The 115,343-nt window shown below is 58.4% G+C and carries 72 protein-coding genes and 1 pseudogene (1 of these 73 running past the window's edge); 34 read left to right on the forward strand and 39 right to left on the reverse strand.

What is annotated here, in order from left to right; genetic code table 11:
* Positions 1–25: 25 nt before the first annotated feature.
* On the reverse strand, positions 26–343 hold the full coding sequence (locus tag TBK1r_RS37285) for a carboxymuconolactone decarboxylase family protein (RefSeq protein ID WP_372897024.1): 318 nt from the start codon (positions 341–343) through the stop codon (positions 26–28).
* Complete coding sequence (gene cobA / locus TBK1r_RS37290) at positions 340–1,833, reverse strand: uroporphyrinogen-III C-methyltransferase (protein WP_145221464.1); 1,494 nt, start codon at positions 1,831–1,833, stop codon at positions 340–342. Before cobA ends, TBK1r_RS37285 begins: the two co-directional genes overlap by 4 nt.
* A 247-nt stretch (positions 1,834–2,080) precedes the next feature.
* Between cobA and rpsT the strand changes: the two genes are divergently transcribed.
* A complete protein-coding gene (gene rpsT, locus TBK1r_RS37295; protein WP_145221467.1) occupies positions 2,081–2,344 on the forward strand; it encodes a 30S ribosomal protein S20 in 264 nt (87 codons plus the stop codon).
* Between the two features lie 140 nt (positions 2,345–2,484).
* Here rpsT and TBK1r_RS37300 read toward each other — a convergent pair whose 3' ends face one another.
* Positions 2,485–4,533, reverse strand: a complete 2,049-nt coding sequence (locus tag TBK1r_RS37300) for an ATP-dependent DNA helicase (RefSeq protein ID WP_473772478.1) — start codon at positions 4,531–4,533, stop codon at positions 2,485–2,487.
* A gap of 422 nt (positions 4,534–4,955) precedes the next feature.
* Here TBK1r_RS37300 and recA point away from each other — a divergent pair, with 422 nt between their 5' ends.
* Positions 4,956–6,077, forward strand: a complete 1,122-nt coding sequence (gene recA / locus TBK1r_RS37305; RefSeq protein WP_145221470.1) for a recombinase RecA — start codon at positions 4,956–4,958, stop codon at positions 6,075–6,077.
* Positions 6,078–6,222: 145 nt separating this feature from the next.
* Here the strand turns inward: recA and TBK1r_RS37310 are convergent, their stop codons facing one another.
* The 10 genes from TBK1r_RS37310 to TBK1r_RS37355 form a co-directional block, all read right to left on the reverse strand.
* Positions 6,223–7,551: an IS4 family transposase gene (locus TBK1r_RS37310; protein ID WP_419580149.1), complete on the reverse strand. Its 1,329-nt coding sequence runs from the start codon at positions 7,549–7,551 to the stop codon at positions 6,223–6,225.
* A 481-nt stretch (positions 7,552–8,032) separates the two neighbouring features.
* A complete protein-coding gene (locus TBK1r_RS37315; RefSeq protein WP_145221473.1) occupies positions 8,033–10,723 on the reverse strand; it encodes a right-handed parallel beta-helix repeat-containing protein in 2,691 nt (896 codons plus the stop codon).
* Positions 10,723–12,474, reverse strand: a complete 1,752-nt coding sequence (locus TBK1r_RS37320) for a glycoside hydrolase family 88 protein (RefSeq protein WP_419580769.1) — start codon at positions 12,472–12,474, stop codon at positions 10,723–10,725. Before TBK1r_RS37320 ends, TBK1r_RS37315 begins: the two co-directional genes overlap by 1 nt.
* A gap of 927 nt (positions 12,475–13,401) precedes the next feature.
* A complete protein-coding gene (locus tag TBK1r_RS37325) occupies positions 13,402–14,031 on the reverse strand; it encodes a hypothetical protein (protein WP_145221480.1) in 630 nt (209 codons plus the stop codon).
* Positions 14,032–14,180: 149 nt separating this feature from the next.
* On the reverse strand, positions 14,181–15,491 hold the full coding sequence (locus TBK1r_RS37330; protein ID WP_419580770.1) for a DUF1501 domain-containing protein: 1,311 nt from the start codon (positions 15,489–15,491) through the stop codon (positions 14,181–14,183).
* A 7-nt stretch (positions 15,492–15,498) separates the two neighbouring features.
* The gene (locus tag TBK1r_RS37335) at positions 15,499–19,107 is read right to left on the reverse strand and encodes a DUF1553 domain-containing protein (RefSeq protein WP_419580771.1); all 3,609 of its coding nucleotides are present in this window, start codon (positions 19,105–19,107) and stop codon (positions 15,499–15,501) included.
* Positions 19,108–19,214: 107 nt separating this feature from the next.
* The gene (locus TBK1r_RS37340; RefSeq protein ID WP_419580772.1) at positions 19,215–20,651 is read right to left on the reverse strand and encodes a DUF1501 domain-containing protein; all 1,437 of its coding nucleotides are present in this window, start codon (positions 20,649–20,651) and stop codon (positions 19,215–19,217) included.
* Complete coding sequence (locus TBK1r_RS37345) at positions 20,641–23,844, reverse strand: DUF1553 domain-containing protein (protein WP_145221486.1); 3,204 nt, start codon at positions 23,842–23,844, stop codon at positions 20,641–20,643. Before TBK1r_RS37345 ends, TBK1r_RS37340 begins: the two co-directional genes overlap by 11 nt.
* A gap of 2 nt (positions 23,845–23,846) precedes the next feature.
* The gene (locus TBK1r_RS37350; RefSeq protein ID WP_145221489.1) at positions 23,847–25,586 is read right to left on the reverse strand and encodes a FecR domain-containing protein; all 1,740 of its coding nucleotides are present in this window, start codon (positions 25,584–25,586) and stop codon (positions 23,847–23,849) included.
* Positions 25,583–26,182 carry a sigma-70 family RNA polymerase sigma factor gene (locus TBK1r_RS37355; protein ID WP_145221492.1) on the reverse strand — a complete coding sequence of 200 codons (600 nt, stop codon included), beginning with the start codon at positions 26,180–26,182 and terminating at the stop codon, positions 25,583–25,585. The genes TBK1r_RS37350 and TBK1r_RS37355 overlap by 4 nt, the downstream gene beginning before the upstream one ends.
* 828 nt (positions 26,183–27,010) lie before the next feature.
* Here TBK1r_RS37355 and TBK1r_RS37360 point away from each other — a divergent pair.
* Positions 27,011–27,457 (forward strand): hypothetical protein, encoded by a 447-nt coding sequence (locus TBK1r_RS37360; RefSeq protein ID WP_145221495.1) that lies wholly within the window; start codon positions 27,011–27,013, stop codon positions 27,455–27,457.
* A 365-nt stretch (positions 27,458–27,822) separates the two neighbouring features.
* Here TBK1r_RS37360 and TBK1r_RS37365 read toward each other — a convergent pair whose 3' ends face one another.
* The 3 genes from TBK1r_RS37365 to TBK1r_RS37375 form a co-directional block, all read right to left on the reverse strand.
* Positions 27,823–28,980, reverse strand: a complete 1,158-nt coding sequence (locus TBK1r_RS37365) for an IS91 family transposase (RefSeq protein WP_145207619.1) — start codon at positions 28,978–28,980, stop codon at positions 27,823–27,825.
* A 15-nt stretch (positions 28,981–28,995) separates the two neighbouring features.
* Positions 28,996–29,988 (reverse strand): site-specific integrase, encoded by a 993-nt coding sequence (locus TBK1r_RS37370; RefSeq protein WP_145221498.1) that lies wholly within the window; start codon positions 29,986–29,988, stop codon positions 28,996–28,998.
* Positions 29,989–31,368: 1,380 nt separating this feature from the next.
* Positions 31,369–32,718 carry an IS110 family RNA-guided transposase gene (locus TBK1r_RS37375; protein ID WP_419580540.1) on the reverse strand — a complete coding sequence of 450 codons (1,350 nt, stop codon included), beginning with the start codon at positions 32,716–32,718 and terminating at the stop codon, positions 31,369–31,371.
* A 151-nt stretch (positions 32,719–32,869) separates the two neighbouring features.
* Between TBK1r_RS37375 and TBK1r_RS37380 the strand changes: the two genes are divergently transcribed.
* The 3 genes from TBK1r_RS37380 (at position 32,870) to TBK1r_RS37390 (ending at position 35,982) form a co-directional block, all read left to right on the forward strand.
* Positions 32,870–33,469 carry a hypothetical protein gene (locus TBK1r_RS37380; RefSeq protein ID WP_145221501.1) on the forward strand — a complete coding sequence of 200 codons (600 nt, stop codon included), beginning with the start codon at positions 32,870–32,872 and terminating at the stop codon, positions 33,467–33,469.
* 59 nt (positions 33,470–33,528) lie between these two features.
* The gene (locus TBK1r_RS37385) at positions 33,529–34,023 is read left to right on the forward strand and encodes a hypothetical protein (protein WP_145221504.1); all 495 of its coding nucleotides are present in this window, start codon (positions 33,529–33,531) and stop codon (positions 34,021–34,023) included.
* 1,524 nt (positions 34,024–35,547) lie between these two features.
* Positions 35,548–35,982, forward strand: coding sequence for a hypothetical protein (locus TBK1r_RS37390; protein ID WP_145221507.1), 435 nt, complete (start codon positions 35,548–35,550; stop codon positions 35,980–35,982).
* A 376-nt stretch (positions 35,983–36,358) separates the two neighbouring features.
* On the opposite strand, the gene TBK1r_RS37395 is transcribed toward TBK1r_RS37390, so the two are convergent.
* Together TBK1r_RS37395 and TBK1r_RS37400 are read right to left on the reverse strand one after the other, a co-directional pair.
* On the reverse strand, positions 36,359–37,516 hold the full coding sequence (locus tag TBK1r_RS37395) for an IS91 family transposase (RefSeq protein ID WP_145221510.1): 1,158 nt from the start codon (positions 37,514–37,516) through the stop codon (positions 36,359–36,361).
* A 15-nt stretch (positions 37,517–37,531) separates the two neighbouring features.
* Positions 37,532–38,470, reverse strand: a complete 939-nt coding sequence (locus TBK1r_RS37400) for a site-specific integrase (RefSeq protein ID WP_145221513.1) — start codon at positions 38,468–38,470, stop codon at positions 37,532–37,534.
* 207 nt (positions 38,471–38,677) lie between these two features.
* Between TBK1r_RS37400 and TBK1r_RS37405 the strand changes: the two genes are divergently transcribed.
* Complete coding sequence (locus TBK1r_RS37405) at positions 38,678–39,160, forward strand: hypothetical protein (protein ID WP_145221516.1); 483 nt, start codon at positions 38,678–38,680, stop codon at positions 39,158–39,160.
* Positions 39,161–39,213: 53 nt separating this feature from the next.
* On the opposite strand, the gene TBK1r_RS37410 is transcribed toward TBK1r_RS37405, so the two are convergent.
* Complete coding sequence (locus TBK1r_RS37410; protein WP_419580773.1) at positions 39,214–39,927, reverse strand: group II intron maturase-specific domain-containing protein; 714 nt, start codon at positions 39,925–39,927, stop codon at positions 39,214–39,216.
* 1,852 nt (positions 39,928–41,779) lie between these two features.
* On the opposite strand from TBK1r_RS37410, the gene TBK1r_RS37415 reads away from it, so the two are divergent.
* A complete protein-coding gene (locus TBK1r_RS37415; RefSeq protein WP_145207413.1) occupies positions 41,780–43,030 on the forward strand; it encodes an IS256 family transposase in 1,251 nt (416 codons plus the stop codon).
* A gap of 482 nt (positions 43,031–43,512) precedes the next feature.
* Here the strand turns inward: TBK1r_RS37415 and TBK1r_RS37420 are convergent.
* Positions 43,513–43,833, reverse strand: a pseudogene (locus TBK1r_RS37420) (phage integrase N-terminal SAM-like domain-containing protein); the annotation flags it as partial.
* A gap of 285 nt (positions 43,834–44,118) precedes the next feature.
* Between TBK1r_RS37420 and TBK1r_RS37425 the strand changes: the two are divergent.
* Entirely contained in the window at positions 44,119–44,334 is a 216-nt protein-coding gene (locus TBK1r_RS37425; protein WP_419581620.1) for an addiction module protein, read from the forward strand.
* 1,742 nt (positions 44,335–46,076) lie between these two features.
* A complete protein-coding gene (locus TBK1r_RS37435) occupies positions 46,077–46,778 on the forward strand; it encodes a hypothetical protein (protein WP_145221524.1) in 702 nt (233 codons plus the stop codon).
* A gap of 998 nt (positions 46,779–47,776) precedes the next feature.
* On the opposite strand, the gene TBK1r_RS37440 is transcribed toward TBK1r_RS37435, so the two are convergent.
* Both TBK1r_RS37440 and TBK1r_RS37445 read right to left on the reverse strand, forming a co-directional pair.
* The gene (locus TBK1r_RS37440) at positions 47,777–48,934 is read right to left on the reverse strand and encodes an IS91 family transposase (protein ID WP_145207619.1); all 1,158 of its coding nucleotides are present in this window, start codon (positions 48,932–48,934) and stop codon (positions 47,777–47,779) included.
* Between the two features lie 15 nt (positions 48,935–48,949).
* Positions 48,950–49,942: a site-specific integrase gene (locus TBK1r_RS37445; RefSeq protein WP_145221498.1), complete on the reverse strand. Its 993-nt coding sequence runs from the start codon at positions 49,940–49,942 to the stop codon at positions 48,950–48,952.
* A 759-nt stretch (positions 49,943–50,701) separates the two neighbouring features.
* Between TBK1r_RS37445 and TBK1r_RS39405 the strand changes: the two genes are divergently transcribed.
* A complete protein-coding gene (locus tag TBK1r_RS39405) occupies positions 50,702–50,860 on the forward strand; it encodes a hypothetical protein (RefSeq protein ID WP_419580774.1) in 159 nt (52 codons plus the stop codon).
* 1,735 nt (positions 50,861–52,595) lie between these two features.
* On the opposite strand, the gene TBK1r_RS37450 is transcribed toward TBK1r_RS39405, so the two are convergent.
* The 8 genes from TBK1r_RS37450 to TBK1r_RS37485 all read right to left on the reverse strand — a co-directional run bounded on the left by TBK1r_RS37450 (position 52,596) and on the right by TBK1r_RS37485 (position 68,668).
* Positions 52,596–53,468 (reverse strand): hypothetical protein, encoded by an 873-nt coding sequence (locus tag TBK1r_RS37450; protein ID WP_145221527.1) that lies wholly within the window; start codon positions 53,466–53,468, stop codon positions 52,596–52,598.
* A 1,044-nt stretch (positions 53,469–54,512) separates the two neighbouring features.
* Positions 54,513–55,487, reverse strand: a complete 975-nt coding sequence (locus tag TBK1r_RS37455) for an exopolyphosphatase (protein WP_145221530.1) — start codon at positions 55,485–55,487, stop codon at positions 54,513–54,515.
* A 174-nt stretch (positions 55,488–55,661) separates the two neighbouring features.
* Positions 55,662–60,923, reverse strand: a complete 5,262-nt coding sequence (locus TBK1r_RS37460; RefSeq protein WP_145221534.1) for a PAS domain S-box protein — start codon at positions 60,921–60,923, stop codon at positions 55,662–55,664.
* 256 nt (positions 60,924–61,179) lie between these two features.
* A complete protein-coding gene (locus TBK1r_RS37465) occupies positions 61,180–62,997 on the reverse strand; it encodes a heavy metal translocating P-type ATPase (protein WP_145223389.1) in 1,818 nt (605 codons plus the stop codon).
* Positions 62,998–63,282: 285 nt separating this feature from the next.
* Positions 63,283–64,296, reverse strand: a complete 1,014-nt coding sequence (gene corA / locus TBK1r_RS37470; RefSeq protein WP_419580775.1) for a magnesium/cobalt transporter CorA — start codon at positions 64,294–64,296, stop codon at positions 63,283–63,285.
* Between the two features lie 114 nt (positions 64,297–64,410).
* Complete coding sequence (locus TBK1r_RS37475; protein WP_145221540.1) at positions 64,411–66,624, reverse strand: ABC transporter permease; 2,214 nt, start codon at positions 66,622–66,624, stop codon at positions 64,411–64,413.
* The gene (locus TBK1r_RS37480) at positions 66,621–67,754 is read right to left on the reverse strand and encodes an HlyD family secretion protein (RefSeq protein WP_145221543.1); all 1,134 of its coding nucleotides are present in this window, start codon (positions 67,752–67,754) and stop codon (positions 66,621–66,623) included. The genes TBK1r_RS37475 and TBK1r_RS37480 overlap by 4 nt, the downstream gene beginning before the upstream one ends.
* Positions 67,755–67,855: 101 nt before the next feature.
* Positions 67,856–68,668: a hypothetical protein gene (locus tag TBK1r_RS37485; RefSeq protein WP_419580776.1), complete on the reverse strand. Its 813-nt coding sequence runs from the start codon at positions 68,666–68,668 to the stop codon at positions 67,856–67,858.
* 524 nt (positions 68,669–69,192) lie between these two features.
* On the opposite strand from TBK1r_RS37485, the gene TBK1r_RS37490 reads away from it, so the two are divergent.
* Positions 69,193–70,326 (forward strand): hypothetical protein, encoded by a 1,134-nt coding sequence (locus tag TBK1r_RS37490; RefSeq protein ID WP_145221545.1) that lies wholly within the window; start codon positions 69,193–69,195, stop codon positions 70,324–70,326.
* Positions 70,327–70,521: 195 nt separating this feature from the next.
* Here the strand turns inward: TBK1r_RS37490 and TBK1r_RS37495 are convergent, their stop codons facing one another.
* Entirely contained in the window at positions 70,522–75,372 is a 4,851-nt protein-coding gene (locus TBK1r_RS37495) for a serine/threonine-protein kinase (protein ID WP_419580777.1), read from the reverse strand.
* 94 nt (positions 75,373–75,466) lie between these two features.
* Here TBK1r_RS37495 and TBK1r_RS37500 point away from each other — a divergent pair, with 94 nt between their 5' ends.
* Complete coding sequence (locus TBK1r_RS37500) at positions 75,467–76,873, forward strand: sulfatase (RefSeq protein ID WP_145221551.1); 1,407 nt, start codon at positions 75,467–75,469, stop codon at positions 76,871–76,873.
* Between the two features lie 245 nt (positions 76,874–77,118).
* Complete coding sequence (locus tag TBK1r_RS37505; protein ID WP_419580778.1) at positions 77,119–78,450, forward strand: anaerobic C4-dicarboxylate transporter family protein; 1,332 nt, start codon at positions 77,119–77,121, stop codon at positions 78,448–78,450.
* A 108-nt stretch (positions 78,451–78,558) separates the two neighbouring features.
* Here TBK1r_RS37505 and TBK1r_RS37510 read toward each other — a convergent pair whose 3' ends face one another.
* On the reverse strand, positions 78,559–79,800 hold the full coding sequence (locus TBK1r_RS37510) for a glycoside hydrolase family 99 protein (RefSeq protein ID WP_145221556.1): 1,242 nt from the start codon (positions 79,798–79,800) through the stop codon (positions 78,559–78,561).
* A gap of 600 nt (positions 79,801–80,400) precedes the next feature.
* Here TBK1r_RS37510 and TBK1r_RS37515 point away from each other — a divergent pair.
* From TBK1r_RS37515 to TBK1r_RS37550, 8 genes are all read left to right on the forward strand, one after another.
* Positions 80,401–81,024 carry a 3-keto-disaccharide hydrolase gene (locus TBK1r_RS37515; RefSeq protein ID WP_145221559.1) on the forward strand — a complete coding sequence of 208 codons (624 nt, stop codon included), beginning with the start codon at positions 80,401–80,403 and terminating at the stop codon, positions 81,022–81,024.
* Between the two features lie 123 nt (positions 81,025–81,147).
* A complete protein-coding gene (locus TBK1r_RS37520; RefSeq protein ID WP_145221562.1) occupies positions 81,148–81,840 on the forward strand; it encodes an orotidine 5'-phosphate decarboxylase / HUMPS family protein in 693 nt (230 codons plus the stop codon).
* Between the two features lie 66 nt (positions 81,841–81,906).
* Positions 81,907–82,935, forward strand: a complete 1,029-nt coding sequence (locus TBK1r_RS37525; protein WP_145221564.1) for a zinc-binding dehydrogenase — start codon at positions 81,907–81,909, stop codon at positions 82,933–82,935.
* A gap of 8 nt (positions 82,936–82,943) precedes the next feature.
* Positions 82,944–83,834 carry a sugar phosphate isomerase/epimerase family protein gene (locus TBK1r_RS37530; RefSeq protein ID WP_145221567.1) on the forward strand — a complete coding sequence of 297 codons (891 nt, stop codon included), beginning with the start codon at positions 82,944–82,946 and terminating at the stop codon, positions 83,832–83,834.
* 293 nt (positions 83,835–84,127) lie between these two features.
* Positions 84,128–85,432 carry a DUF1501 domain-containing protein gene (locus TBK1r_RS37535; protein ID WP_145221570.1) on the forward strand — a complete coding sequence of 435 codons (1,305 nt, stop codon included), beginning with the start codon at positions 84,128–84,130 and terminating at the stop codon, positions 85,430–85,432.
* 307 nt (positions 85,433–85,739) lie between these two features.
* A complete protein-coding gene (locus TBK1r_RS37540) occupies positions 85,740–88,196 on the forward strand; it encodes a pre-peptidase C-terminal domain-containing protein (protein ID WP_145221572.1) in 2,457 nt (818 codons plus the stop codon).
* Between the two features lie 69 nt (positions 88,197–88,265).
* Complete coding sequence (locus TBK1r_RS37545) at positions 88,266–90,713, forward strand: DUF1549 domain-containing protein (protein WP_145221575.1); 2,448 nt, start codon at positions 88,266–88,268, stop codon at positions 90,711–90,713.
* Positions 90,714–90,723: 10 nt separating this feature from the next.
* On the forward strand, positions 90,724–93,453 hold the full coding sequence (locus TBK1r_RS37550) for a c-type cytochrome domain-containing protein (protein WP_419580779.1): 2,730 nt from the start codon (positions 90,724–90,726) through the stop codon (positions 93,451–93,453).
* A 710-nt stretch (positions 93,454–94,163) separates the two neighbouring features.
* Here TBK1r_RS37550 and TBK1r_RS37555 read toward each other — a convergent pair.
* On the reverse strand, positions 94,164–96,611 hold the full coding sequence (locus TBK1r_RS37555) for a sodium-translocating pyrophosphatase (protein ID WP_473772479.1): 2,448 nt from the start codon (positions 96,609–96,611) through the stop codon (positions 94,164–94,166).
* Between the two features lie 309 nt (positions 96,612–96,920).
* Positions 96,921–98,057, reverse strand: a complete 1,137-nt coding sequence (locus TBK1r_RS37560) for an App1 family protein (protein ID WP_145221581.1) — start codon at positions 98,055–98,057, stop codon at positions 96,921–96,923.
* 245 nt (positions 98,058–98,302) lie between these two features.
* On the opposite strand from TBK1r_RS37560, the gene TBK1r_RS37565 reads away from it, so the two are divergent.
* Together TBK1r_RS37565 and TBK1r_RS37570 are read left to right on the forward strand one after the other, a co-directional pair.
* Positions 98,303–99,661, forward strand: a complete 1,359-nt coding sequence (locus TBK1r_RS37565) for an outer membrane protein assembly factor BamB family protein (protein WP_419580780.1) — start codon at positions 98,303–98,305, stop codon at positions 99,659–99,661.
* 15 nt (positions 99,662–99,676) lie between these two features.
* The gene (locus tag TBK1r_RS37570; RefSeq protein ID WP_145221587.1) at positions 99,677–100,759 is read left to right on the forward strand and encodes a UPF0158 family protein; all 1,083 of its coding nucleotides are present in this window, start codon (positions 99,677–99,679) and stop codon (positions 100,757–100,759) included.
* Here the strand turns inward: TBK1r_RS37570 and TBK1r_RS37575 are convergent.
* The 3 genes from TBK1r_RS37575 to TBK1r_RS37585 all read right to left on the reverse strand — a co-directional run bounded on the left by TBK1r_RS37575 (position 100,740) and on the right by TBK1r_RS37585 (position 103,374).
* On the reverse strand, positions 100,740–101,225 hold the full coding sequence (locus tag TBK1r_RS37575) for a CBS domain-containing protein (protein ID WP_145221590.1): 486 nt from the start codon (positions 101,223–101,225) through the stop codon (positions 100,740–100,742). The two genes, TBK1r_RS37570 and TBK1r_RS37575, sit on opposite strands and share 20 nt — an antisense overlap.
* A 4-nt stretch (positions 101,226–101,229) precedes the next feature.
* A complete protein-coding gene (locus TBK1r_RS37580; RefSeq protein ID WP_145221592.1) occupies positions 101,230–101,700 on the reverse strand; it encodes a CBS domain-containing protein in 471 nt (156 codons plus the stop codon).
* A 360-nt stretch (positions 101,701–102,060) separates the two neighbouring features.
* Positions 102,061–103,374: an NAD(P)/FAD-dependent oxidoreductase gene (locus TBK1r_RS37585; protein WP_145221595.1), complete on the reverse strand. Its 1,314-nt coding sequence runs from the start codon at positions 103,372–103,374 to the stop codon at positions 102,061–102,063.
* 253 nt (positions 103,375–103,627) lie between these two features.
* On the opposite strand from TBK1r_RS37585, the gene TBK1r_RS37590 reads away from it, so the two are divergent.
* From TBK1r_RS37590 to TBK1r_RS37605, 4 genes are all read left to right on the forward strand, one after another.
* A complete protein-coding gene (locus TBK1r_RS37590; RefSeq protein WP_145221598.1) occupies positions 103,628–103,840 on the forward strand; it encodes a hypothetical protein in 213 nt (70 codons plus the stop codon).
* A 139-nt stretch (positions 103,841–103,979) separates the two neighbouring features.
* Entirely contained in the window at positions 103,980–107,192 is a 3,213-nt protein-coding gene (locus TBK1r_RS37595) for an alpha/beta hydrolase family protein (RefSeq protein ID WP_145221600.1), read from the forward strand.
* A gap of 14 nt (positions 107,193–107,206) precedes the next feature.
* Positions 107,207–107,563 carry a cupin domain-containing protein gene (locus tag TBK1r_RS37600; protein WP_145221603.1) on the forward strand — a complete coding sequence of 119 codons (357 nt, stop codon included), beginning with the start codon at positions 107,207–107,209 and terminating at the stop codon, positions 107,561–107,563.
* Between the two features lie 128 nt (positions 107,564–107,691).
* A complete protein-coding gene (locus tag TBK1r_RS37605; RefSeq protein WP_145221606.1) occupies positions 107,692–108,837 on the forward strand; it encodes a dipeptidase in 1,146 nt (381 codons plus the stop codon).
* Between the two features lie 74 nt (positions 108,838–108,911).
* Here the strand turns inward: TBK1r_RS37605 and TBK1r_RS37610 are convergent, their stop codons facing one another.
* Entirely contained in the window at positions 108,912–109,934 is a 1,023-nt protein-coding gene (locus TBK1r_RS37610) for an agmatine deiminase family protein (protein WP_145221609.1), read from the reverse strand.
* A gap of 29 nt (positions 109,935–109,963) precedes the next feature.
* Positions 109,964–110,245, reverse strand: a complete 282-nt coding sequence (locus TBK1r_RS37615; protein ID WP_095742342.1) for a hypothetical protein — start codon at positions 110,243–110,245, stop codon at positions 109,964–109,966.
* 777 nt (positions 110,246–111,022) lie between these two features.
* On the opposite strand from TBK1r_RS37615, the gene hpf reads away from it, so the two are divergent.
* The 6 genes from hpf to TBK1r_RS37645 form a co-directional block, all read left to right on the forward strand.
* The gene (gene hpf, locus TBK1r_RS37620) at positions 111,023–111,361 is read left to right on the forward strand and encodes a ribosome hibernation-promoting factor, HPF/YfiA family (protein ID WP_095742343.1); all 339 of its coding nucleotides are present in this window, start codon (positions 111,023–111,025) and stop codon (positions 111,359–111,361) included.
* 60 nt (positions 111,362–111,421) lie between these two features.
* Positions 111,422–111,901 (forward strand): PTS sugar transporter subunit IIA, encoded by a 480-nt coding sequence (locus TBK1r_RS37625; protein ID WP_095742344.1) that lies wholly within the window; start codon positions 111,422–111,424, stop codon positions 111,899–111,901.
* Positions 111,902–111,982: 81 nt separating this feature from the next.
* On the forward strand, positions 111,983–112,330 hold the full coding sequence (locus TBK1r_RS37630; RefSeq protein ID WP_145221612.1) for an HPr family phosphocarrier protein: 348 nt from the start codon (positions 111,983–111,985) through the stop codon (positions 112,328–112,330).
* A gap of 339 nt (positions 112,331–112,669) precedes the next feature.
* Positions 112,670–114,415: a phosphoenolpyruvate--protein phosphotransferase gene (ptsP, locus tag TBK1r_RS37635; protein ID WP_145221615.1), complete on the forward strand. Its 1,746-nt coding sequence runs from the start codon at positions 112,670–112,672 to the stop codon at positions 114,413–114,415.
* A gap of 23 nt (positions 114,416–114,438) precedes the next feature.
* The gene (locus TBK1r_RS37640; RefSeq protein WP_145221618.1) at positions 114,439–115,236 is read left to right on the forward strand and encodes a TIGR03936 family radical SAM-associated protein; all 798 of its coding nucleotides are present in this window, start codon (positions 114,439–114,441) and stop codon (positions 115,234–115,236) included.
* Positions 115,233–115,343, forward strand: the beginning of a protein-coding gene (locus TBK1r_RS37645; RefSeq protein ID WP_145221621.1) for an Rne/Rng family ribonuclease. The gene runs 1,494 nt beyond the window's last position; 111 of the gene's 1,605 nt are visible here — the first part of the coding sequence; the start codon lies at positions 115,233–115,235; its stop codon lies off the right edge, out of view. The genes TBK1r_RS37640 and TBK1r_RS37645 overlap by 4 nt, the downstream gene beginning before the upstream one ends.

Raw genomic sequence — 115,343 nt, forward strand, 5'->3', positions numbered from 1 at the left:
ACTGTTTGACATCAGACGCACAATGCTACGACGCGTCTTGCTTGTCGATCACGTCTTCGACCCAGGACTTGGCTCGCATCATGGTGGGGAATCCGATCGTCGGGGCGGAGACGACGGCGACGTGCCGCAGGTCATCGGGCGTGCAACCGGCTTCGAGTGCTTTGCGGCAGTGCGAATGGGCGGCACCTTCCAGTCCGGCGCCCAACGAGATCGCCAGCTTGACCAGTGCGACTTCGCGGGCCGACAGCGGTCCGGCTTCTTTGGCGGCCTTCCCGAATGCCTCGTAGGATTGCATCAGGTCGGGATAGTCCGAGTGCATTTTCTTGTAGGGTTTCGGAATCATGATTGTTGAACGATCTCGTGGAGGAGGGCTTCGATGGTAAAGGGATTCGCGACGGCGTGAACGGTCAGCCCCCGTTCTTCCAAGGCGGCGGCTGTGACGGGCGAGATCGCGGCGAGTCGGACGTGTTTCAACCGGTCGCCGTATAAACGAGACAGGTTGATTGCCGTCGCGCTGCTGGTGACGGTGACCCAATCGATCTTTCCATCGTCCATCGCCTCGATGATCGACGGATCGGCGGAGTCGACGTCGACATTTTGATAGGCGACGACTTCGTGCACCTCGGCCCCGGCGTCTTTCAGTTTGCTCGGCAATTCGTCGCTTCCACGGCTGGCGCGGATGATCGTGATCGATTGACCCGCCGCCGAGGATTGCAACTGGTCCACCAGGGACGTGGCGCGGTAGTCTTCCGGTAGGATATCGGTGCGGATGCCCTGTTCCAACAATTTCAGCTGAGTCTTTTTGCCGATCGCGGCGACGGAGATGCCGGCCAGCCGGCGGGAGTCGTATCGCAATTCGTGCAGACGGCGAAAGTAATGTTCCACGCCATTGGCACTGCAAAAGATCAGTTGGTCTGTGTCGTCGAGGTTTTCGATCGATCGGTCCAGCGCGGTGAAGTCATCGATCGGTTTGACGGCGATCGCGGGGGCGATCAGGGGATAGCCGCCCAAGTCACGGATCGCGTCGGCCAGCACGTCGGCTTGATCGGCCGGCCGGGTGACCAGAATGGTTTGACCGTGCAGCGGCCGATGCTGGACCCATCGCATCGAATCGGCCAGCGTCGTGACGGCACCGACGATCGCAATCACCGGCGGGCGAAAGTTGCTGGCGGGGGTGAGCCGCTGGGCGACTTCATCGAGCCGGCAGTGGAGCGTGGTTTGATCGGGCAAACTGCAGCGTCGGACGAGGGCGGTCGGGGTCGCGGGGTCTTTGCCGGCGCTGATCAACGCGTCGGTCCAAACCTTCGCCGTCGTCACGCCCATGTAGATCACCAAGGTGCCGGGAAATCGAGCCAAGGCGTCCCAATCCAACGCCGATTCGCTCTTTCCCGGTTGTTCGTGACCGGTGACCAAGGCGACGGCGGAGGCCAATTTTCGGTCGGTGATCGGGATGCCGGCGTAGGATCCGGCGGCCAGCGCGGCGGTGATGCCGGGGACGATTTCGAAGGGGATCCCGGCCTGATTCAAGGCGTCGACCTCTTCGGAGGTGCGGGCAAACACGGCCGGATCGCCGCCTTTGAGTCGAGCGACGGACTTTCCCAAGGCCGCGTGGCGGAGCATTTCCTGGATGATCTCGTCTTGCCGCCAAATCCGCGTTTGCCCGTGTTTTCCCACGCAAATGTGCTCGGCGGCAGGCGCCAGGGCCAAAATTTCGGCGTTGCTCAAGCCATCGTAGAGCACGACGTCGGCCCCCCGCAGACAGCGAGCCCCCCGGAGGGTCAGCAGTTCGGGGTCCCCCGGACCGGCACCGATCAGATAAACAATTGGTTTCATGGGGATAATTGAGCGTAATGGGCAGGTTTTTCGTAGTCCTGGACCGCCATGATCGGGCGACAAAACAGAGTTCCAAGTTGACTCTGGACAGCAAGACCAAGCATCGCCATACTACGCGGCCCTCAAATAGGGCGAAATCAAGCCCATGGGCGGCGAGTGCGCCAACTGTCAGCCAAGAAGTACGAACTGGACTCTCGGCCGATCGTCCCCTGCTACGAACATTTTCCGGCAACCATTACGTAACGAAATGCCAAACACAGCGAGTGCCAAGAAACGGCTCCGTCAAAACGACAAGCGACGCCAACACAATCGTACCCTCCGCAGCCGCATGCGCACGCAACTTCGCCGCGTCCGCGAAGCCGTCGCCGCGGGCGACAGCGAAACGGCTCAATCGGAGCTTCGCATCGCCACCAAGCGACTCGATCAAGCCGCTGCGAAGAACTTGATTCACAAGAACGCAGCCGCTCGCAGCAAGAGCCGGCTGAGCAAGCTGGTCAAGTCGGTCGCGTAGCGATCGGTCAGGCACAGTTTGGGCTGCGACTGGCGTCGCAGGGGTCGCAAGCTGGAAGCGTACGCCACCACTGCAGTGGTCAGGCACAGCCAAGGCTGCGACTGGCGTCGCGGGGGGTCGCAAGCTGGAAGCTTACGCCACTAGCGCTTTCGGGGCACTTTGGAGACGAAGTGCACCGGTTGTTCGGGCAACGATTCGAGGAACAGCTTGCCGTAGCGCTTGGTGCAAACGCGGGGGTCGAGCACGACCACCATGCCGCGATCGGATCGGGTGCGGATCAAGCGACCGACACCCTGGCGGAATTTGATCGCGGCTTCGGGCAACTGATAGTCCGTGAAGGGATTGCCGCCGCTTTTTCGAATCGCATCGAGCCGGGCTTCGAGCAACGGATGGTCGGGAACAGCAAACGGCAATTTGGTGATGATCACGTTGGTCAACGCATCACCAGGAACATCCACGCCCTGCCAGAAACTATCGGTGCCGAACAGCACGCCGGGGCTCTTCTTGAACGCGTCGACCATCTGCGATCGACTTTGATCGCCGCCTTGCGTGTACAGCGACAGATTCTTCGACGCCAACCAACTGCTCAACCGGCTGGCGCATTGCTTGAGCAACCCGTAGCTGGTGAACAACACGAACGCTCGGCCGCCGGAATGTTCCACGAACCGTTTGATCTGGTCCGGCAACGCACGCTCAAACGCGTCTCGCTCTTTGGACGGATCGGGTAGATCACGGACGACGACGATCTGTGATTGTTTGGAATAATCAAAGGGGCTGCCGACGCGGACCGACATTCCACCGGTGAGCCCCACGCGGGAGCGAAAGAATTTGAACTTGTCGTCGTTGCCCGATGCGATCGTCGCACTGGTCATCACGACGCTGCGGATCATCTTGCTTTGGAACAGACACTCGCGCAATGCCGAGCCCACGTCGATCGGTGACGAAGAGAGCTGCACCCGGTCCATGCCGCTCCGGGTCGGGGTGGCTTCGACCCAGAAAACGGTGTCCTCGTCTTCCTGCTTCAGCCAACGGTCCAGCGAAGAACTGAGCAACATCAGACGGTCGTGCGAGGATTCAAAATCCATTCGATCCGACTCTTCTTTCTGTCCCTGAGCCTGGGTCAAAAGTTTCAACGCCAGCTCCTTCATCGGCTTGGAAAGTGAGTTGCTGACCACGTCGGGTGCGGCGACGCGACCGTTGCCGGGCGCGTGATCGCGTTTCCAATCCAGGATGTCGGCAAAGAACGTGCTGTGGGCAAAACGCAACCGGTCGACTTCTTGTTGCAGCCCGCGCAGGTCTTTCTCGACCAACAATCCTTTCTGTTTGCGGTCGTTGTACAGCCGATCAAACAGGAACGTGAATTGCCCGCTGGTCAACCGCAGCCCCAGGTGTTCGCCCGCGACGGCTTCGGCGGTGTGGCATTCGTCCAAAATCACCGCGTCGTAGTCGGGCAGCAACGCCACGCCTTCGTTGCGGAGGGCCAGGTCACTGAAGAACAACGCGTGATTGACGATCAACAACTGCGCGTTGGTGGCTCGGCGACGGGCCCGAAAGTAGAAACAGTCTTTGAAGTGGTCGCACTTCTTTCGCAGACAATTGCCGGTGTCACTGACGATCTCATCCCAGACTTCGCGATCGGGTTTAAAGGGCATCGACGCCAAACTGCCGTCATTCGAATCGGCCGCCCATTTCTGGGTGTGACGAAGCTGTTGATACTGGATGTCCGACCCCAGCAGCGAAGTCATCTTGCCCAGCGTGCGCTCCAGCCGTCGCTTGGACAGATAGTTGCTCCGACCCTTGACCAGCACGCTGGAAAACTCTCGCGGGATGACGCTATTGAGCAACGGGACGTCTTTGGCAATCAGTTGCTCTTGCAGACTGATCGTGTGAGTCGAAATCAAGACGCGGGGGCGGCGCGTTTTTTCGTCGGAGGTCTTGATGATCGGCTCGCCGGTCGCGTGCAACACGGCCGGCACCAGGTAGGCAAAGCTCTTTCCGGTGCCCGTTCCCGCCTCGGCCACCAAGTGCTGACCCGTTTGAAGTGCCTTGGCGACGGCGTTGGCCATCTGCAACTGCTGCTCACGGGGCTCGTAGTTCGGCATCCGGGCCGCGATACGCCCCTGGGCGCCGAGAATCGCATCGACAGTCAGTTCGTCTTCGGTCAATCGAGGGGCACGTGAGTGGGGCAAGGGGTCGGGTGACTTTACCCAACTAACATACGGGCGAAGATCAGAGAGCGGAACTCGTCCGCATCGAGATCCGATCACCGAGTCGATCCCACCGCGCTGTCACCCGGCCCACCGCCCTGCCACCCGGACCCCCGTTTGCTAGCAAACTGAGCGGACAGGGGGTTCTGTGCGGGGGCGTACACTGAATCGATCCGCGGAAGATTTCGGCGGACCGATGCGAATGACCAGAGGTGTCTTTGCGGCGACGATAAATCAGATGTCACCGACGGGTTTTCCACGTCGGTTTGGTTGTGACAGGCGGCGCCCGCGGTTAAGTTTCTGGTGGCGTCGCGAACCGCTCCGGGGGGTCCGGTCGAGCGGAGTGGCGTGTGGGCTTTTCCACTCGTCGGACTTTTCCACTCTGGAATCAGAAGGAATTAAACATGGCAAAGAAGAAAGCAGCTGCAAAGGGTCCCAAGGTGGATCCGAATTTGAAAGCCGTTTTGGAGCGCGAGCCGGGCTTGGCGACGACCCTGCAGCAGATCGAAAAATCGTTCGGCGAAGGATCGATCATGCCGCTCGGTGCGTCGACGCATTTGGACATCGAAGGCATTCCGACGGGCAGTTTGTCGCTGGACATGGCACTCGGCGGACAGGGGATTCCACGGGGCCGGATCATCGAGATTTTCGGTCCGGAATCCAGTGGTAAGACGACGTTGGCGCTGCATGTGTGTGCCGAGGCGCAAAAGCAAGGCGGGATCGCGGCGATCATCGACGCCGAGCACGCGTTTGACCCGAGTTGGGCGAAGAAGCTGGGTGTCGAATTGGACACGCTGTTGGTCAGCCAGCCGGGCAGTGGCGAAGAAGCGATGCAGATTTGCGAAATGCTGGTCAAGAGCAACGCGGTCGACACCATCGTGATCGACTCGGTCGCGGCCCTGGTTCCCAAGAAAGAACTGGAGGGGGAGATCGGTGACAGCCACGTCGGTTTGCAGGCTCGATTGATGAGTCAAGCGATGCGAAAGCTGACCGGTGCGATTGCCAAGAGCAAGTGCGCGGTGATCTTCATCAACCAGATTCGGGAAAAGGTCGGCGTGATGTTCGGCAGCCCCGAGACGACGCCGGGCGGACGGGCGCTGAAGTTCTACAGTTCTTGCCGGATCGACGTCCGTCGCATCGGTGCACTGAAAGACGGCGAGGAGCAAGTCGGCCAGCGGGTCAAAGCCAAGATCGTCAAGAACAAGGTCGCACCTCCGTTCCGTATCGCTGAATTCGACATGATGCACAACAACGGCATCAGCTACGAAGGCGACTTGTTGGATCTGGGAACGACCCACAAGGTCGTCAACCGCAGCGGTGCTTGGTTCAAGTACGGTGAAACGTACCTGGGTCAGGGCAAGGAGAAGGCACGCAACTTCTTGATCGAGAACACCGACGTGGCGGAGGAGATCAAGCAGAAGGTGATGCAAGCTGGCGGATTCGGTCCGCCGGTGGACGAAGCGCCGATGATCGACGACGCCTCTGAACTGGACGTCGAAGCCGGCGAAGAAGTCGCCAATTCGTAGCGCTCGAATCTTGTGATTCGGTTGCAATCCCCGTGGGAGAGGCTTCCAGAGCGTCAAATCGGTCAGCGACGAGCCTGAGACGCGTCAAGTTAAGAGGTAACCCTCCCGTGTGCGGGAGGGTCGAGCGCAGCGAGGGGCATAGGCATCAAGTTAAGGAATATTCGAGCAAGTTGGGATCGCGGAGCAATTCCGCAGTTCCCGGCTTTTTCCGCCTTTTTGTTCGCTTGCAGATCGGTAGGACTCGGTTTCGGATTTTTGCGAGATATTCGCAAAGTCTTGAATGCGATACGAGGCAACTGGCCAATTCATCCATCCAATTTGCAAGCCGCTTAGCTATCTTTGCGAAGCTTAGCGATGAATTCTCGAACCAGCCCGCCAGTATGACCAACCACTGCTGGAGAAGTGCACCACAGAGGCGGACCCAAAACCGGGCCATCGAAATGGTGTCCGTGCGCCCATCCATCAGATCGATCTGGCAGTACGTTTTCCATCGCTTGAAGAGCAATTCAATTTGCCAGCGGCTGCGGTACAAAACGATCGCCTCTTGGACGCTCAATTGCTCTACTGCAAGATTGGTGGCTAAAAAGTTCCAGTCGCAAGCCGCCAAGCGGTCCTGACTCGGTGTACGGCCCTTCTTTTTCGCCCGTTTGCGAACTTCCCTGCGACGTTTCGCGGCGATTGCCTTGGGGATTCGCCATGCGATCAATCGGCAGTCCAGCGGAGTGCCTTGGCCGACTGTGACGTCGCAGTCGATCAGTGAGTCATTTTGTCGGCTCAGCCAAGCAACTAGCCCTTCGGAGTGATCGTCCACCTTGATTTTCACGTTGTAAAGCAATCGCGTCAGGAAAAAGGCTCCCCACGCTGCATAACACGAAAGGACGGCGGATGAGAAATAGCCGAGGTCAGCGATTCGAAGTGAGCCTTTCTGGAGTGGCACGACTTGACGGTTTGTTGCCTGATCGGGCGACTTCCCTGGTTCGAGTTGAATGCACTGCAACTCCCCATTGGCCAGGTCAAGTTCGGTTTGAAGCTTCACTGCAGCGGTATTGTGCTCCCCTACACCGCCACAACCTGCAAATTCTGCTGCCAAACTCGGCGGCAAGCTGATCACCGAACTGTCGATCAGCTTGACCGACGTAAATCGTTCCAAAAGCGGGGCGAGCTTCGACTCGGAGTGCATGACCTGCATACTCATCTTGGCAAACAGCGAACGAAAGAAGGCGACCAATTGATCGCTATATCGTTGCTCAACGGCCTGGGGAGAAATCGTCAGCCCCACAGAAGCAGCCATGCTGGCAATGTCCTCCTCGTTGGCGGTCGGTTTGGCTAGCATGGCCAAAATGAACGACTTCGCGAGCGTTGAGGCATCAAACTTTCGTCGTCGTTTGATGACCTTGGATTCGGCGGCAGATTGCTCGGCAAGTTCTCCGAAACTGGTCTGTAACAAAGTGGCCAATCGATCTATGGTCTTCACGGCGGAAACTCCTTCTTCCGAGGTTGTGGTGATAACTACCTCATGAAGGTTTTTCCGCTTTTTTTCTACCTCAATTCCTTAACTTGGTGCGTATGCCCCTCGCTTCGCTCGACCCTCCTGCCAGGCATTGGTATCTACACAAGTCACCTTTTGCCCAAAGGGCATGCATATCCATAGCCTGGGGCAAGCAAACCGAGCATTTGCGAGGGTTGCGCCGCCCCAGGAACCGCATCAGTATGCAAAGCCCAGCGGGCTGACAGAGTGTTTGCCGGGCCCGTCAGGGCCCAGATTCCAATGCAATTTCGCCGCAGGCCTGGAAGGCCGACACAGTAATCGCGGGGTCGAGACCGCCGCATGGACTGTGTCGCCCTTCCAGGGCTGGAGTGGTGGAGGCGACATTCAACCGGCGGTTCACACCGCCGGCAAACACTGTGCCTGCCCTCCGGGCATCACCTACGACTTGATGCAGACACGCACAAACTCACTCGTTCTGCATCTCGACGTCGTCCAGATAGAACGCGCCGTCGCTGCGCGCCGACGCGATGAAGCCGACCCAACGGGTCTCGGTCCAGTCCGGATCACATCCCAGATCCGTCACCCGGTGCCGGCGGCCGTCCGGCAACACAAACGTCGCCTGCCAGCGAGCGTTGCGAATGCCGTGTGTTGCTTCCATCGTGACGTGCAACCAAGTCCCCGCTTCCATGTCGAACAGTTTTTGCCCCCGGCTGTGCACCGCGGTTTCGCTCAGCTGCAGACTCGGTCCCGTTTGATAGGTTTGGGTCTTGCTGCGCCATTCACAGGACACCGTGACGCTCGGTTCCAAACGGATACGAAAACTCAATCTTGATTTGCCCTGCGTGTAATGGGGATCCCAATAAAAATGGGGATTGAACGCAGCCCGCATGTCCACCGCGTCTTGCACCTTCAAGCAATGGCCCTTGCCACCGGGCGTCGGTACGACGGAAAACAGTGACTTGCGGCCTTCGTCGGACAATGTCGCCAGACTCATCAGCGACAGGGGGTGGTCGGTTTCAAAATCATCGCGAACGTCGACCGGTTGCGGCGGCGGAACCTGATAGGGCTCGGGAAACGTCGTCGCCGCGGCGAGATCTTTCCAAGCCTGGTCGCCCTGAACTCCAGCCAACGTGATGTCGAACGGGACGAAACCGATCTTGGACGCGGGCGATCCGGGCCGCAATCTGAAATCGCGTTGACCGGCGTCGACGAACATCGGATCGGCGATAATCGAATCTTGATCGTGGCCAGCGTCGCGCCATTGCTGCCAGGTCTTGCCGGCGAAGTCAAAGGGCTGGCCGTCGGCACGCCAATACAGGTTGTGATTCATCGCGACTTTGGAACCGTTATTCCAGCCGGAATAACCGAGCAATCGACCCTCGTCAAAGTAAACCAAATTTCGCTCGAACGTAAACGAGAGATGCGGCTCTGCCCGCGTCACCGCGACCTGGCCTTCTTCGCTGAACGCCAGGATGTTGTTGCGGACGATGTTCTCGCGACCATAGTGCTGGTGAAAACCGCCATCGCGGACGTCGTACACCAAGTTGTTCTCAAACACGATGTGCGAACTGCCCTCGTCGGGATACAGCCCCCATCCGCCGTACCGGGTCGCGTAAACGTCGTGGATCACGTTACCGCTGACGCTGGTGCCCTCCGAGGGCCCCAACGTGTAGACGCCTCCCATGTCGCTGAGAATGCGGTACCCGATGTGATGCAGATGGTTGAAGTCGATGCGGTTGCGTTTCGCGCCGCTGTCGGCATAACCCCAACGCCAGCCGACCGACACTGCGGTGTAGTAAAAATCGGCGATGTCACAGTGCGTGATCGCGTTGTCGCTACTGTGCCCGATCCAGACTCCCACGGCGCACGGCAGGATTCGCCCGCCGCTGTGAAGGATGCAGTTGTCGACCGTGATTCCAGACGTCCGCACCGGCTCGGGGACCAACCCTGTCTCGCCGATCCGCACCGCACTGACACCGACGTCAAAGACTCGCGTTCGTTCGACGCGACATTCACGACACGCCTGACGAAACCAAAACCCGCTGCCGCCGATGTGTTCGACCGCGCAATCGATGAAGTGAATCTGTCGAGCGCCATCGAGCTGGATCGCGGTCGCATCGACGTTCATCGCTGCCTGATTCGGGCGAATGCCTTCCTCGGGAATACGGTACTCGGCGTGCCGCAGCGTCAGCCCTTCGAAGTGGATGTGTTTGACGTGCCGTTCGGGATCGTCGACGTCACCTTGGAATTCGAACAAACGCTGCAATTCGGCGGCGACCGCGTTGATCGTCTCGATCGTCTCGCCGTCACGCGGTCGGTAAAACAACCACCCCTGCCGATCCAAAAACCATTCGCCGGCGGAATCCAGTGCACCGAAATAGTTTTCGAGGAAGTACAAACAATCACGGTTCAGCGGATTGTGTGACTTCATCGGTGTGCCGTGCGTCGTGAACGAGCCGTCGCCCGGCGAACACGATTGCAACCATTCACGCGTCGTATCCCATTTGTGATAGACGACGACTTGGACATCACGCAGCGCGTCCGGATCGGTGTCTCGTAGTGAAACCAGATCGCTTGCTCGGGTGGCGAACGTGTGTTGCATTCTGGGCGGCGATGCGTCGACGGGCGCTTCGCCGACACCCAGCAAGGTGAAGAAATCGCCGTCACTGGGAGTCCTCGCTCGCGTCGCCCGACGTCCATTGACCCACAATTGTTCAAATCGCCAATCTTCGCCCTCCCCGGATCGCGGCACCGCGACGCGTGTCTTCCACAGCCCGGGGTGCTCGGGGTCCAGCTGCCATCCATCGATCGTACGTCCGCCGGATAAGATCACTTCGCCAGCGGGCTCGCCGCGATAACGCACCGGACGCTGCGGTGAAGCGCCCGAATCGGCTGAAGTAAATTGAATGGTCTGGTTCAACCGATAGTGGCCGCCGCGCAGATGAACCGTCACGGCTTGATCACCACCGGCGGCACGAACCTCTCGCACCGCTTGCTGCGCCCGTGCGATCGAGGCAAACGGCTGCTGCGAAGTACCCGGTTGCGTATCCGACCCGCCGGGTGAAACGTAGAAGTGGATGTCCGTCTCGTCAGCCATCACGGCCGCTGCGAGCGGCGCCATCAACAACAATAACACGGCACGACAAATCAAACCCATCAGTTCTTCTCCCAAAACGCGATCTCGGTTGCAACGAGCAATGCCATGGCACCCCCACGGTCATCGCGGCCGAGAATCGCCGTGCGGTCATAATAGTCTCGAACCGTTTTCTGTTTTCCGGTTCCGGTGCAAACATCGACGAGTTGTCCGCCCGATCCGATCCGTGACTTGATCGCCGACCAAGACTTCTCGACCACGGGCGCCCATTCCTGCGGGTCAAGCCAACCCCGTCGCAAGCCGCGTACGATCGCGAACGTGATCATGCAGGTGCTGGTGAACTCTCGGTAACTCTCTTCGCGATCGATCACCTGGTGCCAGGCGCCCGTCGGGTCCTGGTGTTGTTTCAAAGCCTGCAAATGGTCTCGATACGAATCCAAGAACACGCGATGGGCTTGCGTGTCTTCGGGAATGGCACTCAGTGACAACGCCATCCCGAGCGCCGGAAAACCGTTGCCGCGTCCCCAGGCGGCTTCATTGAGCGGCGAGTGACGGTACAGGCCGTCATCGCGGAGACACAGCGTCTGCATGAACTGCAAGTGCCGCAAACACTGATCAAAATACTTTGCGTCTGCGGTCAGCGCACCGACCTCGGCCAGAATCGCACAGCCCATAAAAACCGCATCGCTCATTTCATTGTGAAACGGCATCGACACCTTCGGCTGACCGTCGGCGTCGAATCCGTCATCGGCTGCCTTCTTCGCCAGACGCGTCCAACGCTTGTCGCCTGTGCGTCGGGCGAGCTGCGAAAAAACGAGATGCCCCGACAACGTGCTGCCGCTTGATCTGGCAGGTAGGGATTCCTTTCTTTCGCTTCGATACGGCTCGCCCAACTTGATGGCGTCACGCAGCGGCTGCGGGTCGTCTGTCAATTCGCCCACTCGCATTCGACCGATGACGGCCAGGGCGGGGATGTATTGGACGCTATCGAGTTGATGCCCATAGACCATCGACAGTTCCTGAGCAATCTCAAGCGGCGATCGCGCCAGTCGACGCTTGATCTCGTTTTGGGCATGCGAATGCGGCAGCGACACCGACGGGCGATCGAGTGAAGCGGTAATCAGGTCAATCGCTTGGCGGCTGCCGGTTTGCAAGGCCGGAATCGATCCGGTCCCCGCTGGCTTGTGCCGGCTTAACGCGGAGACCAGAGAGTCCGGTTTGGCCATCCGGTCGCTGATTTTCAATCCATGCGGCCGTATTGTTTCCAGTAGCTTTGCCGGCTGATTCGGGTAAACCCATTCGTCGCCTTCATCGCCGCGGAGATCGATCACCAGATCCGGGGCATGCATGCCGATCCATCGCCAAAGATAGTGGGCGACGTCGTTGTCCGGTTGGTTGTACGCGTTTCCACTCGGCGGAAACGACAACGCATCGATCCCTTCACGTCCCAGATCGTCAGGACGCGCGCAAGGGACGCAGGAAACCGTAAACCGCCGCGAGAGCGTTGGGTCCTTTTGAAACGAAGCCATCGACTGCAGCGCGAGTCGAACCGAGGCGAGGTCTCCGTCGAGTCCACCGATCAGCAGGATGTGAAACTTCTTCGAGTTCGCGTCCAAGCTTTCGGCAGAAAGCAAACAAGGGATCGGCGTGTCCCCGCGGGTGACTCCGATCGCTGATCGAACGACGCCCGAGAGAGGATATTGCGAAATCGTCTCGTCGAGTGTGTTCGCTGCGGGGGATTCACCGCGAACGGTCGAGCCGAGCAAGACGCAGAACGCGATGGCGGTCGCCGTGCGGAGGAGATGAAGATTCATAGTGGAACGCGGAAGGTAGGCCAATAAAAATTGAACGGTTTGCATTTCAAAGTCACCCTCCTGGCAGGCATTGGTATCTACACATCTTTTGCATGTCAGATCTGTTCTGAGTAGATGGTTTCGGCCAACGGCCGTTCACATCCGTACCCTTGGGCATCGCCCAAGGTCCGCAAACGAGAACGAGAGGAATTGGCCAACGGCCATACACATATGCCTCGTCAAACGCCAATGTTGTGCATGGCCGTTGGCCAATTCTACCTCATTGCGATGAGGTTCCTGGGGCGGCGCAACCCTCGCAAATGCTCGGTTTGCTTGCCCCAGGCTATGGATATGCATGCCCTTTGGGCAAAAAGCAACTTGTGTAGATACCAATGCTGGAAGGGAAGGTGACTTCACCTCAATGACGAACCGACGGCTTAACTTGATGCCTATGAGGTCGAGCGGTGTACCGCGGCGCTCCTTTTTTGATGGGCTTCCGAAAGTGTGTAACCAGTCCTGAGTGACGTCAGCGTAACGGCGTCACGTCCATCCACCGTGGCAGTCCATCACCGTGGCGATCGCGTTACTGAATAGCAGGTACCAAGCAAAAAAGGTGGGCGAAAAAAACGATCGTCTCCAGAGACAGCACGAAGAGGCGTTTTTCGGAGCTGAGGGACGACTGAAGTGTGCAAATCAGAATCGCGACGGGGCAAATCAACAAGGCGGCGATGATCGGAAGGACAAACCATTGAAGAAGATCGATGACAGCCCACGGAACGTGAATGACTCGGGTGTCCACGAGAGAGAAGACACAGGAAACAGCAACCGCGGCTACGTGGAAGTACAACCAGAACCGAATCGCTGAATGCCGCGGCCGAGATACGTATGCCTCGGCAGCCGATTGATTAGTGGGCGATTGGGCGGAAGGCGCTTGGTAGGGGTTGGGATTCAATCGATGCGGACCGCCCACACCCGAAAGCTTGGATCGTGAGCCTTCGTTCCTTCCAGAACTCGGCCGTTTGGCGAAAGCGTTACCCGATCCGGAGGAATTCGTTTCCACCGAAATTCATAAGTCTGCTTCTCAGGATCGATCAATCGCCACGTTCCGGCCCCATTGGTTTGTCCATCGGCCAAATTCTCGATATCCACACCGTTGTTCCAACGCCACGTTCCCTTGATGGCAGGGGCTCCGGCCGGTCGCGAACCCATCTCTTTGGTTGACTGCTGATTCGGCGGAACAATCTCGGTCGCTTCGATTCGTTTCATCTGATCGCGGATGGCAACGGCGATGTCCAGTTCTCCCTTCTCCGTATGAGCCTTCTTCTGCTTGTTCAACCGCCGCATCAACGTTTCGCGGAGTGATTTGCGTTCTTGAATGTACGATTGCTCCAGGCGACCACGGGCGTCCACAAAGCGTCGGTCGATTGATCGGATATCGGTCGCATGTTGGTCAAGCTCGCTGGCAATCAGATGCTCCGAGGACTGAACCTCAGGCAGTTTGTCATCGGCGCACGATGCGACATTCGGCTGAAGACAAAAGACAATACTGGCGAGGATGAATAACGTCCGCAGGCTCACTGTTCTTCTCCGATTGGCACCGATGCTTTGATTCTGACCCGACTATTCTGGCAAGTTCGCGACCGCCAATCTAGTAAAATCTGCTCCAAAACACCTGCGAACGCGTCAATGGTCCGTTCTCGTCCTGCCTCGCTCCACTCAATCAAGGACTACGCTGGCAGCAACGCCGCGATCGGTTCGCCGCGGTCGGTGATCGGGACCGGGCGGTCGCCGGCGTAGAGGTTCTTGCGATAGTCGACCTGGGCCGCAGCACAGATCGTGGCGAAGAAATCAGGCACACTGACGGGATCGGACACGATCTTTTTGGACAACTCATCGGTTTCGCCCCAAGCGCCGCGGTGCGCCAGACCGCCACCGGCCAGGATACAACTGAATGCGGTGCCTTGATGGCCGCGACCACCGCCGCTATCGAATTCCGGCGGACGACCAAACTCACTGGTGATCACAATCAGCGTCTTATCCAGCAGCTTCTTTTCTTCCAGGTCCAGGATCAGCGTCGAGACCGCGGTGTCCATCTCCTGAATCAACTTGTGCTGTTGCAAGATCCCGGCGTTGTGCACGTCCCAGCCGGCACCGTTGAGAAAGTTCAAGTTGTGTGACACTTCGATGAAACGCACCCCACGCTCGACCAGCCGCCGGCTGAGCAAACAGCGCTGACCAAACTCGCCGCCGTAGCGTGATCGCAAATCGGCCGGTTCGCGATCGAGTTGGAACACGCGGTTGAAACTCGGACCGCTCAATTCCAGACTCTGGCGAATCGCCGCGTCATAATCGAGCAACCGTTGCTCGGCGGTCGGGTCGCCGTTTCGTTGCAGTGTCGCCAGAAACCGTTCGCGTCGCGATTGCCGCTGCGGCGTGATCCCATCGGGCCGACTCAAACCGGCCGGGCCTCGGCTGGTATCGGTCAGATACAGATAACTGTCACGCGCCCCGAGAAAGCCCGGGCCACGCGTCACGTTGGGGTAGCCGATCAAGACGTACGGCGGAGCACCATCCCCGGCGGCCCCGCGTTCGTGCGCGATGATCGACCCCAGCGACGGATAGGTCACCGTTCCGCTGATCGGTCGACCGGTGTGCATGCGGTTGGTGGCCGCGGCGTGCTCGTCGATCATCTCATGATGCACACTGCGGACGGCCGTGACGCGGTCCATCAACGGAGCCAGCTGCGACAGGTGTTCGCACACGCGCACACCATCGACGGCGGTATCGATCGATTCGTAATACGAACCGGCTTGTTTCTTCGACGGGTCGCCCTTGCGTTTGGGATCAAACGTATCGATCTGGCCCATACCGCCGCCGAGCCAGATCGAGATCACGTGCTCGGTCTTGCCGCGGAGCAGCTGGGCGGCTGCGTCTTGGCTGGACGGATTGGCGAGCCCCAGCGACGACAGGCCTAATCCGCCTGCCGTTGCGGCACCGGCGGCCAGAACGTCGCGTCGTGTGAAAGGTTTCATGTTCATGTCTCGGTTACGGTATCCAAACAAATTCGCGATGGTTGACCAAACTCCAAACCACGTCCTCATAGACTTCACGCCAAGACGTTTCCAGCCTCGGGTCCGGCGGTGGTCCGGCCGCAACGCGGCGTTCCAGTTCCACTTGAATCTCGTTCGCCCGTGGACGCAAATGATTGAACCATGTCACCAGCGGCAACGGCTCGGGCGATTCGGGCGCTGTGATCTGCGAATCGGGGACCAAACGTTTATCAAAGCCCTCGGCCAGTGCAGCGGTGAACGTTTCGCGTTCCTCCGCATTCGGCAAACGACACAGCAGACGCAAGAACAACGTTTCGACCAACGATTCGGCGTTGGTGGCATCGATCGCAAGCTCAGCCAATTCGCTCTGTTGCGAGGCCCGCGTGAGCGTCATGGACAACGTGCCGTTGGCCAGGATGCCCGGCTGCAGCACATTCGGGTCGGTCTCACGATCGACGATCGGCATCTGCCGCGCGCCCGTCCAGCCAAACGCTTCGAGCACATCGACGACCGCCCGCGCTTTGGGCAGTGACAAACTCGGTCGATCGCGTTCGTTTTTCAAGTCGCCGAACATCCACGCGCGGCTGGGGCGTCCCAGCGTTTGACGATTGCTCAGCGGACGTCGCCCGTCATGCACAAACGTCAGCTCTTCGACGTCGATCGCATTGCCAGTGGCATAGTGCAGCGAATCGACGACTTGCTCGGCCGTCAACCGACGCCGCTGCGGTGCGTTGAAGAACCGCAACTCCGACGAAGCCTGAAGATTCGTCCCGATCGCTGCACGCTGATACAGTTTCGATGTCACGATCTGACCAACGATGTGGCGCAGGTCGTAGTGGTTGGCGACCAATTCGTGGGCGAGCCAATCCAGCAGTTGCGGATGACTGGCACCGCGGCCTTCCCAATCGTGAACCGGCTCCACGATCCCGGCTCCGATCAACTGCTTCCAGACGCGGTTGACGATGACGCGGGAGAAACGTGTGTTTTGAGGCGCGGTGACCAGCGTAGCGAGTCGCTCGCGGGTGTCAGTCGGCTGCATCATCAACGCGTCGATCTCGGCACCGTCGACCGCGCCGGTTTGCTCGGCGAACGGCCATTCGGGCGTGACCGATTCGTCCGCCGGAAGCGTCACCTGAATCAGCGATTCGCGATTCTGTTGGTTTTCAAAGAACCCGGATGGCACACGACTGGTCGCGGGAACCTTCACCGACTTGCGAGCCATCATCGCGGCCAGCGAATACAGGTCGTGCTGCGTCGTGCTGTGATAGGGCGAGTCGTGACAGCGGGCGCACTGCAGTTCGATGCCCAAGAAGGCCGACGCGATGATGTGCCCCTTGGCCGCCATCGGCGCATCGTTCTCCGCCGCCACGCCGAATCCGGCGCTCCCGCCTTCGGATGACCCACCACGCAGCAACATCAATTCCGTCAGCATGCGATCGAGCGGCTTGTTGTCCCGCAACGAATCATACAGGTACCAGCGAAACGGGCCCGTGCTATTGAGCGACGCATTGAGCAGCGATGGATTCTCCGCCAACAAATCTTGCCAGAAACTCATCCAGTGATCGGCGAAACGATCGTCCGCCAGCAGTTCGTCGACCAGACGTTGCCGTTTGTCGTCGCGTTGATCGTCAAGAAACGCCCTGGCTTCGTCGGCACTCGGCGGCACGCCGACCGTGTCCAGATAGATCCGTCGCAAAAACGCTTCGTCGCCGACAACCGGAGCCAAGGCAACCTGGTCGGCTGCCAAGGGTGGCGCCGGCCAGACCGCTCCGTCGCGGACCCATTGCTCCAACAATTCAATCTGATCGGTCGACAATCCTTCATCGGTCGGCGGCATCGCTCCGCTGCGGATCTGCGCAATCAACTCGCTGGCATCTAAATCGCCGGGAACGACCGCGGGAGTTTCTGATTCACCGCCTTGCAGCGCCGCGGCGCGCGAGTCCAATTTCAAACCGCCTTTCGTTTTTTCACCGTGACAGCGGAAACATTGTTCGCGCAACAACGGCAGAACCTTGCCGTGAAAATGTTCGGCTTGACGATCATCGTCGTCGGCCGACTGGGCGAGTGCATCGTCAATCTTCTGCTGGACAAACGCGTCGACCGGATGACCACCGGACGCGGGGACCGGCGGCGCTGGATGTTCGGCCGCCCATTGCCGGGCGAGTTGATGACGACGGTGCCAAAATGAATCCTGTGACTCCGCTGCGGCGCGACGCCGCTGGTCGTCCAGTTGTGCCAGCGAATCTTCAATGCGATCGAGTGCCGGTTCGACGGCGCCATCGTTCAACGGCAGACGTCGCGTTCCCGCTCCCAACACGTCGTAGGACTCGCCGTCGTCGGTCAACACCGCCACACAAACTTCGCCGGTCTCGGTACGACGACTGCTGCCGCCGACCAACAATTCCAACACCACACGGACACGACGCGTCGCACGGTCATCCTCGGGCTTGATCGTCGCTTCGGCGATCACTTCCTGTTGCCGATACCCATGCACCCGCACGCCGGGAAGCGGTGGTTCGGCGAGCGGCGTCATCGGTTCTTCGCCGTTGGGCGGCGCCTTGGAGTGGGCCTTGGTTCGCGACACCAACTGGCCGTCGACCCACAAGCGTCCCAGCCCGCGGCCGCGCAACAGAAACTGATTTGTGCCAACCGGCAACTCGACATCGGCGGCCATCCGCAACAACACCGGCGCGTTCCAGCCCGTGCGAATGCCCCAATCATCGAACTGCAGCGGGATTCGTGGAAGCAAAAATTCGTCGCCCAGCCAACGCGCCGATTCGGCCGGCGCCGTTTCGCCGTCATACAGCCAGCGATCATGGGTCGGGTAGCCGCTGCAAAGCTGCATCAACACGCGGCCCTCGGGAACCCCGTTCAACTCGGGCATGACTTCGGGCTGCAACTTGACGACGCGTGGTCCTCCCTCACGGCGAAATTTTGCGGCGATCGTTTTGTCGTCCAGCTCTTTGCGGTGGATGGCCACGCCATCGATCATGCCCTTGAAACGGCTACCGATGCGTACCTCGTCGTCATCGACGACTGGCGGTTCGCTCGTCGCCCCGCCCATGTCCCAGCTGCCGTCGGTCGGCTGGCCGTTGATGAACCCGCGAATCGACTCAGGGTCACCGAAACGGTAGCGGATCGCGATGTGATGCCATCCCGTGTTCAGCGGGAACCCCAGCTTCGATGTCCAGCGATGCCAATGCTTGTCGCCGCCGCTCGGCTTGGTCGCAAACAGAAAATTGACTTTCGCCTCCCCCTTGTCACCGGTCAAACGCAGAGACCAGTTCTGGTTGTCTCGCGCAAAGCCCGCCGATCCGGTTCGCCCCTTGCCGATCACATACCACAAGTCTCCGGGGCGAATTCCGATCGGGTTCACCCAACCCTCCAGCGTGACGGCATCGCCGTTGGTGAAGTCGAACCGGCTGTCCGGCCCGGTGTCGGTGATGACCAAGTGCCCGCCGCCGAATCGCACGGCGGTGTTGTTGCCGGCAAAGTCGGGGAATTCCGGCGGACGCGGCCCAGGCAATTCCAATTGCACATTGCCTTGGACTGTCGGCGAAATGACATCGTCGTCGCTAAAGTCCCAACGTAAGGAATCCTGCAACGCAGATTCCTCTCCTACAGCCGCATCGGACGTTGCATTGTCCTGGGCAATCGACGCGCCGCTGCCGAGGAGCAACGACAGACAGAAAAAGCAAAGGTGACCGAATCTCATGACGCCGCGATCTCCGTAAACGCACGCCCTTCGTTTTGGTCGATCCGTTCGGGGCGTCCCTTATGAACGTAAACCAGTTTGCGATGATCGACGCCCATCAGGTGCAGGATCGTCGAATGCACGTCGTGGACGTGCAATCGATCTTCGACGGCGTGTAAGCCGACTTCGTCGGTCGTCCCGTAGGCCTGTCCCGAACGCACGCCTCCACCCGCCATCCACATCGTGAATCCGGTCGGATTGTGATCGCGACCGTCGCCTTTCTCACTCATCGGCGTTCTGCCGAATTCGCCGCCCCAGACCACCAGCGTCTGCTCCAACAATCCCCGTCGTTTCAGATCCTTCAACAAACCGGCGACCGGCAGGTCCATGCCGCGACACATTTTACTGTGGTTGGCTTCGATGTTGTCGTGTGCGTCCCACTTGCTGCCCGCGCCGTGGTAACACTGCACGAACCGCACGCCACGTTCGACCAGCCGACGGGCCATCAACAGATTGCGACCGTACGGCGCGGTCGCTTCGTCGTCGAGGCCATACAAGCGATGCGTGTCGGCGGATTCCTGTGACAGATCGACGGCTTCGGGTGCGTGCGATTGCATTTGGAACGCAAGCTCGAAGCTGCGAATCCGTGCTTCCAAATCCGTGTTGTCCTGTCGCGTTTCGGCGTGGCGTTGGTTCAGCTGCGACAGAAAATCGAGTTCCTGGCGTTGCTGACCGGACGCCACGTGTTTAGGCGGATGGATGTTTGCAAATGGCGGCCCTTCCTTCTGCATCGTCGTGCCTTGATAGACCGCCGGCATGAATCCCGCGCCCCAGTTGCGCGCCCCGTTGATCACACGGCCCTTGCCTTCCTGCATCACGACGAAGGCGGGAAGGTTTTCGTTTTCCGATCCCAGCCCGTACGTCACCCAGCTGCCCAAGGACGGCCGGCCGGCGAACTGGCTGCCCGTGTTCATTTGACAAATGCCGCCGGAGTGATTGATCCCGTTGGTCCAGCAAGAACGGATCACGGCCAACTCGTCGGCCATTTCAGCGGTGTGTGGCAGCCAGTCGGAAATCCACAATCCGCCTTCGCCGTGCTGTTTCCATTTCCGCGCCGACGGCAGGATCGGCGAGTCGTATTCGCCCATCGCGGTGATCACCCGGCCAAAGCTTTCGGGAATCGGCTTGCCGGCCAGCTTTTCCAATGCCGGCTTGGGATCAAACGTGTCCAGATGACTCGGACCACCGTCCATGAACAGAAAGATCACACTTTTGGCTTTCGCCGAATGGTGTGTCATCTTCGCGGCCAAAGGCGACGGAGCCGACGCGGTGGCGGCCATCGCGCTGTCTTGGTTCAGCATCCCCGCCAATGCCATCGCCCCAAATCCGCTGCCGCTTTGCAGCAACATCTGACGGCGCGACAGGCTTTGGCGATTCATTTTGTCAATCGACATAGATCATCTCGTTGGAACATAAGAGCGCGTGCAGCAGCGCCACCCGGGCGCGCTGGCGGGGTGATGCCGTCGTGGCTTCACCCGATTTGATCACCGCATGCAGATCGTTGCCAGACAGATCATGGCCCAACCGATCCGCCTTGGCGAACTGAATGTCAAAAACCAAATGGTCGTTGGAACGATCCTTGGTCAATTGCTGCACGGCGTCGTCACCGCTGAACGCGGTTTGATGCAGGCGGACAGTCTGGATCAATCCATCCCAGCGATGGCGATTCGAACGGCCGCCGATTTCGATCGGCCGATCGGCTTGCACGTTCCAGCGGGCACGATGGGCCACGCTGGCAACCTGCGGCTTCGCATCGGGCGTTGACAAATCTTGCAAGTAGAACGTGATGCCGTTCTTCGATGCATCGTCCAAATCGATCGACACCGCGATGTAATACGGACGGTTCAGTTCCAGCCGCAGATCGGAAGCGACGACTTCGTATTCCGGTTTGCCTTGCGGATCCTCGCGTGAACCCACCAGTTGCAGAATCAGATTGCGAGGTTTGAAGGCACTCTTGGTCGACGTCACACCGAGCGACCATCCCCGCTTGGATTGGTCGCCCGACCAGTTGGCGACGATCGTTCGAACCGACGCATCGGGATACAGCGAATGCAACATCACCGTCGCTTCGATCGTAAAGTCACCGTTGTCCGGCGATGTTTGCAGCGACTTGACCGCCGGGATTTGGATCTCCGTCGGCGGCTCCGATTTCAATGCGATCGCCTGCCGCCCGTCGGGGAACGCCGTCAATTGCTTCGGCGCGGCGGGCTCTGGCGAGATCGATTCATAGGAGTCGACAAACCGCTCGGCTTGTTGAAGTTCGCCTTCGCCGGGTTCGCGGAAATAGATCCGTTGGTAGACGCTTTGGACCAGTGAATCAAGACTCGCCGATGCCAGCTCACTGGCCATGTCTTTCGCCTGGTCGTGCAGCCACGGATCATTCATCATCAACAAGGCTTGGGGCGACGTGGTCGTGCGATGCCGTTTGCATTGGCTCTCCACACGATCGGGAAAATCGAACACCGCCAACAACGGATCCAACTTGTTGCGTTTGACCGGTTTGTAGATCGCACGTTTTTCTTTCGCCAATTTCCCGCTGGCCACCAGCACGGCATCATGAAGCTCTTCACCGGACAACCGTCGAGGATTCATCCGCCACAGAAGCACGTTCTGCGGATCGAGCTTCGCCAGTTGCTCGTCCATCGGCCGTTCGGACGATTGACGATAGGTGGCCGACGTCAAAATCAAACGATGCAGTTTCTTCAGGCTCCAGCCGTCTTGCATGAAGCGTCGGGCCAACCAATCGAGCAGCTCCGGGTGGGACGGCGGCGTTCCCAGACGTCCGAAGTCGCTGGTCGTTTCCACCAGGCCGCGTCCGAAATGCTGTTGCCAAACGCGGTTGACGATCACCCGCGCGGTCAGCGGATTGTTTGGGTCGGTGATCCAGCGGGCCAGCGCCGTCCGCCGCCCGGTCGATTGCAATGCCGGCGGCGGCGGCTGAATCTCGGCCGGCTTGTCATCCAGGATCACCGGATAGCCCGGCGGAATCGGCGATGAATCGGCAGCGTCGGGGATCGTGGTCGGCGGCGCGACCGGCCCCACATCGCTGGCGACAAATTTCAGCGTGGGCAACGGTTCCGGTTTCAAATGATCGAACTCCGCCAGCTGCTTACGCAACCGCTGGCGTTCGGCTTCGGTTTCTTCGTCCAACCATTCCGTCAACTTGTCCGGATGCACGTCAAATTGATTCGACGCCAGCGACGCGATCTGATGCTCGTACGGGCTGCGGTCACGACGACGATTGGAAATCATCGCCCGGATCTCTTTGGTGAACTTGTCAAATCCTTCCCGGGTGGCATGGGCCAGCAACACCGGCGTTTCGATTTCGTGCAACCGCTTGCGGATCTCCTCCGTCGCCGCTTCCCAAGTTTGCTGTTGTTGTAAATGCCGGGTGCGAGTTTCCACGTCCGCGATCGGCTGATCTTCACGCGGCTGCAACGGCGTGAAGAACGCCTTCATCGCGAAGTAATCTTTCTGCAACAGCGGATCGAACTTGTGGTCGTGACAACGGGCACACTTCAATCCCTGGGCCAGGAAAACATCGGCCGTCGTCTCGGTGACGTCGCTGAGAATCTGTTGCCATTGGCCTTCCACGTCGCGCTGGTTCCATTCGTAGATCCAATTACGCAGATACATCGTGCCGATCAACGCATCTCGGTTGCCGGGATCGACTTCATCGCCGGCGAGTTGTTCGAGCACAAAGCGATCATACGGCTTGTCTTCGTTGAACGAGCGAATCACGTAGTCGCGGTAGCGGTACGCTTCGGGCCGCCCGTGATCGGCGTTGTAGCCGTCCGAGTCGGCGTAGCGAACCAGGTCCAACCAATACCGCGCCTGGTTCTCGCCGTAGGTGGGCTCGTCAAGCAGTTGATCGACGAGTGCTTCGTACCAACCCTCGCCGGTTGCGAGCGTGCCGGCAGATTGACCATCGGGCGGCAATCCCGTCACGGCAAAGTGAACGCGTCGGGCGAGTTTTCCGGATTCGGATTCCGCCGCCGGTTCGATGCCTTCGCGTCGGTGCCGCTGGAACACAAAGCGGTCGATCTCATTGCGACACCAACCGTTGTCCTCCACTTCCGGCACGTCGGGATTGGCGATCGGTTGATAGCACCACCAGTCGCGATCCTGGTCGGTGATCTTCGGCGTCGGCTTCAACACCAATCCTTGCGGCCAAGGCGAATCGGCTCGGACCCATTGTTCGATTCCGGCGGTGACCGATTCTTCCAACCGGCCACTGGGCGGCATCTCGAACGATTCATAACGAATTGCTTCGATCAGCAAGCTCTCCTCCGGCTTGCCCGCGACGATCGCGGGGCCGGAATCGCCGCCCTGCAACAGGCTCTCGAACGTGTCGAGCCGCAAGCCGCCTTCCTGTTTGGTCTCGCCGTGACACTTGATGCAGTGCTGCACCAGCATCGGACGAACATGAATCTCGAACAGATCACGTCCCGGTGGCGTGCTTTCGGCGGCCGGAAGTGACGCGGCTAGCAGCGGTAGCAGAAGCAGTGCGGCAAGCGAGCAGATGCGGCGTGAACGCCGGCGGGAATCGCAAGCTGGAAGCGTACGCCACTTGGAATCATTTCCCATGTTCAATTCAGCTCCGGTAAGCCGGCGATGAAGACCGGGTCAACCATGTGTTTGTCATCAAGCGCATCTTGAAAAAAAAGTCCCTCGACGCGTTCGTTCGGTGCGTATCCCAGATCGGACAAATCGATTCCCACGGCCAGGCCGCGAAACCGCATCGCCTGCCGCTGCTGGACCGCTCGAAGCGTTTGCAACTCGGCGACCGAGTCTGCCGGTTGGGCGAACAGGTGGACGTAAAAGTTCGCCAGTACTTGGGCCTCGGGCGATTCCATCGTCAAATCGTATCGGCGGATCGTGTGGGACTTTAGCCCGTCGCGAAACACCAGCGGACTGACATGAAACGCGTCTCCGTCGATCGGGTTGCCAAACGATTGCAAATCAAAGAATACCACGTCGGCTCCCGGCCCGTTGAAAACCGGTGAATCGAAACGGACGGCAAAGCCCGGCGTCCCGGCATCGCCCGTCAGGATCGGCGAGATCGTCAACGGTTGCTCGCTGCCGTCGGGATTGATCACACCGGTGACCAGACTGTGATCAAAGACGACATCGGTCGCCGGAACGGGCAGTTGCTGACCGCCGCACAAGAACGCCCGTGGCTCGGTCGATTTGAACCACGTCAAACGCGTCGCGATCAAATCACCCGCGTCAATTTTCATCACCCGCCCGCCACGCTGCACCGTCACGCTGGTCAGCTTCTCCGCACCACCGCCGACCGCCTGGGTCGCCTCGTAAGACACCACGCGGTCGGGCAAACTGTGGCGATAGACGTTGGAATCGAAGGGCACCGGTTGGGCTCCAAGCCGGCCCGCCGCCGCAAACGCTTTCGCTTGCCCGCGAACCAATCGCGTTTGCACGGATTGCTCGGCGACCAATTCCCCGACTCGTTCAGCTGCTCGTTCGGCCGCGACCGGGCCGGAGCGTTCATACACATCCGCCGCCCCTTCGGTAACATGCACTTCCGTCTCGCTGGTCTCCGACACCGTGACGGCGAACCGTGTTCCGCGATCCACCACCCGAGTCGCCGGCGTGTCGATCCGAAAACCTTCGGCGCCGTCGGGCGCATGAACGCTACAACGCCCGACGTCCAAGGCCAAGCTCTCGTGGCTGGTGACACGAAACACTGCGGGGCCTTCCAGAATCGCGGACGCCCCGGCAGGAAACGCGACCTCCACCATGCCACTCATCAACACATACTCACGCTGCGGCGCGAGCACCGTCCCGACGGGCGGTGACAGTTCGCCGAAGAACGTCGCGTGCGCGCTGCTGGCCAGCCGCACGTCGATCCGTGCCGCCGCCGTTTCGCCTTCACGCTGTCGCTTCGGCAACATCAGCGACGACAACGCCGCGAGCAATAAGACCGCCGCGGCGACCCACATCCCGGTCGAGATCCGCCGCCGGCCGCGAAGGGTGCGTCCGGTCCGCGCCGTTTCTTGATAGGTTGTTTCCTGCTGAGCTGCGTCCTGCCGAGCCGTTTTGGTCTGCGCGACATTGGACATCACGCGGCCGACAAACTCGTCGTGACTCTTCGGCAACTTGGCCATCGTTTCGCGGACGAATTCGTCCTGCCGCGTCGGCTCTTCCTCCACAATCAATCCCAACAGCCGATGGGTTTGAAACAGATCAGCGGCCTGCGTCACACGGCGTTCATCGGCCTCCAGCAACTCTCGAAGCTCAGCCAGTCCGTGTTCGTCCAGCTCCCCTTCCAGGTAGTCGGTCCACAGTTCGGTGAATCGTTCGTCGGTCATGGTGCGGCACCTCCGCTGGCAGTCGCCATGCGCGTTTCAATGCATTGCTGCAGCTTCTGCCGGACCTTCCAGAGTTGTTTCTTGACGGCGGGGACCGAACGATCACAGCGGGCGGCCATCTCTTCCAACGGAATCTCTTCTTCGTAGCGCCACGAGACAAACCGGCGCAGCGACTCGCCGAGCGAATCCAAACACATTTGCAAACTCTCCAGTCGCGTCGTCCACATCTCCGGCGTCTCGTCGCAGCGCCGATCCAGCTCGCGTTGCAACAGATCGGGACCGTAACGGGCGTGATAGTCGGCGATCCGCCGCAGCCGAGTCGTCTCGGTGCGGAGCTGGAACCGCGCGATCGTGAACAGCCAGGCGGCGAAATCCGTCCCCGGTTGATACTCCTTCAACCGCGTGAACGCCGCCACAAAACTGCGCTGCGCCAAATCATCGACATCCACCCCCGGCGGTGCGTGGGCGGCCAGCCAAGCCCGCAGCGGCCGTTCGAACCGGCGCACCACGGCCTCAAATGCCGCCGTTTCACCGCGACAAACAAGCCGTAATGCAGATTCGGTCTGCAAATCGTCGAAGGGGGGATCAATTGCCATTTCATGGGTCTATGGCAGCAGAACGGGGCAGGTTACCCCGATTCGGAAACTTTTCGGCCACGCACCCAACAAAGATGCCCGCCAGAAGACACAGTTTAACTACGGGCCAGCACGGACTGTCTCCTGCCGCGCCAAACGCCGCCCCGGCCGAGTCAGGGAAGGCAGAATCATGAAATGGCAGAATGATGGGCTAGTCGAATCATTCTGACACGACGTTCTGACCAGTCTGTTCATCATTCTGCCCCGTCTCATTCTGCCATTCTTCTCACCATCGTCTTGCCCCCATCGTTTTGCCCACCGGCCAGAATCCCCCGGCCAATATCCCCCGTCCAACAAGCCCCGGCGGCTCACTGCCGTTGCCTCCAGCGTCATCGTCCACACTACGGATGATTAAACGTCTGAAGAACCCATGACCGCGAGGCCGGGGCGGCATGGCAATCACGGACGCCCTGATCCTGTTAAGCACTCCGTCTGCACCACTAGGAAGGATGGTTGCGCACTCGCCGGAGAGCGATTCGTCAGGGGAAAGGGAGGGGACGTCGGGCTTGCCAGCCTGCTGCATCCCACCGCCGTTCTGCGTCGCCATCGGCCCACCCACCACCCCTCTTCCGGACCGCTTGGCAAGCCCGCTGCAGACAGCCTTCCGCCAAGGAGGGGGCTGGCCAACCCTAACGGGTTGCAATTCTGACGAAAAACTGGATAATTGGGTGACAACTTATCGCCGACCCGCGGATAAGGCCGCCAAAAACTTATCCACCCGAGGATAAGGCGGCAGATAAGCCCCCCACCGCGGGCGACCAGGTAATAAACAAGTTCTGCTCATCAACGATGACTGTCATCGAGCATCTTCGCCGCATCCTCGCTGAGTCGATTGAACCTCAATTGGCCAGTGCCGACATCTATCTAACCGGCGATCGATCGGGGAATACGATTGCTCGATATTCCGGACGAAGAAACAACTTTGATTGCGAGGTTACCGTTGTCCGCGACAAATGGTGGAGTAAGAATCGGGGGCGGTTTACGATCTTTTTTGTCGTTAGCCGAACAGTCAACTACTCGACGCAAGGGGAAATGAATGACGACGATTCGGTCGAGGCAAACCTGGGATGCCTGATAGGGGACGGTACTCAAGATTGGAAAATTTGGGCCACAGATGATGCCGAACCTTTCGTTGAAACGCTTTCTGCTGGAATGAGAGACTATGGGATTCCCTGGTTAGAACGCGTGAGCACAGACAGAGGTTTTGACAAATACCAGGCTGATGAACGATACTGACCTAACACCTCCGCTCGGTGAAGGCGGAGCAGAACCAGTAAGGATTTGACTTCGCGAGCTTGCGAGCCGAAGTTCAAGTCCTCTGTTCAAGAAGCCCGATAACGCTCGCTCGGCCGCCTAAATCTCTCTTGGATTTTGCTTCGATGGCCCGGGCTCGTTCAAGACGTATCTGCCAGGTGCGATGCTCTTCGGCGGTTGCCATGCTGGTCTCGATACGGTGAGCCGGCGGCAGCGGATGTGCGTTTTGCCTGCCAAGGTGCGCTTCGGCACCACGTCTGCGCGAATTTGAACGCGATCAGCGCAGAGCGTCTCTGTTCGCCTCCCCGATGACGTTTGATTTTGTGTCTCCGATTTCCGTTGAACGTTCAATTGGCTCTCCTTTGAAACGCCGCCGGTGGAGGTCCACGAGGAAGTGGCATCGGGTCGAAGCTGACCGTCACCACACGCAGGTCACCACCACAGTGGGCACAGCGAGGCTCGCTGACGAGACGTTCCGGTTGTGGAGCATGCCCGCTGGCCAACCAGTACACCCAGCCCAGATGCATCCACACAAGGAGTTGCAGTTCATCCAGGCGGATCGCCGAATTGCTGCTCATCCAGCCATAGTGCCGCACTTTCTGGAATCCGCTGGGGAGAATGTGCTGCGCGAATCCCTCGACGAACTTGACACCTTTAACGTTCCGCTCGATCGTCCGCTTGGCCTTTGTGGGCGTGACGGTGTACGAGACCGAACTGTCGGTGACCGAGACGATCCGTTTGTCGCTGATCGCGACTCGATGGATGTAGGGCGCGAGGTAACGCAATGAGCCCCACGCATTTCCGACCGCTTCGATGTCCACCACGAAGTTCTTCTTCCACGCTTCGCGCGGCACCGAATCGTAAAGTCCACAGCGGCGAAGCTCGTCAGCCAACTTCGCTTTGTAGACCCGAACCAGGGTGCCGTGGCGAAACAGGAAGCCTTGCGGTGTGCTCTGCCAGCCGATCGCCGCGCCCTCCTCATCGACCTTCACTCCACCGCCGGGGATGATGTAGTGAATGTGCGGATGATAGACGAGCGGATCTCGCCCCCAAGTGTGCAGAACGCCGAAGTAACCGAGCTTGCATCCTTTCAGTGCTTTGGTTGCGGCACCGACGTCCCGAATGCTCTGTGCCGAAGCATCAAAGAGCGAACGATAGCCTTCACGTTGGTTCGCGCGCAGCACCAAGCCGACTTCACGGGGAACCGTGAAGGTGACGAAGAAGTGATGAACCGGTAGCAACCGCTTCTGATGCTTCTCGATCCAACGTTGCGACTTCTCGTGACCACAGGTGGCGCAGTGACGATTTCCGCAGCTCCGTCCCGTCCAATGCGTTTGGCCGCAGCCGTCGCATCGATACAGGACTCCGCCAAGGGCACCGGTTCGGCAAAACGGCAACAACGAGATCACGCGTGCAACCTGATACAGTGACTCGGGGAGCGGGTCGGGAAGCTTGGCGAGGTATGCCGGTCCATGCTTGGCGATGGCTTCGGCCAGCGTGGACACGTTTCGGCGACCGGTTTACTTCAGTCGTGCGGGACAGCCGAGCGCATCGGGATCATCGTCGTCCCCCGGCAACTTTCCGAACAGTCCGTCGATCGCTCCCCGCGCATTGGCCTCCGCATCTTCGGTCAGATGTAGATAAACGAGGGTCGTCTGCAGCGAGGAGTGCCCCATGTATTTCTGGATGACCTTCAGCCCAACTCCGGCTTCGAGCAGATGCGTTGCGTAAGAATGTCGCAACGTGTGGATCGTGATTTTCTTGCCGAAGTTGAGCTTCTTGGCGATCTGCTTCATCGCACCTTGGACGGTGGTTTCCGACATCGGACGCTCGGCCTTGCTCTTGCCATGGATGTCGAAGCAGTACCCGGGCGAAACGGCGGGGAAGATCCACGTGTCGTGATGATGGGTCAGCCAATAGGCACGCAGCAACTTCAGAGTTGATTCTGGCAGCGGGACGTAACGATCCTTTGCCCCTTTGCCGCGGTGGATGTGGGCAAAGCCGCGTTGGCTTTGCAGATCCGTCGTCTGCAGATGAAGCGCTTCGTTCAGCCTTAAGCCCATCGAATAAGCGGTCCAGAAATACGCGTAAATCCGCAAGGTGTTCGCCTGACCGATCAACTCGTGGGTTTGGCTGATGGTCAGGACTTCCGGCAGTGCGGTGATGTTTTGCAGTTTGAGCATGGAAAAGATGTCCCAGTCTCGCTTGCAGGTGCGGGTAAAAAAGAACTTCACTCCCGAGAGGGCGACACGCAGTGAACCGTAGGCGAAACCTCGGTCGTTCTTGAGGTGCAAGAAGAATTGGCGAACATGGTTCTCAGTGACTTGGTCGGGGGAGCACTTGGCGAAATCGGAGAGTTGCCGGATGGCACGGATGTATCCGTCGTGTGTCCGCTTGGCCATCCCGGAGAGTTGCAGGTCTTCGCTGAGTTTTTGACGAAGATCCTCGGGAAAGTAGGCCCCCAGAGCAGCAGACTTTTGCGAATTGCGGCGACGATTGTTAGACTTGGACATCGAAAGTTCCTTGTGGAAGGAGTGTGTGAAGCGGTTCACCGTGAACCGCTCCTTCCATCAAGGTCTCATACCCACCAAAATCCCGCCGCGAAGCGGCTTACTTGAACAATCGGATGCACGACGAGTCGCCGAGTAGTGGTTTTTGAAGTGGAGGATCGCTCGCGGCGACCGCGTGATCCGTAGCGTTCCTCGTCAGTAGCGAGACCCCGTCCGTCGAATTGTGTTGACGGATTTACTGGCCAGATTGTTTGAGCGTTTCACTCTTTCGGTGAGCGCATGCAGCGTTGAGCTGCCGACGTCGGACTTGTCCGTTCGCTTGATGGATGCCGCCTGACAATCGGGCACTCTTTTTGTCGCGACGCCCCACGAAGAGAATTGGCACGTTGGTACCCGCCGCAACGGACCAGGCGTGTGATCCACCGCAAGGTCGTTTCGACGTCTCGGTGCCGGACGCATTGCGATGTTCGGTCCCGTGCCCATCGAGCCTCCGCGTTCGATTACTTCAACGACGCCCAAAAAGTTGCCTCAACTGATCGATCACGCTATTCTGTGACCGCCGGGCAACGTTTAACGCGAGTGCCCGAGCAAAGACGAAGACAGTCAGATCCGAGGAACAAAGCCGTGCACCTGAGCACTCGATCGAATCTGTTTTGAGTTCAAGTTGTTCCGCTCGTGCCAGGTGACGGCGGACGACTATGAAGTCCGACATATGCAAGTGGCGGGTGCCACAATTTTTGGATTTTTAATTCGACATGGTCAGTGGTTCCTTGGGAGTGTCTTCGTTGGTGAGCGTTGAGGGAGTGGCCGCCTCGCGGTGATTCGTCGTGACGTTTCGACAAGGATGTTGATTAAACGACTATTCGAGGTGTGAACGCAATTGAACTTCTCGTAGATCCGCACTCGGCGGACTGCGTTCCCTCAGTGGTCCTTACACGGTTCAACCATCATTGATCGGTGGTGTGATTCCGCGCTGGATGCAGCTTGCCTGGAGGCTTCTTTGACTGGAGGCGTCATTGAGCAGCAAGCTACCTTCCGTCGGTGTGGCACATTCTTTAGGGCGACGTGTCTGAACCCTCTGCCGATTCGCTGCAGCGAATGGCTCCTATTGCGAAGGTCCAGTGTCAACTTGTCTCGGTACTCACACACTCGGGTAGGTCTTCTCCTTGATCGATCGTCTCGGCGAGTCTCGCGGGGGCTCCCCGTCGGCTCGTGATTGGTCTTTGTGGTTGTTGGTGGAACGGGACATGGTGGGTTTGAAAGCGAGGAGGTCCGATTCGTTACGCCGGCATCAAGTTGCCAGTCAGCCGGTACTGGTTGTCCTCGTCGCTCGGTGATTGATAAAGCGAGCAGGGCTGATTCGTTACGCCGATGTCAAACGCATCAGTCACGCGATACTAGCTTTCCTGCTCGCCGTGGCTTGGAACGCGACTTCGTCGCTGACTTGACGGGAGTGGACTTTTTCTTCGGTTTGGTCGCTTGTGGCGTCGCCTTTTCAGTTCGGCTTGAAGGGTTCGATGACGGACGCGTCTTCTTGTTCGTTGGCTTGGCCTTAGAGGTTTGTTTCGCATCTTTGGCTTGACGGGCCTCACGGCGCAGTCGGGCTTTACGTTGGTCGCTGTTCTCCTTGGGTTTCATGTTGAGCAGGGACTCCTTCAGCTTGTCTGGCATTTCGCCATACGACTCGGTGACCTCGACCATCCGTTTCGGTTCCCAGTCCTTTTCGTCACGCAGCATCGCCCAAGCGATCACGGCGATCTTGCGTGCCAGTGCGATTCCGGCCTTCTTTTTGCGGGTCTTTTGTTTGCCGCAGATTCGTTCGTAGATGCCTTTGGCCCATGGATTGTATCGCAGCGATGCCCACGCACACTCGACAAGGATGGTTCTTGCCAGCGGGTTGCCGCGTTTGGTGATCCGGCCGTTGCGATCGGTCTCGCCGGATTGATACTGACGTGGCACGAGCCCGAAGTAGGCGGACACTTGGCGTCCATTTTTGAATCGATGGGGGGCGTCGATACAGGCGACGAGGATCTCTGCGGTCCGCGGTCCGACACCTGGAATCGTGCGCAGGCGCTTGATGCGTTCATCGTTCTTGCCGAGTTCTTCGAGCCTCTTGACGATCGTGTCGAGTTGCTCGGTCAGTGAGTCGAGGATGGTCAACTCGATGTCGAGCTGGCCTTTCCAGAGTTCATCGGGAGTGCAGTCTTGGATCCCTTTGCGGAACGAATCGATGCGTTTTCGTCCGGTGTGCCAGGCCTTGTCTCCTTTGTCGATTTCGATCCCATGGTTGACGAACCACGCGCGAATGGTGTTCTTGGTTTTGTTGATTCGGCCGTCGAGCGTCTTTCGATACTTGACCAGTGATCGGAATTCTCGGTGCTCGGGCGAAGGCATGTGGACGGACTTGAGTTCCCCCATGGCAGCCATACGGGCCAGCTTCAAGGCGTCGTCCTTGTCGGTCTTTCGTTTGACGTTTGCCCAACGCCAGGCTTCTTCATTGGTCGAACAGACGAGTGTGTTTCGCTCGAAGGACTGCGCCAGATCGTTGATCCATCCGGAAGGCCCGCAAGATTCCATGACGACCAGATCGGCCAGCCGGCCTTCGTTTTGGAAGACACTCTGCAGGTGTTCGCGTTTGGTAGGCGTCGTGAGGAACGTTTTCTTTCGAGTTTTTGAATCGTAAACGCAACAAACAGAGTTGAATTTGCCGAGATCAAGGGCGAGAATTTTCATGGTTACTGTGTCCTTGGTTTTGGTGGGTGGAGCGAATGTGACTGGCAGTCGCAAGCTGCCAGAATCACGGGTCCGAGTCGCCAGTTTACAAACAAATGACTCCCGCCCACCAAGCCTCGGACTTACATGGATTCTTTCGGCGAAGTAAGACATGAAGCTTTCGGGACTGAGCAACCAACACAAGAATCTTGATGGACTTCTTGAGCGCTTTCCCGAGTCGCACGAGCGGGACTGCGAACTCTATCTTGTGCCAACCGTAGGACGCCTACTTCGTCATCTTTTGACGATTGACGGACCTGATTTGTGGGTTGGATCAAGCATGTCGCTACTGAATTTCGTTGCACGTGACACAACGTACGACACTGACGATGTTCCTCCACTCGCCTACGCGTACACATCTGGCGCTATCTACCGCATCGAGTACCCGGCCCCGCGCGAGTTGAACGTCCCCGGAGATGCCAAGATCGGCTTTATGGACGAAGATATTGAGCGTGCGGGAGAGCATCTCTTGCAGGCAATCGAACACTCTGACGCTAACCCGAACCGCATTACTGCATCATGGAATTGGTATGTCTGTCCGGACTGTGACTACCATCACGCCCATTACCTGTCGAATTGTATTCGTTGTCACTATCGCTTTCCAAGTGAAGTCAAGTGCCAGGTATTGGGCATTTTTCGACAACCAGAGTTTCCGGAGGGTGCGGTAGCGCCGAACCATGCCGTGCACCGAAGGACGGGAGCCGGCCTTTAGAGAATGGATAATCAATCGTCCGTCCTCGGTGACGGCTACCGTTCGCCGACTGAACACTAATGACACCGACGCTCCAGCATTTCATCGACGAACTGGCTGCTCAAGGTGTTGATGATCCGGGGTGGCGCCTGGAACTGGACGAAAGACCACATCTCGTGCTTGATCCGTTAGACAATGTCGTTGGTCCGCTCGAGGTCTGGGACGACACTTGTGAGCTGACGCTGGTATTTGGCAAATGCTACCACTGTCATTTCGATGGATGCGAATCTGACCTATTGGCAAGCGCGACTGATGAACAGCGTCTTGCAGCAGCTGCATCCCTAACTGCCGAATACGTTGCACGAATTCTTGATTCCCGAATCGGTGTTGCGGTACACTATCGTGGCGATACTTGCATCGGCGCAGCCCTTATTTATCTCGATGACGATGGTGTGGATGCATCGCAATTAGCCGAATCGACCATTGGGCTGTACGGTGGTAATATCCGTACAGAACGGTTTCTTTGGTCGGGACCGGTACCCGCCCCGCAAAATCAAAACGGCGGCGAACCATGAAATGCACGGGAGAACGGGTGGTCCGTTTTCTCGTCTGCTTGCAGGTCGTTCGCCCGCTCCCCGTGATTTCTAACGTTCTTCTGCTATAGATCGCATGCAGCGTTTTACGAAACCACGACTCTTGATTACCGCGTTCGGTTTGCTTTGCCTTATCGGCTACATGTTCGTATGGCCAGAATGCTACTTGCGCCTTGCTCCGATTGAAACGAACATCAGAAAGCCAACGCCAGACTATGTTGGGTCTCACCGTTTCACCTATTGTAAAGGGATTTACGGCATCACCGAATTCGGAGACATACGTCTTGCTGTTCGTGGTTGCTGGTTTACCGGGAGTTCATCAAGCAGTGAGATCGTCCTAACGAATGTCAAGAACGGCGCATGGACTGGTGGAAGCACAGGAGTAGGGAAACGAAGATTCACAACGTCTCAGGTAGATGGAGGTACGGCTTGCACTTTCGCTGGACTATCGTTTGAGATCGTTGATGGCATGTTGAGAATAAACGATTCGACAATTCCTGCGTATGATGGTGATCGGTTGGTCATCATCAACATGTCAGGCGAAGTTGAATCGATCAGCAAAATTTGACGTATGCACGGTCGCACAGAAGAACCAAGAATATCGGGATAGGGGTCCGGATCGCTCCGGAACCCCTCCCACACCACCGGACATGCGGGTCCGCATCCGGCGGTTGAGTACGAGTTTTAAATCTCCACGTTGCCGTGAAGACTTGGGGCCATTGAATCACGACCAGCGCCGCAACTGGCTGACCGCCATACGGCGATTTGTCTCCGAAGAGACAACAGCACGAGCTACCCACGATACGTACTTGCTCGTTCCCTTCGGGCCTTCGCGGGCCACAAGGGTCCGCTACGATGCCCTCTGCTGACTTCCAGTCGGCACCGAGTAACTTTCGAATGCACGGCCCTGGCTTTCGGGCAAGCCCTACTCCCAGGTACGCCAACTGGATCTCCCCAGATAAGAACGCGATCTGTCCCTGCCCAAGCTCCCCATTTACCTACGCCCAGAGTTTTTCAAGGCATCCGCCGGGCTTCCGGTTCGGCTTCGCGGTCAGCAGCCCGCTGGAACGCCTTGGGTCGCTCTGCGACGGGCCTGGAGTCGTCGGCCTCGTATGAGGTTTCTGTTCGTAACAAACGCAGGTCTTGGCGAGAATGTGGCTGAAACGTTGTGTCGAGGACCTTTGCGCGATTCAGTTTTCGTCGAAACGCGCGATCCAAGACCAATAGCCAGCTTTACGAGCACATTCGCAGGCTTCCTCTCCACGGTCTGTTGCCTCGCCGCAGTTGCCCTCGCCTCGTACTGTCTTTCGTTAGAATTTCATTTGGTATACTGACTCCAAGAAAGAAACCGGAACTAAGTACAGGGGACTTTCACCCCACAAGATCACGCCCATGTTGGGCGTACTGCACGCGGAGCACGGCTTGCGAGGTTTCACAAATAGAAAGTCGTCTCTCCGTGCCCGGTGACGGCTGCCGTTCTGTCATTGATTTTGTTGGGCATCGCCAATGGTCTTTGTAGATCCAAACGATCCGGAGTCAGTCGAACAAGCGAGCGAGATACTCCAATCACAAATCCATGTGTTGGTGGACTCTCTGAAACGCGCGATTTACGCGTCTTGGCTTCGGCTGAAAGATGTCAATGCTGTTGAAACCATGTATCAACGCATCTTTACTCGCGCAATTGACGATTTTCGAGGTGATCCAGACGAATACATGCAAAGCCTGGAGATGGAAACTAAAAACGCTACTGACCAATCGATGGCAGATCCTGCGGTAGGCAAACGGGCAAGAGAGCAACAGATACGGATTATCTTGTACCTCATTTGGATGGGACTACCGCCCGAACGACGGAACCTCGACGAACTCAACATTGATATTCAGAAGATCTTGGATAGCGCCATGTATGACGTACGCGGAGACGCATTCGGGCTCAACAACTAACTCCACCAACAGTCTGGCCAGAATCTGGGAAGACAGAAGACAGAACCAGTAAGGATTTGACTTCGCGAGCTTGCGAGCCGAAGTTCAAGTCCTCTGTTCAAGAAGCCCGATAACGCTCGCTCGGCCGCCTAAATCTCTCTTGGATTTTGCTTCGATGGCCCGGGCTCGTTCAAGACGTATCTGCCAGGTGCGATGCTCTTCGGCGGTTGCCATGCTGGTCTCGATACGGTGAGCCGGCGGCAGCGGATGTGCGTTTTGCCTGCCAAGGTGCGCTTCGGCACCACGTCTGCGCGAATTTGAACGCGATCAGCGCAGAGCGTCTCTGTTCGCCTCCCCGATGACGTTTGATTTTGTGTCTCCGATTTCCGTTGAACGTTCAATTGGCTCTCCTTTGAAACGCCGCCGGTGGAGGTCCACGAGGAAGTGGCATCGGGTCGAAGCTGACCGTCACCACACGCAGGTCACCACCACAGTGGGCACAGCGAGGCTCGCTGACGAGACGTTCCGGTTGTGGAGCATGCCCGCTGGCCAACCAGTACACCCAGCCCAGATGCATCCACACAAGGAGTTGCAGTTCATCCAGGCGGATCGCCGAATTGCTGCTCATCCAGCCATAGTGCCGCACTTTCTGGAATCCGCTGGGGAGAATGTGCTGCGCGAATCCCTCGACGAACTTGACACCTTTAACGTTCCGCTCGATCGTCCGCTTGGCCTTTGTGGGCGTGACGGTGTACGAGACCGAACTGTCGGTGACCGAGACGATCCGTTTGTCGCTGATCGCGACTCGATGGATGTAGGGCGCGAGGTAACGCAATGAGCCCCACGCATTTCCGACCGCTTCGATGTCCACCACGAAGTTCTTCTTCCACGCTTCGCGCGGCACCGAATCGTAAAGTCCACAGCGGCGAAGCTCGTCAGCCAACTTCGCTTTGTAGACCCGAACCAGGGTGCCGTGGCGAAACAGGAAGCCTTGCGGTGTGCTCTGCCAGCCGATCGCCGCGCCCTCCTCATCGACCTTCACTCCACCGCCGGTGATGATGTAGTGAATGTGCGGATGATAGACGAGCGGATCTCGCCCCCAAGTGTGCAGAACGCCGAAGTAACCGAGCTTGCATCCTTTCAGTGCTTTGGTTGCGGCACCGACGTCCCGAATGCTCTGTGCCGAAGCATCAAAGAGCGAACGATAGCCTTCACGTTGGTTCGCGCGCAGCACCAAGCCGACTTCACGGGGAACCGTGAAGGTGACGAAGAAGTGATGAACCGGTAGCAACCGCTTCTGATGCTTCTCGATCCAACGTTGCGACTTCTCGTGACCACAGGTGGCGCAGTGACGATTTCCGCAGCTCCGTCCCGTCCAATGCGTTTGGCCGCAGCCGTCGCATCGATACAGGACTCCGCCAAGGGCACCGGTTCGGCAAAACGGCAACAACGAGATCACGCGTGCAACCTGATACAGTGACTCGGGGAGCGGGTCGGGAAGCTTGGCGAGGTATGCCGGTCCATGCTTGGCGATGGCTTCGGCCAGCGTGGACACGTTTCGGCGACCGGTTTACTTCAGTCGTGCGGGACAGCCGAGCGCATCGGGATCATCGTCGTCCCCCGGCAACTTTCCGAACAGTCCGTCGATCGCTCCCCGCGCATTGGCCTCCGCATCTTCGGTCAGATGTAGATAAACGAGGGTCGTCTGCAGCGAGGAGTGCCCCATGTATTTCTGGATGACCTTCAGCCCAACTCCGGCTTCGAGCAGATGCGTTGCGTAAGAATGTCGCAACGTGTGGATCGTGATTTTCTTGCCGAAGTTGAGCTTCTTGGCGATCTGCTTCATCGCACCTTGGACGGTGGTTTCCGACATCGGACGCTCGGCCTTGCTCTTGCCATGGATGTCGAAGCAGTACCCGGGCGAAACGGCGGGGAAGATCCACGTGTCGTGATGATGGGTCAGCCAATAGGCACGCAGCAACTTCAGAGTTGATTCTGGCAGCGGGACGTAACGATCCTTTGCCCCTTTGCCGCGGTGGATGTGGGCAAAGCCGCGTTGGCTTTGCAGATCCGTCGTCTGCAGATGAAGCGCTTCGTTCAGCCTTAAGCCCATCGAATAAGCGGTCCAGAAATACGCGTAAATCCGCAAGGTGTTCGCCTGACCGATCAACTCGTGGGTTTGGCTGATGGTCAGGACTTCCGGCAGTGCGGTGATGTTTTGCAGTTTGAGCATGGAAAAGATGTCCCAGTCTCGCTTGCAGGTGCGGGTAAAAAAGAACTTCACTCCCGAGAGGGCGACACGCAGTGAACCGTAGGCGAAACCTCGGTCGTTCTTGAGGTGCAAGAAGAATTGGCGAACATGGTTCTCAGTGACTTGGTCGGGGGAGCACTTGGCGAAATCGGAGAGTTGCAGGTCTTCGCTGAGTTTTTGACGAAGATCCTCGGGAAAGTAGGCCCCCAGAGCAGCAGACTTTTGCGAATTGCGGCGACGATTGTTAGACTTGGACATCGAAAGTTCCTTGTGGAAGGAGTGTGTGAAGCGGTTCACCGTGAACCGCTCCTTCCATCAAGGTCTCATACCCACCAAAATCCCGCCGCGAAGCGGCTTACTTGAACAAAGGGTTGCACACGGAGCCGCGGGCCGCGCGGGTCTTGGAATCAATGCCGTTCGCCGCGGCCCGGTGAACCCAAACGTTCTGCCAATGAAATTTGTTCAATGCGTCAACTGAGAATCAGCGCCTATATCTGTGCTTGCTTTGGATTTTTGACTCTGGGGTGTCAGCGGAACGTCACCATCACCAACCCAGACGGAGAGGCTGCAAGCCTTGGGACGTTTTGGATGGCACCCATGCAGATAATGCAATGGGCCATTCCGTTGACGTATTTCGTTTTTGCTGTGGCTGCATTGATCGCTCTGTTTCGGTACAAATCCATAGCTTCACTTCTCCTGAGCATTGCCTTCGTATCTATTCTTACTGGCACCATTGGAAGCATTGCCGCCGAGTATCCGATGAGAGGTGCTACGATCGACGATATTAATTCTGGGGCTGCTCACCCAATTGTGTGGCTTCTGAATCTTTCAAACTCGTTGGTCGCAGCGGGTTACTCTATATCTGTATTGGGCGGACTTGCAGCTTTACGACAAGTAACGCATCAACAGCGAATCGAGAATAGGGCAGAACCATGGGTATCGGGATAGGGACCCGGATTGCTCCGGGTTCCCTCCCACACCACCTAGCATGCGGGTCCGCACTAGGCGGTTCGCCGTTTCGGAGCAAGCCCGCTCCATCTTTCTTCAAGCGTGAATAAGCCTTGAGATTGCAGCCAGGCGTTCGTCATGGCTCGCTGAACGCCAGACGTCATCGAGAGACGCCAGGGACCCTTGCCCGAGTGGGCCGGAGGGTAGGCTTCATCGTAGGAGACTCCAAGAGCTTGCAACTTCTTCAATCGGGTGCGGGGTAAGCGCCAATTGCTCCAGTAACACGCTCGGACGCGTCGCCGAAGCCACTTGTCCAGAGTGAGCGTTGTACTCTTGCGTTGCTCCAATACGAAGTAATCGATCCAACCGCGAAGGTAAAGGCGAAGTTCGCGAAACCGCTGACGCATCGAAATGCCGCGGTTGCGGGTCAAAATTTCTTTCGCCCGTTGTTTGAACTTCTTGAGACTCTTCGGGCTCACTCGGATCTGGCCGCCGAAACCATGGAATTGGTAGCCGAGGAACTCGACACCGGCGGTTCGGCAGACACGACTTTTGTCGCGATTGACGACCAGTTTCAGTGTCCCAGTGAGATAACGTTCCATGTCCACGCACCAGCGGAAGCCGCTGCGAATCGTTTGCTGGATCTGCTTTGCAGCTCCATGTGCGGATCGCTTGGGTCGAAATCCGAAACTCGATTCGGAGAATCCGGGGTCGAAAATCGGGGTCAAGACTTGCAGGATGGACTGTTGTATCAAGCGGTCGATCACGTTTGGGATACCGAGATCTCGCGTGCCGCCATCCGGTTTGGGAATCGACTTGCGCCGGGAGGGTCCCGGACGATAAGTTCCTTCCAAGAGTTGTCGGCGAACTTCTGGCCAATGGTGCCGGAAGGTCTCGAAGAAATCGTCAAGGGTGATGCCATCGGGACCAGGGGCCCCTTTGTTGGCTTTGACGTTCTTCCAAGCGCGCTCAATGTTAGCGTCGTCGACAACTGCTTCTATCAGAGAAAATAGAGAAAGGTCCAAGGCTGACTTCTCCGTGGCCGCCGAAGCCGCAAGGCTCGACTGAGTTTTATGCGCGGCATCTCCAGGGACAGCGTCACTGGGACACGATGCGTTGGGATTCTTCGAGGTCACGGGTGGTTCGTTCCTTGTAAAATGACGTTCGGCCCTTCGCCCGACCGTTGGAATGCGGCCGTTGGCTACTATGGCTTTTGCTGACTTCTCAGAGTACGGAATACGTTACCGCATCCGCCCCACCTTTCGGGCAAGCCCTACTCGCGGGTACACGCCCCGGCGGATGCCGCTGAAGGCTCCTGAGATCTCCCCAAATAAGCGATCGTGATCTGTCCCTGCCCAAGCTCCCCATTTACCTACGCCCAGAGTTTTTTCAAGGCATCCGCCGGGCTTCCGGTTCGGCTTCGCGGTCAGCAGCCCGCTGGAACGCCTTGGGTCGCTCTGCGACGGGCCTGGAGTCGTCGGCCTCATATGAGGTTTCTGTTCGTAACCTGGCAGGTCTTGGCGAGAATGTGGTCAACGGCGTGGTTCAGGTTGACACTTACGCACACATCCCTAGGCTTCCTCTCCACGGTCTGTTGCCTCGCCGCAGTTGCCCTCGCCTCGTACTGTCTTTCGTTAGAATTTCATTTGGTATACTGACTCCAAAAAAGAAACCGGAACTAAGTACAGGGGACTTTCACCCCATAAGATCACGCCCATGTTGGGCGTACTGCACCACAGTCGGCGAGTCAAGTTTGTATTTGGGTTCAGGTCCATCGCGCCGACGCGGTGACCACCGCCGTTCGTCGTAAGCTATTCGGGCGCATACATGGCTTGGCCACGCAATCTACTCGAACTCCGAATTGGCACGGTTGGTCTTTCCGATGACCAGGAAGTTGCGATTCGCAAGATCTGCAACAGACTGGCGGCCAACCCGATGCTTGTCGACCACCTAGCAATTAAAGGCGGTAGCGCTGAAGCGATGTTCGTGACATTTCTCTTTGCCACAAGCGAGCCCAATGATCTTTGGGGAGACTTGCAAGTTCAGCTCTTCGGACACTCCGAGTTTGGTGATCGTGTCAAGAGTCGGTCCAGTGCACGCTGGATGGGCAATCGTTTTCAAGACTATGTGTGGATCCATCGCGACTCAGAGCCCTGCAGTGAAGAACGTAGCGGTCTCGACAATCGGATTCTCTGCCCCGAGTGCGATGAGTACTACTCTTTTTTTACGGGCAATGACCCGAACAAATGCCCGTACTGTGGGAAAGCAGACGATTCTCACGGGTGAAACCTTGCGTGTGGAGGTAATCGCACGTAGGCAAAGCTCGACGGCGTGTGCGCGGAATGGCGTGACCTTGATCGACTTGCTTCCTGCCGCTGACCAACCGAATGCTCCGGTCGAATCGGCAGGAGACCGATCGTCGCTGATGGCGGATCTACCGAACGCTGTCGCGACAAGAAGATAGCGGCGTCTATCGCCGACCTCGGAAGAGTCGGGTCTACATGTCGACATGCTATGCCAGAGACGGGCGCTTCGATCGCGGGCCTGTCAGGAATTTTGTGTTTGCCAGCAATAACTGTAAGCTGACCCAAACACCTTCTCCTGCAGGAGCCCCTTCCCATGGATTCCAAGACGAAAGAGCAAGTCGAACAACTTGCTGCTGAATTTGCTCGCAATGCTTCGAGCATCGGTGAATTGAACGCATTGGTCAAGACAATGATGAAGTCGGGCATCGAAACGATGCTCAACTCCGAACTCGATCACCATCTCGATCAAGAACAATCCGAACCGGCCTCCGGCAGCACGCCTTCCAAAGAAAAACGAAACAACTGTCGCAACGGACATTCTTCAAAGAAGCTCAAGGGTGACTTTGGGGAACTGGAGATCGAAACACCTCGGGATCGAGACTCGACGTTTGAGCCGAAGATCATTGAAAAGCACCGGCGTCGCATTGATGGATTCGATGACAAAATCCTGGCCCTCTACGCAAAAGGATTGACCACCCGCGACATCCAGCAGATCGTCAAAGACCTCTACGGCGTGGATGTTTCACCAACGCTGATCGCTAGCGTCACCGAGGACCTGGAAGCCGAGCTAAAGACTTGGCAGTCGAGGCGTCTCGATCCGGTGTGTCCGATCGTCTATTTCGATGGGATCGTCGTCAACGTTCGGGGTGCATCGGCCAAGGTCAGCCCCCACACGATTTACGTTGCTTTGGGAATCAATCTGGATGGTAAGAAAGAGCTCTTGGGCCTCTGGATCGCTGAAACCGAGGGGGCGAAATTCTGGTTGAACTGCTTAACCGACCTGAAAAACCGCGGACTTTCCGACATCTTCGTATGCTGTGTCGACGGCCTTGCCGGGTTCCCCGAAGCCATTCGAGCCGCCTTTCCACAAGCTCGAATTCAGCTTTGCTTGGTGCACCTGGTTCGCGCCGCCCTTCGCTACGTCTCGCATGAAGACAGCAAGGCAGTCGCAGGTGATCTAAAATCAATCTACCGCGCATCGACAACCGAAGAGGCTGAAAGCGAACTGGAGCGGTTCTCGGAGAAATGGGACAAGAAGTATCCGACGATCTCGCGGCAGTGGCGAAATAAGTGGACGGACATCATCACACTGTTTGACTTCCCGCCCGAGATTCGTAAGGTGATCTACACGACCAACGCAATCGAGTCGGTCAACAGCACGATTCGCAAGTTTACTAAGAACCGCAAGATCTACCCGAGCCAGGACTCAGCAACCAAGTTGATCTATATGGCGATCATGGAGGCATCCAAACGCTGGACCCGCCCGATCAAGTATTGGAAGCAAGCACTCAACCACTTTGCAATCCTCTTTGAGGACCGCCTACCGCCGAGCCACCGATACTAAACAACTGAACCGGTGACACAAAGTTTTGGACAGGCCCCGATCGCCACTTAATGACAACCTTTGGGGCAGGTCGTTCTCTTCGATACAATACGACGAACCAATAAGAATTTGACATCGCGTGAATGACGAGCGGTGTCTCTGTCTTTTCTCTGTTTGAATCTGAAAGGCAGCATCCACTCCAGCGGACGAGCCGATGCTCAAATTCTCTGTTCAAGAAGGCCGGAGTCGGCGAAAAACCCGATTGGGTTTTGCTTTGATTGGCATGGCAGTTCACAGGCCATGCCTGGGCTTCGGTGGCTCATGAAACGCCAAGAATGCGATGCGATGACTTTCGCAACCAACGTAGACGGCGAGAAGATCGCTGTCGGGTGAGGTTTGGGATGGTCTCCGGGCGTGTTGTTGCTGGCCCCGCGCAGACCGGTTGCCCAATGACGGCTGGCGACATTTGTTGAGTTCAAGCTCACCCGTTTTGCAACGTGTGATCAACCCCAGCACCTTGCGGTGATGGGGAGGCATGTGAAACTCTTCATGCGAAAGGTCCGGCAGGCGTCGATCATTTGAAAGACCTGTCGTTGAGTGATCACCTCGGGCAACGCATTGCCGTAGTTGATCTTGGTTTGGTCGAGGACCTTCCATTTTCGCGGACAGGTGGTGCGGTAGAAGAACTTGATCCCTGAGAGCGTGACGCTTTGGGACCCCGACGCGACTTCCTGGTCGATGATCTGATGCAGCAGATAAGATCGCAGGTCATTCTCAGTGATCTTGGCCGGCGATTTTTGATGGAAATCGGCGAGTTTACGGACCTCGCGAACGTATCCTTAGACGGTTCGCTTGGCCTTCCCGGCCAACTGCAGGTCTTCGACCATTTTGTCGAACCATTTTCCTTTGAAATGCTGCGAGGTCTTGGGTAGATTGTCATACGTCGGCATGGCATGCTCCTTTGTGTGAGAGACAAAAGATCCAGCATGCTTTGCCGACGTCATTTTTTCAAAACTTTCGAGGGATCTACGCCGCGCAGCGGCTTTTTGTCGTGGCGAGTTCATCGTGTATACTAAAGGCACGGAGGATCAAACATGTCACTCGAATCTATGCTGTCAGCGCTGACGCCCAACGAAAAACTTGCCGCGATGGACATTCTTTGGAGAGATCTCTCTGCGACACCATCTCAAATCTCATCGCCCGATTGGCATGGGGACGTTCTGGCAAATCGAATTAACAATCCATCGTCGGAACCGCGAATGGAGATTGATGCCGCATTTGCCGACGTCAGGGAACGGCTAGATGCGGGTCGAGCTAAGGACTGAGGCTAGAATTGACCTCGTTAATGGGGCTGAATTGTAAGACAACGTCTCTCACGGGCTGGGCGAGCGTTTCCTCGATTGCGTGCGTGAAGATTTAGCATTGTTAGATTCCACGGCTGGCATTCACGAGTTGTACCGAGGGTTTCATCGTGCGTTGGTGAAACGCTTCCCGTTTGCAGTTTACTATTTGGTATCGTCCGATGTGGTGGATGTGGTCGCCGTACTTGATTGCCGCGTCGACCCCAAATCAACCGATGAAAGGCTTGGACGAACCATGTGAATCGGGATAGGGGTCCGGATCGCTCCGGAACCCCTCCCACACCACCGGACATGCGGGTCCGCATCCGGCGGCCCGAGCACGAGTGTTAAACCTCCACGTTGCCGTGAAGACTCGGGGCCATTGAATCACGACCAGCGCCGCAACTGGTTGACCGCCAATACGGCGATTTGTCTCCGAAGAGACAACAGCACGAGCTACCCACGATACGTACTTGCTCGTTCCCTTCGGGCCTTCGCGGGCCACAAGGGTCCGCTACGATGCCCTCTGCTGACTTCCAGTCGGCACCGAGTCACTTTCGAATGCACGGCCCTGGCTTTCGGGCAAGCCCTACTCCCAGGTACGCCAACTGGATCTCCCCAGATAAGAACGCGATCTGTCCCTGCCCAAGCTCCCCATTTACCTACGCCCAGAGTTTTTCAAGGCATCCGCCTGGCTTCCGGTTCGGCTTCGCGGTCAGCAGCCAGCTGGAACGCTTTGGGTCGCTCTGCGACGGGCCTGGAGTCGTCGGCCTCGTATGAGGTTTCTGTTCGTAACAACCGCAGGTCTTGGCGAGAATGTGGCTGAAACGTTGTGTCGAGGACCTTTGCGCGATTCAGTTTTCGTCGAAGCGCGCGATCCAAGATCAATAGCCAGCTTTACGAGCACATTCGCAGGCTTCCTCTCCACGGTCTGTTGCCTCGCCGCAGTTGCCCTCGCCTCGTACTGTCTTTCGTTAGAATTTCATTTGGTATACCGACTCCAAGAAAGAAACCGGAACTAAGTACAGGGGACTTTCACCCCACAAGATCACGCCCATGCTGGGCGTACTGCATCGGAGCGACATCGCTGTCTTTGCTGAGTTCATCGTTCTTGGTTGTCGCCCGATGACCGCTATCGTTCACGCTCTCGTCTGCTTGAAACGGGTTCCGAGATTAGCGTTCATTCGCGTGGATTAGCGGTTCGTGTTTCCGGCGTTTTGGCACCGCTAATGAACACCGATGAACGCTAATGCCATTACCCGAGCTTGCGCCCACCGGGATCCATCAGACCTCTGTTTCCTGTTATTCGCTCCTGAAGTCACGATTCGACAGGTGCGCTGACGTACTTGCCGGAAGGGCCTCACGCAAAGTCGCCAAGCCGCAAAGATTTGAACCCGCTCCTTTGCGGCTTGGCGTCTTTGCGTGACTCTTGTCTCACTTGGTGCGCGGCCGTCTCGGTTGAATGAAGACAAACCGACGTCTGTTGATATCAACGCCGACAACCGACGCCTGAAAAGCCGACTGCTGATTGGGAGACACGATTTCCCTCGGCGATTCCAATCGAGTACATTGGCCGCCAGCGATGATTGCTCAAACTGTCGTCGTGGCCGATCCGCGTGAACCATGTGGTGCACCGCAGTCGGCGAGTCGAGTTTGTATTTGAATTCCGGTCGATCGCGCCGACGCGGTGACCACCGCCGTTATCCCGGTTGAGTTTTGGTGTTTTGATGAACGATTACGTTGAACCAATTGCGAGCTATTTCGGCGAGGCATTTGATTCGATCCCATACGTACGCCAGTACTTTGAGCTCTTACAATCGGATCGTTTGAGCGGCGACCGCGTCACCGAAGTAGATTTGCTTGACCCTGTGGACAGTGTCGACATGACCGAGGAGTTCGACTACCACCCACTTTTTGAGTCTCCTGAGAAACTACAATTGCTCGTCCTCGATGACGCAAACACGAGCAATCATCACTGCTTAGCTGCGGATCTTCCATATCCAGGCTGCGTGATCTACCTTCCGCACGATGATTCTGAACGAATCGTCTTTCGAAACCTGATCGAGTTTTACAAAGCCGCCGAAACTGCAATTGCCACCGAATTGCCAATTACAGACTTTCACCGAACTGCTGCACCATCTAGCCCGGACCAAACTAGATTGCGTGATGCGATCTCAGCAGCTTTACATGATGGGGACGGACCAGCTCTTCATCTGCTTCTGCAAGCCTACGACTTACACGATGATTCACTGGTGTCGCGGATGATGGATGCTGAGGACTTCTGCCTGCGAGAGACGATCGCAGAACGCATAGCTTCACATCCGAGAGCAACGTTGCTTCACCATGCGCAACGGTGCGCAGATGATCCGCATCCGAACGTCTGGCGGCCTGGAGTCAAGGCTCTTGCGGCCGTGAAATCGATTCTTTGAAGAGTAGAAATTGGGAGAACCAGCGGATGCACGTGAGACGCCGAGTTGAGGTTTTTGAAGTGGTGAGGCGTTCGCGGCGACCACGTGATTTCGGACGTTCTGCGACTAATTGATGGCCGAGGAATTCACTGCATCTTGCCCCTGTGGCTACCGGACTCCGTTGTTGACGACCGCGCCGCACCACCAGCCGGCAACGTGCGACGGTTGCAGCAGCATTGTCAATGCCAAACGTCCTAGCTTCCGGTTCGACTACGAAAACTGCCCAAATTGCAACTCGACCATTGAGTCACGGTGTTTCTGGGGTGGCGGGTGGTTTGTGACTGACCGGCCATCACGTATTCGCTGCCCCCGTTGCCACGACAACATGCTAACTCTGCATTCGATCTCACACATGGATTTCGCGCCGTGCAATGAGATCCCGTCAGCTGGCGACATCATTCACTGTGAACTGCAAGCCAAAGGAAAAGTTTTCATTCCTGACACCTACACCGACTCTGCTATGATTTGGTTTCGCAAGACACCGCGACTCCCAATTGGCTCCCGTATTTCCTGCAGAGTATGCGACGTCAAAACACGGCCGCCAGCAGATCCCATTGTGAGAGATCGATACCATACCGCGATACGTGAACTGGAACTTGACGTGATTGTCCAACTAAACGCCGGGTAACCAGTAAGGATTTGACTTCGCGAGCTTGCGAGCCGAAGTTCAAGTCCTCTGTTCAAGAAGCCCGATAACGCTCGCTCGGCCGCCTAAATCTCTCTTGGATTTTGCTTCGATGGCCCGGGCTCGTTCAAGACGTATCTGCCAGGTGCGATGCTCTTCGGCGGTTGCCATGCTGGTCTCGATACGGTGAGCCGGCGGCAGCGGATGTGCGTTTTGCCTGCCAAGGTGCGCTTCGGCACCACGTCTGCGCGAATTTGAACGCGATCAGCGCAGAGCGTCTCTGTTCGCCTCCCCGATGACGTTTGATTTTGTGTCTCCGATTTCCGTTGAACGTTCAATTGGCTCTCCTTTGAAACGCCGCCGGTGGAGGTCCACGAGGAAGTGGCATCGGGTCGAAGCTGACCGTCACCACACGCAGGTCACCACCACAGTGGGCACAGCGAGGCTCGCTGACGAGACGTTCCGGTTGTGGAGCATGCCCGCTGGCCAACCAGTACACCCAGCCCAGATGCATCCACACAAGGAGTTGCAGTTCATCCAGGCGGATCGCCGAATTGCTGCTCATCCAGCCATAGTGCCGCACTTTCTGGAATCCGCTGGGGAGAATGTGCTGCGCGAATCCCTCGACGAACTTGACACCTTTAACGTTCCGCTCGATCGTCCGCTTGGCCTTTGTGGGCGTGACGGTGTACGAGACCGAACTGTCGGTGACCGAGACGATCCGTTTGTCGCTGATCGCGACTCGATGGATGTAGGGCGCGAGGTAACGCAATGAGCCCCACGCATTTCCGACCGCTTCGATGTCCACCACGAAGTTCTTCTTCCACGCTTCGCGCGGCACCGAATCGTAAAGTCCACAGCGGCGAAGCTCGTCAGCCAACTTCGCTTTGTAGACCCGAACCAGGGTGCCGTGGCGAAACAGGAAGCCTTGCGGTGTGCTCTGCCAGCCGATCGCCGCGCCCTCCTCATCGACCTTCACTCCACCGCCGGGGATGATGTAGTGAATGTGCGGATGATAGACGAGCGGATCTCGCCCCCAAGTGTGCAGAACGCCGAAGTAACCGAGCTTGCATCCTTTCAGTGCTTTGGTTGCGGCACCGACGTCCCGAATGCTCTGTGCCGAAGCATCAAAGAGCGAACGATAGCCTTCACGTTGGTTCGCGCGCAGCACCAAGCCGACTTCACGGGGAACCGTGAAGGTGACGAAGAAGTGATGAACCGGTAGCAACCGCTTCTGATGCTTCTCGATCCAACGTTGCGACTTCTCGTGACCACAGGTGGCGCAGTGACGATTTCCGCAGCTCCGTCCCGTCCAATGCGTTTGGCCGCAGCCGTCGCATCGATACAGGACTCCGCCAAGGGCACCGGTTCGGCAAAACGGCAACAACGAGATCACGCGTGCAACCTGATACAGTGACTCGGGGAGCGGGTCGGGAAGCTTGGCGAGGTATGCCGGTCCATGCTTGGCGATGGCTTCGGCCAGCGTGGACACGTTTCGGCGACCGGTTTACTTCAGTCGTGCGGGACAGCCGAGCGCATCGGGATCATCGTCGTCCCCCGGCAACTTTCCGAACAGTCCGTCGATCGCTCCCCGCGCATTGGCCTCCGCATCTTCGGTCAGATGTAGATAAACGAGGGTCGTCTGCAGCGAGGAGTGCCCCATGTATTTCTGGATGACCTTCAGCCCAACTCCGGCTTCGAGCAGATGCGTTGCGTAAGAATGTCGCAACGTGTGGATCGTGATTTTCTTGCCGAAGTTGAGCTTCTTGGCGATCTGCTTCATCGCACCTTGGACGGTGGTTTCCGACATCGGACGCTCGGCCTTGCTCTTGCCATGGATGTCGAAGCAGTACCCGGGCGAAACGGCGGGGAAGATCCACGTGTCGTGATGATGGGTCAGCCAATAGGCACGCAGCAACTTCAGAGTTGATTCTGGCAGCGGGACGTAACGATCCTTTGCCCCTTTGCCGCGGTGGATGTGGGCAAAGCCGCGTTGGCTTTGCAGATCCGTCGTCTGCAGATGAAGCGCTTCGTTCAGCCTTAAGCCCATCGAATAAGCGGTCCAGAAATACGCGTAAATCCGCAAGGTGTTCGCCTGACCGATCAACTCGTGGGTTTGGCTGATGGTCAGGACTTCCGGCAGTGCGGTGATGTTTTGCAGTTTGAGCATGGAAAAGATGTCCCAGTCTCGCTTGCAGGTGCGGGTAAAAAAGAACTTCACTCCCGAGAGGGCGACACGCAGTGAACCGTAGGCGAAACCTCGGTCGTTCTTGAGGTGCAAGAAGAATTGGCGAACATGGTTCTCAGTGACTTGGTCGGGGGAGCACTTGGCGAAATCGGAGAGTTGCCGGATGGCACGGATGTATCCGTCGTGTGTCCGCTTGGCCATCCCGGAGAGTTGCAGGTCTTCGCTGAGTTTTTGACGAAGATCCTCGGGAAAGTAGGCCCCCAGAGCAGCAGACTTTTGCGAATTGCGGCGACGATTGTTAGACTTGGACATCGAAAGTTCCTTGTGGAAGGAGTGTGTGAAGCGGTTCACCGTGAACCGCTCCTTCCATCAAGGTCTCATACCCACCAAAATCCCGCCGCGAAGCGGCTTACTTGAACCACTCGATGGACACGAAGCCGCGGAGTCGAGTTTCTACAAGTGGATGATCGCTTGCCGCGGCCCGCTCATCGCAATCGTTTGCCAATAGCAGAGGGAGTCGAGCGAATTCACGCCAACCCGTACGATCCGGCAGCGTCGTCAGAAGATGATGACAATCGCAACTACTACAATGACGCAACGTTGACCCAGGTATTCCTTGACATACTGAAAATTGCCGGAGGCTTCGGGCTCGCGGTCGCCGTGATCACTACGAGTTGCCAGGCACTCATAAGATAGGCGGCGAACCAGACGATGTACGTGAGTCGACGAGTTGAGTTTGTTGAAGTGGTCAGTCGTTCGCGGCGACCCTCGTGATCGTTAACGTTACCCCAATCGAGTGCTGATACTGTGCGGCGGCTTCGATTTAGCCTTAAGACCATCTTGGCTGTGACGGCCATCGCTGCAGTTTCATGCTATTCCTATCGCGAATATCAACATCATCTCGAACGTGTCCGGCTCCGACAGCTTCGCGACGGGTTCCTTCGGTGGTCTGAATCAACTGATCGAAGCGACAGAAAGATCCATTCGTACTTCCACCTAAATTCTGCGGTTGAACTGAGCATCGTGACGAATCCTGGGACGCGCAACGGATTTCTGGTGGCGAATACTCCAATGGCGGTTCGGCCTGGCCAGACACCGGGGTTGATCTTCTCGCCTACACTGAGCGGACCGGATCAAAATCGTTTCTACGTTCTGCCATCGAAAAAGTGGGTCAATACCGCAGAGGAGGTGATTGACGAGTGGGATGCGTGGCATCGCGCCAACTACTAAGATGGGGTAACCAATAAAGATCTGACATCGCGTGAATGACGAGCGGTGACTCTTTCTTTTCCCTGTTCGAAGCTGAAGGGGGAGCGTCCACTCCAGCGGACGAGCCGATGCTCAAGTTCGCTGTTCAAGAAGGCCGGAGTCGGCGGAAAGGCCGCTTGGGATTTGCTTTGATTGGCACGGTAGTTCACTGATCGTGATTGGGCTGATTCATTCCACTGACCAACCAGTACGTCCAGTCGCTCCGCGAAAAATGCATTCGTGTGATTCGTGTTATTCGTGGACAAACTCTCCTCCACCGATACCGTGAATGCCATCGCCTGACATCCCAGCCGCGGTCGGCACGCTCAAAGAACGCGAACCGGAATTCATCCAACCTCTGTTTCCTGAGGATTCCCCCTGATGCCACGGTTCGAGAGGTTGCTGACGTTCTTGCTGGAAGGGTCTCACGCAAAGTCGCCAAGCCGCAAAGAGTTGAACCCGCTCCTTTGCGGCTTGGCGTCTTTGCGTGATTGTTGTCTCTCTTGGTCCGCAGTCGATTCGGTTGAATGAGACATGCCGACGCCTAAAATGACGACTGTAAAGTGATTGCTGGATACAGCGGGATCGTTGGATCGAATTTGGCTGGCGGACGATGTGCCATAGGCCCAGAGACACAGCGGGTCGACACCCTGCTCCGGCTTCCTACGATTCCGGTTGGCCTGGAGACCGATTGTGCCGGCCTTCCAGGCCTCAGGGGTTCCTTTCATTCGCTACCGGTGGCTGACGCCACCGGCAGGCACTGTGCCAGCCCTTCGGGCTTCATCGCCGCTGTCTAGCGGAAACAAAACAAAGCCAGACACTCCGAATCCTCCTGGATTGTTCTGATTGTGTACATTAGACAACAGCGGCGTTGGCTCGGGCTGTCGTCACGGCCGATCGTCGCGATCCATGTGGTGCACCGACCTTGAACTTGATCGAACTGCTTTCCGCTTCGACGGTTGACCTGCGGTGATGGTAGGCCGGCGTTGCATGAGACTCCGGGCCGCAAGGCTGACGCCAGCTTCTTGAATCCACTGGCCGCAGGTCGTCAGCGTTTTGGTGCGGCAGTCGTCTTGATCTCTTGTGGCCCATCGTTTGATCCGCAGGCGCATGACTCCCCCGTTACTTGCGTCGTGTGGTCCGAGGGTGTATTTACTTTGACTCAAAGACGAATCCGAACGAACGCACGACGCGGCGATCCTGGGGAGTCGAGCGCCCGCGGAGATTGGAAGTGCACCCATGAGATCAAGACGTGGCTTGCCAACACCACGCCGATGAACTGCGGCCAGGGGATTCGGAAGCGGACGGATCGGAGAAGAGGGAAGCGATCGCAGCAAGCGCGGGGGCGGGACCTCGCTGCGACCCCGTCCGGGCAACGCTGTGAAGCATTTTTTAGCGGTAGGGCGCGAGCCCTCCGGTGTTTCGGGAACGATGAGGGACCGGAGGACTTGCAACCTGCCGCTAACACCTCGTCAAACGCAGGGAATCAATGCTTCGCTGCGCCCCCGTCCGGGGTCGTGGAGAGGAGTAGGGGCGTGTTCCGGAGTTGGCGCTGCGCTGACCTCCGGCTAATGGCTGTGATCTCTCCGAGTTCAAAGCACGACTCCCGCCATTCGTGTCGTGTGGTCGATGCCCGGAAGACAGACACAGTGTCTGCCGGCGGTGAGACGGCTTGTTGATTGAGTGGTCGTGAGCCGGTGGGCACCACGTCAGCGGATCACTGACGCGGGGCCGATCGCTTCTCGCTGATCTTGTAATGAAGCGTCAGTACTGGGAGCCCCAGAAATCGGATCGCATGCTCACACCGAACGGTCTGCTCTTGATCGACGAACAACTCAAACCGCTCATGAAGTGTTTGCACACGCCAGACCCGCAATCGTTCGGCACCCGACCGCTGCATGCGGTAGAAGCCGGCGTCACCGAAACGCCGCCCCGCCGAAACAAGACGCATGCCATCTGATGTGTCATGTTCCGGTCGCAGGATGACGGTGGCGTTTCCGTTGGGCATCGGAAAGACGACCTTCACGCAAGCACCCTCGACCTGTGGCACCTTCTGTGTCATATAGAACCCTGTGTAAATCACTTGGTCACCGCGAGCGAGTTTACGAAACCACCCCGTGTAGCGGATCTCGCCGTCTGGCTTGCGTAGCAAGATGATCTCGCTCGTCATTCCATAGGCGGTATCGAGACCATTGAGTGGAAAGTTCAGTTGATCGACGCGGCGGCTAATCGTCGCGACGAGAAGCCACAGCGCGATTCGCGCCGGGAAGTAGGTCGTCGCCCAGGTATCCAGCGCATAGCGGTGTGTGTTTTCGTAGAAATCACGAATCCTTGAATGCACTCGCTCGGGCGCGAAGGTTGCACTCCGCAATGCTTCGAAATCCGGGATCAATCCGCCTTCGCTGGCATCACGAATGAGAGTCAATCCCTCGGCCGCAGCCGTCTCCTCGTACGGACGATCGCCGATCGATTTTCCGCCGAGCGGACCGATGAGCCACGCGATTTCGTCGGGTGAGTAGCGGCGACCAAAACTCCAGATCAGGGCGTAAATGATCCAAGCTCCGACAGTACCGACTATCTTTCGCAGCATACATGTCTCCGGAACATGGAGTTGTCGTCACCTTACAGGGCATGCAAAACCGGCCATTGGCGCCGGCCCCATGGCGTTTGCCGCCGAAGGTCGATCCAACTGATCTCGGACGCTCGATCTGAAAAGGGTGTGGGGTGCTAGACCGTCCACTCGTATCCTAACCCAGGTTGCAACCTGCAGGGGTGAACTCTGGCAGGTTGGGGGCAGCGTGACATGGTCGCTAAAACGTGAATGCAGCCCTAATCGCATTTATTTGCCTTTGGTTCACTCTGGCGTTCTTGTTGTTCCTACTTGCACCGTATGAACTGCAGTTGCGTGGCGCTCGCTCCTCGAGCTTTCACTGGCTCGGTCTTCCAATCCGGCGCGCAAGACTCGACATCGAATACGAGAACATTCGCGTGCAATTGCTCGATAACGAGGACTATCGGGCGTGCGACATTGATGGCGACATGCTTGTGCTAACGCTGAACTTGCTGCGAGTGACTGTCTTGCGTGCGCAACGCGGTAGCGAGCTAATCTTTCGATTTCCAATTGGACTCGTTGCATTTTTTGTCGTGTTTGGCTGGGCAAGCATCACGATATCGTCTCAGTTTCCAGCAGAAGGTTTATTGGAGTGGGCAGCTGTCACCTTTCTCGTGTGCTTCATGACGGGACTTCCGCTACTTGTGTGGCGTCTTCTGCACACAGTCGCGGTCGAGGAATCGACGACGATGCTCAATGACATTTCGAGACTCACTCGCGAGTCTTCGTCGACACGGCGATAGCCGCAAGGGACGCGAGGAACAGGATCGCGTCAAACCCTACTAGGAAGGAGCACCGATTGACGACGCAAGCGTGTTCCGGAGGTGTCGCTGCGCTGACCTCCGGCGACTCGCTACGATCCCTTGGGGGATGCGTTGTCAGGCCGTGCCGGGTCGGTCGAGCCGTTTGTCGACTCACCGACCGACGACTCGCCGCCGAGAGGCGGCGTTGAGAGGCGGCGTTGAGAGGCGGGGCATCCAAGCGGTTGAACCGGCTGGAAGCAGATCCCACCGGTTTGCGTCGCTAGACTTCCAGCGGTGTGGTGTCGGCGGCGGCGTGTTGGTCGGCGTTGATGCGGGTGATCAACTCTTGCAACACCCGCTCGGCGGCTTCGTGTTCGACCTGGCATGTGCCCGCGGCTTCATGACCACCGCCGCCGTATTGGTAACAAAGTTCACCGACGTCGGTGCGGCACGATCGGTCCAGGATCGATTTGCCGATCGTGAACACCGTGTTCTGTTGTTGTTTGCCCCACAGCACGTGGATCGAAATGTTGCACTGTGGGAAGACCGAATAGATCACGAATCGGTTGGTCGCGTAGATCGTTTCTTCATCACGCAGATCCAACACGACCAGGTTGTCATGGACCGTGGAACAGCGTTTGAGTTGCTCTTGGGCAAGCTCACGATGTTCCTCGTACAGTTCGACACGCTCGCGGACATCAGGCAACAGCAGGATGTCTTCGATATCCAGATCGCGGCAGCAGTCGATCAGGTCCATCATCAGCTGATAGTTGGAAACGCGGAAGCTGCGGAAGCGTCCCAGACCGGTGCGCGCATCCATCAGGAACGAAAGCAACGCCCAGCCTTGCGGGTCCTGGATTTCGTCGGCGGAGAACTTTGCCGCGTCGGCTTTGTCGACCGCTTCCATGATGGATTCGCTGATTTTCGGGAACCGTTCGCGGCCGCCGAAGTAGTCGTAGACAACGCGTGCGGCGGAATCGGCGCTGGTTGACAGCACGTAGTTGTCGGTTTGTTGGCCTTCGTTACGGATTTCTTCACTGCTGTGGTGATCGAAGCACAGGTGGCAACCCGGCACGTAAGGCAGGTTGGTCAGAATGTCATTTTCCGTCACCTCGATTTCGCCGTCTTGCATGTCCTTGGGATGAACGAATTTGATTTCGCCAAGGATGTCGAGTTCTTTCAGCAGCAACGCGCAGACGAGTCCGTCAAAGTCACTTCGGGTCAGCAAACGGTATCGTTGATTTGTGTTGGTCATGTGCCCACGTCCGAGACAGGTGTTGTTAGATATTTTCCCGCTGCGCGACAATCTTTGCACCTGGATCGGTGGCACAGCGACGGGAAAGTCTAGAACGTGAAACGGTCCGACAACGGCGAATTTAGGCAGGAAGGAATTGCAGCGGTTGCCTGGATCAATGCGGCGGGTTTCCCCTCACGACATTGCGTTGGTGAGCGACGCGACGCGGCTGATCAGCCCGGCGGCGTCGACGGGTTTGGCCATGAATTCGCTGCATCCGGCCGCGAGGGCATCATTGATTTCATCGCTGGTTGCGCCGGCGGTCAGCGCGATCACGGGCACGGTGTAGCCTTGGTCACGAATCTGTTGCGTCGCTTCGCGGCCATCGAGCTCGGGCATTTGCATGTCCATCAGCACGCAGGCGAACGGTTTGTTTTCCGCTTCGGCCTGGCGGACGGCTTTGACGGCTTCGGCGCCGTTGACGACTTCGACCACATCGGCGCCGGCGCGCGTCAGTAACCGGGTCGTCACCAGTCGGACGTCTCGGGCATCATCGGCGACCAGGACCCGGGCATTGATGCGTGGCAGATTGTTGATGTTGGTCCGACGTGGCTTCAAATCCTCCGCCGTCGGTTCGATCATCTCAGTCGACTCTTCCACCGGTAAACGCAACACGAACTCGCTGCCCTCGCCTTCGACGCTGGTCGCCGTGATGTCGCCGCCGAGCAAGTTTGCCAGTCGTTTGCTGATCACCAATCCCAGCCCGGTACCTTCGACGCCGACAATCTTGCGATCATGGACTTGGCTAAAGGTTTGGAACAATCGTTCGAGATTGCTTTCGGAAATACCGATGCCGGTGTCGATCACACGAAATTCGATGACATTCGGTTCTTGGGCATCCATGGAAACCACCACCCGCACGCTGCCTTCGGGCGTGAATTTGAGCGCGTTGCCGATCAGATTGACCAGGATCTGTTCCACGCGTGAGCGATCACTGCGCAGCCGACTTGGCAAAGCGCCGTCAAACTCGATCGTCAGCGGGACACCCGAGGATGCGCTACGGTGCCGCATCAATTCGTTGATGTCGGCCAGCATGGGGACCAATTTGAATCGCGACCGCCGGACTTCCAGCTTGCCGGCTTCGACCTTGGAAAGATCCAGGATGTCGTTGATGATCCGCAGCAGGAAGCGGCCGTTGCGGATCACGGTTTCCAGGTTATCCGGATCGACGTCGTTGCCCTCGCGGATGTCACGCAGCGACAGATCGGCAAAGCCAAGGATCGCGGACATCGGCGAGCGGATTTCGTGACTCATGTTGGTCAGAAACTGGCTTTTAGCCTGACTCGCTTCTTCGGCCGCGATGCGGGCGGCTTCGAGATAGGATTCGGTTTCTTTTCGGCCGGTCACATCGGTCATGTAGACCGCCGCACCGCTTTCGACGGGAAACACTCGGGCGTCATACCAGCGGTTCAACCGCCGCGAGTAATATTCGGTGGTTTCGGCCCGCTGCGATTGTCGGACGCGTTCGATGGCAGCCAACAGCGGCGGATCGACCTGGTCGCCGAACAGGGTGGTGAAGCTGCGGTCGAGCAAGCCCGATGGCTGTCCGGCAAAGTCCAATGCAGCCTGATTGGCGACCTGGATCATACCCTGTTCGTCGAAACTGATGAACGGATCTTGGCTCTTTTCGATCACTTCGGTGATGATCGCCCGCGATGCGGCAAGCTTTTGTTCGGTCAGTTTTCGATCGGTGATATCTTCGATCAACGAGATACAACATTCGACGGCGTCGTCGACATCGCGACGAATCGAAGTGGTCAATTGCGCCCAGATCGTCTGGCCGTCTTTGCGAATGTAGCGTTTTTCGATCGAGTACCCGGGAATCTCACCGCGTTTCATCTGCATGAACAACAACAGGTCTTTGTCCAAATCCTCGGGATGCGTCAGATCCTGGAACGTCATTGTTTTCAGTTCATCGCGACCGTAGCCAAAGATCTGGGAGAGCTTTTCGTTGGCCCTCAGCCACTGGCCCTCCAATCCGACGTGGGCGATTCCGATGGCGGCGTTTTCGAAGGTGCTTCGATATTCGAGCTCGCTCTGCTTCAGCGACTGACTCGCTTCGACCATGTCGGTCACATCACTTTGCACGCCGACGTAGTGCGTCAATTGGCCGTCGGCATCAAAGATCGGCGTGATCACCAACTCGTTATAAAACTGCGTGTTATCGCGACGATAATTCAAGAGCGTGACACGGCAGCTTTCCTGCTTTGCGATCGCGTCGCGGATCTTCTGGATATCGGCCGGATCGGTCTTGGGGCCTTGTAAGAATCGGCAATTGCGACCGACGACATCCTGGGGGTCAAATCCGGTCAGTTGCCCGAACCCTTGATTGGCGTAAGCGATCGGCATATCGTCCTTTTGCGCGTCGACGATCAAAATGCCGTTACTGGCCGCATCGATGGCCCGCGTCCGCAGACGCAACTGCGCCTTGGCTTTTTGCATCGCTGTGACGTCGTACAGCGTGATCGCCGCCGACGAGACGCGTTCATATTCATCCAGGACGGGCGTGACGCGAATCTGCAGGAAAACTTGTTTGTCCTGAATCTTGGTCGAAATCTCTTTTGCGGCGACATCGCCGTGGCGGACCAGCTCGCGGATCAGCGTCTCGCAAACGTCGCAGATCTCCGTCGGCAAGGCGTCGCAGAGTTCGACGTTTCGCGAAACATCCAATTCGTAGCCGAACAACCGTGTCGCCCCGCGATTCCAGCTGGTGACCCGCGAATTGAGTTCAACACCGATGATCGCATCGGTGCTGTCCTGAACAATCGAGGTCAGTTTGCGAAGCTTGTCGGCGGTTTCTTTGACGGTTCGCAGGTTCGTCATCGTCATCACCACGCCGCTGCGTTCGCGGTAGGGTGAGACCCGCAATAGAATCGGATCGTCCCGCCGGTCGATGGTTTCGAGCTCGATCGTTTTGTGTTCGCGGCTGACCTGCTGCACCAATTCGATCAGATCGACGTCCTCCAAGGCGTGGGCGTAATCGGCCAGTCGTTCACCCTCGGCATCCTTGCGGCGGATCAACAAGATATCAGCGGCCGCCGGTGTGACGCGGCGAATGTTCAAATCATTGTCGACCAGGACAATGCCCACGTCGCTTTCCAACATGACCGTTTCCAGGTCACGTGTGGTTTCGGTCAGTAGCTGCAAGCGTCGACTGCTTTCGGCGTTGGTGGTATGCAGTTCTTCGTTGACGCTGTGCAGTTCTTCGTTGGTGCTTTGCAATTCCTCGTTGCTGCTGGTCAACTCCTCATTGCTGGACTGCAGTTCTTCATTGGTCGTTTCGACTTCTTCAATCGTCGCTTGCAGGTTCTCTCGAGTGAATTCCAGTTCCATTTCCAGCATGCGAATGCGCTCGGCGTTGAGCGCCAAGGCGTCTGCATCGGCGGACGTTGAATCCGCCGGGGGTGCCGAATCCGTCGTGGTCGACAACGGGTCTGGTTGCGCGGGAACGGGAGCGGCAAGCGGTCGGTGAGCCGGTTCGCCAGCCGAAACAAGCCCAGTGGAAGGCTGTGCGTTGATGCTGCCGAAGTTGATCAGATAGTGTGTTTCGGATTGGGTGGGATGGTGAAACGCACTGATCCGGATGTCGATGGGATCGCTGTGGACCATCGCTCGCTCGGAGATCACCGACAATTGATCGACCTTCATGCGTTCGATTGCCAGAGCGACGGGAAGCCGCAGCGACTCGATCAGGATGTCGTCGACGGTGCCGGTCAAGCGTCCCGGTCGCGGGGTAGTCCATCGCGACAAGTCACCAAAAATCTGCAGCGGTCGCAGATCGTCGTCGACCAGGATCCCCGGCGGCGCGTATTGTTCCAAGATGCGATCGTAAGACGCCACCAACGCGGACGAGGGCGCGCGGGATGAATGTGGGCGACGCGACAGGTTGGCGCTGTGCAGCGGGCGTTTCCGCAATTTCAGGTCGAGCGGTAAGCGTGAGTCACGGTCCTTTTGAAAGATCCGCCAATGTTTGTCGAGGATCGAAAAGTCTTCGACCAAGTCACCGGGGGTTTCGCTCGGTCCTAGCCACATCACCCCACGCGCCTTGAGCGCGTGGGCGAACATGTTCAGCACGCGTCGTTGGGCGTCATCGACCAAGTAGATCAACAGGTTGCGACAGGTGACCAGATCCATGCCGGTGAAGGGTGCATCTTGCAACACATCGTGCCGCGCGAACACGATCGAGTTGCGAACGTTTTTGCAGATCTCAAACCCGTCGGCGACGCGCACCAAATACTTTTCGCGGAACTCCGGCGGGATCTCCGTCAGCGATTCGGTGGGAAAATGTCCTCGCTGGGCAAACCGAATCGCATCGGGGTGCAGGTCGGTGGCAAAGATCTTGATCCCCAGCGGGATGCCTGACTTTTCGCATTCGTGATGAATCAACATCGCGACGCTATAGGCCTCTTGACCGGTCGCACAGCCGGCGACCCAGGCTCGGAATTCGTCGCCGCTGGATTTCGCCGCGACGGCCGGCCGGATGCAACGATGGGCCAACCGCTGATAACCGTCGGGGTCGCGAAAGAACCGGGTGACCCCGATCATCAAGTCATCGGCCAATCGCGATAGCTCGGCCGGGTCGCTGTCGAGCCGTTGGATATAACGGTCCAGTTGATCGATTTTGGACAGCAGCATCCGCCGCGACAGCCGCCGCGTGAAGGTGCCGATCTTGTATTGTTCAAAATCGACGCCGCAGGCTTGTTCCAACCGCTGGTAGACGGATTCCAGGTCATTGCGTTCGATGTAGGGCGAACAATGCGAGATGACATCTTCGATCGAAACGCCAGCCAGAAACGACACGAGGGCTTCGGCGAGTTCCACCACCGGGGCGACCACGTGGACCGCTTCGGTCTTCATCGCGTTGAGCGGCATGCTGTTGAATTGAGCGCTGTCTTCGTCTTGTGACAGCACCAACCCGCCGGCGCGATTGACGCCCACGATTCCCTCGCTACCGTCGCTGCCGGTGCCCGAAAGAACCACCACCGCAATTTTTCGATCGTTCTGTTCGGCCAGGGAGCGAAAGAATTTGTCGATCGGCAGATTCAACTCACCGTCGCCTTCTCGGTCGCGAAGTTGCAGTTGTCCGTCTTGCAGGACGACGTGTTTGGCCGGGGGCAGCAGGTACACGGTATTCGGTTCGGGTTCGACCGCGTCGGACAATTGCACCGTGGCCATCTTGGTGCGGCGGCCCAGCAATTCGCTCATGTGGCTCTGGTAGTCCGGCGACAAATGCTGGACGACCACGAAGGCGGCGCCGGTGTCGACCGGCAATTGCTCGAAAAAGGTTTCCAGCGCGGTCAACCCTCCCGCCGATGCCCCCAGACCCACGATCGGGACCGCGCATTGGGTGAGATTGCTTTGGAGTTCCAAATCTTGAGGCGCTTCGCTGGAATCCATCGGGGGGCTTGCTTGAGGTGGCGACCGGTCGTCGGGCTTGCCATCGAAACCGACGGGCATTGATTCGCTGATAGCATTTCCGATCGGTCGGACGCGAACACGACATCGCCGGCACAAATCGGCGTGCCTGTCCTCGGAAAAGAGCTTCTGGGTGAAAAGCTTTTCAAGTTTATGGAGGCTGACAACCCCTGTCAATTTGCGCCACCCCGTCCCTATGCGAGGCTCCCGTCCACCCGCCGGCCGGTGGGATTGGATCTCAGCCTTCGCCTTCGGATGGTTCAAAATCGATCATCGATTTGGGCGGCAGCGCGACGCGAAGGGCATTGAGCACGGCGGCGACATCGATGATTTCCTGGCAAATCGCGCCGGCGACCGGTGACAGGTATCCGGCGGCGGCCAACATCATCCCCACGATGCTCAGCGCCATGCCCCCGATCGCGCTCTGCAGTGCGATTCGTCGCATCCGCCGGCTGATGTGCAGGAACTCGTCGATCTTTTGCAGCGAGCTGTCCAGCACCACGACGTCGGCCGCTTCGGTCGTGACGTCGCTGTTTTGGCCGAAGGCGATGCCCACCGTTGCCGCCATCAAGGCGGGCGCATCGTTGATCCCGTCGCCGACAAAGATGGAATTCGCCTTGGCCGTCTCGGCGTTGACGATCTCCAGTTTCTGTTCCGGACTTTGGCTGAAATACACGTCTTCAATGCCGACTTGTTCGGCCAGATACCGGACCTCCGATTCGCGGTCCCCGGACACCATCATCGTCCGCCGGATGGAATGCCGGGGTCCCAAATGTTGGATGAACGACGCGCCGTCGCGTCGCGGGGTGTCACGGAATTGATAGGTCGCGGCATACTCATCCTCGACCAGAATCACGCATTCCAATCCGCCCGCCTGCGGTGGCAACTGGGTCCGCAACTCAGGCTGCTGGGCCAGTAGCTTTTTGCGGCTGGTGACTTCGATATTTCGCCCGCCCACGATGCCGCGCAGCCCCTTGCCGGGCGGCTCGCTGATTTCCGACACACTTTGCGGGGCGAGGTTGGCCTCGCCGGCGGCGGCAACAATGGCCTGGGCCAGTGGATGCTTTGAAAATCGTTCCAAGCTGCCGACGAGACTCAAGATTTCTTGATCGCGACTTTCATCGGCACAAATCCGCTGGACTAGCTTCGGTTCGCCGTAGGTCAGCGTCCCGGTCTTGTCAAAGATCAGCGTTCGGCAGGTGTCGGCCATCTCCAGTGACGATGGGTCGCGCACGATGATCGCGCGGCGTGCGGCCAGCGAGATCGAACCGATGATCGCGACCGGAATGCCGATCAACAGCGGGCACGGTGTGGCGACCACCATCACCGCCAAGAATCGCACCGGGTTGCCGGTTCCGACCCAGGCCGCCACTCCGATGGCGACGGCCAACGGGGTGTACCAGGCTCCCAACTTGTCGGCCAATCGGCGCATCTTGGGCTTTTGCGTTTCAGATGCCTCCATCACCTCCATGATCTTGGCGTAGCGTGAATCGACCGCCAATTTTTCGGCCCGGATGATCAGCGCCGATTCGCCGTTGATCGCCCCGGACAGCACCGCCGAACCCGGCGTCTTGGACATCATGTAGGGTTCACCAGTCAGGTACGACTCGTCCATCACCCCGTGCCCTTCGATCACCTTCCCGTCGACCGGACAGATCTCGTGTGGAAAGACGGCGACGATATCATCGATCGCCAACTCGTCCAACGCGATGTCTTCGACGACCGCGCCCTTTTTTCGGTGTGCCACCGAAGGCATGCGTTGACTGAGAGCCCGCAGGACCGACGAGGCACTCCGCACCGCATAGGCCTCCAACGCCTCGCCGCCGGAAAGCATCAACACGACCAGCGATCCCGCCAAGTATTCCTCCAGCAGCACCGAGGTCACGATCGATATCCCGGCCAACAGGTCCGATCCGAACTCCCGCCGCAACATCTTCAACAACAAATCCCAAACCAGCGGGATACCTCCGAACACCAGCACCGCCACCAGCGGCAGGCTCGTCACGGTTTGTGAACTGGTCGTGCCGAAACGCAGGACCAAATGCAGCGTGATCATCGCGATCGCAAACACCGCGATCAAGGTTTCCAACGACCTCCAGGTCGGCGCGGCCTGCTTGGCTTCGGTCGTCGATGACACGGATCTTCCTTTGGAGCGACGTCAAAGTTCGGAGCAAGGAAAAAGAGCAACTGGCATACCAAGCCGACCGAATATTGTTCGAACATGCAAAACAGTTACCGTGTCTAGCGACGAGCACCGTCCGATCGCGGAAAGGGGCGCGGGTTAAGCCACATGCCACCTACAGCTTGTGCCTGCGACGGTCCGGCACAGGGTCAAATCCGCTCACCTCAACCAACCCTTTCGCCAAAAGACTGCGGTCAAGGTGGTTGCGGTCCCCGCCATCAAGGCCAAGGCAAAGAAGTAGCCGAACGTCCAATTCAGTTCGGGCATGTTCCAAGTCGATGCCGACGGATTGAAGTTCATCCCGTACAGGCCGGCGATGAAACTCAGCGGCATGAACAACGTGGCGATGATCGTCAAAAACTTCATCACCTGGTTCATCCGATTGCCGACCACCGTTAAATAGAAATCCCGCAAATCGGAACAGAGTTCGCGATCGGTCTCGATCACATCCATGATCTGAATGATGTGATCGTAGCAATCGCGCAAATACAAATCGGTTTCATCGGAGATCAGATCCCCGGAATCTCGAATCAGTGCGTTGATTGCGTCACGCAGCGGCCAGATTGTTCGCCGCAGTGAAAGCAACTCGCTGCGCAATTGGTGCACCTCGCTGATCAGGTTTCGATCGGCACCCACCGAGATCTGACTATCCAACACGTCAAGGTTTTCGCCGTGTTTTTCCAGGGCGGGAAAATAGTCATCGATCACCGAATCCAGCAGCGCGTAGAGCAGGTAGTCGGCACCGTAGGTTCGGATCTTGCCTTTGCCTGAGAGAATCCGCTGACGGACCGCGTCGAGACAAACGGCCTCGCGTTCGCGAAACGAAACGACAAAGTTGCGTCCTAGAAACATCGCGATTTGCGCGGACCCGTGTGAATCGTCATGTGGAAGCGCGCGGGCGATCATGAACAGATGATTGCCGTACAGTTCAACCTTTGGCCGCTGGTGAACGTTGACCACGTCTTCCAGTGCGAGGTGATGCAGTCCGAACAGATCACCCACCCGCATCACCACGTCCGCATCTCCCAAACCATCCACATCGACCCACGTCACGACGGAATCGTTGACCAGCCCGGCAATGCGTTTCAGATCATCGATCTCATGTTCCGTCACATCCGTTGGACCATAGGTAACCAGCCGAATGATCGGTGGGGGCGCATCGGGATTCGGCACCACCGCCCCGGGCGGCGTTCCGGGCCGCGTCTGACGTCGAAACCGCCTTTTGGATCGTTTCGGAACAGAAGAAGAGGGACGGTGCGCCATGGTCGGAATCTGCAATCAATGGTGTCAGGCGCCGAGGCGTTTTTGGAATCGCAACACGCTGAGGATCAGAACGACCGCGCCGCAGATCGTCAATCCGACAACCCAGGGAACCAGATCGATGAAATCGGCACCCCGTAAAACGACGCCCCGAAGAATCTCGATAAAGTAAGTCGCTGGAATCCCGAACGTGATCAAGTAGATCGGCAGCGGCATTTCGCTGCGCGGAAAAACGAAGCCCGATAGCAACACCGACGGCAACATGATCACAAACGCAAACTGCACCGCTTCCAATTGTGTCTTGGCAAGGGTGGACACCAGCAAGCCCAACCCCAGCGAGCAGACCATGAACAACATCGACAACGCCAACAGCAAGGAGACACTGCCGCGGATGTCGACGCCGAAGACATAGATCATCACGGCCAACACCGTCAGCAGCGCCACAAAACCGACCAGGGCGTATGGCAGCAGCTTGCCCAGCAAGAGTCCCGTCCGACCGACCGGCGTGACGAACAACTGTTCCAACGTCCCCAGTTCCCGCTCGCGTACCACGGCGAACGACGTCAGAAACAGCGTGACCAATTGCAGGATGATGCCGACCAATCCGGGAACGAAAAAATGCGAGCTTTCCAGGTCGGGGTTGTACAACATGCGTGTCCGCACATCGATCGGCAGCACTCCTTGCCCCGAGGCGTCTCGGGCCGGAGCGATTTGCAAGGCCTCGCCTTTGGCCTTCGCCATCTGAATCGACAGATTCAACCCCAACAGCTGCGCCGTACTCTGGGCGGTGGTCGCGACCTGTGAATCACTGCCGTCGATCAGAATTTGCAGACTCGCTTGTTCGCCCCGCAGCAACTGATCCACATAGCCCGGCGGAATTCGCACACCCACTTTCGCCCGCCCCGATGACATCGCCCGCTGAAACGCGTCTTCGTTCTGCACGTGTTCGATCAAACGAAAGCGACGGGTGTTGACCAACGCATCGACCAATTCGCGCGACTGCTGACGGCCGTCCATGTTGAAGACCACCGTGGGAATGTTTTCGATCTGAGTGTCGATCGCGTATCCGAAGATGATGGTCTGCATCACCGGGACGACCAACATGAAAAAGAGCGTGGTCGGCTGCCGGCGAATGTGCACGAATTCCTTGATCAACACCGCCCACAAACCGGCCATCGTCCCACGCTTGTCCGACCGGGGTCGGTGACGGACGGGTTCAGCGGAAGGTTCTTCCACCGACGGTGCCGACTCGATCGACGACACCTGTCCCTGATCCGACAGGTCGCCGTCTGAACGGATGCGACCAAGCTTTTCCGCATTGCGGGTCAGCGTCACAAAGACGTCTTCCAGACTGGGCGGAACCTCGCGAGTCGCCGCCGATGCGTCCATGCCCAATTGCCGCAAGACGTCTTCGGGGACGCGTGATTGATCTAAGAGCAGGTGGATCGTTTCGCCGAACAAGGTCGCGTCGCGGACCTCCGGCAACTGACGCAACGCCGCGAGGTGCTGGGCCGGAGCGGGCACCCGGATCTCGTAGCGACGCGAATCAGCCGGATTCACTTCCGGAAGCTGTTTGAGTTGCTCGGGTTTGCCGAGCACCAACAGCTCGGATTGATAGATGTAACCCACTTCGCTGCAGCGTTCGGCTTCATCCATGTAGTGCGTCGTGACAAACAACGTGACGCCTCGGCCGGACAGTTCGAACAACAAGTCCCACAGGTGCCGCCTGGCGACGGGATCGATGCCGGCGGTCGGTTCGTCCAGGAACAACACGTCGGGTTCGTGGATCAGCGAGCAAGCCAGCGCCAAACGCTGTTTCCAGCCGCCCGAGAGCGTCGCGGCCAACTGCGGCAAACGGTCGGACAACCCCGTCAATAGGAGCACGGCTTGGCGACGCTCGACCAGTCTTTGGCGATCGAGCCCGTAGATCCGACCATAGAAATCGATGTTCTCCTGGACCGACAAATCGCCATACAGGCTGAATTGTTGTGACATGTAACCGACCCGCGGTTTGATCTGTTCCGCATCGGTTCGCACATCCATCCCCAGCACACGCGCATCGCCACCGGTCGGCGGCAGAATCCCCAACAGCATCCGAATGATGGTCGATTTTCCGCTGCCGTTGGGACCGAGTAAGCCGAAGATCGAACCCTGATGCACCTGGAAACTGACATCGCGCACGGCCACCAGCGGCCCAAACGAGCGAGACAGACCGCGGACATCAATGATCGGCCCCGTCATCGATTCGCACCGAGTTCATCCAGCCAAACGTCGACGATCATTCCCGGCCGCAACAGGTCATCTTGATCGTCGATCCCCACCTTGATGCGAAACACCTGTTTTGATCGTTCCTCGGGGGTCTGCACATTACTGGGCGTGAATTCGGCTTGCCGAGCGACGAACGTCACCACGCCCTCAAAGGTTCGGTCGGGATGGCTGTCGATGCTCAACCGCAGGCGCTGGCCGACGTTCACGACGCGGGTTTGTGGAACGTAGCTGCGTACCCAGAGCTCGTTTCGATCCAGCATCGATAGCACCGGCGCTCCCGGTGCGACCATGTCACCGGGCTGCAGATCCAACGCCTCGATCCGACCATCGATGGGGCTTTTGACACGCAGTTCTTCTTTCTGTCGCCGGATCGCCTGCAACGCCGCTTCGGCCGCATCACGCGACGCCTTCGCTTGCTCGATTTCTTCCTGGCGGTAACCGCGCTGCATCAATTGCCACGCCTGACGGGCTTCCTCGACGCTCGCCGCCGCACCACGCAATTCTTCTTCGCGCGTTCCCGCCAGTAGCAGTTCCAATTCTTGTTGGCGGACGACCAGGTTCGCCGACGCGGCTTCCAACGCTTCTCGAGCGGCGTCCATTTCCTGCTGCGACGTCGCGTTGGATCCGGCAAGTTTGGAGAGTCGTTCATAACCTTGCGTCGCGAGTCTCTTTTCCGCTTCGGCCAGTGCCTGCCGTCCCCGCGCCGCTTCGATCTCTTGTGGCCTCGGTCCGGCAACCAGCAGATCCAATCGAGCTTGCAGCTGGTCGAACTTAGCTTTCGCTTGTGCAATTTCCTCGTCTCGGAATCCGGCCAGAGTTTGTTGGTACTGCGATTGGCGAACAGCGAGCGACAACTCAAGTTCCTTTTCCCGTTCCAACAGATCATAGGGCTCAAATTCCACCAACACGTCTCCGGCAGCGACTTCCTGGCCCTCTTGGACATGGACCATTGCAATGCGCCCGCCCACGCGCGAGCCGAGTCGAATCTCGTCGGCCTCGATCATTCCCGAAACCCGTGGCGGATCGGGATTCCACTTGCTGTAGAACACCAGTGCCAGCAGAACGCCGACGGCCGCTGTCAGGGGAATGAACCGAGTGAGCATGTTGAAAGAATCTACAGGGGATCGGTGAAAGCCTAGTGCCGCGACGTTAAGCGTGGTTTCCTCGAATTGCGGCCCGTCGGCTCGCGCCAAAAGGCTGATATTCACTTGTCATCAGGTGATTCTCCACTGGTTTCTGATGGACGTGTGTCCGAATCGGCATCGGATTTGGGCCGCACCAGCCAAATGCCGGTATCGATCAATTTGGCAAGTTCGACGGCTTCGATCGTCTGCTCCACCTGCCGAAGTGTATCGATCGCCCCGATCGCTTGCTTACTGAGTGATGTGAGGCGAAGGACGCGGGGCGGCTTGAGTCCCTTGACGAAATAACAAGCTTGCTTTTCGAGCGCGGGAACGATGCGCGTCTTCTTGTCATCGCCCTGCCGCAATTCGATTCTTGGTCCGCACCGGTAGGCTTCAGCGACATCATCCGGCAAGTCGACGTCCGACGATTCGTCAGCGGTTTCGTCGACGCGGCGCCCTTCCATTGCGACTTCATGTTCCAGCGCGGTGACCAGGTCGCGAAACGCTTTTTCGGCCGGTCGGATCAGCTGCTGCATCCGCGTTTGTGCATTTTTGACTTCGTTCAACTTGGCCAATGGAACCGCCTGGCGTCCTTGTCTGGCCGACGAAATCACGGACAGGACCGTTGAATTCCAGCGACCGGTGATCCCGTTGAAACTGGTTTCCAATTGCCGGATGCGTTCCAAGCAGGCATGAACCCTTCCCAGCTGGAACTCTTTCTGAGCGTCGGAGATCGACGAGGCGAACGAGGCGACTCCGGGTAATCCGCCGATCACCACGCCACCGGGCAAACCGCGAACGGCGCCCCCGGTCAGGCTCGCCGTCCGTTGGATCGCACCGATCACGTTGGAAAAATGTGCGGCTTCAAGCTGGACCAATCCACGCTTCGACATCGGCTGCGAAAACACTCCTGTAAGAATAACACGCGACGGGACCCCGCGACCTTGATTCTATGGTTTTGTCGCGGCCAAGGTTTGGGATCGTCCGCGGAAAGGGGACGCTGTGAAGCGTTTTTTCGCGGTAGGCCGCGAGCGCAATACCTCTAAATCGACAAGGTTTTGACCAGCGATGGGCCCGTAGGCTCGCGCCAAACGGCTGATCATCAATTGATATCAGCCGGTTCGCGCCAGCGCGAGCGGCGTCCCTCAATGTCGATTGAGCGGTATTGGGCTTGCGCCCTGCCGCGAACACCTCGTCAAACGCAGGGGATCAATGCTTCACAGCGTTGCCGCTCCGGGCCACACACCGAGGAGGCGAACACGTTTTCCGCGCTGCGTGTCGGGCGTTGGCTGATTCAAATCGCGTCACTCGTGTAAGTGGGTTGAATACTACCCAAAGGGTGACTACGGTGTTTCTCTCTGTAAAGACCCCGAGTCTTTCAACGAGCTGATTACTTAAATGGGGAGCACAAAGAACGATGAACCAGACGAGACTGATTCACTGTTGCGTATTGATTTTGATGGCGTGCGGTGTGGCGCTGCCGCTGGCCGCTCAAGAGCCCGCCGAGGGACCGAAGCCGCCGGCCCTGGTTGAACGGGACAAACCCGTTAAAGTCCTGGAAGGACCGGATACCGAGGATGTGACACAGTGGGACTGCACGGTCTATCAGGTGTGCGTTTGCTACGATCCAGAATCGGGTGATGAGTATGAATGTGGGTTGGATGAATTTGGGGGTCAGGGTAGCAGCGAGAGTGCGGCCTGCAGCAATGCCAAAGCCGCCTGCGAAGCCGACAACCGATGTGACTACGGCACGCCGCACTGTTGCTACCCGGCGACGACGAACACGTCGGATCCCTGTTATGACTATCCGCCGGCGTCGATCGAAGAACCCGGTTTGGTGAAGCAGACGAACGGAAAACTCGTCACGAAACGGTACCACAACATCACGTTCACCGAGTTTCTGTATCCCGAGGCGCCGAAGCGTTATGAGTTCTCCGGCGTTGGTGAATCATCGGGACGTCGGGTGACGTTAGGATCGTTCACGCGCGAAGACGCGTGGAGTCGATTCTTGAAATTGATTGGCCGAGACGGCGGATTGCGAGCGGGCAGTTTGCAGTTTCGGGAAGTCCCGCGTTGGATTTATAAGTGCTACGTTCGTGTTCAATCTCGGCAGGGTAACACGATTTACAACCAAGAACTGCAACACAGCGGCACTTCCAAAGAAACAGCGGTGGTCGGAGCGGTCGATTTGGCTCGACAGCTTGAACTTTATCTGGTGGCCAGGGAACACACAGAGATTGAGATCTTGCCGTCGGTCCGCTGCGTGACGTTGCTCAACACGCAACGCAATGCGTGTACCGAAAGCGTGTCCTGCCGTTTCCGCTGCACGACAAATGAAGAGTCCATGACGATCGAGACGGCACGTTACGGACGTGACCGCAACGCAGCCTGCGCGGCGGCCGAAACGGCGGCGATCAGCTTGGCCGATGATTACGGCGGGATCTCCTCCGGCGAAACCCTCGACGCCGAGTCGCCGAGCGGGAAACGAGACTGTACCGATTGTGGCGATTCCGTTTCAAAGCCCGATACCGCTAAATCGATGGAGTTTTGACCAGCGGAGGGCCCGTAGGCTGGCGCCAAACGGCTGATTATCAATTGACATCAGTCGGTTCGCGCCAGCGCGAGAGGCGCCCATCAATGTCGATTTAGCAGTATGGCGCGAGCCTACCGGCTCAACCCGAAGCGACGATGTGTCACTTGGCGGCCTTGTCCTCAAGCCCGCAACGCCGCCGGCCGACGGAATGATTCACTCGTCTGTCGGCAGTGCGGTGTTGCGGAGATGAAACCGTTCGCGTTCGTCTTGACGGAGCGGACGAGAGAACTTGATCAGGGCATCGGTTGTGATCGGAATCTTGCGGACCCGATTGTCGGACGAGAGAACCCAGACCGCGTCGCGACCGAGGTGTTCGATGCCGGCGAAGGTTCGAAAACCGAGATCGTCCCGCACGGTCAGGATCGGATCACCCGTTCGTTTCCAAACGGAAATGGATGTCCCCTGATTGGTCATGACGTTCTCACCGCGTCGGTCGCCGGTCGCAAAGCCGATCGGTTCGGACGTGACGATCGTGGTTTTTCTTTCACCCGAGATGGCGTCCAACAGGATCGCTTGTGGGCCGATGATCCCGAGCACCGTTTCACCGAACGGGCTGAATCTCAACGAACGAGGATAACGCGGCAGGTCCAACTCGACGGCCTTTCCGGACGGCGACACGATTCGCGAAGGAAACTGTTTGATGTTGCGGTTTGCCGGAACCAGCAGCAACCGACTTCCGTCCGGTTGGAATTCGGCGAACGCGACGCGATCCTTTTCGTCTTGCCACGGGGCAGGCTTTCCGTTGGCCGTGTCCCAAACGTTCCATTGCCCACGTTCGCAATACGCCACCACGCGGGCGTTGAATGCCGACAGACTGCAGCCTTCGATCGGATTGTCAAACGCTTGGAGATGATGGAGCGGTTTGTCTTGGACTTCGGCGAGATTCCACACGTCGAGCACACCACCCTGGTCAGCCGAGGCAAGCATTCGCCCATCCGCCGAGATCGCTGCGGCGGTGATCGGGTGAGCGTGCGACGCCAACGTGCGTTTGAGACGGAGTGATTTCGCATCCCAAATCATGATCCGGGTGTCGTAGGAACAAGTGACGATCTCGCTGCGATCGGGTACGAGCGCCGCAAACGAGATCGGTGCCGCGTGCCCAGGGATCTGACCGATCGGTTTGAGCGACTGGGAGTCATACACGGCCAAGGGAAAATCGCGCTGACCGATCAGAATGCGATTGGGATCCTCGGTGATGTGAATCTCGTGGATGGCGCCGTGCAGGGGCAGGGTGCGGTCGGGTCGGTCGGTCTCACCGGCGACGTTCCAGATCTCCAATTGAGGCGGACCATACTTGGCAGCTTGAATTCGCAATGGTCTGGAAAATGGAAGAGCGGTCGCGGCGACGAGGGTGTCGTCGTCCAGGAAAGCAGCCGTGGCGTAGGCTCCCGTCGTTCGCCGCACGATCTGACCGGAGCGTACATCCCAGACAAACAGCCCCGCTTCATCGCTTGCCAGAATCGCTCGGTTTCCCAGCTTGCTCACCGCCAGGTGCAGTTTTCCGCCGGGACTATCGACCTGGTGGATCAAGTCGCCGGTTTCCGCATCCCAACAAGCCAGCTTGGTGGTCGAGAGTCGGTAGGTGAGGATTCGTTTGCCGTCAGCGGCGAATATCGCCCGGTTGAAGGGATGGTCCAGCGATGTGAATTGCGTCACCACTTCCAACGAATCGGAATCGAGCAGGAAGCCGCGGTTCTCCGAGTTGATGACCAACAGCCGATCGCCGGCTGGGCTGTAGATCAGATGAGCAATCTCGCCGCGACAGGAGAATTGCCGCAGTTCCGTGCCGGTCGTCACATCTCGGGTCGCGACAACGCCATCGTCGCCGCCGCAGGCCACTTGGGACGCGGTAGGATGAAATGCCGCGGCCTGAATGGTTTCGTGATCGCCCGTCACCAAGATCCTTTCATCGGTGCTCCAATTCCAAATCCAACTCGGGCCGCGCTTGGTCCGAATCAAGACATGATCCCCAGACGGGCTCGGCGTCGCTCCCAGGAACCGACCCAACCGTTGCCGAAACGAACCCAAACTTTCGCCCGTGCCCCCGTCCCGAACCAGAACCTGGTGGTCGGTGTGAGTGACCAATCGCCGCGCCGCGGATCCTTCCGGTTGCAGGTGCCCTGAGAACTGGTCGGTCAACTCCCCGGAATCGAGCTGGAGGATGCCACCGGAATGACGGTAGTTCGTCGAAAAAACAATTTGATGGGTGTCCGGATCTTGTGCGATCAATGGTGGGTGGACTGATGCTTCATCCGGCAAGGTGGCGCGTTGTTTTCCAGACTGGATCGACCACACGCGGACGTTCGAACTACCGGTTCCCGAAACGAGGTGCTGTGAATCGGGACTGAAGGAAGCGAATTGAACGTTCCGGTCGTGGCCGCGAAACTCGGCGAGCTTCCGTCCCGATTCTGTATCCCACGCGGCAAACCGTTTTGACCCCGTCAGACTGACAATCCGTTTGCCGTCGTTGGAAAACGAGAACGGCCCGGCCCACTGTTCGTGAACCAATTCACAACGCACCTTGCGGCGATGCCAATCGAGCACACGGATCGTATCGTCCCAGGCGATGGCAAATTGCTCGCCGTCGGGACTGAAGGCGACGTGATTGCCATGCCCCAGCGCCGTCGACTCGTCGCGGTCTAAATCCCACAGATCGACGCCGAGTTGGACTGAACAGGTGAGCAGGTGATTCGAGTCGGGACTGAAGCGAGCGGATTGAACCAGTTGCCCCGCGGTTGCGTCGGGCAAACGATCCTTCCACGCATCCAGCTTCCGCAGCTCCGCGCCCGTTTCGGCATTCCAAGTTCGGACGGTGTGGTCATCGGAAACGGTGACGATCTTGGTGCCGTCGGGCGAATAGCCGGCAAAGGTGACGCGGGCGGTGTGGCCACGAAGCGTCAACATCAAGTCACCGGCGGCATTGTAGACGCGCGCGGAGTGGTCGATCCCCGGTGTAACGATCTTGGTCATCGGGCCGGTCGGACAGAACGACGCGGAATCGGTTTGCAGCAAGAACGCCCCTTCGAGTGCTGCGATTTCGACACCGCGATCCGCGTCCCAGACGCGCGGCGAAATCTCCGCCAGTTTTTCCTCTGGCAAACTCAGCGCGCCACCGGCGCAGGACGTCGTCAAGACGCGCCGGCCCGTCGGATCGAAGACCGCCGAGGTGATCGTCGTCTCGGCTTGCAACTCCAACAGCGGCTTGCCCGTCAGCGCGTCAAAGATGCGGGCCGGCAGCGGGCCGGCGAAGTATTTCGTCGCGGGTGCCGCGGTGACGATCCGTTTCCCATCGGGACTGTATCGAGCCTCGCCCACGTCCGATTCGTTGTCCAAGAGTAACCGCTGATGATTGGCGTCAAACGCGGCCAACAACGCCGTTCGGCCCTCCGCATCGGGATGACGCCGCACGCCTTCACCGGCGAGCGCCAGGGACAGATTGGGATCGTGGGGCAGTTCGAGCGCCGCCAGCGCGATCAACCGACGACCTTCGGATTCGTTGAGCGCCGCCGCCAGTTCCGTGTTCTTGGCTTCCACACGGATCCGAGATTCGGTTTCCGCTTGGACGGCATAGGTCAACGAACCGATCGACGCAACGATGGCGATGGCCGATGCAACGACCAGCGAGTTGACCAAGGAGCGATGTTTTCGTGCCCATCGTCTGGACCGTTGCGACAGCGTGGGCTTTCGGGCCCGAATCGGTTCGTCACGGAGATACGCCCGTAGATCATCTGCCAATTCCCCGGCCGACTGGTACCGCTCGTCGGGGTTTTTGGCCAAACACTTCATCACAATGATCGACAGTTCTTCCGGCAGATCGCCGTTGATCTTGCGTGGCAAAACCGGATCGTCATACGCAATCTGTTGCAGAATTTCGGCGCGCGTTTTCCCGTCAAACGCTCGACGCAGGGTGAACAACTCATAGAGTGTTGCCCCCAACGAGAAAAGATCGGAACGATGATCGACCACCACCCGTTGCGCGCATGCCTGCTCCGGACTCATGTAACGCCACGTGCCGATCACGTCCCCGGATTGGGTCAACTCGGCTTCCCCTTGCACCTGCGCCAATCCGAAGTCCGCGACGTATAGATTCTCCTGCTCATCGATTAGCAGGTTCGATGGTTTGATGTCTCGGTGGACAATCCCCAGATCGTGGGCATGCTGCAGCGCGTCTGCAATCTGGATTCCCCAGCGGGCAAATGTCGCCACATAAGATCGATCCGCGAGCCGCGCCCCGGAGCGGTCGCTGCGGTGGGATCCGGCAACGTCGCCGGACCCGCGATCGGTGGACTGGTTTTGAATCTTGACCGTCGATTTCCGCGCCAGACCGTCTGACCTTCCCTGGGACGACCCCGCCTCGCGAAACTCCGAAATCCGCTTGGCCAGATTCTGTCCCCGGATGTACTGCATCGCATAGTAATAGATTCCGTCGTCAACGTCGGATGCGAACACGGTGACGACATGGGGATGCTCCAACTGTGCGGCAGCCTTCGCCTCGATTTGAAACCGGGCGAGGGCGGAGGGACTGATCACCGCCGAGTTCAGCGGCAACACCTTCACGGCGACCGTCTTTCCGAGCTTGACGTCCCGGGCGCGAAAGACGATGCCCATGCCCCCGCGGCCGATCCGCTCGAGCAACTCGTACTGCCCCAGCCGTCGCAGTTCACCGCCGTTGGGATTGATCGTGAAATCGCCGTCCGTGTCGCGTCCCCGAGTCGCACCGAGGGCTTCGGTCAGCGGCAGTTGTTGATCCGTCATGATGATCGAATCCAAGGTGGCCGGAAATCGATTGCGATACGTTGACAGGTCGACCGGGTCACCCGCCGCGTGTCGGAGATCCAATTCGATGCGCAACAGCTGGCGAATCGCTTCGGAATGATTCGCCGGTTCGATCCCCTCGGCAAAATCTTCGATCCGAGGGTTTTCGCCGACGACCCACGCGCGCTTGAATTCTCGGCAAACCGCATCGATTTGGTCAGGACGACCATTTTTCGAATCATTCGTCATCGAAAACACCGTCAGCCAATAGAATATTGCATCGTGCCACCGCGAGTGCGATGACAACCTATTGTACACATTTCGTTTGAACAGGAAATTTTTGATGATCAGGCACACCGAGATTGTTCTCGCCTTGCTATTGATGTGCCATTGGCTCTCTGCGGCGGAACGGCCGAACGTGTTGTTCATCGCGATCGATGATCTGCGTCCGCAGCTGGCGTGTTATGGCCAGACGTCGATGCACACTCCCAACATCGACGCCTTGGCCAGCCGTGGCGTGTTGTTCGAGCGCGCCTATTGCATGGTGCCGACCTGTGGTGCATCACGCGCCTCGCTGTTCACCAGCATTCGCCCGGCGCCCCACCGCTTCGTCACCCACCTGGCCTGGGCGGAGAAAGACGCACCGGGAATTCTGCCGCTGCACACCCATTTTAAGAACAACGGCTACACCACGATCAGCCTGGGCAAGATCCTGCACCAGATCAACGATCACGCCGACGGCTGGAGTGAGCCGGCGTGGCGATCGAAGCAATCGGGCTACCAAAACGTGGAAGCGATGCGGGAAGCGATCGCGGAAAACAAACGCAGCTGGCCAAACAAAAATAAACATCGCGGCCCGGCATTCGAAGCGTCCGAATCCAGCGATGCCGATCATCCCGACGGCGACTGTATCAATCAGGCGGTGAGATACCTGGAAGGATTCGCGCGGTCGCCCGACCAGCCATTCTTCCTGGCCGTCGGACTGCTCAAGCCACACCTGCCGTTCAATGCACCGCAAAAGTACTTCGACCTGTACGACTTCGACAAGATCGACGTTCCCGACAACTACGAGCTGCCGACCGATTTGCCGCCTCGGGCGGTCCACAATTCGGGTGAATTGCGCGCTTACGCGGGAATCCATCCGTCAAAACCCGTCGATCGCCTGACAGCCCGAAAGCTGATCCACGGCTATTATGCCTGCGTCAGTTTCGCCGATGCCAATGTCGGCAAGCTGCTACGCAGTCTCAAGCGACTTCAATTCGCCGACAACACCATCGTCGTGCTCTGGGGTGATCACGGATGGCAACTGGGCGAACACGGCATGTGGAACAAACACTCCTGTTTCGAAACCTCGATGCACGCGCCGTTGATCGTCGCGGCGCCGTCGCAAACAGATGTGCAACCCGGCACGCGGACCGCCGCGCTGACGGAATTCATCGACATCTATCCGTCGCTGTGCGATCTGGCGAGTCTGCCAACGCCCGACCACGTGCAAGGCACCAGTTTCGCCCCCTTGATGAAAGACCCAAGCCGATCGGGCAAACCGTTCGCCATCGGACGCTTCGGAACCGGAGACACGATCCGCACCGATCAACTGCGCTATAGCGAATACACCGACAAGAATCAATTCGTCGGCAGCATGCTGTACGATCACACCACCGATCCCAGGGAAAACCACGACATCCGATCGGATCGTCCAAAAGTGTCGAAAGAGTTGGCCGAGACGCTCCGTGAACACAAGGGCAAGTGATCGGCTGATATGAACCGGTTCGGTGATCGATAGACAATTGGAAAGATGGAACTTTTCTGTTTCCGGGCTTCATCGCGAACAAACATCGAAAACGTTAGAGTCAGGAACTCTTAAACCGCCTGTGTCCCATTGCACCAGCACCGAGCCGGCATCACATTTGAAAACGACAAGAACCGCACACACGTCGAGTCGGTCGCAGCAAATGAGTTCCCATGCCCCTCGTTGACTTGCCTGCAGAGCATGCCATGAACTGGCAAATCCTGGCGCAGGGACTGGTCGTGCTCGGCTGTCTTGGTATCGGATCTCGAATGGGCGGCGTCGCCGTGGGACTCTGGGGCGGCATCGGCGTGCTGCTGCTTTCCACGCTCTTCCATCTGGAGCCAGGCGGCTTTCCCATCGCGGCGATGACCATCATTTTTTCGGTCGTCACGGCTGCCGGTGCGATGCAAGCTGCCGGCGGGATCGATTATCTGGTCGGCATCGCACACCGCATTCTCAGGTCCCGGCCGCAATCTGTGACGTACCTGGCTCCTTTCGTGTCTTGGATCTTTACGATCGGTGCCGGTACGGGGAATGTCTACTACTCGCTCCTGCCAGTGATCGAAGAGACTTCCTACAACAACAAGGTTCGGCCGGAACGACCTCTCGCACTCTCACCGGAAGCCTCTCAGTTGGGGATCACCAGCAGCCCGGTCTCCGCGGCGATGGCCGTGATGCTGGGCCTCGTGGCCCCGCTGGGATTTGAATTGAGCCAGATTCTCCTGATCGTGTTGCCTTCGACGGTTGTTAGCATCGCGGTGGCCGCGTTCATTCAAAACCGAGTGGGAAAGGAGTTGGACCGCGATCCCCGGTTTCTCAAGCGTTTGGAAGCTGGCGAAGTTCAGAAACCAGATTACACACCGCCCGATCTGGAGCAGATGACGACGAGAGCCAAATGTAGCGTGTATGTGTTCCTGTCTGGCATCCTGCTGGTGGTCTTGTTCGGTTTCGTTGATTGGCTCCGGCCACAGATCGGAACGTCGGATAGCTCGACCAAACCCATGGCGATGACCCAACTGATCGCCATCGTCATGATGGTGTCCGGGGTCGTGATCATGTTGATCGGCAAGGTGAATCCCGGAGCGATCCCCAGCAGCAACGTGTTTCAGTCCGGGATGGTGTCTGTTCTGGCGTTGATGGGAATTGCCTGGATGGCGAATACGTTTATCGGCGCGCACAACGAGTTGCTGTCGTCGGTGATGCTGGGACAAGTGGAACAGCGTGTCTGGGTACTGCCGGTCGCCTACTATGCGACGGCGGCGTTGACGACCAGCCAGTCCACGGCCACCCTGATCGTCACGCCGGTCGCAATTGCCATGGGGATCTCACCGGCGATGATTGTCGCTTCGTGGCTGGCGGTCATTGGGATCCACTTCTTTCCCGCCAATGGCAGCCAGATTGCCACGATACAGTTCGACCGCTCTGGCACGACCCGGATCGGCGGTTTGGTGCTGAACCATTCGTTCCTGCTGCCGAACGTCATTGTGGCGACGGTCAGCGTGCTCACCGCATTCCTCATCGCCGCGGCCTGTTTTTGATACGGATGCTGTGAACGTCAGTCCGAAAGGATCAATTGATTGGCGTCGGCCGCGGCTGGCGTTCCGTCGACCAGACAAACCTGATCGGACGTTCGAGCGGATTTGGGTTCATGGATTCGGTAAGCTTTCGAATGTTTCGGTGACCGGTGATTCTCCGCGCAGCATCTTGCCGCCTTGGCCGACCAGCTTCAGATAGTGGTCGCTCGGCAGCCCTTCATAGGTCAGAAACCGAGCACCGTTACCGACCGGTGGATCGTTGCTGCATTTGAAGATCGCCGTGCCTTCATCAACCTCGTCGAACATTGCGACGTAAATCATTTCGCAACCGGCGCGTTTGGCGGCGATCAGTTGCGACCACAAAAACTGCCCTTTCAATCTCGGAATCGCATCGAGTTTGTCACCGGTCAGATTGTGCCAACTGAAACCCGGAAACACGACCGGCAAGAAATCGATCTGACGGGCGGCGCACCAGCGACGGTCGCCGCTCCAAACCGTTGCGGCATGACGCGTCGCCTGCTCGGGCGTTTGATACCGTCCGATGCTCCAGGGGCTGACGATGTCCGCCGTTTCCAGAATCGTGTGCAACAGGGGATCGCTGACGGCATCCCGTTTGCCTTCGCGCCAGAACGACGGTACCCCGAGCATGACGGTGCAGCCATTGGATTTGAGCCCTTTCACCAGTTCCAGGCATTCGCTAAGCGTATAGTCGCGATCGTCGCTGAACCCGATGCCCCAAACCGCGACCACCGGTTGATTCTGGTGATGCAGATACGCGGGGTCATCGGCGATCTTCATGTCCGCTTGCAATCTCGTCCAATCGTCCCGCACGCGCGAGACCTCGCCCGCACGAAGACCCGACAAGTCATACATCACGGCAAAGGCACGACCGGCACGGTTGGCCCCCTCGCGGCTGTGTGAGAGCACATTGTTTTTGTGCCGCAGCGTGGTCGGGTTCGTCAGTCCATTAGCGAATCGCTGCACAAATGCGCCGTCGATGCCGTAGTCTTGCATCCATTGAAAGTGTCGCATCACCGTATCGCGGTTGGCGCTGCTGAACACTTCCGCCACCCGACCGTCGACGTGCTGGAAACCGGTGGCGTAGCGTTCGTGTGCCGCGTACTCCGACAGATCCGGCCACAGGTCGACCGTCACGTTGCCCGGTCCGAAGGGTTGGTTGCGCCGTTTCGCCCAGTGGGTCCAACCGAGGTTTGCGCCGTCGCCCTGACAGTTGAACCAGCCCTGGTAACCGCACATGACTTTACCGGTCAACGTGGTACGGTCGACAACCGGTTGCGCCGCCGCTGCGGTGGCAAGACAGAAACCGAAAGCAATGACAACAAGCGATCGCATGAGAGACCTTTCCTGGGACGGAATGGAGAAGGGGTCAGGAAGGATTCAGCAATCGTTGGTGTCTAGCCTTTAGGCGATTCCCGGTCGCTGCGACGCAGCGACAGTGGGCGGCTAAAGCCTGCACACCAACACTCATGCCCGTGCCATTCGGTTATTGGTACCTGACGTCTTTTCGGCTGCACCCTCAGTATAATCGTTGACAAAGCATTAGGACTTCTTCTTCGGAACCGATTTCTTTTTGGGGCCACCGGGGCGCTGCCGATCCGCGGCAGTCGAGAGACCGCCGAAAACGGCAAAGGCCGTCGCGGGCAAGCGGCGATGCAGTGGCAAGTCGAGTTCATGGTTCTGATTTCGAGTGGTTTGGGCAGATGAGCCGGATCGCGGAGTCATGTGGAATGCGCTGAAAGCTACTCGAAACGCGCGTCGTGCGTTTCATCGTCATGCATGATAGCCGCCGCCGCGGGGGGCGGTTAAAGTGTTGCTCCCTCCCTGTGCATGAAAGCTGTACATTAAACCTGCGCATTGAACTCTGTGCTTTGACTTTGGCCTGTTCACCGATTCAGGCACGAACCGACTGTTTTACACTTTTGGGATCTCACCATGACGATTGCTCGACGTTTGTTCTGCGGCTTTGCCGCGTTGTCACTTTGTTTCATCGCATCGACTGCCTCGGCCGAGGACGGCAAATGGGTGTCCTTGTTCGACGGCGAAACGCTCGACGGCTGGGAAAAGGTCGGCAACGAGAAGAGTGTTTGGAAAGTCGAAGACGGCGCGATCGCGGGCTCCGGACCGCCGTCGATGTTGGTCAACACGACTGGACCGTACAAGAATTTTCGCTATCGTGCCGAAATCAAAATCAACGACGGCGGAAACTCCGGGCTGTACTTCCGCACCACGCGAAAACCGGGATTCACCGATGGCTACGAGGCGCAGATCGACAGCACCCACACCGATCCGATTCGTACCGGATCGATCTACGGGATGTGCCACGTCTACAAGCAGCACGTCAAACCCGGAACCTGGTTCACCTATGACCTGGAAGTCCGCGACGATGTCTGGCGCGGACGCAACATGACACGGATCAAAGTCACCGTGGATGGAAACGAACTGTACGAGTACCTGGATTTTGATCTGACCTTCAAAGAAGGCCACTTTGCGTTCCAGCAACACGACCCGGGCAGCAAGGTCCACATCCGGAAAGTCGAAGTGATGGAACTGCCGTAGGACCATCTTTGATCCCAAGCTCCACCTGGGGACACACTGTTTTGGAAGCCGCCCGCCGGCAGAGCCGGCGAGGATGGCAAGCAGGATGCTTACCCCACTTTAGCCCTCAACTCACCTTCAGCCATGCGCCCCATCGTCCAAATCTCTCTTGACTTGACCAACATCGACGAAGCACTCGAAACGGCTCATCTGGCCATGCGGGCCGGGGTGGATTGGTTGGAAGCCGGCACGCCGCTGATCTTGGCCGAAGGGTTGCACGGGGTGCGGGCGTTGCGGGAGGCGTTTCCCGAGACGCCGATCGTGGCGGATCTGAAAACGATGGACGGCGGCTACTTGGAAGCCGAGATGATGGCCAAGGCCGGTGCCACGCACGTGGTCGTGATGGCTCGCGCCCACGAAGAAACCATTCGTTGCGTCGTCAAAGCCGGTGCGGACTTTGGCTGCAAGGTGATGGGGGACAACATGGTTTGCGAAGACATGGTTGCCGGGGCGAAGTGGCTCGAAGACCTCGGCTGTGACTTTGTGATCCACCACATCGGTTACGATGAGCGCCGCGGCATCGCGGCCCGAGGGCTGAGGATGCCGAGCCCGCTGGACCAGCTTCGTGAGGTGGTCGGCGCGGTCAAGATTCCCGTCCAGGCCGTCGGCGGACTGTCACTCGAACAAGCCATCGAATGTCCCAAGTACGGGGCGCCACTGGTCGTCTTGGGTGCCCCGCTGACGATCGACGCCGATGCCTTCAAAACGGCCGATGGGGATCTGGAAGCTTCGCTGAAATTGATTTGCGACGCCGTCCACGCACAAACCGTGCAATAGGCTTCCGGGTTTGTCATCTCGATCCCGACCGCCTGGAAGACTATCCCACTTCAGAAAAGTACAAACATGAAATCAGCCGCCGTCGTTAATTTCGCCCCCGAACCGGAATCGGTGGAATTGAGGGAGATTGACCGACCGTCGATCGGCCCCGAGGACGTTTTGCTGGAAGTCGCCAACGTCGGCGTCTGCGGCAGCGACCTGCACCAATGGACCGCCAATCATTCCTGGCCGGTCAACTATCCCGTCGTGCTGGGCCATGAATTCGGCGGACACATCGCCGAACTCGGATCAGCGGTCGAGGGCTGGAAAGAAGGTGATCGCGTCGTCAGCGAAACCGCGGCGATCATCGACCAGCAAAACCCGATGACCCGCCGCGGGCTGTACAACCTGGATCCGACCCGCAAGGGGTTTGGGTACGGTGTCGATGGCGCGATGACGAAGTACGTTCGCGTCCCCGCGCGGATCCTGCACAACGTGCCGGATTCCCTGGCGTTCGAACACGCTTGTTTGACCGAACCCTGCTGTGTGGCCTACAACGCGGTTGTTCGAAACGCACGGATCGAACCCGGTGATCGGGTGATCGTGCTGGGGCCGGGAACCATCGGCATCCTGTGCGCCGCGATGGCTCGTCTGTGCGGGGCCGAAGTTGCCCTGGTCGGTTTGGAATCGGATCGGCGGCGACTGGAAATCGCCCAACAGCATTATGGGTGTGAAGGCATCGTCGGCGATGCGAGCCAATGGGCACGTCAGCGCGACGGTTTGGGTTGCGATGGCGTGATCGATGCGGCCGGCGCCAGTGCGACGCTGAAGATTGCGATCGATGTGGTTCGACCGGCCGGCTGGATCAGCAAGGTCGGCTGGGGGCCGCAACCGTTGGGCTTCAATCTGGATCCGTTGGTTCAAAAAAATGTCACGTTACAAGGCAGCTTCAGTCACAACTGGCCGATTTGGGAACGGGTGCTGGCCCTGCTGACCAGCGGCCAATTGGACGTCCGACCGATCATCGGCGGCGTCTGGCCGATCGATCAGTGGCACGAAGCGTTTGAAAAGATGCACCAGGGCGAAGTCGTCAAATCTGTGTTGAAACCCGTCTGAGATCCATTATGCCGAAACTTGCCGCATTCCCCAAAGCCTACATGCAGGCGCTTTGCAAAGACGGCTCGATGACACTGGCGGAGTGGTTCGAGCTGGCAACGACATTGGACATCGACGGTCTGGAATTTTACGCCGGGTTTTTGGAGCTGGCCGATCCCGCGAATTGGCCCGTGCTGCGAAAGCAAGTCGAAGACCTGGGCATGAGCATCCCCATGCTCTGCTGTTCGCCCGACTTCACCCACCCCGATGCCGCCTTTCGTGATGCCGAGATCGCCAAACAAAAACGTTGGATCGAGATGACCCACGCGCTCGGCGGAAGCTACTGTCGCGTTCTCAGCGGCCAACGGCGGCCGGAGCTGACCGTCGACCAGGGCGTCCGGCTTGCCGCCGACAGCATCGGTGCCTGTCTTCCGTTTGCCCAACAGTGCGGCATCACGTTGATTCTGGAGAACCACTACAAGGACGATTTTTGGGAATACCCCGAGTTCGCCCAGGCGATGGACGTTTTCTGTGATCTGGTCGCGGCAATCGATCACCCCAATTTCGGCGTCAATTACGATCCCAGCAACGCGTTCCTGGCCGGCGACGATCCGATCGAATTGCTAAAGCGGGTTTCCGATCGCGTCGTCACAATGCATGCCAGCGACCGCTACCTGATCGAGGGAACGCTGGAGGACTTGCGGCGTGAAGAAGGCGGCGCAGTCGGTTATGCGAAACGGCTCAGCCACGGCGAAATCGGCAAGGGCCTGAACGACTACGACGCGATCTTCAGCGAACTGGCCGGCAAGGGATTTGACAGCTGGATCAGCATCGAAGACGGTGTCGACGGGATCGATCAATTGCGCCGCAGCGCCGATTTCCTGCGCAACAAGATCGCCCAGCATTGGCCGGGTGGCTGATCATCCAACCGGTGCTGGTCAATCCATCGCCGAGTGTCATGCATTGCCCGGGGTAGGTCGACGCGGTGAAGCGTTTGTTTCCTGCGTTTTAAGGCTTGACGGCTGGGCAAACGGGGATGACAATTCGGCGTCCGGCCCGGGACCTCCAGGCCCATCCCACCTTTCCACGTTGTTCGTCTTGTGATGTTCGACGTCTTGCCCCAGTTTCTTCGGCAATCCCTCGTTCAACACTTCGCCACCGCAAGTGTCGGATCTCTTCGTCCATGAACGAGGCCCCTCGGAGTTTTCGCTCTATGAAGTGCTACGGTAACGGTCTGTCCCGGCGGGGCGTGCTGCGCGTCGGGTTCCTCGGCGGTTTGGGCCTCTCGTTGGCCGACATGCTTCGGTTCGAAGCACTCGCCGAGCAAAAACACTACGAAAGCAAAGAGGGGACGGCGAAATCCGTCATCTTTATCTTTCTGCCCGGTGGCATGGCCCACCAAGAATCATTCGACCCCAAGCCTTACGCGCCGGTCGAATATCGCGGCCCGATGAACTCGATCGAGACGAAGGTTGCCGGGGTTCGTGTCAACGAACTTTGGAAACAAACCGCAACGGTCGCCGACAAGATCGCGATTTGCCGCTCGATGACACACGGCGAAGCGGCCCACGAACGGGGCACGCACAACATGTTTACCGGTTACCGACCCAGCCCCGCGCTGTCGTACCCCAGCATGGGAAGCGTCGTCTCGCACGAATTCGGCCCCCGACATGATTTGCCGCCCTACGTCTGTGTTCCCAACCAGCCCAACGAATTCGCCGGCACCGGGTACCTCAGTTCGTCTTATGCGGGGTTCAGCTTGGGCGCCGACCCCGCCGCAGCTGACTTTCGCGTACGGGATTTGAATCTTCCCGGCGGAGTGGACGGGAATCGTTTTACGTCCCGCCGAGATTTGTTGGACGTCGTGAACTCGGGTTTTCGTCAGCAGCAAGCATCCGATTCACTCGACGCCGTGGACACGTTCTATCAACGCGCCTACGCGATGATCAATTCGGACAAGGCCCGCGAGGCGTTTGACATCAACAAGGAAGACGACAAGATCCGCGACGAGTATGGCCGCAACGATGCCGGTTCGCGGTTGTTGTTGTGCCGACGATTGGTCGAATCGGGCGTGCGATTTGTGACGACGACCTACGGCGGCTGGGACATGCACGACAACATCCTCGGTGGCATCCAAGGCCAGGTGCCCAAGCTCGATCAGGCCTACGCGGCGTTGATCCGCGACCTGGATCAGCGCGGGCTATTGGATTCAACGATGGTCGTCCTGGCCAGCGAGTTCGGCCGAACGCCCAAGATCAACGCGACGGCGGGACGCGATCACTGGCCCAAAGTGTTTAGCGTGGTCATGGCCGGTGGCGGCATTCGCCCCGGCATCGTCTACGGATCGTCCGATGCGACGGCCAGCGAACCGAACGAAAACCCGTTGGACGTCGCCGATTGGGCCACCACGATTTATCACTGCATGGGCATCAACGCCGACAAGGAGTTGATGGCCCCGGGCGATCGCCCGATCGAAATCGTCGACGGCGGCACCGTCCGCAAGGATTTGATCGTCTAGGAGCCAACCCGTTGTTCCCTGGCTCCGCCTGACAACGCACTGACATGAAGACTCCCGCCCAATGCCAGCGACTTTGGCACTGTAGGAGGTAGCGGAACGGCGCAAGCCGTCCGGTTCCAGCTTGAAAACGCCGTGAATGACCGGAGGGCTTGCGCCCTACCGCTAACAGGCCGTGAATGACCGGAGGGCTCGCGCCCTGCCGCTAACAAGCCGTGAAAGACCGGAGGGCTCGCGCCCTACCGCTAACAAGAACACCCCGATGGGTGTCAAAGTAGTATCCCACTGATTACTTCACCGGAAACTGTGCATGTCCATTTTGTGCCGAATTCTCGTCGCGCTGGCGATCTCCACCGGCATCGCCAACTGCGGCGTCTGCCCAGCGGCGTCGCCGCGACTGACCAGCGTGACCCCGCGTGGAATCCAACGCGGTGCCGAACATCAATTGACATTCATCGGTTCCAATTTGGGTGACGTTCAAGACATCTTGTTTTACGACGACGGCCTGGAAGTGCTGGAGGTCAAGGGAGAAGGCAACAACGCAACCGTCAAAATCCGCGTCGCACCGAACTGTCGCTTGGGTGAACACGTCGCGCAGGTGCGAACTGCCACGGGCATCTCGGACTACCGCACCTTGTACATCGAAGACCTGCCGGTGGTCGACGAAGTGGAACCCAATAGTGACTTCAACACGCCGCAAACGATCGCGCTGGGACATGTCGTCAATGGAACCATCACCAACGAAGACGTCGACTACTTTTCGGTGGAAGCCAAACAGGGACAGCGGATCTCGGTCGAAATCGTCGCGATGCGATTGAGCACCGCGATGTTCGACCCTTATGTCGCGATCCTGGACGAAAAACGATTCGAGCTTGCCACCAACGATGACACCGCACTGGCGTTGCAAGACGGCTTTGCGTCTATCATCGCTCCCGCCGATGGAACCTATTTCATCGAAGTGCGTGAAAGCGCTTATGCAGCCGGCAACAATTACCGACTTCACGTCGGCACCTTCCCACGACCCAAGGTGCCGTTCCCCGCCGGCGGAAAGATGGGCGACGAAATCGACGTGCGTTTCCTGGGGATGCCTGCCGGTGAACTGACCCGCAAGGTTCAGCTGCCCGCCAATCCGGTCACCGATTTCGGAGTCTTTGCCGAGGACGAAGGGGGCGTTTCGCCCACGCCCAACCCGTTCCGGTTGTTCGAGCATGGCAATGCCTTTGAACAAGAACCGAACAACGAAGTCAGCCAGGGGACACCGGTCGAGTTGCCGCTCGCGTTCAACGGCATCATCGAAACCGCCGGCGACGTGGATTGCTTCAAATTCGCCGCCAAAAAGGGACAGGTTTACGAAGTGGAGTGTTTCGCGCGACGCATTCGCTCCGGGCTGGACCCCGTGCTGAATCTCTACTTCGCCGACGGACGACACCTCGCCGGCAATGACGATTCGCGAGGTCCCGATGCCTACATCCGATTCACGGTTCCCGAAGACGCCGAGTACGTGATTCGGGTGAACGACCATTTGGGCCGCGGCGGTCCGGATTTGGTCTACCGGATCGAGTTTCAAGCCGTTCAGCCAGCCCTCACGCTCGGCATTCCCCGCAACGAACGCTATGGACAGTATCGCCAACAGGTCTTTGTGCCCAAGGGGAACCGATTCGGCACCTTGATCACCGCCAATCGGATGAATTTTGGCGGCGATCTGGTGTTGCTGGCCGAACACTTGCCCGCAGGACTGACGATGCAATGTGATCCGATGCCGGCAAACCAAAACACGATGCCCGTTGTCTTCGAAGCCACCGCCGACGCACAACTGAGCGGCGCCTTGATCGACTTTCTCGCCAGACACGCCGACCCGAACCAGACCATTCGCGGCGGGTTCGTCAACCGAGCCGACTACCTGATCGGCGAACCCAATCAATCCCTCTACCGCTGGAAAGACGTCGACAAACTTGCCGTCGCGGTTGTCGATGAAGTGCCGTTCCGGATCGAGATCGAGCCCCTCAAAGTGCCACTGGTTCGAGACGGATCGATGAACTTGAAGATCATCGCCCACAAAAAGGAAGGCTGGGACGAAGACATCCAGGTCCAATTGCCCTACCGCCCACCGGGAGTCGGGGCCGGGCCAAGCGTCAACCTGCCCAAGGGGCAAACCGAAGTCCTGTATCCGATCAACGCCAACGGGGCGGCCGAGATCAAAAACTGGAAGGTATTTGCCCTGGCGACATCGCAAGGGATGTGGGCGTCTTCGCAATTGACGCCACTAGAAATCACTGACGCCTACGTTCGTTTCGAACTGCAGCGGGCGGCGTGCGAACAGGGCAAAGAAACGTTGCTGCTGTGCAAGCTGAATCACACGACGGCATTTGAGGGAGAGGCGAAGGCGGAGTTGGTCGGCATGCCGCCCAAGGTCGGGATCGAACCCCTGTCGTTTTCCAAAGACACGACCGAGTTGACATTCAAGGTCACGACCGAAGGCGATAGCCCCGTCGGAAAACACACGCTGTTTTGCCAAGTGACGATTCCGCAGAACGGCGATGCGATCGTCAGTCGCGCGGGGAATGTTGAACTGCAAATCGACGTTCCGCTTCCGCCGCCGGTGACCCAACCTGTCCCCGCGCCTGCAGCGATGCCGGAAGCAACCATCCAAGCTCCGCCTGAACCGGCCAAGGCACCCGAGCCGCCGCCAACCAAACCGCTATCGCGATTGGAAAAACTGCGACTGGCCGCTCAGCAACGCCAAGAATCGCGAACCGAACAGCCTTAGCGTCGCCACCGCCAATCACCTCCACCACTCATCCTCCAGCCCTTTCGGATGCAGTCGCAAATCATCGTCATGAAATCACAACACTTCCTCGCCTTGGCCGCGTTGATCGCCGTCGTCACCGCAGTGCCGGCGGCCGAGCCCGCGAGTTTGACCGAGACGCGTGTTCCCGTCTCGATACGCGTCTACCCGCCCAACGTCGATCTGACGAACGCGCGAGATCATCAATCTGTGATCGTCCAGTCCGTGTTTGCCGACGGCATCACGGAGGACGTCACCGACCAGACAACCTTCTCGATCGGTGACACCACGCTGGCGCGGCTGGAGTCCAACGTGGTCTATCCGCAATCCGATGGTTCCACCGAATTGAAGGTGGAGTACGCAAGCCACCAGGCGGTTCTCCCGGTCTTGGTCAAGGACTCGGGCGTTCAACCGCCGGTCAGTTTCAAACTGGATGTGATGCCAATCTTCATGCGAGCTGGCTGTAACACGGGCAGTTGTCACGGCGCGGCGCGGGGGAAAGACGGCTTCATGCTCTCGCTGTTCGGTTACGATCCCGACGGTGATCATTTTCGCTTGACACGACAGTTCCCCGGCCGGCGAATCAATCTGTCGCTTCCGGAAGAAAGCTTGTTAATCCAAAAATCGGTCGGATCCGTTCCCCACACCGGCGGTCAGCGATTCGCAATGGAAAGCGAATATGCGCAAACACTGTTGCGGTGGCATCAGGCCGGCGCGGTGAACGATCCCGGCGAAGTTCCCCGGGTGACGAAAGTGGAAGTGTTTCCGGAAACCGCAGTGTTGGATGGTGAAGGCACGACACAGCGTGTCAGCGTCCGCGCCCACTATTCCGATGGAACCGATCGCGACGTCACGTCGCTCGCGTCCTTTCTCTCCAACAACGACAACTCGGCGCCGATCTCCGCCGACGGCATGGTCACCGCGGCCAATCGGGGCGAGGCGTTCATCATGGCCCGGTTCGACACCCATACTGTCGGATCTCACGTCATCGTTTTGCCCAAGGACCTGCAGTTCCAGTGGAACGATGCCAAAGATTTCAACTACATCGACACGCACATTCACGCGAAACTGCGCAAGCTGCGGATCAATCCTTCGGACATCTGCAGCGACGAAGAATACTTGCGTCGGGCGACGCTGGATATCGTCGGCATGCTTCCCACGATCGAAGAATACGAGCGATTTGTGGCCGACGACGACCCGAAGAAACGCGACAAGTTGGTCGATGAACTGCTGGACCGCAAAGAGTTCGTCGAGCTGTGGGTGATGAAATGGGCCGAGTTGCTGATGATTCGTACCACGCAGCAGATCGCCTACAAACCGATGCTGCGCTATTACAACTGGCTGCAAGAGAAACTGGCCGCCGAAGTCCCGATCGACAAGATGGTGCAGGAATTACTGAGTGCCAGCGGCGGCACGTTTGAAAACGCGGCGACCAACTATTACCAGATGGAAACCGATCCGCTGAAGGTTTCCGAAAACGTCGCTCAAGTGTTCATGGGGATGCGGATTCAGTGTGCCCAGTGTCACAATCATCCCTTCGATCGTTGGACGATGGATGACTACTACAGCTTTGCGGCGTTTTTCTCGCAAATCGGGCGCAAGCAGGCCGAAGATCCACGCGAAACCATCGTCTTCAACAGCGGCGGTGGTGAGGTGAAGCATCCCGTCGATGGCCGTGTCATGGCGCCCAAGTTCCTCGGCTCCGACGCGCCGGATGTGGCCGGCAAAGATCGCCGTGCGGTGATGGCCGATTGGCTGGCGTCCAAGGACAACCCCTACTTCGCACCGAACCTCGCCAACATCGTTTGGAATCATTTCTTCGGCAAAGGGATCATCAACGAAGTCGACGATGTGCGGGTCAGCAATCCGCCGGTCAACGCCGAATTGATGGCCGCGCTGTCGGAATCATTCATCGAGTACAACTATGACTTCAAGCGGTTGGTGCGCGACATTTGCACGTCGCGAACGTATCAGTTGAGCACCGCGACCAACGAAACGAACAAGCGTGACGATCGCAATTTCTCTCACGCTTCGCTGCGGCGGATTCGTTCTGAAATCCTGCTCGATTCGATCACGCAAGCGACCGACACCAAGAACAAATTCGCCGGACTTCCCTTGGGTGCCCGGGCCGTTCAGATTTCTAACGGCAACACCAGCACCTATTTCCTAACCTCGTTCGGCCGGGCAACCCGCGCCAGTGTCTGTTCCTGTGAAGTCCAGATCGAACCGAATCTTTCACAAGCCCTGCACCTGCTCAACGGGGAAACCGTCGGCGGCAAAATCGGCGAAGGAAAACTTATTGAAAAGCGATTGGCCGAAGGCAAGCAACCGGCAGAGATCGTTGACGAGCTGTATGTCCGCTGCCTGACACGCAAGCCCACCGACATCGAAAAACAAAAACTGGGCGAAGCGATTGCCACCTCGCCGGACATCAAAGTGACCCTCGAAGACATCTTCTGGGCGCTTTTGAATTCACGGGAGTTTGTGTTCAACCACTAAGATGACCGCAATGATCAACTTACGACGACTGTTTCTGCTTTCCGTGATTCTCTCGGCTTCGCTCCCCACGAATGCCGAAGAGAAGAAACCGCCCGTTATCACCTTTGACGACCATGTTCGCCCGATCTTTGCACAAGCGTGCGCGTCGTGTCACAACCCGGATAAAAAAAGCGCCGACTTGGACCTGACCAACTACAGCGCCCTGATGCAAGGCGGTGCGTCCGGCGAAGTGATCGAACCGGGTGACGCGTCGGCCAGTTATTTGTATGCCCTGGTCACCCACCAGGACGAGCCTTCGATGCCGCCGGAATCGCCAAAGATTGCCGACGAGAAGATCGAGACGCTGCGCAAGTGGATCGATGGCGGCGTCCTCGAGAATGCGGGAAGTTCGGCCAAGGCGGCCAAGAAAAAGAAGTTCGACTTGGCGCTGGCGGCACCCTCGACCGCGCGTCCAGAAACCGTGCCTATGCCGGCGCGATTGAGTCTGCAACCCGTTTTATTCACGCCCGACCGAACCGCGATCGACGCCCTGGCGACCAGCCCCTGGGCACCGCTGGCGGCCGTCAGCAGCCAAAAGCAGGTGCTGCTCTACCACACCGAAACACTCGAACTGCTCGGCGTGCTGCCGTTTCCCGAGGGAACGCCGCGGGTTCTAAAGTTCAGCCGCAACGGCGGGCTGTTGCTCTGCGGCGGCGGTGTCGCCGGAGCCAGCGGACGCGTGGTCGTCTGGGATATCCACAGCGGCCGACGGATCATCGAGATCGGCGACGAACTGGATGAAGTCCTGGCCGCCGACATCAGTTCCGATCAAACCCTGATCGCGCTCGGTGGACCACAACGCGTCGTCCGCATCTACGCCACCGAGACAGGCCAACTGTTGCACGAAATCCGCAAACATACCGATTGGATCACCGCGTTGGAATTCAGCCCCGATAGCGTGTTGCTGGCCACGGGTGATCGCAACGGTGGTTTGCAAGTCTGGGAAGGCTGGACGGGCCGCGAGTATCTAACCTTGAAAGGTCACACCGCAGCGGTCACCAGCGTTTCATGGCGCAGCGATTCCAACCTGCTGGCATCCAGCTGTGAAGACTCGACGATCCGTTTGTGGGAGATGGAAAACGGCGGCGCCGTGAAGAATTGGGGCGCGCATGGTGGAGGAGCGCTGAGCGTCGAATTCACTCGCGATGGCCGGTTGTTCTCGTGCGGACGAGACCGAATCCCAAAAACGTGGGACCAAAATGGCACCCAGCAACTCGCGTTTGAAGCGTTCGGCGATTTGGCGTTGGAGGCCACTTACTGTGACGAGACCCACCGCGCGATTTCCGGCGACTTCAGCGGCGAAATCCGCGTTCATGATTCGACCAACGGTACGCGATTGGGTCAGTTGGTGAGCAACGCGCCGTTGCTGGAGACGCGGCTGAAGCAAGCTGACGAGTCGCTGCTGGCAGCCCAATCGGAATTCAAACCGATCTCAGAGGTTTACCAGACCGCACAGTCCGCGTTGCAACAGATCAGCACCGAAGTCGCCGCCGCGCAGAAGGTCGCCGCCGAAGCGAAGCAGGAATCGGATCGTGCGGCAACCGCGTTGGCCGCCGCACAGGCGACGATGACTCAGGCGGCCAGTGAAAACGCGGTCGCCAGCACAGCGGTCGATGCACTGGCCATCAGCGTACCGATGTTGAAGGAGGCTGCCGAAAAGGCGGCCGCCGCCGCGGCACAGTTGCCCAATGACGCAAACCTGATCGCCGCCGCCCAAACGATCCGCACGACCGCGGACACCAAGGTCAGCGAAATGACGTCCGCCAAGGGGATCGCGGCGACCAAGTTCGCGGCGTTGCAACAGGCCCAGCAGGCACTCGATTCGGCGCAGCGGCTGGCCGGTGATGCAGCCGCCGCACGGACCAGCGCGGAGCAGGCCGAACAAATGCTGGTGGCAAAACGGAAACCTGCCGAAGACGCATTCAACGCTGCCAAGCAAGCCCACGATCCAGCCGCAGCCGCTGTCGCATCGGCCCGGCAAGCCGTGTCGCGTTGGACCGCCGAAATCGAATTTGATCGCGAGCTGAAGAAACTGCACCAACAACGTCTGGACAGCGAGCAACAACTCGCGCTCCTCGAAGCCCAACACGCCACATCGCAAGAAGCCGCGGACGTGGCAAAGTCCAATGCCGATCAGGCGCGGGCGGAATTAGCCGCAGCGCAAGCGGAACTTGCCAAAAATGACGCGGATTACAACACCGCCATCGCTGCGGTGGAGGCCGCCAAGGCCGCAGCGACCAGCGCGACCGAAGCCAAGCAGAACGCCGCGGCAGGTGTGGAAACCCTGGATCAGGTGATCGTCAAACTCGGCGATGCCGCGGTCAAGGCCGAGCAGGCGTTGAATCTGGCCAGTGATGATGCGACGTTGATTGCGTTGGTCGGCCAATTGAAATCTGCTACCGCGGAAAAGACCAAACAACTTGAGGCCGGTCGAGCCGATTTGGTCGCAAAAACGCAGGCCGAACAGCTCGCGATCGCTGGTGTTGCCGAAGGCGAAGCAAGGGCATCCGGCTTGTTGGCGATGCAGCAATCGCTCAAACAGAAGGTTGCCGAGGCCACCGCGATGGTTACGACACTGGAAACGAAAACCGCCGACGCGATCCAAGCGGTCCAGGTCGACGAAGTGCATGTTTCGCAGTCTCAATCCAACCTCGCCACGATCAATCAAGCGATCGCAACGCTGCAAGGCCTCTCGATTTGAATTTAGCCTTGCGTTTGTCGAGCGGACGAAGGTCAGGCTGTAGCTTGCGGAACGATGAAACGATCACTGGGCCCACGGATAGCAGCGCGAACCCACGGATTTCTTGCACCCTGTCATCCGTGGGTTCGCGCTGCGATCCGTGGGTATTCTTTACGATGGACAGCCGTAGGTCACGCTGTGCGTGACAGGTCTTACTTGTGCCCGGGCTCCCGCCATGGGAACACTCTGGACGCCAATCGCAACGGGCAACGCTGTGAAGCATTTTTTTAGCGGTAGGGCGCGAGCCCTCCGGCGTTTCGGGAACGATGAAGGACCGGAGGGGTTGCGCTGGGCTGCTAAAAGTTCGGGGTTGACGACCTTATTCCTTTGCGCAGGTTTCATTCCTGAAATTCCTGGCGCCCGTTTCCCCGTTGCAGGACACGGAGCAAGAGATTGAAAATTGCAAAATGAAAACTTCCAATTGCAAATTTGCATTTTTCAATTCTCAATTTCAATTTGCAATCTTCCGTCCGTCCAGGTTCCTCCGACGCATCCTGTCACAGCTGAAGCGAGGCCGAGCTACCACACGGGGTGCGCTTCGCGACCCCGGGCTTGGTTGTACCACCGCTCTGCGGTGTACACCGATTTGCTTTTCCAGCAAAGGAGTTGGTCAGTCACTCCTTTCACGTCCCGATCCGGCGACCGCTGGCAAGCAGGATGCTTACCCCACTTTAGATCAGCGACGCGATCACGAGGGCGACGACGCTCATCAGTTTCAGCAGGATGTTCAACGAAGGTCCCGAGGTGTCTTTGAACGGGTCGCCGACGGTGTCACCGACGACGGCTGCCTTGTGGGCTTCGCTGCCTTTGACCAACATCTGGCCGTTCACTTCGTAACCTTCCTCGATCATCTTCTTGGCATTGTCCCAGGCGCCACCGGCGTTGGATTGGAACAGCGCCATCAAGACGCCGCTGACGGTCACCCCGGCCAGCAACCCGCCCAGCATCAAGGCGTTGGTGTTACCCGGCAGACCAGCCAGTTTGGGTACGAAACCGAAACCGACGGGGACCAAGACGGCGACCAATCCGGGAACGATCATTTCGCGAATCGAAGCCCGCGTGGAGATCGCGACGCACTTGCCATATTCCGCCTTGCCATCGGCTGCTTGGAACGTTTCCTGGTCGGCTTGCGACCATTCGTCAAACGTTTTGCCGTCGTTGTCATTCATCACCTTCAACGCCGCCTTCAATTCCGGGATGTCCTTGAATTGTCGGCGAACCTCTTCGATCATCCGCATCGCGGCCCGGCCGACGGCATTCATCGACAGCGCCGAGAACAAGAACGGCAACATCCCACCGACAAACAATGACGCCATGACGAACGGATTGGTAATGCTGATCGCGACGATCGGCGTTTCGGCGTGCGAGGCGTTGTAAGCGGTGATGAAGGCGGCGAACAGCGCCAGCGCGGTCAGCGCGGCCGAGCCGATCGCGAATCCCTTGCCGATCGCCGCAGTGGTGTTGCCGACCGCGTCCAGTTTATCAGTGCGGCCTCGAACCTCGGCGGGCAGTTCTGCCATTTCCGCAATCCCACCGGCGTTGTCCGAAATCGGTCCGTAGGCATCGACGGCCAATTGGATGCCGGTGTTGGAAAGCATGCCGACCGCGGCGATTGCGATCCCGTACAGACCGGCCATCGAATACGCACCGATGATGGCGGCGGCGATGATCAGAATCGGAATCGCGGTCGAGATCATGCCCACACCCAACCCGGAAATGATGGTCGTCGCCGGCCCGGTGACCGACTGACGAACGATCGAGATGACCGGCCCCGTGCCCGTGCCGGTGTAATACTCCGTGATCTTTCCGATGCCCAGCCCCGCGGCCAAACCAAACAAAATGGCAAAGAACACACCGCTGCTGGTGTAAACAAACGCGCCGGCACCTTCACCGACGGTCCAGGTGGCCGGCAGCATGAACTTGATGATCACATACGTCAGCAGCAACAGGATGGCAGCGGAACCAAATTCTCCGTAATTCAATGCGTGGTGCGGATTGCCGCCTTCTTTCACTTTGACGAAAAACGTACCGACGATCGAAGTCAGGATGCCGACGCCGGCGAGCACCAGCGGCAACAGAACAGCCGACAGCCCGCCGAAATCATCCAGGCCTGCTTGGTTGAAGACGGTAAAAAACGCACCGCCCAACACCATCGTGCCGATGATCGATCCGACGTAGGACTCAAACAAGTCCGCCCCCATGCCGGCCACGTCACCGACATTGTCGCCGACGTTGTCCGCGATCGTGGCCGGGTTCAACGGGTGGTCTTCGGGAATCCCCGCTTCGACCTTGCCGACCAAGTCCGCCCCGACGTCGGCGGCTTTCGTGTAAATCCCGCCGCCGACCCGGGCAAACAATGCGATCGAGGACGCACCGAAGGAGAATCCGGTCAGCACCGTGATCACGCGGGTGAGACTGGCTTGGGTGTCCAGGCCAAACAGGTTGGCGTAAACCACAAACAAGATGCTCAAGCCCAGTACGCCCAGCCCGACGACGCCCATGCCCATCACGCTGCCGCCGGCAAAAGCGACTTCCAGGGCCTTGCCAAGGCTGGTTCGTGCCGCGTTGGTCGTTCGCACGTTGGCTTTGGTGGCCACGATCATGCCGATGAATCCCGCCAATGCCGAACAGATCGCGCCGGAGGCGAACGAGAGCGCGACCAACGGTGACGAAGATTCGCCTTGGGTGCTGCCGGCGTATCCCAGCAAGATGGCCACCCCGATGACGAACACCGCCAAGATCGAATACTCCGCCTTCAAAAACGACATCGCCCCTTCGGAGATGTTGGCCGCGATGCGTGCCATCTTTTCTCCCCCGACTTCCTGTTTCGAAACCCAGGTGGTTTTCCAATAGGTGAAGACAAGTCCGGCCACACCGAGCAGGGGAATCAAGTAGGAAATCCATGGGATGGCCACGCCGGCTGTCGTCGTTTCCGTGGGGGCGACGACATCGCCGGTGTCTTGAAATGCCAACGCCGTCATCGGCGAGAGCGCCAACGACAGTGCGCCGACGACAAGGAGTGTGCGGAAAAGCGTGCGAAAGTGTGTGTCACTGGTGCACGTCCGAAACAAAGCTGCGATCAGAACGGTGACTGCGACGAAAACAATGAATTCCAACATGGTGTGTGTTCCTTCGTGACACGGTCAGACAGCGAGCGTGCTCGCGCTAGGTCGAGTGATAAACTGAAAGCGGGCAATTCTCTGCGCCAACAGTAAGGGAGAATCTATCAGAAACGAATGCCCGACTCAGGCGTCAACCGGGTCCTTGCGCCAAAAAGAAGACGCCGCCCCACTTGAGCGTCGAATCCGCTTCACGACAAACGCGACACTCCGCTAACGCCTCGTCCGCGGATCACCTTAAAAACGGAAGGCGATCTATGCGTTTGTCCCGATGCAAGAACTGTGCCACCGGCGGACTGACCCGGTATGTCACTTGGCCAAATCAATGACCACGTCACGGATCTGCGAGGCATCGTCAAATAATCGCCAGCGATCCGCAGGCACTTGCTCAAACGCCGTCTGAAACCGTCCGTCCATCCGGTCAGACGCCGTGACATTGCGGATGAAGATCCCGGCGATCTGGTCCGGGTAATCGCGCGCCAGTTGACCGTAGATCTCCGGGTCGTGTTCCCCGCTGTCGCCGAGCAGAATGAATCGGCGATCCGGAAACGAATCCAACAGCGGCTCGATCGCGGCGAGTTTGGTGGCCCGCTGGGAGGAAAGCAATCCGAGTCCGCTCGAATCGGTCAACCGAAAGTACTTGAGGTGATAGGTACCTTGCGGGAATCCCTGATCCGAGAAGAACGCTTGCAACGGCGGATACAGTTGCCAGGGGCTGCCCGAGACATAGTGAAACGCAACACCGACGTCAGCCAAATCCGCGTACAGTTCGGGCATGCCGTCCACCGCTCGAAAGGCGCGCGTGAACGTGTTTTGCAACAATTCCGACCGGTCGGTCACCTGAGAATGCTTGATCGTGTCGTCGATGTCGGAGATCAGCGAAACACCGCGTGGGGCGATCAGATGGATGCGTCCGTTAAACGACCTGGAATCACGGGAAGGTAAAACCGCGGTGAAGGTCAACACCCGGCTTTGCGGCGCGCCGATGTCTTGTGGACCGACACCCAACCCGGCGGCGTCGCAGACCAAGGAACGACGAAAATGACCATTGGCAGCGGAGACGCCCGCGGCAAATTGATTTCCGGCGACGTCGATGGTGACGGATTTGCCGCGTTCATTGTCCACCAGAAACGGTCGGATTCGATCGGACAGAAACGCATCCTTGTCGATCTCAACATTGCCACGCATCGAGGATTTCAGCGTCGCAATCAGCAACGCCCGCTTGAACGATCCATCTTCGGGTTCGAACACCTTGCCGTGCACGTCAAACCGCCACACCTGAGCTTGTTCGTCAAACCGCCCGTAGGTCGGATAGAACAAAATCTCCTCGTCCGCGTTGAGGGTCGAAGGCGACAGCGTGCCGGAATCCGGTTCGCGGCCGATCACCCATGTCATCGCAACGGCCAGCGGAATGACCAACGCGAGGCTTTTGGCAGGGTTTGGCATGGGGGGGCTCCGTCGGAATTATCGAGACCATGGCTGCGCGAATCATTGAGCCGTTTGGCGCGAGCCTTCAGGCCTTCACCATACCGAAAGAGCCCCTCTGACGAGATGGATCATGCACATTTTTAAGTTTGCATGCACCTTCTAGAATTGGATACCACAGGGGACCATGGCTGGACGATGCTCTACACTTGCAGACTCTTGCATCGAAACCGCTGTTGGAATGGAAAGACGGAATGTGCTCAAACATGACACCTGCGACAAAACTCGTGATCGGCTGCCTGACGGTCTTTACCGCGACCACCCTTGACAACCCCGCGTCGGCCGACCGGTGGTCGCAGTTTCGGGGGGACCAAATGGACGGGATCGCCCGCACGCAGCATCCCCAACGCTGGAGCGAAACGGAGAACGTTCGCTGGTCGGTCGAGGTACCCGGTGAGGGCTGGTCCTGCCCGGTGGTGTGGGAGAATCAAGTGTTCTTGACCGCGGCCGTTCCGGTGACTGAATCCGCATCCTCCGGACCGGAAGAATACAGCGGTGGCGGGGGCAGCCGCCGTGACGACTTGACCCGCGTGACGTATCGCTGGCAGGTGATCTGTCTGGACGCCACGACCGGGAAAGAGATTTGGCGACAAACCGCCCGCGAGGGCCGACCGACGATGGGCCGGCACAGCTCGAACACCTATGCCACGGAGACACCGGCGACCGATGGCCGGTACGTCTATGCCTACTTCGGTATGACCGGGCTGTATTGTTTTGACATGGCGGGCAACAAGGTTTGGGAAAAAGACTTGGGCAGCTACCCGATGCGCGCCGGTTGGGGAACGTCCAGCTCGCCGGTGTTGTTCGACGACAAGCTGTTTCTGCAGGTGGACAACGAACAGCAATCGTTTCTGGTCGCGATCGATGCCGAAACGGGCGACGAAGTCTGGCGGGTCGATCGCGACGAGAAGTCGCAATACAGCTCTCCGATCCTCTGGAGCAACAGCCGGCGCGACGAGCTGATCGTCGGCGGCATGCACTACCGATCGTACGATCCCCAAACGGGAACGCTGTTGTGGAAGCTGGACATGGAGAAAGGCCGCAGCTCGGCGACCCCCTTGGCCGTCGGCGATCGACTGTACGTCGGAACGGAATACCGCAACCGGGGTGGTGCCGACGACGGCGGCGGATTCCTGTTCGCGATCAAGCCGGGCGGCAGCGGCGACATCACCCCGCCCGCCGGCCAGTCACAAACCGAGCATGTGGCCTGGAAAATTGAGCGATCGGGTATTCAAATGGCGTCGCCAGCCTACTGCAACGGAAAGCTGTACCTGCTGGAACGACGCAGCGGAGTGATCCACTGTGTCAATGCCGAGACGGGCAGCACCGTGTATCGCTCCCGCGTGCCCCGAGCCCGAGCGTTTTGGTCATCCCCTTGGACCGATTCAGATCGGATGTACTGTGTTGACACCAGCGGAACGACCTACGTGTTGGCGACGGGCGACGAGTTGAACGTGCTCGGCACCAACGAGATCAACGAGATGACTTGGTCGACGCCGGCGATCGCCGACGCCGCCGTCTACTTCCGCACCGCCTCGAAACTTTACTGCATCGCCACGCCATAGCATGCTCGCCGCCCCATGTCAGATTCGCCACTTAGGAAACTAGAAGTCAACTGGAGCGATTTGGAAACAGCTTTCAGTCAGACCGATGACTTTGGCTTCTTCGAACAACAAAGTTATTTGAATACGAAGAACGGCGACATCATTGTCTTGGACGATTACATCACCGGATTGGTGGATGGCATCTTCGATGAACTCGCGGACGCTGTTGGTGATGGAGAGGACTGGACGATCGATGATGTGACCAACACCGACTCATTCAAGATGCTTTCCGAGACGGAGCAAAAACAGGTCTTGGGCGCGAGTGAATTGCAATTCGGAGACGTCGATCACTACGAGTCCATCCCGCACATCGATTCCCATGAAAGTTTTCGCTTCATGGAACGGTTCATCGAAACAGTCGACGACCAACGGTTGCGAAAACGGCTCGGCGAAGCGATTTCGGAGCGCAAACCGTTTCGGCGTTTTCGGGATGTTTTGGCCGGCGAACGCCGCGTTCAACGTGCTTGGCATGCATTCGAAACCGAATGCGTGCACGAAACGATTCTTGAGTGGTTACACAGCGTCGGTGTTGAGCCAAAGAACCAGCGCCAGACCGTCGATCCGCCGCCGCTTCCCGAACTGCGTCCGATCATGTTGTCCGAGACACAGTGGTTCGTCGAACACGCGCGCAAGATTGCCGGGGTACAGAAAATCGCTTTGATCGGTTCCCTCACTACATCAAAGGAGTTTCCCAAAGACGTTGATCTACTGGTCACCGTGAGCGACGATTGCGAGTTTACGACGCTCGCGGAACTGGGCCGCAAGCTGGCCGGCCATTTGATTCAACATCAAGCCGGCGCCGACGTCTTTCTCGCCGACGTCCATGGTAAGTATCTGGGACGCACTTGTCCCTGGCGCCAGTGCGGGCCAGGTTATCGCAGGAGCTGCGACGCTGACCATTGCGGGCGACGCCCCTATCTGCACGATGATTTCTCATCGGTCCGATTGAAGCCCGACGTGATCGCTCAACCGCCCGTGGTCTTGTGGCCGAAGCCGTGGGCTTCGGACGACGTGCCCGCAGATGTGCGTGATTGGTTGGTCAATCTAAGTACGGACTGAGATGACGCAGGACGCGTTTCGGGCTGACGATTCCCATCACCGTCCCATCGACTTTCAAGACAGGGACGTGGCGGTGTCCGGCAACGGCGATTCCCGCCAGCGCCATCCCCACCGGGTCCGTTTCGTAAACCACCGTCGGATCGGCTGACATCACTTCACCGACGGGTTGATCGGCCAGTGCAGCATAATTCTCGGCGACCTTTTCCAGGACGTCACGCTCGGTGAAGATTCCGACCAACGTTTCGCCTTTGACGACCAGCAAACTGGAGACCTTCAGTTCACTCAGCATCTCAGTCGCCCCGCGAATCGAGGTGTCGACCGTTACCTGAGCACTGGGCGTCGATTGCATGTCATCGATCGCCTCTTCAGCCAACACGCGATGCAACTCACTGGCGTATGGCGTCGGTTCATAATTGTTGAGTGGATCTTCGAATTTGTCGGGATCCGATTGGGGCGTACCGTTCACTGTGTCATGCTCCTTCGCGTTGCTGCATCCAAGGTGTATTGCCGAGTCGTTGCACCAAGACCTGTTGCGGGAAACGCTCGGCGAGGTACTCCGCGATGCCACGTTGTCCGGTCACTCCGATCAATTTGCCCTCGTCATCGGTCACCAGGACAAACCGCAGTCCGTCGCGTTCCACGGCGTCCCAGACGCGTGAGATCGGATCGCTCGATCGGACCACCAGCAAACCGGCGTCGGTAAAATCGCCCACCACATGATCGGCAAGCGAGAGGTCGCGCGCCAGCATGTCGACGAGCGACTGCTCGCTGAACAGCCCCGTCGGGGTGCCGCCCTGGTCGACGATGACCGCACATCCGAGTGACTTTTCGCGCATCAATTTGACCGCGTCCAGGGCCGTGGTGTCATGCTGCACGGCAATTGCGTCCCGCAGGGGAAGGTTCCCAACGGTGTCCTGGTCTAATTCGCCACGAAATCCCATTCGCTTCTCCTCGTGTCGTAAGGTTTCGCCCACCCTGGAAAAATCTTGATGCTGGCCGAGCGGAGACCAGGCGGGCGTCCATTGTGTGCGGGTGCGTCACGATCGTTGCGGAAGTGTGCACCAACCCGGCACCCGGGACGACCGCATGTTCCGGTGGCATGGGCAAAGTCATCGGCTGCACCCGCGCGCCGAACAAGCCGACGTAAGTGCAAGATCGATGCCCGAATCGTTGAATCCTGACATCGCCGGCCGATTCGGAGCGGAAAAGGGGGGGCAGCAAACGTTGGTGTTTAGCCTTCGGGCGATTCCAGGTCGCTGCGACGCAGCGACAATGGGCGGCTAAAGCCTGCACACCAACAGTTATCCTCGTGTCTTCGCCGGGCCGGATGTTTTTGTGATCCGCCAGTTTTTTGGGACGATCAGGCGTGCCCCGCGTGCGAACGTCAGGTAGGACCACGCCCAGGAAAGGAAAACGAACGTCCGATTGCGAAATCCGTTCAAGTAAGCGATGTGGATCAACAGCCAGGCCATCCAAGCCAGCCGCCCGGTCAGCTTGAATCGTCCACTCTGTGCGACCGCGCGGCGTCGACCGATCGTTGCCATCTGGCCTTTATCAAGGTACTTGAACCGGGACCGCTCAGGCGCGGGACGATCGATCACAAAGCATTGGGCTTCGCGGCTGATCAGTTCACCAAGGTAGCGGCCTTGTTGAATCGCAACCGGCGCCAATCCGGGCAACCCCTTGCCGTCTTCGTCCTTGACTGACGCCATATCGCCGGCGACGAAGATGTTCCGTTTGCCCGGGATCGATAAATCGGGTTCGACCACAACCCGGCCGCTTCGATCGGTCGGCACGCCGAGCGATTGACCCAGCGGGCTCGCCTGAACGCCGGCCGCCCAGATCACGGTCCTGGCCTGCAAAAAATGATCACCGATTTGAACTCCGCGGTCGGTCACCTCGGTGACTTGGTCTCCCAAGCGGACTTCCACACCGATGCTTTCCAGCGCCTGCTTGCTGTACTCGGACAGATCGTCGGGGAACTGCTCCAAGATCCTCTCGCCCGCCTGGACCAGAATCACGCGTGCCAAACTCGCATCGATCGACCGAAAGTCACGCTTGAGTGTGTAGCGAGCCATTTCGGCAATCGCGCCGGCCAATTCAACACCCGTCGGCCCGCCGCCGACAATGACGAAGGTCATCCAGTGGTACTGCTCGGTCGGATCATCGGTCCGCTCGGCCTGCTCAAAGGCGAGCAACACACGACGGCGGATCTCCGTCGCTTGGGGAAGCGATTTCAATCCCGGTGCGTGCTGCTCCCACTGGTCATTGCCGAAGTAACTGTGCACGGCACCGCATGCGACGACCAGATAATCGAATTCGAACTTGCCCGCGTCGCTGTACACCAGCCGCCGCTCGACGTCCACACCCGTGACGTTTCCCAGCAAGGTGCGGACGTTGCGAAAGGACGACAACATCGAACGAATCGGCGACGCGATGTCCGATGGATCCAGTCCCGCCATGGCAACCTGATACAGCAAGGGCTGAAACACATGGTGATTGCTTTTGTCGATCATGATGACATCCACACAATCACATTTCCCCAACCGCTTCGCCGCCTCGATTCCCGCGAAGCCGCCCCCGACGATCACCACTTTGCGATTGGGACGACTCATTGTGGCATGCCGGTACGTGGATCAGCGGACTGCGGAGACTTGACCGTTGAATTGTTGATTCCGGTCAACATGCTGGTCCAGGGGGCAACCGGAGTTTGTCAGATGTCGGCGGCGATTTCGGAAATTCTCAAAAACGCCCAAATAAATCCTCCCGCCGTGCGTCTCTTCTCTTGGGGCCGGTCGAGTCAATCGGAGCCGAGTCAATTGGCGACACGAGCACCGATGTGACGGTTTGTTCAGCGGGAGTCAGGTGATGGACGGGAAAAACGAACGAATGCTCTGCCAATGTCCGCGTGGGCACCGGCTCCGCGGTGATGTCACATTGATCGGAAAAACGATTCGCTGCCCACGTTGCCAGGAAGTGTTTGTGTTCGGATACGCCATCCGGGAAGTCCTCTCCGACACCGCCGTGCTAAAAATCCTGGCGGAAACGCCGACCCGGGCGGGCGTGAGGGCTTCCGTTTGATCTTGGTCGACGGCGCGCGTTGACGATTTTTGCTGTGATCGGCCGTCTTTCCCGGCCGCCACGCACCTTGTCGTCGAGTCTCCGATTAGGCTGATTGCGATGGTATTTGATACTGCCCAATCCACAGCCTCGACCGACCATGAATCTCGCCAAGACGGCTTTGTCTGCCACGCTCCGAACACCACGTCAGACCTTCCTCTGCTGCTGGTTCGCCCTCCTTGGATTGTCGCCCGCGCCCCGTCCGGTCTCCGCCGAGCGACCGGCCATCTCGCGGCGTCCTCTGGAGCATCATGACTACGACGTTTGGAACACCCTTTCGTCATCGCAACTCTCCCGCGACGGAAAGTGGGCGATGTACCAAATTGACAGTGGAAAAATCGATGGCGAATCGACCCTCTGCATTCGAAGCACAACGTCTCCGACGGAGTATCTCGCTCCGCGTGGCCGCAGCCAACGATTCAGCTTTGACAGTCGTTATGCGGTGTTTCTGATCTCGCCGGAGAAGCAGCTCGTCAAAGAACTGACAGAAAAGAAAACCAAACCCGACGAGATGCCAAAGGCCCAACTTCAAATCCTGGAATTGGCCAGCGGCGATGTCGTCACAATCGACCGAGTCGCCTCCTTTCAGCTGCCCGAAGAAAGCGGCGACTGGATCGGCTATCAGATGGAAAAGCAGATCGAGAGCACCCCCGTCAAAACGAGAGAATCCGGGGTCCGCGAAACGTATCAGGTCACGCCCAACGGATTGGAACGTCCAACGAAAAAGCTGAAGCTCAAGAAACGAGAGTCGCTGCAGCCGACCGCCGAAGAAGCACCAACGTCGACCAAAACTCCCCCGGCGAAAAACGATCTGAAGACGGCAGAAAAGGAATCCTCGAACGTCGCCGATTCGGACGGGGACGACGGGAAAGCCAAAGCGGAAGGAACCACGCTGGTTCTACGAAAACTGGATTCCGGATTTCAGCAAACGTACCCCCACGTGACCCAGTTCGTTTTTTCGAAAGATGCCACCAGGCTGGCGATGGTAACGTCGGTCAAAGCGGTTGAGCCCGACGAAAACTCCGACGAAGCAGAAGCAAAGCAAGCACCCGGCCTGTCCGGTGACGGCGTGCATCTGGTTGACCTGACATCGCACAAGCGGACGCGGATCATCGGTGGTGTTGGCCAATACAAAAACCTCGCCTTCAACGAAGACGGCACTCGACTGGCGTTCTTGACCGACAAAGACGACAACGATGCGAAATCACCTCGCTGGTCCGTCTACCTGTGGAACCAAGGCCAAAAAACAGCCGCCGAGATCGCGGTCGAAGGTTCCAACGGCATTCCGGCCGGATGGTGGGTCGCGACAGATTCCGACCAACGCTTTTCCGAAGACGATCGCAGATTGTATTTCGAAACCGCACCGATCCCCGACTCCGTGATCGAAGAACGCGAACGCGTCGCAGCGGAACAAGAGGGTAAACCGGTTGCCGAGCCGGATGACGAGGACGAACAGGCGAATCTGGATATCTGGCACTGGCAAGATCCGTACTTGCAACCGCAGCAATTATTGCAAGCGGAAGCCGAACGCAAACGCGACTACCGCGCGGCGTATCACTTCAAAGCCAAGCGAATCGTTCAGCTGGCCACGCGTCAAATCCCGGTCGTCGACATCGACGTTCGATCGAAATCAAACCGGGCCATTGCGGTCACCGACATGGAATATCGTAAAGTCCTGTCCTGGGAATCACCGGGTTTTCAAGACACGTATCTGGTCAACCTCGATTCGGGAAAACGCGATCGGGTGCAGCAGCACGTTCGCTGGAATGCCAGACTGTCGCCGTCGGCCAAGTTCATCTACTGGTTTGATGCCGAGCTGCGCAAATGGTTTGCCCAATCGACCACCTCTGGTAGCCAACCGGTCAATGTGACCGCGACGATCAAGCAACGACTGGACGACGTGTTGCACGATCGGCCCAGTTTACCAGGCGCGTATGGCACGGCGGGTTGGATCAAGGACGACAAAGCCTTGCTGGTCTACGACCGGTTCGATATTTGGCTCGTCGATCCGACGGGACAATCACCCGCGGTCCGTTTGACCCAGGGACGGGAGAACAAGCTTCGTTTTCGCTACCAACGGCTCGACCCCAAAGAACGCTTGATCGCGACCGACGACGCGATCGTACTCAGTGCATTCAACGAAGCGACCAAAGCCAGCGGGTTCTACAGTCTGACGCTCGACCGCGACATGTGGAAAAAGCCGAAGCAGAAGGGTCAAGATCGGAGTGACGTTTCGCCCCTGCGCCAACTGATCATGCTGGATGAAAGCCTGTCGTCGCTGAAGAAAGCCGAATCATCCGATGCGGTGATTTTCACCCGCAACACGTTCGAAATGTGTCCGGATCTGTGGGCCAGCACGTTGGACTTCGAATCCATCGATCGCATCAGTGACGTCAACCCGCAACAAGAAGACTATGCCTGGGGCACGGCGGAATTGGTCCATTGGAAGGCGACCGATGGCCAACGACTCGACGGGATCCTGTATCGTCCCGACGGCTTTGACCCGCAGAAAAAGTATCCGATGCTGCTGTATTTCTACGAACGCAGTTCCGATCGACTGCATCGCTATCACACACCCGCCGCGGGGCGGTCAAGCATCAACATCAGCTTTTACGTCAGCCGCGGTTACGTCGTCTTTGTCCCCGACATTCCCTACAAAACCGGCCAGCCCGGCGCGAGCGCAGCCAACGCGATCCTGTCGGGCGTCAGCCATGTGGTCGCCGAAGGCTTCATTGACGAAAAACGAATCGGCATGCAAGGCCACAGCTGGGGCGGCTACCAAACGGCTTACTTGGTGACCCAAACCGATCGGTTCGCGTGCGCCGAATCGGGTGCACCGGTCAGCAACATGACGAGCGCGTACGGAGGAATCCGCTGGAGCAGCGGACGCAGTCGCATGTTCCAGTACGAACGGACGCAAAGCCGAATCGGAGACGACCTGTGGGCTGCCCGCGACAAGTACATCGCGAACTCGCCGCTGTTCTTCGCCGACAAAATCAACACGCCGTTGCTGATCTTGCACAATGACAACGACGGTGCGGTACCGTGGTACCAGGGAATCGAGTTGTTCGTCGCGTTGCGGCGGTTGGAAAAACCCGCCTGGATGCTCAATTACAACGGCAACTCGCACGGCGTCGACGGCCAACCGAACCGCCGCGACTTTGCGATCCGGATGCAACAATTTTTCGACCACTATTTGAAACAGGCTCCCGAACCCGAATGGATGGCCGTCGGCGTTCCGGCCGTCAAGAAAGGCAAGGAACTGGGACTCGAATTATTGGAACCGTTAGAACCAGTGGAGCCCGCGGAATAGAGGCGGACAGTCTGATGCATGACAGTGTGATCAATGACGGTGGTTTCAAGAACCTGTTCACCGATCTGCCGGCAACGACTGCTAAGGAATGCGTCGAAGTGCTCACGTCTTCGTCGATCGTCCGGATCGAGCGGATCGTCTCCACCGGACAAGCCAGCGAAGAGGGCTTTTGGTACGACCAAGACGAACACGAATGGGTCGCCGTGCTCGCCGGAGAAGCCAAGCTGTTGTTTGATGACGATCCCCAACCCTTGACCCTCAAGCCCGGTGACCATCTGTTGATCCCGGCACATCGCAGACATCGGGTCGAATGGACATCCGATCGAGAGCCCACGGTCTGGTTGGCGGTCTTCTTTACCGGCGACGAATGACGCGGCCGGTTTTGTTGCAGGTCATCGGTGGGCCGGCTACGATGCCCAGTGCTCTGCCACGTTGAATCCTGGGGTTGCGCTGGTCGAGCGGAAAAATTTTCAGGCTGTCACTCGCGGAACGATGCAACATGTTAATGCGAATGAGTTTTCAAGTGGCCTTGAGTGCCGCGACACTGATCATGCCATTGCTGTTGATGGCCGTCGAACCCGGCCCGATGCCGGATCTGGTGTTGACCGACCACGGGCGCAGGGTGCATTTCTCCGGATTGCTATTCGACGGGCACAACGACCTGCCGTGGGAGATCCGGAAAAACGGTCAAGCGTCGTTCAATCAGATCGACATCGCCACGCGACAGCCGCAGCTGCATACCGATATCCCGCGGCTTCGTGAAGGCGGTTTGAAGGCTCAGTTCTGGTCGGTCTATGTGCCGGCCGACACGTCGACCACGGGCGATTCGTTGATCCAAACGCTGGAACAAATCGACATCGTCGATCGCATGGTGAAACGTTACGCCGACGTGTTTGAGTTCGCCTCCACCGCCGACGACGTGGAACGGATCGCCACCGCGGGTAAGATCGCCTGCATGATGGGGATCGAAGGCGGCCATTCGATCGAGGGATCGCTGGCGAATTTGAAACGGTTGTACGACCGTGGTTGCCGCTACATGACGCTGACGCATTCCAAGACATTGCCTTGGGCGGATTCGGCGACCGATGATGCGCAGCACGATGGCCTGACCGAATTCGGTAAAGAGATCGTCCGTGAAATGAATCGCATCGGCATGCTGGTCGACCTCTCGCACGTCTCACCGGCGGTGATGAAGCAAGCGATCAAGGTTTCCACCGCGCCGATTCTTTTCTCGCATTCCTCCGCCGCGGCGATCAACGATCACCCGCGAAACGTGCCCGATGACGTGTTGCCGTTGGTCGCGAAGAACGGCGGCGTCGTGATGGTCAATTTCTACTCCAAGTTCATCGTCCCCACCGACCAATTGGAATCCAACGAATCGGCGCGTGGGTCAATCCATGACGTCGTCGACCATCTCGAACACATCATTCGCGTCGCCGGAATTGATCACGTCGGCATCGGATCCGATTTCGACGGCGTCCCCAGCCTGCCGACCGGATTGGAGGACGTCTCCAAATACCCGCTGATCACGCAAGCGTTGCTCAATCGCGGCTACAGCGAAGCCGACGTTCACAAAGTACTCGGCGGCAACGTACTGCGAGCGTTGCGCGGTGCAGAGGCGGCGGCGGTGAAGCGGTCACGCTGAGAGCGACGCGTCTCGTCAGATTGGCTGGTCAAAAGATTGATTGGTCAAAAAATGACGTTGCCCGACGTTCTTGATCAGGCCGACTCAACCGCCGGTTGATTGCAACTGGCGCAGTGCAGGGCGCCGAGTCCCCAGATCAGATCGTGGCAATCGACGCCGATCACTTCGACCTCTGGCGACTGTTGTCGGGCAAGCCGGCCGAGTAACGCGATCGCGTGCGCATCATGTTGTTCGGCGCGGAACGTCGGCACCAGCAATCGGTTCGGCCCCAGCCGCAGAAAGTTGCAATAGCTTTCCGGGACGCGTTGCCCGTCGATGAATCGAGCCGGCGGGATCGGTAGACGGTGAACGGTCACGGTGGGCGACGTCGTTTGTGCCCAATCTCGCAAGAGCTGTTCGTTGCGATCCAGTCCGTCGTGATTCGGATCATCGGGATCGTCACTGACCGCGACGACGACGGTTTCGGGATCGATGAAGCGTGCCAGTTGGTCGATGTGACCGTCGGTGTCGTCGCCGATCAATCCGCCGCCATCGACCCACACGATTTCACGTGCCCCAGTGAGCCCCTGCAGGTGTTCTTCGACTGCCTGTTTCGACCAACCGGGGTTGCGTGTCTCGGTGACCAGACACTCGGTGGTCGTCAGCAGCCGCCCGCCGCCGTCCCACTCTAGCGCCCCGCCTTCGAGGGTCAATCGACCGGCGATTCGTTCCCAGCCGGCATGCTGGATGATTTGCGCGGTCGCGGCATTGTCGGCATCCCAGGGCGGATACTTGCCACCCCAGGCGTTGTATCCCCAATCGATCGCGTGGCCGCGTTGCGAGCCGTCGACGACAAAGGTCGGGCCATAATCGCGAATCCAACTGTCATTGGTTTGGATGTCAAACCAGGTGACGTTTTCGATGCTCTGCAGCCCCGCTGTGTCGCGCAGCTCGGCCGGGCCGATGACATGGACGGGGACGGCCGCGGCGATCAACCCGATGAACCGACGAAAACAATCCGGGATCGGTGCGAACCGGTCCGGCCAAGTGTCGTGGTTGTGGGGCCAGGCAATCCAAACGGCGGCTTGCCGCTCCCACTCGGCGGGAACCCGTTTCATCGCGATGTCATCCGTTTCGCCGAGTCAGATCACTCGACTTTGATTTCTTCTTTGACCTTTTGGACAAAGTGGGGCGACTTGCCGCCCTTGCTCAGCTCTTTGGCGCGTTTGTCGGCTTCGCCTTTTTTATCGAAATCGAAGACGGCGACGCGTTTGAGGTTTTGGCTGAAGACACCCCAGTAAAGACGCATCCTGACGTTTTCAGCCGCCTTGGTTCGCTTGCTGGACTTCTTCTTTTTCGAAGCGAGTGCCTTTTCGGCAGCTTCCGCTTCGGCAGCTTTTTCGGCTCGGCTGACGACCTTACGGGCCATGGATGGTCAGGGGCTAAAGGGGGAGATGGAAAATCGGCAACCGCCGACGTGGATTTTGGCCTGGTAAGTTAGCAATATCGGCACAGGATCGCCACTCCCGTCCCGCGGGCATCGCATGGTTTTCCGCTCAGACCCTTCTCGGAGGTGGCCCCGGACTGGCCGGGAATGCCGAATTTGAATTGCCTGGAAGGGGGCAGATCCGTTATTTTGGCTGATGAACGCGTCGCAAGACACGCCGCGGCGGACAGGGTGGCGACGATCGCCCCCCCTTTCAGGCAGCGATGTGAAGCATTTTTCAGCCGTAGGGCGCGAGCCCTCCGGTGTTTCGGGAACGATGAGGGACCGGAGGGCTTGCGCCCTGCCGCGAACACCTCGTCAAACGCAGGAAACAAATGCTTCACAGCGTTGCCTTTCGGGCGGCCGGAGCCGGATGCAGCGTCGGTGGTCGCCGGCCGGGCTGGCAGGCGGAACCGGCTGGATGGGCTGACACGATTGTGATCGTTGGAGGGCCAAAGGAGGGGCCGTCGGCCCGTTGAAATCCACCCTGGGTTACCACCCAAACGGACTATCTGCAAAAATGATCGCTACCCGTGGACGGTTCTGTCGCGTATGCTTGCGTTTTAACAGGAGCACTCTGTCGTCACGACGTGCCGGATTTCTGACGATCCGGCGGTCGCGCATTGCTTTGTCTGCAGGAGAATTCAAGGACCTGGGCATCGTACCGCGTCCAGTCGGGCAGCGACGGAGTCGGATTACATCGATCGGAGAGAAGCAACGATGCAGGTAAGTGTTTCAGCTCGCCACGGCAGTCTTCAGCCAGGTGACCAGGAGTTGATCCAGGAGAAGGCCGTCAAATTAAGGCGTCTCTATGACCGAATCAACGCGATTGAAGTCACCGTTGACCTGGAAAACACCGATAAGCCTGCGGTCGAAATCCAAGTATCCATTGAGCATGCCGGAGAATGCGTCGCCACGGCGGAAGCCACCACGGTGATCGCAGCCTTGGACATGGTGATTCCGAAGGTGGAGCAGCAGCTTCGCCGGATCAAGGAAAAAAAGACTGGCCACCGCGCCACCGGACACAAACACATTGAAACCCCGGCAAGCGACGAGTAATCGGCTGTAACAGTCGAGCCCATCGTGTTTGTCGATACACTCATTGAAAATTCACACCCCATGAAGTTTGCAGATTTCATCAGTACGCAGTCGATCAAGGCCGAACTCAAGGCCAAGACAAAAGAGCAAGCCATCGAAGAGCTCGTTCAATGTTTGCTTGAGTCGGGCGAGATCGATGCCGAACAACGCGACGACATCGTCGCGGCGATTATGAAGCGTGAGGAACTCGGTTCGACCGGCATCGGTCGAGGCGTCGCGGTTCCGCACACCAAACACCCCAGCGTCCAAAAGCTGGTCGGTACCGTCGGAGTCAGCGAAGAAGGCGTTGACTTTGACTCGCTCGATGGAGAACGCGTGCAGCTGTTTTTCCTGTTGATCAGCCCTCCCGAACGCCCCGGCGATCACCTGCGGGCCCTGGAGAACATTTCGCGTCAGCTGCGCGACGAAACGTTCTGCCGCTTTCTCAAACAGAGTAAGTCAGCCGAGGACATCACCCAGTTATTGCAAGAAGCCGACGACAACCAGTTTGCCACCGGCTGATGGATTGAGCGGCCGGCTCGTTGACGACCGGTGCACGAATCCCCATCCAGTTTAAACACCCGATACAGACCCGCTTTTTGCATGTCAAAAGCGCTTTGCCGCACCGTCGTTGTTTCCAATCCGCAAGGGCTGCACGCACGCCCGGCAGATCTTCTGGTGCGGATGGCCAACCAGTTCGAGTCCGTGATCTTGATCGGACGTGGCGGCGAAATGGTGGATTGCAAAAGCATCTTATCGCTACTCACGCTCGGCGCCGCACTCGGCACCGAGTTGACCTTGACCGCTGAAGGCAACGACGCCGAAAACGCCATCGATTCGATCGAGCAGTTTTTTCAACGCGGATTCGACGAAGCTGACGACAACGATTCGGCCCCCACGGAAGCCAAATCGGGTGACGTCAGAGAAACCGATCCGACCTCGCCTGCTTGAACCGAAACGAAGGCACCCCGGCTCTGGCGACCCGCCCTTCCGGCTCGATCTCGATCGATCCCGGCCGACAGGGCGTCGCGTCGAGAGCGCCCGATACCCCTACATTCCTGCTCGAAGATCGACGCGATGCGACGGTCTTCACGCCCCCGTACACAACTACCTCTCGATGGATCGGATTGAACTGCCCGAGCCTCGCTGCCAGGTGCGCACGATCGCGACAGAACGTTGGCCAATGTCACCGCCCCCCGGCGCCGTCGACGTTGACTCCAGCGGTCGGTCGTCCCACGATCACGCGGCCCTGATGCGATCGGCAGATCAGCACCGTGCCCTCGAACCACGATGGTCGAACTTCAAGGCATCCCTGTTTCACCCGGGGTCGCGATCGGCCCAGCACTAGTGCTGGATGCTGCCGGTTACCGAATCCCGCGCTCTCTGCTCGCCGCTGATGAAGTGGAAGCGGAGTTCGCTCGGTTGCGCGATGCCGTCGACCGTGTCTCGACCCGATTGGAATCCAATCGCCTGGAAACCTCGGCCGTCGCCGGCGAACACACCGGGGACATCTTCGCCGCCCAACTGCAGATGCTGCACGACCCGCGGCTGCAAGCCGAATTGCGGCGACGCATCGAACAGGAACACCAGTCGGCCGCCTACGCCGTCAGCCGTGTCCTGCACAACTACGCCGAAGCACTCCGCAAGCTCGATAACCCGCTGCTGGCCGATCGCGCCGAAGATGTCCTGGACATCGAAAAACAACTGCTGTTTTGCCTCGGTGCGGTCTCCGAAAGCCGACTGGTCGATCTGGATGAAACCGTCATCATCCTCTCCCACGTCCTGACCCCCAGCGAAACCGCCAACCTGGATCGACGTTACGTCCGCGGGTTTTGCACCGAAACCGGTGGCCCCGGCGGTCACACCGCGATCGTCGCCAAAGGGTTAGAACTGCCGGCGGTCGTCGGGATCGGAAACTTTCTTGATCTGGTCGGCAATCGGATCAAGGTCATCGTCGATGGCGACCGCGGACGCGTGATTCTGGATCCCGATCCGGAGACGCTGGCCAGCTACAAGAAACGTCTGAAAGAACGCCGGTCGTTGACCGCCAAACTTTCCGAACTCCGCGATCTGCCCGCCGAAACCATCGACGGGACGCCGCTGCGGTTGAGCGCCAACATCGAATTCCCCCACGAAACGACCACCTGCATCGAACGCGGGGCCGACGGAATCGGTCTTTATCGCACCGAGTTTCTGTACCTGTCCAGCGCCGAAGAACCGAGCGAAGAAGACCACTACCAGGCCTACAGCCAAGTCGTCCGAGAGATGGAAGGCCGGCCGGTCGTCATTCGCACGTTGGATTTGGGTGCCGACAAAATGGGCCATCGGCCCCTGGCCGAATACGAACACAACCCCTTTCTGGGTCTGCGAAGCATCCGCCTGTCGCTGCGCAATCTAGATCTGTTCCGACCCCAGTTGCGGGCCATCTTGCGGGCCGCGGTGCACGGCGACATCAGTGTGATGTTCCCGCTGATCACCACGCTGGCCGAGTTCCGTCAAGCGCGGATGTTGCTCAACGTCGTCGCCGAGGACTTGAAAGAATCCGGCACGCCGCACCGCAGCAACATCCCGGTCGGGATGATGGTCGAAGTCCCCGCGGCGGTGATGATGCTCGATCGCTTCGTCGAAGAAGTCGATTTTCTGTCGATCGGCACCAACGATTTGGCCCAGTACACCCTGGCCGTGGATCGCAGCAACGAGTACGTCGCCGACCTGTATCAATCCAGTGACCCGGCCGTGCTGCGTTTGATCGCGCGCTGCGTCGAAGTCGCCAAAGAGCACGACTGCCCACTTTCCATTTGCGGTGAAATGAGCAGCAATCCCGCCCGGGCACTGCTGTTGATGGGCATGGGCGTCCGGCACCTGAGCGTGCCGCCGTCGTCGCTCTTGCGCGTCAAGAAAGCCATCCGCAGCGTGTCGATCGGCCAGTGCGAACAGATCGCCGAACGCGTCATGCAACTCGAAGCCGCACGTGATGTCGACCTGTATTTGCTGGACCGACTCGGCGAATACGTTCCGGAACTGATCGTGACCTGAACATCCCCCCGATTCCCTCATCCATGCCTTCTCCCCCAGCCAACACCACCACGACCCACGACGCGCCCGACCAGGCGACGGCGGATCAGCCGCTGCGACTGCGCTATCGCGTTCGTTTCGCGAAAACGGGTCTGTTGCGATGGACCAGTCACCGCGATCTGGCGCGGCTCTGGGAACGGTTGGTCCGACGCGCGCAGCTGCAGCTGTCGATGACCGAAGGGTTTCATCCCAAACCGCGGATCGGTTTTCCGTCCGCCCTGGCGCTGGGCATCAGCGGCTTGGACGAAGTCGTCGAACTCGATTTGGCCGAACGGCTCACGGCGCCGGAATTGTTCCGACGCCTGGACCACGACGATCAACCCGGGCTGGTCATCAAGAGCGTGCAGTTGCTACCCGAGGACAGTGGCAAAGCCAAGTTGGAACGCACCGAGTATGTGATCACCCGGCCGGACCCGGAATTGGGCGCCGACCCGATCGATGCCGACCGCGTCCGTTCTGATCTCGAGGCCCTGTTGGCCAAAGACACCGTCACGGTGAATCGTAAAAACAAACCGGTGACCTTCAACGTTGCCGAACAAATCCTGTCGTTGACCTTCAACGACAACCTTGAACTTTCGATGGCCGCCAGTGACGCGGCGACCCTGAAACCGACCGACGTGCTGGATCTGATCGGCTGTTCCGATTGGATCGCGCACGGGTCGCAAATCACCCGAACAGAAGTGGTTTTGAAACGCGAGTTTCCGACCACCGATCCCGAATTTTTAGCAATCGCAAACCAAACGCCGCACTGCGGCGAACCCACCGACGAGGTGCCCAAATGAAACGCGAAATGTTGATGAACGTGCTCCAACCCGAAGAGAGCCGCATCGCCATCCTGGATGATGGAAAACTGGAAGAGCTGTACGTCGAACGCAAAAGTGTCGAAGCC

This window comes from Stieleria magnilauensis (genome assembly GCA_007753675.1).
In the GTDB taxonomy this organism is placed as follows: domain Bacteria; phylum Planctomycetota; class Planctomycetia; order Pirellulales; family Pirellulaceae; genus Stieleria; species Stieleria magnilauensis.

Excerpts from the sequence above, each read along its gene's own strand:
- hpf (WP_095742343.1), top strand. The coding sequence starts at position 111,023 with ATGCAGGTAAGTGTTTCAGCTCGCCACGGCAGTCTTCAGCCAGGTGAC.
- TBK1r_RS37500 (WP_145221551.1), top strand. The coding sequence starts at position 75,467 with ATGATCAGGCACACCGAGATTGTTCTCGCCTTGCTATTGATGTGCCAT.
- TBK1r_RS37475 (WP_145221540.1), bottom strand. The coding sequence starts at position 66,624 with ATGACGGGGCCGATCATTGATGTCCGCGGTCTGTCTCGCTCGTTTGGG.
- TBK1r_RS37330 (WP_419580770.1), bottom strand. The coding sequence starts at position 15,491 with ATGAACATGAAACCTTTCACACGACGCGACGTTCTGGCCGCCGGTGCC.
- TBK1r_RS37460 (WP_145221534.1), bottom strand. The coding sequence starts at position 60,923 with ATGGATTCCAGCGAAGCGCCTCAAGATTTGGAACTCCAAAGCAATCTC.
- TBK1r_RS37340 (WP_419580772.1), bottom strand. The coding sequence starts at position 20,651 with ATGTCGATTGACAAAATGAATCGCCAAAGCCTGTCGCGCCGTCAGATG.
- TBK1r_RS37555 (WP_473772479.1), bottom strand. The coding sequence starts at position 96,611 with ATGTTGGAATTCATTGTTTTCGTCGCAGTCACCGTTCTGATCGCAGCT.
- TBK1r_RS37490 (WP_145221545.1), top strand. The coding sequence starts at position 69,193 with ATGAACCAGACGAGACTGATTCACTGTTGCGTATTGATTTTGATGGCG.
- ptsP (WP_145221615.1), top strand. The coding sequence starts at position 112,670 with ATGGTCGAACTTCAAGGCATCCCTGTTTCACCCGGGGTCGCGATCGGC.
- TBK1r_RS37415 (WP_145207413.1), top strand. The coding sequence starts at position 41,780 with ATGGATTCCAAGACGAAAGAGCAAGTCGAACAACTTGCTGCTGAATTT.
- TBK1r_RS37320 (WP_419580769.1), bottom strand. The coding sequence starts at position 12,474 with ATGAATCTTCATCTCCTCCGCACGGCGACCGCCATCGCGTTCTGCGTC.
- TBK1r_RS37605 (WP_145221606.1), top strand. The coding sequence starts at position 107,692 with ATGTTAATGCGAATGAGTTTTCAAGTGGCCTTGAGTGCCGCGACACTG.
- TBK1r_RS37355 (WP_145221492.1), bottom strand. The coding sequence starts at position 26,182 with ATGGCAATTGATCCCCCCTTCGACGATTTGCAGACCGAATCTGCATTA.
- TBK1r_RS37315 (WP_145221473.1), bottom strand. The coding sequence starts at position 10,723 with ATGGGTTTGATTTGTCGTGCCGTGTTATTGTTGTTGATGGCGCCGCTC.
- TBK1r_RS37515 (WP_145221559.1), top strand. The coding sequence starts at position 80,401 with ATGACGATTGCTCGACGTTTGTTCTGCGGCTTTGCCGCGTTGTCACTT.
- TBK1r_RS37610 (WP_145221609.1), bottom strand. The coding sequence starts at position 109,934 with ATGAAACGGGTTCCCGCCGAGTGGGAGCGGCAAGCCGCCGTTTGGATT.
- TBK1r_RS37390 (WP_145221507.1), top strand. The coding sequence starts at position 35,548 with ATGGTCTTTGTAGATCCAAACGATCCGGAGTCAGTCGAACAAGCGAGC.
- TBK1r_RS37380 (WP_145221501.1), top strand. The coding sequence starts at position 32,870 with ATGAAGCTTTCGGGACTGAGCAACCAACACAAGAATCTTGATGGACTT.
- TBK1r_RS37505 (WP_419580778.1), top strand. The coding sequence starts at position 77,119 with ATGAACTGGCAAATCCTGGCGCAGGGACTGGTCGTGCTCGGCTGTCTT.
- TBK1r_RS37425 (WP_419581620.1), top strand. The coding sequence starts at position 44,119 with ATGCTGTCAGCGCTGACGCCCAACGAAAAACTTGCCGCGATGGACATT.
- TBK1r_RS37375 (WP_419580540.1), bottom strand. The coding sequence starts at position 32,718 with ATGAAAATTCTCGCCCTTGATCTCGGCAAATTCAACTCTGTTTGTTGC.
- TBK1r_RS37485 (WP_419580776.1), bottom strand. The coding sequence starts at position 68,668 with ATGTCGAAGCGTGGATTGGTCCAGCTTGAAGCCGCACATTTTTCCAAC.
- TBK1r_RS37360 (WP_145221495.1), top strand. The coding sequence starts at position 27,011 with ATGACTGTCATCGAGCATCTTCGCCGCATCCTCGCTGAGTCGATTGAA.
- rpsT (WP_145221467.1), top strand. The coding sequence starts at position 2,081 with ATGCCAAACACAGCGAGTGCCAAGAAACGGCTCCGTCAAAACGACAAG.
- TBK1r_RS37345 (WP_145221486.1), bottom strand. The coding sequence starts at position 23,844 with ATGGGAAATGATTCCAAGTGGCGTACGCTTCCAGCTTGCGATTCCCGC.
- recA (WP_145221470.1), top strand. The coding sequence starts at position 4,956 with ATGGCAAAGAAGAAAGCAGCTGCAAAGGGTCCCAAGGTGGATCCGAAT.
- TBK1r_RS37350 (WP_145221489.1), bottom strand. The coding sequence starts at position 25,586 with ATGACCGACGAACGATTCACCGAACTGTGGACCGACTACCTGGAAGGG.
- TBK1r_RS37525 (WP_145221564.1), top strand. The coding sequence starts at position 81,907 with ATGAAATCAGCCGCCGTCGTTAATTTCGCCCCCGAACCGGAATCGGTG.
- TBK1r_RS37595 (WP_145221600.1), top strand. The coding sequence starts at position 103,980 with ATGAATCTCGCCAAGACGGCTTTGTCTGCCACGCTCCGAACACCACGT.
- TBK1r_RS37625 (WP_095742344.1), top strand. The coding sequence starts at position 111,422 with ATGAAGTTTGCAGATTTCATCAGTACGCAGTCGATCAAGGCCGAACTC.
- TBK1r_RS37385 (WP_145221504.1), top strand. The coding sequence starts at position 33,529 with ATGACACCGACGCTCCAGCATTTCATCGACGAACTGGCTGCTCAAGGT.
- TBK1r_RS37435 (WP_145221524.1), top strand. The coding sequence starts at position 46,077 with ATGAACGATTACGTTGAACCAATTGCGAGCTATTTCGGCGAGGCATTT.
- TBK1r_RS37510 (WP_145221556.1), bottom strand. The coding sequence starts at position 79,800 with ATGCGATCGCTTGTTGTCATTGCTTTCGGTTTCTGTCTTGCCACCGCA.
- cobA (WP_145221464.1), bottom strand. The coding sequence starts at position 1,833 with ATGAAACCAATTGTTTATCTGATCGGTGCCGGTCCGGGGGACCCCGAA.
- TBK1r_RS37495 (WP_419580777.1), bottom strand. The coding sequence starts at position 75,372 with ATGACGAATGATTCGAAAAATGGTCGTCCTGACCAAATCGATGCGGTT.
- TBK1r_RS37530 (WP_145221567.1), top strand. The coding sequence starts at position 82,944 with ATGCCGAAACTTGCCGCATTCCCCAAAGCCTACATGCAGGCGCTTTGC.
- TBK1r_RS37455 (WP_145221530.1), bottom strand. The coding sequence starts at position 55,487 with ATGACCAACACAAATCAACGATACCGTTTGCTGACCCGAAGTGACTTT.
- TBK1r_RS37465 (WP_145223389.1), bottom strand. The coding sequence starts at position 62,997 with ATGATCACGCTGCATTTGGTCCTGCGTTTCGGCACGACCAGTTCACAA.
- TBK1r_RS37585 (WP_145221595.1), bottom strand. The coding sequence starts at position 103,374 with ATGAGTCGTCCCAATCGCAAAGTGGTGATCGTCGGGGGCGGCTTCGCG.
- TBK1r_RS37550 (WP_419580779.1), top strand. The coding sequence starts at position 90,724 with ATGATCAACTTACGACGACTGTTTCTGCTTTCCGTGATTCTCTCGGCT.
- TBK1r_RS37535 (WP_145221570.1), top strand. The coding sequence starts at position 84,128 with ATGAAGTGCTACGGTAACGGTCTGTCCCGGCGGGGCGTGCTGCGCGTC.
- TBK1r_RS37590 (WP_145221598.1), top strand. The coding sequence starts at position 103,628 with ATGGACGGGAAAAACGAACGAATGCTCTGCCAATGTCCGCGTGGGCAC.
- TBK1r_RS37565 (WP_419580780.1), top strand. The coding sequence starts at position 98,303 with ATGACACCTGCGACAAAACTCGTGATCGGCTGCCTGACGGTCTTTACC.
- TBK1r_RS37405 (WP_145221516.1), top strand. The coding sequence starts at position 38,678 with ATGCGTCAACTGAGAATCAGCGCCTATATCTGTGCTTGCTTTGGATTT.
- TBK1r_RS37445 (WP_145221498.1), bottom strand. The coding sequence starts at position 49,942 with ATGTCCAAGTCTAACAATCGTCGCCGCAATTCGCAAAAGTCTGCTGCT.
- TBK1r_RS37615 (WP_095742342.1), bottom strand. The coding sequence starts at position 110,245 with ATGGCCCGTAAGGTCGTCAGCCGAGCCGAAAAAGCTGCCGAAGCGGAA.
- TBK1r_RS37600 (WP_145221603.1), top strand. The coding sequence starts at position 107,207 with ATGCATGACAGTGTGATCAATGACGGTGGTTTCAAGAACCTGTTCACC.
- TBK1r_RS37540 (WP_145221572.1), top strand. The coding sequence starts at position 85,740 with ATGTCCATTTTGTGCCGAATTCTCGTCGCGCTGGCGATCTCCACCGGC.
- TBK1r_RS37480 (WP_145221543.1), bottom strand. The coding sequence starts at position 67,754 with ATGCTCACTCGGTTCATTCCCCTGACAGCGGCCGTCGGCGTTCTGCTG.
- TBK1r_RS37400 (WP_145221513.1), bottom strand. The coding sequence starts at position 38,470 with ATGTCCAAGTCTAACAATCGTCGCCGCAATTCGCAAAAGTCTGCTGCT.
- TBK1r_RS37285 (WP_372897024.1), bottom strand. The coding sequence starts at position 343 with ATGATTCCGAAACCCTACAAGAAAATGCACTCGGACTATCCCGACCTG.
- TBK1r_RS37370 (WP_145221498.1), bottom strand. The coding sequence starts at position 29,988 with ATGTCCAAGTCTAACAATCGTCGCCGCAATTCGCAAAAGTCTGCTGCT.
- TBK1r_RS37640 (WP_145221618.1), top strand. The coding sequence starts at position 114,439 with ATGCCTTCTCCCCCAGCCAACACCACCACGACCCACGACGCGCCCGAC.
- TBK1r_RS39405 (WP_419580774.1), top strand. The coding sequence starts at position 50,702 with ATGGCGGTTCGGCCTGGCCAGACACCGGGGTTGATCTTCTCGCCTACA.
- TBK1r_RS37570 (WP_145221587.1), top strand. The coding sequence starts at position 99,677 with ATGTCAGATTCGCCACTTAGGAAACTAGAAGTCAACTGGAGCGATTTG.
- TBK1r_RS37520 (WP_145221562.1), top strand. The coding sequence starts at position 81,148 with ATGCGCCCCATCGTCCAAATCTCTCTTGACTTGACCAACATCGACGAA.
- TBK1r_RS37545 (WP_145221575.1), top strand. The coding sequence starts at position 88,266 with ATGAAATCACAACACTTCCTCGCCTTGGCCGCGTTGATCGCCGTCGTC.
- TBK1r_RS37630 (WP_145221612.1), top strand. The coding sequence starts at position 111,983 with ATGTCAAAAGCGCTTTGCCGCACCGTCGTTGTTTCCAATCCGCAAGGG.
- TBK1r_RS37450 (WP_145221527.1), bottom strand. The coding sequence starts at position 53,468 with ATGCTGCGAAAGATAGTCGGTACTGTCGGAGCTTGGATCATTTACGCC.
- TBK1r_RS37560 (WP_145221581.1), bottom strand. The coding sequence starts at position 98,057 with ATGCCAAACCCTGCCAAAAGCCTCGCGTTGGTCATTCCGCTGGCCGTT.
- TBK1r_RS37580 (WP_145221592.1), bottom strand. The coding sequence starts at position 101,700 with ATGGGATTTCGTGGCGAATTAGACCAGGACACCGTTGGGAACCTTCCC.